The sequence below is a fragment of the Alcanivorax sp. UBA3183 genome, assembly GCF_002364155.1.
Taxonomy (GTDB): Bacteria; Pseudomonadota; Gammaproteobacteria; order Pseudomonadales; family Alcanivoracaceae; genus Alcanivorax; species Alcanivorax jadensis.
Genome location: NZ_DEXN01000017.1, coordinates 71,641 through 161,875, shown reverse-complemented (window position 1 = coordinate 161,875; position 90,235 = coordinate 71,641). Strand labels below are relative to the sequence as shown.

Here is a 90,235-nt window from a genome sequence, read left to right as displayed (position 1 = left end):
TGCAGTTATTACTTGAAACCGCGCGCTATCTGGTTGTCCGATTCTGGAATTACAAAGATTTCAGGCACCTGGCTTTGCATAGGTTGCGCAAAGTGAATGTTCTTGATGAGGAGGTGGAGAGGGCTTCAGATTTCGATCTGGAGAGCTATCTGAAAGAAGGGAACATGAATCTTCCCTACGGCGATAGTGTCGAGTTAGTCATGCGGCTCTATGGTCGTGCTGCTGATCATTTGTACGAGACCCCAGTCAACGCCTCCCAGACGCTGCGTGAGGCGTGCTCCGATGTTACGGAATTGCGCGTGCAGGTTAATAGCACAGAGGAGCTGAAATGGTGGATATTGGGCTTCGGCGCAAACGTAGAAGTCATCAAGCCGATCAAGCTCAGAGATGAAATCAGAGATGAAATGTTGAGGGGGGCGAAGAGATACGGCTAGCAAGCGCTAGCCTTTATGCCCCTCGCCCTCATAATTCAGCCCCGCCAGCCTTATCTGTAGTCCTCATAGAACTGATTTGACACGACAGAAACTGACGCACTTGTAAGCGTAAATAGGTGTATCGAATGTCGCAGTGTCAGGAGAAAGGGGATGCACTTCAAACTGGATAGCCGTTCTGCACCACAAACAGGGGTCATGGAGAATATCCTGCTGATCCGGCACTGGGTTGCCCGGATTCTCGCGTATTCGTCGGCATGGAATGCCGGCTGGTGTCGCCAGGATAAACGCTTTGAGAATGACGATATTCTTGAGCTGTTGGGTTTCCTGCCATCCAGAGAGGCTCGTATTCGCCGGCCTCCCCAGGCTCTTGAAAAAGTTATCGGTGAGCATAGTCTCGACGCGTTACTTGCTGAAGATGATCTCTATCAGAACGTGGTTAAGCTGGGTGATCGGCTTTCCTTGACGGAAGCGGAGCGGCGGTTGCTAGTTCTGTTCTGCTACAAGGACTCAAGCGAGATACTTAACGAGGTTTGTTGCCTGGTAAAAGGCGGTTCAATGCGACAGATTACCGCGCTTCTAGCCCGTATCGTGGATGTCCCGGAGCAGGACGTACAGGCCGCCTTGAAGCCCACAGGTGTGTTAAGAGTGACTCAGTTACTTACACTCCATATGGCGTCCGGATTTCGTGGCAAGGATCTGTCCTGCATGATCGAAGTTGAGGATGAGCTACACGAAAGCTTGCATGTTCCAGATGCTTCGGATGCTCATCTCGTTAGCCTTTTTTACAGGGAAGCAGATAAGGCTCAGCTGGGGCTACAGGACTATAAGGAGCTAAAAGAGGAAGTTGCGATGCTGTCTCGCTTGCTGACCCGTTCAGTAGAAGAGGGAATCAAAGGCGTCAATGTGCTCTTCTATGGCCCTCCGGGAACCGGGAAGAGTGAGCTTGCGAAGGTAATAGGAGAATCGTTACAGATGAGCATGGCTTTTGTCCCGGAAGAAGAACGGGATGGTGATGCTCTCACTGTGAAAGGGCGTATGGGGCGCTATAACGGCTGCCAAAGGGCCATCGCTCATGATTCTCGTACCCTCGTGGTGTTTGATGAGGCAGAGGACTGCCTGTGTGATAGCCCATTCATGTTTTTTATGCCGTCTAAACGACAGACGGAGAAGTCCAGTATGACGCGTGTGCTGGAGAATAACCCGAGGCCCACGATCTGGATCTCAAATCGAGTGGATATGGATCCGGCTTTCCTGCGCCGTTTTTCCCATGTGGTGCATATGGACAATCCGGGGCCTTCTCGGCGTGAGCGTTTGGTTCGCGAAGCGATGGCCGGGGAAGCAGTCTCGGAAAGCTTTATCAATGAGGCGAGCAAGCTGGAATCACTCTCCCCCGCGATTCTGCATAGCAGCCTGCATTTTTCACGTCTAGCTGCGGAGAGCGACCATGTTACGGAAAGCCTTATCGCTCACAGCCTCAATGCCCGATTCAAAGCCATGGGTGTGTCTGAGCGTTTGAAGGTGGAAACGCACAAGGGGCTACCTTGGCGTGGGGAGTGTCTGCGCGCCTCTGAAGATGTGGCAAGTCTCATCGACCAGATCAACCCTGATGTGCCGGTGCGGTTCTGTTTGCATGGGGCGCCAGGTACCGGAAAAACGGCTTGGGGCCATGAGCTGGCCGAGCGTATCCAGCGTCCGTTGATTGTCCGCCAGGCGTCAGATTTGCTCGATATGTTTGTGGGGGAGACGGAAAAACAGATCGCCTATGCTTTTGAGGAGGCCGAGCAGGAAGGTGCGGTACTGCTGATTGATGAAGCGGATAGCTTTATCGGTAGCCGCAGCAATGCGCAGCAAAGCTGGGAGGTGTCGCACGTCAATCAGTTCTTGGCATCACTTGAGCGCTTCAATGGCATCTTTGTTGCCACCACTAACCTCTTGGAGCGAGTTGACGAGGCGGCCATGCGCCGTTTCGACTTCGTCGTGCGTTTTGATTGCCTGGACCAGGAAGGCGTCTTGCTGTTGCTGAAGGACCTGGCCGATGCCTACGGAATCAAATTGCCAGCCATTAATGTGCAGCGGGCAATGCTGGATGGAATGGAAATGCTGACTCCAGGTGATTTCGCGGCGACCTATCGTCGCCTCCGGGTGCTCAAGAATCCACCGGATGCTGCTGAATTAGTGGGCATGCTGCGTGACTGTCTCAGCTACAAGAAGAAACCATCACAGCCAATAGGGTTCATGGCGTCGCTGCATTAAGTGCTGTGGCGCTGCGGCATCCTAACTTTTCCCGATTCCATTGTGATGGAGTGCTCATGTTAGACATTGCTTACACCCAGCATAGCGGAGGCTCATCCCGGCCACAGCAGGATGCCATCTGGACTGGGAAGTCCGTCCTGCAAGCGCGAGATGCTCCGGTTAGCGGTTACATTGGTAAGGCACCTGTCATTCTAGCTGTTGCCGACGGCGTGGCAGCCAGCACCCGGCCAGCACGCGCAAGCCGGTTTGTGGTTGAAGCCCTGTCGCGCCTTACAGGCCGCGAACGCTTGACCGGTAAACAGGTTCGTGCAGTACAGGCGCAGCTCTCAGAAAAGTATGCAGGTGGTAAGGCCCATGGCGCGTCCACGACGCTGGTAGGAGCCAGGGTGACCGAAAACAGTTGCGAGATCGTCAATGTGGGCGATAGCCGCGCCTATGTCTTCAACCCGGAAAGCGAATGCCGTCAGCTGAGTGAAGACCACACGATCCTGAATGCCCTGATTTCCAGCGGAGAGATTATTCCCGAGGAGGGGGTTGAGTATGCCCAGATGTATCAAGGGTTGGCGCACTGTTTGACAGCTGATACTGAGGAGTACGGTTTTGCCCTTCATTTTCAGGAGTCGGCACTTGAGAACGGGGGCGGCCTGCTGCTTTGTAGTGACGGGCTGCATGATGCCATCGGCGATGCGGAGATCCGCAAGCTGTATCAGGCGGGCCTGACGGCTGCTGATCAGGTAGGGCTGTGGCGACAGGCGGTGATTGATGTGGGGGTGCCGGACAACCTCTCGATACTATTTGTCAGGAATTCAGCATGACTTTCTCTGTTAGCTGGATTGGAGACGACATTTTTTGTCGTCTCCATGCTCTGAAATTGCCCATCGAGTGATTAGGTAGGAGGGGGTGTGGCTTCTGATGAAATGCTCGAACCTGGCTGGCTCGTCCGCTTTGCTGATATTGAACGCTATCGCAATAAGAGTGACGTTGCTATTTGTTGGTTCATGTATGGCAGCAACGTTCACCCAGTTCCAGAGTTTTACAAATATGACTGGTGGATTTTTTGGGAGGGGTCGCCTGTTGATGGGGATGAGCTGATCTTCAGTGAGGATTACCGGATGAACATTTCAGAGGCAAATTTTCTTTATGATCGGCTAATGAAAGAAAAGACGGTTTTCTTCATGTACAACCAAAAACGGCCCAGAAGGGATTGCCTGAACCCCTTCAATCCAAGCGCTAAGCGTTGGGAGGGGCAGTGCTGGGCTCCCTCTCTTAAGGATGATCTGGACCCTCTCGTTACGGAAGGGCCTTGGGCTGGGCATAAATAGCGAATAGTTTGCATTAACGGTGAGTTTTCGTGGTGATGGGGCTTCATTCTGGGAACATCGCGTGCGAATGGGGGCCGGTCTCGAGTGTGGGATATAGGCAAAGGAGTTTGATGTTGAGTCGTTATGACAGTGTGAGTGAATGGTTCTGGAAATCAGATCTCTGTGAGCGCTTACGGGGAACCAAGCCTTCGAAGCCCTCGAATGTATTGTCGCTGCTTTTCTCTGCGCACGATGAGGTGAGGCTGCATACTCCAATGATTGGCTGGTTACTGGATCCTAAGGGTGACCATGGTCTGGGTATTGAGCCCTTAATGCGCTTCCTGGAAAGATTGGGAGCTCCTATCCCGGATGCCTGCGCTAACCAGTCAGTTAGCGTGTGGAGGGAGAGGTATTTTCCGGGATATGGCCGGGTTGATCTGATTATTGAGTATCAGGGGCACGCCATTGTTATTGAAAATAAGCTGTATGCGGCTGACCAGGAAGCCCAGCTTTCGCGGTATCAGCAGGTCTTGGATGAGCTGATCTGCCCAGAATCAGGCAGTTTGTATTACCTCACCATTGATGGATCTGAGCCTTCGGATGTGTCCTGTGCGGCTCCAGAGGGCCTGCAAGGCGATCACCGAGCGCCTGACTATCACTGCATCAGTTATCGCTCAGACATACTGGGCTGGCTGGTTGAGCTGATCTCAGAGGTTTCGGAGGACAACTCTAGAGTCCGAGTCAGCCTGGAACAATATCTTGAAATTGTAATGGAGGTGACCGGGATGCACTCTCGGAAGGATGCCATGGAAGAGCTTGATCAAACTGGGCTTATGGAGCACATACAACAAAACCCGGAGGACACTGCAGTTCTGGCGAGGCTGACTCGTTCTGTCCACTTTCTACATGCTAAATTGCTCGAGGGCCTTGTAAACGCCGTTCAAGAGGGGTTGAAGTCTGAGTTGTCCCTTGAGCCGGTGGAGAATGTCGCCAGAAAGGACAGGCTGGACTGGGGTGTCTATGAGGCCTGGGCTAGAGGCAAAACGGCCAAAGGGACCCTTTTGTTCAGAGTTCAGGGCATCTCCGAGCCTGCCTTGAGGAGTGTGCATCTGGTGATTGGGCTGGATGCTGCGGACATGTTCTGGGTTGGTTTGGGCCACTTTGTTGACGGTGAGCACCAGGAGAATGTTGTTTCTGGTGACCGCTTTGGGGGTATTCCAGGCCATAACAGCAATCAGTGGTGGTTGAGCTGGGTGACGATCAACGAATTGGATCCTGCCGCTTTTGATGGTGCAGATGGTGTTGGGCGGTTGGCTTTGGATCAGAACTCGGCTGAGTTGGTAGAGCGCGTTCTAGGGCTCTGCCGGCAGTACCTCGCGATTCTGGCTAAGGAGGCCTGAGGTTTCTGTCATGCAGAGCGTCTGCGGGTGGCGACTGAGGTTTTTTGACCTCTCCATGACTTGCCGCTGACGGCTGCGCTATACTGCGGGCCGCGAAGGGTTCGGGTCCCATTTTTAGGCATTTTTTAGTGGGGCCAACAGTGTGGCCAACACCCTTTTTGGATTTTTTATTATTTTGTAAATCAGATGGTTAGGGCTCTATTTGAGTCCGGCCTCTGTACCAAACGAATAAAAAAGCCCGCTTAGTGCGGGCTTTTTTATGGGCGCAGCATGCACAGGCTGGTTGCCAAGTGCAGAACCGCCCGACGCTGAATGGGAGTGACCCGATGGAACAGCTGCAACCTGCCGGTTTGTTGAAACGTCTTATGGCGCTGGTTTATGACGGTTTTCTGGTGCTGGCGCTGTGGTTCGTGACCGCCGGTATCTTTGTGCTGGTGTATCCCCACACCGGTTTGCCGGAGGAATCCATTAACGGCGTGACCCGTGCGGCGCCCGGTTACCTGAAAGGTATTCTATTGCCCCTGTTGCTGTTGGAGACCTGGCTGTTTTATGCCTGGTTCTGGATGCGCGGCGGGCAGACGCTGGGCATGCGTGCCTGGCGGTTGCAGGTGCAGGATTACCGGGGTGGATCGGTCAAGTTGTGGCAGACCGTGGTCCGTTTTCTGGGCGGCTGTGTTTCCTGGGCGCTATTCGGCGCCGGTTATCTGGTGGTGCTGATCGCTCCTCATCAGACACTGCACGACCGCCTGTCCGCCACTGCCACGGTGGAATTGCCGAAAAAGCCGAAGAAGAGCTGATTTTCCCCTCGCACTTTATTCGCGAAGCCCTTTCACGCTGACGCGTGATTCGTCCCTCAAGAGGAACTCCTACAGCAACGCCGTAGAGGTCTTGATGAAGGGTGTTTTTTCCTCGTGGCAGAGCAGGTATCCTTGCCTCCCCCTATAGCTTCCGTGCCGGTACAGTACGTGAACGTCGACGATTTTGATTTTGATCTTCCTGACGGGCTGATTGCCCGTCATCCTCCCGCCGAGCGTCGTGATGCCCGCCTGTTGGCGCTGACCCGTGATGCCCTCCAGCACCAGCAATTCCCGGATCTGCTCTCCCACGTGCACCCTGGTGATCTGCTGATTTTCAATGACACCCGGGTGATTGCGGCCCGCCTGTTTGGCCAGAAAGAAAGCGGCGGCAAGGTGGAAGTGCTGATTGAGCGGGTGGTGGATGAACGCGAGGCTCTGGCCCATGTGCGTGCTTCCAAGTCGCCGAAGCCGGGTACCTGGCTGCAATTTGATGAGGGCGTGCGAGCGCAGGTGACCGGGCGTCGTGATGCCCTGTTTATCCTCCAGTTTCAGGGTTGCGACACCCTGTTGGGGGCACTGGAGCGTATCGGCCACGTACCCTTGCCACCTTATATTGACCGGCCCGATGAAGCTGGTGACATGGAGCGCTACCAGACGGTCTATGCCCGCGAACCGGGTGCGGTAGCGGCCCCTACCGCCGGCCTGCATTTTGACGATGAGATGCTGGCGGCTCTGGAGCAGCACGGGGTGGATATCGGGTTTGTCACCCTTCATGTCGGCGCCGGCACGTTTCAGCCAGTGCGGGTGGACAAGGTGGAAGACCACCACATGCACAGTGAGCGTTACCAGATTCCCGATTCACTGGTGGAGCAGGTGGCGCAGGCCCATGCCCGGGGTGGCCGGGTTGTGGCGGTGGGTACCACTGCGCTGCGCGCCCTGGAAGCGGCCAGTCAGACCGGTGGTTTGGTGGCGGGGCAGGGCGAGACCGAGATCTTTATCTATCCGGGCTACCGGTTCCGGTTGGTGGATTGCCTGGTGACCAATTTCCATCTTCCTAAGTCCACCCTGCTGATGCTGATCAGCGCCTTCGCCGGTCGTGAGCGGGTAATGGCGGCTTACCAGGCGGCCATTGACGCGCAATACCGTTTCTTCAGTTACGGCGATGCCATGTTTATTGAGCGGGTGGCTGTGCCTCCCGCAGAGGGGCTTTGAATGTCTCGAATGCAGTTCTCTCTCAACAAGACCGATGGCGCCGCGCGACGTGGGCAGCTCACTTTCCCGCGCGGCACCATCCAGACCCCGGCGTTCATGCCGGTGGGGACCTATGGCACCGTCAAGGGGATGCTGCCCAGGGATCTGGCCGATACCGGCGCCGAAATCTGCCTGGGCAATACCTTCCACCTGATGCTGCGTCCCGGCACGGAAGTGATTGAAGCTCACGGTTCACTGCATGGTTTCATGCAGTGGGACAAGCCGATTCTCACCGATTCAGGCGGTTTTCAGGTATTCAGCCTGGGCGACATGCGCAAGATTTCCGAGCAGGGGGTGGTGTTCAAGAACCCTATCAACGGCGACCGGGTGGAGCTGACGCCGGAAAAGGCCATGCAGGTGCAGCGTTCCCTGGGCAGCGATATCTGCATGATCTTTGACGAATGCACGCCATTCCCTGCCACCGAGCAGCAGGCCCGGGATTCCATGCAGCTGTCCCTGCGCTGGGCCCAGCGTTCAAAAGAGGCTCATGAGGGTAATGATGCGGCCTGTTTCGGCATCGTCCAGGGTGGCATGTACGACAACCTGCGCCAGGAGTCCCTGGCCGGGCTGGTGGATATCGGTTTTGACGGTTATGCCATTGGCGGCCTCAGCGTGGGCGAGCCCCAGGAAGAGATGCTGCGCACCTTGGGTGCCATTGCCCCGCATATGCCGGAAGATCGTCCCCGTTACCTGATGGGCGTGGGCAAGCCAGACGACATCGTTGAGGCGGTCCGGCGCGGTGTGGACATGTTCGATTGTGTGATGCCCACCCGTAATGCCCGTAACGGGCACCTGTTTACTGCCGAAGGCGTGGTGAAAATCCGCAACGCCCGGCATCGTCACGATCTGGCTCCCCTGGAGTCGGATTGTGACTGCTATACCTGCCAGCATTTCTCGCGCAGCTATCTGCATCACCTGGATCGCTGCAACGAAATGCTGGGCTCCCAGCTCAATACCATCCACAACCTGCGTTATTATCAGCGGCTGATGGCTGGATTGCGGGGGGCCATTGAAGGGGGTACATTGTCCGCCTTTGTGGACGACTTCTACGCAGCGCGAGGCCAACAAACCCCCGCGTTGTAGCTATTTGAAAACTGGAGTAATCAATGAAAATCGCAATGCGTTCCATCCTGGCCCTGTTGGCCACGGCCCTGATCTCCCCGGCGTACGCTGCTGCGCCTGCCGGCCCCGGCGGTGTGGAGCTGATCATGCTGGTGGTGATGATGGTGGTGTTCTACTTCTTCCTGATTCGCCCTCAGCAGAAGCGTGCCAAGGAACACAAGAACCTGGTGGAAAGCCTGAGCAAGGGTGATGAAGTGGTCACCAGCGGTGGCATTCTGGGCCGGATTACCAAGGTCACCGATGATTTCGTGGTAGTGGAAATCAGCAACAACCTGGAAATCAAACTGCAGAAAGGTAGCGTCCAGGCGACCCTGCCCAAAGGCACCATGAAGTCCATCTAAAAACAACGGTCAGCCCCGTCGAGTACGGGGCTTTTTGCAGGCCAGTTGATGCCTGTATTGCCAAGGGATTGAGAGCTCAGCGTTTTCAATGCCCAGCCCAAAGGACCGGCAACACCGGAAAGAACTATGACCCGCTACCCCCGCTGGAAATTTTTCCTGCTAATGGCTGCGCTGATTGTCTGCGGCCTTTATGCGCTCCCCAATCTGTATCCCGATGCGCCTGCCATTCAGATCAGCCATGCCGAAGCCGGTGGCGAAGTCACCGATGTGGCACGTCAGCGAGTGCTTGGCGCTCTGGATAATGCCGGCCTGAACCCGGGCCCTGGCGAGAGTGTCGGCACCTCTTTGCTGGTGCGCCTGAGCGATACGGAAGCGCAATTGCGTGCCCGGGAAATCGCCTCCAACCTGCTGGGTGATAACTATGTGGTGGCCCTGAACCTGGCCGCGACCACCCCGCAATGGCTGCGTGCCGTGGGCGCCAGCCCCATGAATCTGGGTCTGGATCTGCGTGGCGGAGTGCACTTCCTGCTGCAGGTGGATATGGAAGAGGTGGTGACCAGCCGCATGGAAGCCTGGGCGGGGAATGCCAAGCTGACCCTGCGCGATGCCGGGGTTCGCTATCGCGGTGTAGAGGTTGATGGCACTACCATCACCGCCACCTTCGCCGATCAGGTGGCAGCCGATGCCGCCCGGTCGCCGTTGCGTCGGGCACTGGACAACTTCTCCATGAAGCCTGCCGGTGATAGCCCGGAAGTGGTGCTGACATTGAACGATGCCGCGCTCAAGGAAATGCAGGACTATGCGGTGGATCAGAACCGCACCGCCCTGAACAAGCGTGTCAACGAACTGGGTGTGGCTGAAGCGGTGGTGCAGCGTCAGGGTTCTGATCGCATTGTCGTGCAGTTGCCGGGGATTCAGGATGCCTCCCAGGCTCGCCGTATTCTCGGTCGTACCGCCACCCTGGAATTCCGTTTGGTGGATAACAGTGTGTCTTCCGCCCGCTTGCGCACCGGTGTAGCGCCGCCTGGGCTGGAATTCTTCCCCTTCAAGGGTCAGCAAGGCCGTATTGTGGCGTTGAGCAAATCCAAGATTGCGACCGGCGATCAGGTGATTGATGCGCGCATGGGCTTCGATCAGCAGAACGGGTCACCGGAGGTGAACGTGACGCTGGATGCGGATGGCGCCAAACGCATGCAGCGCATCACCGGCAAGAATGTGGGTAACCCCATGGGTGTGCTGTTCATCGAAACCAAAACCGATGTTCAGACGTCTACCGATGCCGATGGCAATACCGTGGACAAGATGGTCAGCACCACGGAGAAGTATGTGATCAACGTGGCGACCATTCAGGATACCCTGGGCAGTCGCTTCCGCATCACCGGCCTGGATAATCCGGCGGAAGCCTCTGAACTGGCGTTGCTGCTGCGCGCCGGGTCCCTGGCGGCGCCGGTGAGTATTGTTGAAGAGCGTACCGTGGGGCCAAGCCTGGGTGCGGAAAATATTGAAGCCGGTCTTAAATCCATGGCGCTGGGTCTGGCCCTGGTGCTGATCTTTATGGCGGTCTGGTACAAGGTATTCGGGCTGGTGGCCAATGTGGCGCTGCTGGGTAACCTGGTAATCATCGTTGGCATCATGTCATTGATTCCCGGTGCCACCCTGACCCTGCCCGGCATCGCCGGTATCGTGCTGACCGTGGGGATGGCGGTGGATGCCAACGTGCTGATTTTCGAGCGGGTGAAAGAAGATCTGCGCCGGGGCCTTAAACCGCTTCAAGCCATTGAAGAAGGCTACGGCAAAGCCTTTACCACCATTCTGGATGCCAATATCACCACCCTGATCGTGGCGGTGATCCTGTTTGCTGCCGGTACCGGATCGGTACAGGGCTTCGCGGTAACCCTGTTCATCGGCATTCTCACTTCCATGTTCACGTCTATCATTGGCACCCGTGCCATGGTGGAAATGATCTACGGTCGCGGTGCCCGTGCACCGGCCAAACTGAGTATCTAAGGCGGTGATGGCGATGAGTAAGGAAGAAAAGAACATCAATTTCATGGCTGCCCGGAAACCCCTGGGCATGCTGTCCATTGCGCTGGTGGTCATCTCCGTAATTCTGTTGGTGACCCGGGGTCTGAACCTGGGCCTGGATTTCACTGGCGGCACCACCATCGTGGTGAAAAGCCCGGTGGATGTGGAGCTGTCCCAGACCCGGGCGGACCTGACCAAAGCCGGCTTTGGTGATGCGGTGGTTCAGCATTATGGTTCGCCCAAGGAAGTGAATATTCGGGTGGCCCCCAAGGACAGTGTCGATGCGGACAAGATTGGCTATGTCGTGTTTGACGTGCTCAAGGCGGGCAACGGTGATCTGGAATTGCTGAAGGTCGAGTTTGTTGGCCCGCAAGTGGGCGATGAGCTCCGCGATGAATCCGGTACGGCCATGTTGCTGGCGCTGGGGCTGATGATGCTCTACGTCTGGTTCCGCTTTTCCAACAAGTTCGGGGTGGCCACTGTAGTGGCCCTGTTCCATGACGTGATCGTTGTGCTGGGTCTGTTTTCATTGTTGCAATGGCCGTTTGATCTGACGGTGCTGGCGGCGGTGCTGGCGCTTATCGGTTACTCACTGAACGATTCCATCGTGGTGGCGGACCGGATTCGCGACGAGTTCCGCAATACCCGTGAAACGGATCCAGTGGCCATTATTAATGGTGCGGTGAACCAGACCATGACCCGAACCATCAACACCTCGTTGACGACGTTGCTGGTGCTGGTGGCATTGTTCTTCTTTGGTGGCGAAGTCATGAAGGCGTTTTCTGAAGCGCTGATCGTGGGTGTGCTGGTGGGGACCTATTCCTCCATCTACGTGGTGACCAACATCCTGTTCATGATGAAGGTCGACAAGGAAGACTTCCTGATTCCGGAACCGGAAGAACTGGATGAAACACCTTAAAAGCAGTGAATAGTTAACAATTAATAGTTAATAGCTAAAAACCAAAAAAGCCGCGATTCGTCGCGGCTTTTTTGCGTCTGGTATTTGATTATCCGAAATTTTGTTTTTTCATCCATGGGATGATGCGTTCGAAGGCTTCCTCGATCTGGTCCAGGGAGGTGGAATAGCTGATGCGCAGGGCGTTTTTGCCGGCTTCGCCGAAGGTGTCGCCGGGGATGGTGCAGACGCCGGTCTCGCGTAGCAGTTTCAGGGCCACGTTGGCGCCATCCACGCCGTCCGGCAGGGACGGGAACAGGTAGAAAGCGCCGTCCGGTCGGTAGCCGGTCAGGTATGGGGTCTGCTCCACCAGTTCCACCAGCCGGTCGCGACGGTGCTGGTATTCCGCCACCATGCCGTCAATAAAATCATTGCTGCCGCGCAGGGCGGCGACTCCGGCCCACTGACAGGGAGTGTTGGCCACGGTAGTGGTGAACATGTGGTAACGGCGCAGTTTCTTGATGGCGCCCTGGCTGCCGATCAGCCAGCCGATGCGCATGCCGGCCATGGAAAACGTCTTCGAAAAACTGCTGATCACCATGACATGGTCCAGGTCCGAGCAGCATGACAGCACGCTGGGATAATCCCGGCCATCATAGATCAGGTGGTCATAGACCTCGTCGCTGATCACATGAATGCCCCGGTAGGCCGCTTCTTCCACGATGGCTTCGATGGTCTCCCGTGGATAGATAGTCCCTGTGGGGTTGCTGGGGGAATTGAGTACCACGGCAAAGGTATTTGGCCCCATGGCATCAATCACTTCCTGGGGGTCCAGTTGGTGATTGTTCTCTGCGCGGGTGGCGATGCTCTTTACAGTGCCGCCATTCATGCGGATCAGGGGGCCGTAAAGCATGAACGACGGGTCGGGGACGATAAACTCCCGTCCGGGTGCGGAAGTGGCCGTGAGCGCCAGATAGATTGCCTCGGTGGCGCCAGTGGTGATCATCAGGTTTTCCGGCACCAAAGGACGTTGGTATCGGTGGCTGTAATATTCGGCCAGGGCTTCGAGCAGTTCCGGGAGGCCCGCGTCCATGGTGTAGCCGGTTTGCCCTGCGTTCAGTGCGTCCACGGCGGCCTGGATGACATGGTCAGGTGGCTTGAAGTCCGGTTGGCCAATGGAAAGGTGAATCACGTTATCCAGGTCCGACGCCAGATTCACCATGCGGCGAATGCCCGGCACCGGAATGGTGAGCAGCGCCGGATTCCAGATCGGGTCTTCGCTTTCGTAGAAATCCGTATCCAGATTGATATTGCCCATCATGTGCTCCTTCTCTTTGATTCGCTGCTCTGTAGAGGTGTCGACTACGCCCCTCGCAAAGACCTTTTTTTAGTTTTGCAGCAACGGTGGCAACACGGTAAACGGCTTGGCTTGCTCGAAGGCGTGGCCGGCAGCCAGGACCCGGGCATCATCGAAACGCGCACCCACAATCTGCAGCCCCATGGGCAAACCGTTGCTGTCCAGCCCCATGGGCACTGACAGTGCAGGCTGTCCGGTAAGGTTGAACGGATAGGTAAACGGGGTCCAGGTGGGCCAGCGGGTGCTGGGCCAGTCCACCGGCACTTCGCGGTTGGTGTCGAACGCCCCCAGGGGCAGCGTCGGGGTGATCAGCAGATCGTATTTGGTGTGGAAGACCGCCATGCGTTCACTGACCGCCATTCGCTCGTTCATGGCGCCCAGATAATCCAGCATGGAGAGTTTCTCGGCCTTGGTGGCAACTTCAATCAGCGCCGGATCCATCAGGCTACGTTGGCGCTCACCGAGATCACGCATGGCATTGGCCGCACCGCTATAGAAAAGGTGGCTGAAGGCGGCCAGCGGGTTGCTGAATCCGGGGTCGGCCTCGGTGATGGTCGCGCCCAGATCTTCAAATACCTTGGCCGCGTCCTTGAACGCTTTCTCGATGTCCGGATCCACATCCACATAACCCAGATTGGTGCTCATGGCGATTTTCAGCCCTTTCATGGGCTGGTCCAGAGCCGCCAGATAGTCGATATGACGGCGGGGTGCGGCCAGGCTGTCGCGGGCATCGGCTTCGCACATCACGTTCATCATCAAGGCCGCATCCGCTACGGTGCGCGTCATCGGGCCGGCGTGGGCGAGGGTGCCAAACGGGCTGGCGGGCCAGTGAGGGACTTCACTGAAGGTCGGCTTGTGGCCGACGATACCGCAGAAGCTGGCGGGGATGCGGATGGAACCGCCGGCATCGGTGCCGAGAGCCAGTGGGGCCATGCCTGCGGAGACCGCGGCGGAACTGCCGCCGCTACTCCCGCCGGCGGTTTTAGAAGGATCCCAGGGGTTGTTGGTGGGCCCGCACATGGGGCTATCGGTAATGCCCTTCCAGCCGAACTCCGGGGTTGTGGTCTTGCCCAGAGGAACATAACCATGGCGTTCCAGAGCGGCTACTGCCGGCGAACGCTTGTTCAGCGTGGAGGCCGGATCGATGGTTCTGGAGCCTTTCAGGGTCGGCCACATGGGGGTGAGGAAGACATCCTTGACGGCCACAGGTACGCCATCCAGCAGCCCTTCTGATGTGCCTTGCTGATAGCGTTGTTCTGATTCCCGCGCCCATTGCAGGGTGGTGTCGCGGTCAATCAGGCACCAGGCATTCAACGCCTGATCATGTTTCTCGATATGGTCCAACAGGTTGGAGCAAACCTCCACTGGGGATAGGGCGCCGGTCTGGTAGGCGGCTTTCAGCGCCTGGGCGCTCATGGTCAGTAGTTCCTTGCTCATCGGCATCGCTCCTGGTTGACGCTAATCCTGTCTTGCTCTGCGCAGTACGCTGCTGGGGTTCTTGTCTGGCTCAGACCTCAGGCATTACTGACATAGCCGTGTTCCTTGCTGACCGGGTTGTTCAGGGGCTCTCCCTTCTGCCAGCGTTGAAAGTTATCGACAAATTGCTGCCCCAGCGCCGCACGCCAGCCAATAAAATCACCAGCCATATGAGCGGACAGCATCGCGTTGGGTTCATCCCAGAGCGGGTGGTTGGCGTGCAGGGGCTCTTCTTCGAATACATCCAGAGCGACCCCTCCCAGGCGTCCGCTTTGCAATGCGGCAAGCAGAGCCGAGGTTTCCACGATCGGGCCGCGACCCACATTGATCAGTACCGCGCCAGGTTTCATGCGCAGGAACTGGTCGGCGTCGAACAACCCTTCGGTCTGCGGCGTCAGTGGTGCAGTGATGATGACGTAGTCTGCTTCCGGGAGAAGATCAGGCAGATCCTGTTGGGCATGAACCCGCTCGAAAGCCGCATCCTCCCGGGCGTTACGGGCGGTGCCCACCACGCTGACACCCATGGCGCCCAGTACGGTTGCCACTTCCCGGCCAATGGAGCCGGCCCCCACGACCAGTGCCCGACTGCCTCGCAGCAGACGGGTTTCCCGATGTTGCCAGCGATGCTGCTTCATCAAAGACAGGTTGGTGAGCGTGTCTTTGGCAAACAGCAGCATGGCGCCGAGCACATATTCGGCAATACCGCGGTCAAAGATACCTCTGGCATTGGTGACTGGGATATCGCTGTCACGGACCGGTGGAATCATCAGGGCATCCACCCCCGCACTGGTGGCATGTATCCAGCGTATGTTGCAGGGATCCGGCCAGACTTCCTGCAGCATGTCGGTGCGAAAATCCGTCACCAGCAGAATTTCCGTTTCCGGAAGTGCCGCTTCCAGTTCCTCCCGATGCCGTGCCTCGCGAACCACCGCTTGCCCTTCAAGGGCTTCAAGCCCGGGCATGGGCGGCTCATCTTCGGCCATCAGTACCGTAATTACCGGTTTGCTCATAATGTGACTCTTTCACTTTCCGGTGGCTTTCGAATGTCAGCTTTTGCAGCTTGAGCAGCGCTTATCCTGATTCTTGCACGTGCTGGCCAGCGCCTTGGCGAAGGCGCCCACGGCGATATCGATTTCCTCCCGTGTCACGTTGAGCGCAGGAAGCCAGCGAACCACCTGTCCCTTGTGACCACAGCGAAGCAGCAGGACGCCATCATCCTCGCAGGCCTTGAGAATGGCAGCAGCGTGGTCGCCATCCGCCACGCCCGGTGAGCTGGTGATCTCGGCGCCGAGCATGAGGCCCTGGCCGCGTATCTCTTCGATACAGGGGAAATCCTGTTGAACGGCGGTGAGTTTTTCCAGCAGGTAGTCACCCATCTCGCGGGCGTGCTCTACCAGCCCTTCTTCTTCGATCACGTCCAGTGTGGCGATGGCTGCGGCACAGGCAACCGCATTGGCGCCGTAGGTGCCGCCCTGGGAGCCCGGGTAGCCCTTGTCCATGAGTGATTTGCTGGCAGCAATGGCAGACAGCGGATAACCACTGGCTAGCCCTTTGGCTGTGATCAGGATATCGCCGGATACTCCGCTGTGTTCGTGGCTCCAGAACTTGCCGGTGCGCCCGTAGCCAGCCTGGATTTCGTCCATAATCAGCAGGATGCCATGTTCTTTGCAACGTGCCTGCAGGCCTTCCATGAAGCGTTTCGGCGCCGGGTAGTAGCCATATTCACCTTGAACCGGTTCGATGATGATGGCCGCAGTGTCCTTGGGGTTGCACTCGGTAATCATCAGGTGGTCGAGTTCTTCCAGACAGAAGTCCACCGTGGTGTCTTCGTCCCAGCCATAGCGGTAAGAATGCGGGAAGGGAGCAACCGACACGCCGGCCATCAGCGGGGCCCAGCCGGTGCGCACCTTGTTGTTGGAGGTAGTCAGCGAGGCCGCGCCCATGGTCCTGCCATGGAAGCCGCCCCGAAACACCACAATGTTGGGGCGACCGGTAGCCTGGCGTGCCAGGCGAAATGCCGCTTCCACGGATTCACTGCCGGAATTGGAAAACGCGACAGCATCCATATGTGCTGGGAGATGCTTGTAGAGCCGGTCAGTCAGTTCAAGCAGGTTGGGATGTTTGACGGTGGCATATTGCGCATGGACCAGTTTGCCGACCTGCTCCTGAGCGGCGGCCACCACTTTGGGGTGACAGTGCCCGGTGGAGGTCACACCGATACCGGAGGTGAAATCCAGCCAGCGATTGCCATCCTGGTCGTAGAGCCAGTTTCCTTCGCCGCGCTCCGCACAAATACCGCTGGATTGCACCAGCAGGGGGGACAGGTGACTCATAGTGCCTCCTTTCTGTTGTTGGCTTGCCAGCGCCGCTTCAGGCTGCCAGCCACTGACATAGCCGTTGTCCGGTTTCCCGGGTGCCCGAAAAGGCTTCGCCGTTTGCCTCGCGGGCTAGGTCTGCCTGGATCAGGTCATGCAGATGTTGTGCCGCGCTGCCGATGGCCGGGTGATGGTGGGCCAGATTGTCTAGCAGCATGGCCAGGCTCATCAGGGTAGCGCGGGGGTCGGCCAGGTTCTGGCCGGCAATATCCGGGGCGCTGCCGTGCACGGGTTCGAACAGTGCCGGCAGCGACGGTTCATCCGGGTTCAGGTTGGCGGATGGGGCCAGGCCCGGGCCGCCACACAGTACCGCCGCCAGGTCGGTAAGAATGTCGCCGTGCAGATTGCTGGCGACGACCACGTCGAAGCGCCAGGGGCACTGTACGAACTTCATGCAGGCGGCATCCACCAGCTCGTGATGGATGTGCACATCGGGGAACTCGGCGGCGATGCGGTGAAAGGTGTCGGTGTACAGGTCGCCCCAGAAGGGCTGGGCGTTGCGTTTGGTGATCAGGCACACCTGGGCGTGCTTGTCGTTCTTGAACTGGCGCGGAACCTCCCGCTGGGTGGACCGTTGACGGGCCCGTCGGAACGCATGGCGGATCAGCCGTTCGGTGGCGCGGGCGGTGAACACTTCTACCTGGGTGGCCACTTCCTGTGCTGTACCCGGGGCGAGCCGGCCACCTTGGCCGCTGTATTCGCCTTCACTGTTTTCGCGGATTACCAGCATGTCCACCTCTCGGGCGCGCGGGTCGGCCAGATACTGGGGCGCGCCGGGCAGCCAGCGGGCCGGGCGTTCGCAGGCCCACAGGTCCAGCTGTTTACGCAGGGCCAGTAATGGCGCCAGCGAGACGCTGTCGGAAAGGACAAAACGGGAAGAGTCTTCCAGCGGCCCCGGGTCACCCAGGGCGCCCAGCAGCATGGCATCAAATTCGCGCAGTTGTGCAACCCCGTCGCTGGGCATCATCTGGCCGTGGCTCTGATGCCAGGCATGGGAAGGCCAGTCAAAGCGGGTATGCCCCAACGGCAGCTGGTAGCGCTGTATCAGCAGGTCCAGCACCGCCTCCGCCACGTCCATCACTTCCGGGCCGATGCCGTCACCGGGGAGCAGGGCGATGTTCAACGCTTGTCCCATTCCGCCTCCTTATCAGCTGCAGGTCGCTATCTCCACGCTGCAATACAGGCTGTCTGGGCCGTGGCGGCAATGCGTGCCCGCGATGCAAGCCTGTTTGTGTGGAGGTGAAGCGCTCCGGTTTCTGCAAGCGATGCGATAAAGCCCAGCTTGCAGTCTGTCTTGTGAAGCTGTTGTTAGCTACCCATACACAGGTACTTGTCTTCCAGGTATTCGTCCATGCCCTGGTGGGAACCTTCGCGGCCCAGGCCGGATTCCTTGACCCCGCCGAAGGGGGCGGCGGCGTTGGAGATCAGACCTTCGTTGACGCCCACCATGCCGCTTTCCAGTGCTTCTGCCACGCGCCAGCAGCGGTGGATGTTGTCGCTGTAGAAATAGGCGGCCAGGCCGTAGGGGGTGTCGTTGGCAATGCGAATGGCGTCCTCTTCCGTGCGGAATGGAATCACAGCGGCCAGCGGGCCAAAGGTCTCTTCCTGGCAGAGTTGCGCATCGGTGGTCACGCCGGTGATCAGGGTGGGCTGCACGAAGTTGCCACCTCGCTGATGGCGTTGACCGCCGGTAACCACTTTGGCGCCCTTGCCCAGGGCATCTTCCAGATGCTCCATGACCTTGTCGGCGGCATCGCGGTTGATCAGGGCCGCCTGGCTGACGCCATCTTCCAGACCATCACCGACTTTCATGGCCTCGATGGCGGTTTTCAGCTTTTCCACGAAAGCATCGTGGATGCTGTCCTGTACCAGAAAGCGGTTAACGCACACGCAGGTCTGGCCAGTGTTGCGGAACTTGCTGGCCATGGCGCCTTCCACGGCCTTGTCCAGGTTGGCATCGTCAAAGACGATAAAGGGCGCGTTGCCGCCCAGTTCCAGGGACACTTTCTGAATGTGCTTGGCGCACTGGGCCATCAGCTTGGAGCCCACTTCGGTGGACCCGGTAAAGCTCAGTTTGCGAAGAATGGGCGAGTCAGTGAGGGCGGTGGAAATGGCCCCGGCGCTGCCGGTAATCACATTGAACACGCCAGCGGGAATGCCCGCGCGCTCGGCCAGCTCAGCCAGCGCCAGGGCGGAGTAGGGGGTGGCGCTGGCGGGTTTGACCACCATGGTGCAGCCGGCTGCCAGAGCGGCCCCGGCCTTGCGGGTGATCATGGACGAGGGGAAATTCCAGGGGGTGATGGCGGCGGTGACGCCGATGGGTTGTTTGATCACCACAATCCGCTGGCCCGGCTTGGGGGCAGGGATGGTATCGCCGTAGGCACGCCGCGCCTCCTCGGCAAACCATTTCAGGAAGGAGGCGGCATAGGCGATTTCGCCCTTCGCCTCGGCCAGGGGCTTGCCCTGTTCCAGGGTCATCAGTCGCCCCAGATCATCCTGGTGTTCCATCATCAGGTCGTGCCAGGCCTCCAGTAAAACGGCCCGTTGCGCGGCGGGCAGATCCCGCCAGGCAGGAAAAGCCCCGTGGGCGGCATCGATGGCCTGGCGGGTTTCTGCTTCGCCCATCCGCGGCGAGGTGCCCAGGCTTTCATCAGTGGCCGGGTTGGTCACGGTGAAGGTGGCGCCGTCATCCGCATCGCACCAGCGGCCATTGATATAGCACTGCTGGCGAAACAGGGCGTTGTCAGTGAGGGTAACCGTCATCGTACATCTCCCGAGCTTTTTGCAGCGTGTTGCGTATTACGCTAGCAAAGCAAGGGCAGATGTCCATGCCGGAAGAGAAAAATCGGTTCGGGGTCTAAGGAAAAGACAGGAAGGCACAGGGAGGGCGTTGCAATAACGCGGCCGTAGGAGCGCCGCTTGAGGCGCGAATGATACGGAGCGAGTACCGAGAAGCGAGTAACGAAAATCAAAACCGAAGTTCGTATCGCCTTTCGCGACTCGCTTCTCGGTACTCGCCTCGAATTTTGCCGATTCGCGCCTCAAGCGGCGCGCCTACAACGACGTCCGATAGAAAATCTATCGACGCAAACCGTCGTTCAGATGCGGCTTGATCTTCTGCAGCAGCCCCTTGAAGACTTTCGGGCTGCCGGCAACGATGCCGCCGCTTTCCAGGAATTTGTGGCCACCGCTCAGGTCGCCCACCAGGCCACCGGCTTCGGTGATCAGCAGGGCGCCGGCGGCCAGATCCCACTCGGACAGGCCGAATTCGAAGAAGCCGTCCAGGCGGCCAGCGGCCAGCCAGGCCAGGTCCAGGGCCGCAGAGCCCGGGCGGCGCAGGCCGGCGGTGGCAGCAGCGATGTCGGCAAACATGCCCAGGTAGGCGTCCATGTGTGGCGCCTGGTCCTTGCGGAACGGGAAACCGGTGCCGATCAGGCAGCCTTCCAGACCGGGGCGGTTGGTGCAGCGGATACGGCGGCCGTTAAGGGCAGCGCCGCGACCACGGCTGGCGGTAAATTCTTCATCCCGGTTGGGATCGTAAATGACCGCGTGTTCCAGCTTGCCGCGGTATTTCAGGGCAATGGAGACGCAGTACTGGGGGAAGCCATGAATGAAGTTGGTGGTGCCATCCAGCGGGTCGATCACCCACTGATAGTCAGCTCCGTCACCCTTGCCGCGGGTTTCGCCGGATTCCTCGGCCAGGATGCTGTGATCCGGGTAGGCCTTGAGGATGACCTCGATGATGCGCTGCTCGGCGGCACGATCCACTTCGGTGACGAAGTCGTTCATCCCTTTCTTGCTGACAGATAACGGGTCATTGCTTTCGGCGGCACGACGAATCAGGTTACCCGCCTGACGGGCGGCTCGCAGGGCAATATTCACTTGCGGCGCATGCATGCATCTGTCCTCAAAAAAGTATTAGGGCTGTCAAAGAGCGCCCGGCCAAATAAACCGGGGCGCGGATTGTAGCAGAGCCTGCGCGATCAGGGCAGCGTTAGGCGCCACTTAAGGGATTATTCAGTGATTCCCATGATAACATTGCCGCCTTTTCCGGCCAGACCCGAGTACAGGTACCTCTCATGCTAGAAAATGTGCGTATTGTGATGGTGGAAACCACCCATCCCGGCAATATTGGTGCCGCAGCCCGGGCCATGAAAACCATGGGCATGTCGGACCTGAGACTCATCCAGCCCCGTGATTACCCGTCCGTGGAAGCCACTGCCCGGGCTTCCGGGGCAGGAGACGTGCTGGAAGCCGCCCAGGTCTGCGAGACCCTGGATGAGGCTCTGGAAGGCGCCACCCTGGTGATCGGTACCAGCGCCCGCCAGCGGCGTATTCCCTGGCCCTGTCTGACGCCCCGACAACTGGCGGCGCAATTGTCCCACGAGCCGGATGACACCCGTATTGCGGTGCTGTTCGGTCGTGAGGACCGTGGGCTCACCAATGACGAGCTGCGCCGCTGTAATCTGCATGTGAGCGTGCCCACCAATCCCGAGTACGGGGTCTTGAATGTGGCGTCGGCGGTCCAATTAATCAGTTATGAGCTGCGCATGGCTCTGCTGGGCGATGATTTCGATCTCAAGGAATCCCGTTCCCGTCGCGAGGCCATGCCGCTGCCGGAGATGTTCTGGGATGAGCCGCTGGCCAGTAATGAAGCGGTGGCCGGTTTCCTGGATCATCTTGAGAAGGTCATGGCGCAGAGCGGTTTCCTCAATCCGCAGCAGCCTGGCCAGGTCATGACGCGCATGCGCCGTTTGTTTATGCGCGCGCGACCGGACAAAATGGAAATGAGTATTCTGCGTGGTGTGCTGGTGGCGCTGGAAAGAAAAATGCCGAGCAATGACGGGAAGTAGCACGCGCTCCCCCGTGTTATCCAACCGGCTATGCCCAAGACGAGGTATCTATGTTTGATCGAGTACGCGAGGACATCGCGTCGGTATTCCACCGGGACCCCGCGGCGCGCAACACGCTGGAAGTGTTGCTCAATTACCCTGGCCTGCATGCGGTGCTGTTTCATCGTCTTGCCCATGGCTTGTGGAGGCGTAATTTCAAGCAACTGGCGCGCTTCGTTTCCACATTCGCCCGCTGGATGACCGGCATCGAAATTCATCCCGGCGCCAAAATCGGTCGACGTTTCTTTATCGACCACGGCATGGGGGTGGTGATTGGTGAAACCGCAGAAATTGGCGATGACGTGACGCTCTATCATGGCGTCACCCTGGGTGGCACCAGCTGGAGCAAAGGCAAGCGCCACCCGACCCTCGAGGATGGCGTGGTGGTTGGCGCTGGCGCCAAGGTGCTGGGTCCGTTCACCGTACACAAGAACGCCAAGATCGGCTCCAATTCCGTGGTCACCAAGGAGGTGCCGGAAGGGGCGACGGTGATAGGCATTCCCGGCCGGGTGGTCAGTAAGCCGATTACCGAGACGGAAAAGAACCGTCAGGAAATGGCAGAGAAGATCGGCTTTCAGGCCTATGGTGTCAGCAACGACATGCCCGACCCGGTGGCCGAAGCCATTCATCTTCTGCTGGATCACATGCACGCGGTCGACAACAAGCTGGACCGGGTCTGCAATAATCTCAAGAAGCAGGGGATTCAGGGGTGTGACGAGAAGTTGCCGGAGTTGAAGGATGAAGACTTCGAGCCGGTCAACGCCGGCGGAACAGACTAAGCTATTGGCACCGTAGGAGCGACGATCTCTGTGCTCTGCGAGGATGAGTCGCGAAGCCCAAAGGGGGCGTCCGGGAAAGCATTCGCAAGTACGTTCGCGGCTCGAGCGCCGCTCCTACGAACAAAGAAAAGGCCGCCCCGGAAGGGTGCGGCCTTTTTTGTTGAGCTAGAAGCTCGCGGCTAGTCGCTATGCTTCAGACGTTAAACCGGAAGTGCACTACGTCGCCGTCCTTGACGATATATTCCTTGCCTTCCAGGCGCCATTTGCCGGCATCCTTGGCGCCGGCCTCGCCGTTATTCTCGACATAGTCATCGTAGGCGGTGACTTCGGCGCGGATGAAGCCCTTCTCGAAGTCGGTGTGGATCACGCCGGCAGCCTGGGGGGCGGTGGCGCCAACGCGAACGGTCCAGGCGCGGACCTCCTTCTTGCCCGCCGTGAAGTAGGTCTGCAGACCCAGCAGATTGAAGCCGGCGCGGATGACCCGGTTGAGGCCCGGCTCTTCCATGCCCAGGTCGGCCAGGAAGTCGGCTTTCTCTTCGTCGTCCAGCTCGGCAATTTCCGATTCGATCTTGGCGCAGATGGGCACCACGGAGGAATTTTCCTTCTCGGCCAGTTCGCGCACGGCGTCCAGCAGGGCGTTGTCCTCAAAACCGCCTTCGTCCACGTTGGCGATGTACATGGTCGGCTTCAGAGTCAGCAGGTTCAGACTCTTGATGGCCTTGCGCTCATCATCGGTCAGATCCACGGAACGTGCCGGTTCCCCTTCGTTGAGGGCGGGCAGTACCTTGTCCAGCACGGGCAGCAGGCCCTTGGCGTCCTTGTCCTGCCCCTTGGCGGCTTTGGTGGCACGCAGGTGGGCCTTCTCCACGGTGTCCAGATCGGCCAGCGCCAGCTCGGTGTTGATGATGTCGATATCATCCAGTGGCGAGACCTTGCCGGACACGTGGATCACATTTTCGTCATCGAAACAGCGCACTACGTGGGCGATGGCATCTGTCTCGCGGATGTTGGCGAGAAACTTGTTACCCAGGCCTTCGCCCTTGGAGGCCCCGGCCACCAGGCCGGCGATATCCACGAATTCCATGGTGGCAGGCATTATCCGCTCCGGGCTGACAATGGCGGACAGCTTGTCCATCCGCGGGTCAGGAATCGGTACTACCCCGGTGTTGGGCTCAATGGTGCAGAACGGGAAGTTCTCGGCATCAATCCCCGCTTTGGTCAGCGCGTTGAACAGGGTGGATTTCCCCACGTTGGGCAGACCGACGATACCGCATTTGAAACCCATGACAGACCTCCGTTTTTCGAGGCCGCAATGCTACGCAAGCCGGGGCAAAAAAGCGACCGTGGCAGGTGCGGGATCAGGGTGAAGCCGGGTTGCTGGCGGGACGGGCGTGTCAGGCGCTGTTGCCGCTAACGACGGGACAGGGGGCGGCTAGACTGCAAGTCCGCAAAACTGAACAAGAGTCACCATGGCCGAGCGTATTCTTTACCAGTTCCCCATCTCCCATTATTGCGAGAAATCCCGCTGGCAGCTGGATCACAAGGGTCTGGCGTACCGTACCGTTAATCTGCTGCCGGTGACGCACCGGGTGCGTACCCAGTGGTTGGCCCGCACCAATACGGTGCCGTTGCTGCGCGATGGCAAGCGTCGGGTGAGCGATTCCACCAAAATTGCCTACTACCTGGAAAAGTATTACCCCGACCAGCCGCTGTTGCCCAAGGCCGGTGATGCGCGTGCCCGGGTGATTGAGCTGGAGCAGCAGTTTGACCGTTACGGTGTGCATGTCCGGCGCTGGGTGTACGGTCAGATTCTGGATCGATCGGAAGTAATGACGGCCCTGGTGGGCGACTGCGGCCTGCCCGGTCCCTTGGAGCGGTTGGCCAAGCCGCTGGTTCGTGAAGCAATCCGTCGAGGTTATGCCATCAACCCGCAACGGGTGATGCGGTCCGAGCAGCGGGTGGAAGAGGCTTTGGTGTTGCTGGAAAGCGAGTTGAAGAAAGGCCAAGGCCAGTATCTGGTGGGCGACCGCTTCAGCCTGGCAGATATCACCGCTGCCAGCATGCTGGCGCCGTTGATTAGCCCGCAAGGCTCACCCTGGGATCTGTTCGATGAAACAACGCTGTCGCCGACATTGCGCAAGCAGATGGAAAATTGGCGAGCCCGGCCGGCGGGGAAGTGGCTGTTGGCGATGTACGCGCAGGATAGGTAAGAATCAGCTACGAGCTACGCTCGTTGGATAGGGAGGGGGGCATTTCTACGAGGCCGCTGTAGGAGCTCATGCTTGCATGGCGAACCGTGCGAAGCACGGAATCGTCCGTAGGGCGATCAAAGCTAGAAGCTACCGTCAGGCTTTAAACCCGTTCAGTCGATTCATCGCCCCGTTCAAATCCCCGCGCAGCATATCGGCGGTGTGATAGGCCGCTTCGTCAATGGCGCGGTCGATCAGGTCGCGGTCGGCCTGGGAGGGCTTGTTGAGTACATGGGGAGTGACGCGGTCGGCGGAGCCGGGGTGGCCGATGCCGATGCGTAGCCGGTAGAAGTCGCGGCTGTTGCCATGCCTGCTGATGATGTCGCGCAGACCGTTATGGCCGCCATGGCCGCCGCCTTGTTTGAAGCGGGCACAACCGGGGGGCAGGTCGAGTTCGTCATGGGCGACGAGCATCTGCGTGACAGGAATCTTGAAGAAATTCGCCAGAGCGGCGGTGGCCTGACCACTGCGGTTCATGAAGGTAGTGGGGACCAGTAGACGAACGGTTTCGCCTTCGAAGGTAAAGGTGCCGGTAAGGCCGAAGTATTTCTTGTCTTCAGAAAGGAAAACGCCCTGGCGACGAGCCAGGGCGTCCACATACCAGACGCCGGCATTGTGGCGGGTGTCCTCGTATTCGCGACCCGGGTTACCCAGGCCTACGATCAGTCGAACCGGTTCCGCCACAGCCACAGTGCGTCTTATTCCTCGCCAGCGGCTTCAGCTTCGCCTTCGCCGTCTTCGTCGTCAGCAGAAGCACGAACTTTCGGCGCGTGAACCGCGGCTACCGGCTGGTCGTGGTCGTCGCCCAGCGCGAGCTGAGTCAGTTCCACGCCTTTCGGCAGTTTCAGATCGGACAGGTGGATAATGGTGTCCAGCTCGGCCGCTGCCATGTCCACTTCGATGAACTCTGGCAGGTTCTGGGGCAGACAGCTGATCTCCACCTCGGCGATGTTGTGCTGGATCTCGCCGCCCTGTTTCTTAACGCCAATGGAGCTTTCTTCATTGGTGAAGTGCAGGGGCACGTTCATGGTGATCTTGTGGGTCTTGTCGACGCGCAGGAAATCCACGTGCATCGGGTGACCTTTGGCCGGATGACGCTGCATATCGCGCAGGACTGCCTGCACCTCGGTGCCATCCAGTTTCAGGGTCAGTACGTGGCTGTAGAAAGCTTCGGTTTCCAGAGCCTTTTTCAGTTCGCGCAGTTCCACACTGATCATCTGCGGCTCGTCTTTGCCACCGTAAATGATGCCGGGAACACGTTCTTGCAGACGACGCAGGCGGCGGCTCGCACCTTTCCCCATGTCGCTGCGGCTTTCAGCGAATAGCTGGAATTCATTGGACATGATATGTCTCCATTAAGCTCTCGGGCGTCCCGCGACCAGGTCGGCCAGAGAGGTTGATAAACCACGGAGGATTCCGCGGGGGCGCGATTATGAACGAAAAGGACGCCAGACGCCAGACGGAGAGGCGGGTTGCGAGTTGAAAGTTCCAGGTTGCAACGCGGGATAGGCTGGTACTAGCGCAAATGCAGGAGGCCGCGCCCCAAATGGGTGCGCGGCCTCTGCGGTGGCGGTACAAGAGGGTCCTGTCCGCGCTTCAACTTTTCCCTTTCAGCTGGAAACCGGGGTTATACCAGCTCCAGGCGGTCGAACATGGCGCTCAGGGATTCTTCGTTGTTCACCCGGCGTACCGTTTCGGCCAGCATGGGGGCCAGGCTGAGCACGCGGATGTTGGCGCAGGCGCGGCCGGCTTCGGACAGCGGGATGGTGTCGGTGACGACCAGCTGGTCCAGCGCGCTGTTGGCAATGTTGTCGATGGCCGGGCCAGACAATACCGGGTGGGTAATGTAGGCGTAGACCTTGGCGGCGCCGTGGTCTTTCAAGGCCTGGGCAGCCTTGCACAGGGTGCCGGCGGTATCGACCATGTCGTCCACCAGGATACAGGTGCGACCTTCTACTTCACCGATGATATGCATCACCTGGGAAATATTGGCCTTGGGGCGGCGCTTGTCGATGATGGCCAGGTCGGCATCGTTGAGCTGCTTGGCCAGGGCGCGGGCACGAACCACGCCACCCACGTCTGGGGATACCACCATCAGGTCATCGTGGTTCTGGCGTTCGATATCCGCCACGATCAGCGGGGTGGCGTAGACGTTGTCCACCGGAATATCGAAGAAGCCCTGAATCTGGTCAGCGTGCAGGTCGACGGTAACAACCCGGTCGATGCCCACAGCGGTGATCATGTCGGCGACCACCTTGGCGGTGATCGGCACCCGTGCGGAACGCACCCGGCGATCCTGGCGGGCGTAACCGAAGTAGGGCATCACGGCGGTGATCCGGCCTGCAGAGGAACGACGCAGGGCGTCGGCCATCACCAGCAACTCCATGATGTTGTTGTTGGTGGGGTTGCAGGTGGATTGCACGATAAAGACGTCTTTGCCGCGCACGTTTTCCTGGATTTCCACGGCCACTTCACCATCGCTGAAGGTGCCCACATCGGCATTGCCAATGGGCAGGTTCAGGTGTTTGACCATGGCCTGGGCCAGTTCGGGATTAGCGTTACCGGTGAAAACGACGAGTTTGGACACTGGCGTCCCTCTTGAGTCGTGAATTTCGGGAGCCTCCGAGGAAAGGGGGGAGGGCTCCGGGCAAGAAAATGGCTGGGGTACCAGGACTCGAACCTGGGAATCACGGGATCAAAACCCGTTGCCTTACCAACTTGGCTATACCCCAACACTCGGTCTCAGGTCTGCACTATTTACCAATTTGTGCAGATTTTCCTGAATTCTGTGTCTCTCGAAACTTCGCCAGTGTCTCTCCCAGAATCTGGTGGAGAGGAGAAGTATTACAGCTTCGAGCGACGAAACCTGTCCAGTGTTGTGGCAACTGTTGCAGCAAATGCTGCCCCTGTTGCACTTCGGCAAGGCGTGCAAAACAACAAGCGCCAGTGCCGGTCATACGGGCATTTCCCGTATGTTGCTTGAGCCAGTGTAGCAACTTCCCGATTTCTGGAAATTGCCGTATTGCTGCCGCTTCACAGTCATTGCGAAAGTCGCGGGTCAGCACCACCTCAAGCGAGGCCGGTAATTTACTGACGGGGGTATCCCTTGTCAATTGCCGGTCGCCGAAAATTCGAGCAGTTGACACATGAATTCCGGGATGAATGACCAAAAAAGCGTCGTTCGGCAGAGAAACCGGGGTAATTCGCTCGCCGACCCCTTCCGCCCAGGCACTTTTGCCGCGCACAAAGACCGGCACGTCCGCCCCCAGTGACAGCCCCAGTTCTGCCAGGGTGTCCTCGGACAGGTTCAGCCCCCATAGCGCATTGAGTCCCAGCAGGGCGGTGGCCGCATCGGAGGAGCCGCCGCCGACGCCACCGCCCATGGGCAGGTGTTTCTCCAGGACGATGCGGGCACCTTGCTGGCAGCCGGTATGGGTATGCAGCAGGCGGGCAGCCCGCAGGATCAGATTGCTGTGGTCGGTGGGCACCTCGGCCTGATCGCATTCCAGGGTCAGGGTGTCCGCCGCAGCAAAGTGCAGGGTGTCGCCCTGATCGAGCAGGGCGAACAGGGTTTGCAGCTCATGGTAGCCGTCCGGTCGCCGTCCGGTGATATGCAGGAACAGGTTCAGCTTGCCGGGGGCCGGAAGGGTAAACATGGTCATTTTTCGGCGCCGGGCTGCCAGTCCTTGATCAGCAGTGTAAAGCGATTACCGTTCTGCCGCGCCTTGATGCGATAGGGCAGGGTGACGCCGGCGACCGGCTGGTAACGGTCGAACTCAAGGCTCCAGCCCAGTTGCTGCAGGGTTTGCAGGTGGCCGTCTTCGTCATAGTCGGCCTCGCCGTGGGCACCGGGCCAGGGCAGGCCACGGGCCCAGTATTGCAGGGCGGACACCGGCAGCCAGAAGCCGGTCAGGTGCCAGGCCAGTTCGCCGGGGCTGCGTGCCTGATACTGTTCCTTGGCGGTAATCAGTTCGGCCCGGCCACTGTCCCAGCGCAGGTCGGCGCTACCGAAACCCAGCGGGCCGGAAAAGCGGATCTGTCCCCGATTGGGTTTCTGGGTCCAGTCGAAGGAGGCGCTGCCGCCGTCATTGGCGGTGCGGTAGCCGAGCTTCCCGCTCATCGCCCAGCGGTCGATCTGGTTCGGATGCTCGAAGGTGCCGGTGGTAGTGGGGCGCAGCTGACAGGCGCTCAGGGCCAGGGCGACAAATACCAGGCTGATGATGCGGATGGGGCTCAGGGTCACAGGCGGGCTCCGAGTTTTTCCATGACTTCACGGATATGCGGGGCGTCCGGGTTGCTGTCCAGGGTGTCACGCCATACCTGGCGGGCCTGGTGCTGGGCGCCCAGTACCCAGAGGACTTCGCCGTAATGGGCGGCCACTTCCGGGTCGGGGAATTTGTCGTAGGCCCGGCGGAGGTAGTCCCTGGCGGCTTCCAGCTCGCCACGTTTGTAGAGTACCCAGCCCATGGAATCCAGGATGGCCGGATCGTCCGGGCGTAATGCCAGAGCTCGGGAAATATAGTCGTAGGCTTCGTCCAGGCGCTGGGTGCGGTTGGCCAGTGTATAGCCCAGGGCGTTGAGGGCGCTGGCATCGTCTGGCTTGATGGACAGTACCCGCCGCAGATCGCTTTCCAGTTTTTCCATATCGCCAGTCTTTTCCGCGATCATGGCCCGACTGTAGAGCAGTTCGGTGTTATCCGGTTCTGCCTTCACAGCCCGGTCAAGCAGGACAAGGGCGCCTTGAGGGTCACCGATATTGTTACGCATTTCCGCTTCGGTGACGGTGAGGCTGGTGGCCAGCTCCGGATGCTGCTTGGCCAGGCTGGCCATCAGCGCGCTGGCCTGATCGCTGTTGCCCTGCTGGTAGAGCAGACGGGCAGCCTGGACGCTGGCGCGAACCGCCTGGGGCCCCTGGACTTTGAGGTAATGGTCCACTGCCTGGTCCGGCTGTTCGGCCTGTTCGGCGGCCTGGCCCAGATAGAGGTGCATGTCATCGGGTCGATAATTCTCGGCCAGCAGGGACTGGAGTTGCCGGCGGGCCGGTTCGGTGGCGCCCGCTTCCAGGGCCAGCAGGGCCAGCGAGAAGCGCAGATCCAGATCTTCCGGATGCTGCTCGGCCATGGTGACAAGCTGTTTCTCTGCGTTGCCGGTTTCACCGGCGGCCAGCAGCATGCGGATGTAGGCAATCCGGGGGCGCCGTGCCTGTGGATATTTGCGAACCAGTTTTTTCAGGTGGCGCAGGGCCTGCTTTTCTTCGCCAAGTTTGTGCAGTAACTGGGCTTTGAGAAGCAGAGCATCTTCGTGACGGGGCATCAGATCCAGCGCCCGTTCGTTTGCCTCAAGGGCGCCGGCATAATCGTTTTCATGTTCCAGCCACAGGGCGCGGGCGTACCACAGTGGTGCCTGTTTCGGATAACGGTCGGACAGTTGCGCCAGTGCCTGTACCAGTTGCTGGTTGCCCTGGGCATCCAGCCCGCGCGCCTGGCTGACCAGTCGGCCCAGGGCGTCGCCGCCGTGTTCGCCGAGCAGGGTGTCCAGATAGCGGCTGGCCGCGTCGATGTTGCCCAGACGAATTTCCGAAAGAATGGCCAGTTGCAGGGCCTCTTCGTTGGCGGGGGCCTTCTCCAGCCACAGCTGACTCAGCGCCAGGGTCTGCTGGTGATCTTCCAGATAATGGGCCAGTTGTGCCGCCTGGCTGATCACCTGTGGATCGCCGGTGGTACGGGCCGCCTGGCTGTAATAGGCGAGGGTCACGCCCAGAGACTGCCGCTGGGCGGCCACTTCCGCTACCAGCAGGTCCGAAAGGGTCTCGCTGTCATAGCTCGGGGCGCTCTGGGTGGCCGCAGGTGGCTCAGGGTCGGCGGGTGTCGGGGCCGGTGTCTTGCTGGCGCAGCCGTTGAGCAGCAGGGCGCCGCACAGCGGCAAAAAAGCGAATCGCGTCATTAACCAGTATGCCTGTTTGATGGTCCGGCTATCATGGCACAGCGATCCGGGATTGCCCAAACCCGGTCGTTATAAGTCCTTCCTATGCCGTTGATCAGCGGGGTCGTCATTGTTTTGGAGGGCGCTTTCACGCAAAATGCGTGACCCTTGCGTGGCCTGTTTTCACCGGGCTATTGCCTTCTGACGGGTGCGGCAGGCAGACAGTTCCATAATGATCGCTCCATGAACTGCCGCCCTTGTGTAAACCGGTGAGGAAAGTGGCCCGGGTCTGCTGCGGGCACGAGAGTCTATGAATCTAGTCGCTGTTGGCGTAAATCACACCACCGCGGATGTGGAGTTGCGTGAACGTCTGGCGTTCTCCACGCAGCAGGCGGAAGCGGCGCTGGCCAGCCTGCGAGACATGCCCGGGGTGCGCGAGGCGGCCCTGCTTTCCACCTGTAACCGTACCGAACTGTATTGTCTGGTTGACGAGGCAGTGCCGGATTTTGCTGCCTGGCTGGCGCAAAGCCGCCACCTGCCGGTGGACAAGCTGGTGTCCGTGCTCTATCAGCACCAGGGCGAGCAGGCCCTGGAACACATGATGCGGGTGGCCGGCGGCCTGGACTCGCTGGTACTGGGCGAGCCGCAGATTCTGGGTCAGATGCGAGAAGCCTATGCCCGTGCCCATGAGGCGGGGTTGTTGAATGGCGAGTTGTCGCGGCTGTTCCAGGAAGTGTTCTCGGTGGCCAAACGCATCCGCACCGAAACCGGTATCGGCGCCAACCCGGTATCCGTGGCCTATGCAGCGGTGTCCTTTGCCCGCCATATCTTTGCCGACCTGAAAAAGAGCCGCGCTCTGTTGATCGGCGCCGGGGAGATGATCGAGCTGGTGGCGCGTCACCTCAACGAACAACAGGTCAGCGAAATCACCATCGCCAACCGTACCCAGCAACGGGCTGCGGAGCTGGCTGCCAGTGTCGGCGGTCGCGGCATCAGCCTTGAAGAGTTGCCGGTGGCTCTGGAGCGGGCGGATATCCTGATTTCCTGTACCGCTGCGCCCCTGCCTATCCTGGGTAAGGGGATGATCGAACGAGCCCTGAAAAAACGTCGTCACAAACCCATGTTCATGGTCGATATCGCCGTGCCTCGCGATATCGAGCCCGAGGTGGGTGACCTGGATGATGTCTATCTGTACACGGTGGATCATCTGCAGGAAGCGATTCAGGAAAATGTTCGTGCCCGACAGCAGGCCGCCCAGGAGGCTGCCGAGCTGATTCGCGATGCCATCGTCCGCCACCGTCGCCAGCGCCGTGAGCAGGATGCGGTGAGCGTGCTGCGAGAGTATCGCCAGCAGCGTACCAGCCTGGCCGAGAGCGAGCTGGAGAAAGCGCTCCAGCAGCTGCACAACGGCGGAGACCCGGAGCAGGTACTGCGCAAGTTTCAGCATTCCCTGGTCAACAAGTGGCTGCATACGCCCAGTGTGACCCTGCGCAAGCTGGCGGCGGAGGGCCGGGCAGAATCATTGCTGCTGGCCCGCGAGTTGCTGCTTGACGACCCGGACACCCCGTCCGAACCGAAATAAATCCCTCTGAGGGCCTTATGAAAGCGTCTTTGCAAGGCAAGCTGGAAAAGCTGGCCGACCGTTTTGAAGAATTGTCCGGCCTGTTGTCGGACCCGGAGATTATTGGTAACCAGAAAAAGTTTCGGGACCTGTCTCGAGAATATTCGGAAATCGATCCGGTGGTGAAGTGTTATCAGGATTACCTGAAAGTCGCTGCCAACCTGGACGCCGCCAGGGCAATGCAGGATGACAGTGATCCTGAGATGCGCGAAATGGGCCAGGAAGAAGCCCGTGACGCGACCACCAGGATGGATGCACTGGCTGACGAGCTGCAGAAGCTGATGTTGCCCAAGGACCCCCGCGACGGTGCCAATGTGTTTCTGGAAGTACGCGCCGGTACCGGCGGTGATGAGGCGGCGATTTTTGCCGGTGACCTGTTCCGCATGTACAGCAAATATGCCGAGCAGAATGGCTGGAAAGTCGAGCTGGTGAGTGCCAGCGAAGGCGAGCATGGCGGCTACAAGGAAGTGATCGCACGGGTCATCGGTGATGGTGTCTATTCCCGCTTCAAGTTTGAATCCGGTGCCCATCGGGTGCAGCGAGTGCCCGCGACGGAATCCCAGGGGCGTATTCATACCTCCGCCTGTACGGTTGCGATCATGGCGGAAGCCGAGGATCTTGGTGATATCCAGATTCGCACCGAAGACCTGCGTATCGACACCTACCGTTCATCCGGTGCCGGTGGTCAGCACGTGAACACCACCGACTCCGCTGTGCGTATTACCCACCTGCCCACCGGCGTGGTGGTGGAATGCCAGGACGAGCGTAGCCAGCACAAGAACAAGGCCAAGGCCATGAGCCTGCTCAGCGCCAAACTGTATGATGCCCAGCAGAATGCCGCCCATGCGGAGCAGGCGGCCGAGCGTAAATCCCTGGTGGGCTCCGGGGATCGTTCCGAGCGTATTCGAACCTATAATTATCCCCAGGGTCGGGTGAGCGATCATCGCATCAACCTGACGCTTTACCGGCTCGGTGAAATCATGGAAGGGGACCTGGATGAATTGCTGGGTGCGTTGATGTCCGAACACCAGGCGGATCTGTTGGCGACCCTGGGCGACAGCTGAGATGCGCATTGATGCGGCCCTGCGTCAGGCCCGTGAGCGGCTTGCAGCGTCTCCCAGTGCGAGCCTGGACGCCCAGGTGCTGCTGTGCCATGTGCTGGCGCGGCCGCGCAGCTTTCTGTTCACCTGGCCGGAAAGAGAGCTGGATGCGCAGCAGCAGCAGCGATTTCTGGCCCTGCTGACTCGCCGCGAACAGGGTGAGCCAGTGGCTCACCTGACCGGCGAGCGTGAATTCTTTGGCCGTCGTTTCACCGTTACCGCCGACACCCTGATCCCCCGCCCGGACACCGAAACCCTGGTGGAGCTGGCTTTGCAGCTAGGGCCCGCCGGCCCCGCCCGGGTCGTGGACCTGGGCACCGGTACCGGTGCCATTGGCCTGTCCCTGGCTCTGGAGCGCCCCCAGTGGCAGGTGACCCTGATTGATCTGAGTGCCGAGGCCCTGTCGGTGGCCCAGTGCAACGCCCGTGACTTGTTTGCCCGGGTCACCTTGCAGCAGGGCAACTGGCTGGAGGGCTGCGATGGCCCGTTCGACCTGGTCGTCAGCAACCCGCCCTATATCGACCCGACGGATCATCACCTTGAAGAAGGCGATGTGCGCTTCGAACCGCGCTCTGCGTTAGTGGCAGATCAGCGGGGCCTGGCGGACCTGGCCACCATCATCAAGCAGTCTTCAGGCTGTCTGGTTGCCGGTGGCTGGTTGCTGCTGGAACATGGTTACCAACAGGGCAGTGAGGTGCGAGCACTGATGGAAGAGGGCGGCTTTGACGCGGTGCGCACCGAGCAGGACCTGGGGGGGAATGAGCGGGTGACGGTGGGGCAGTTAACAGTTAATAGTGAATAGTTAACAGCGAAAACCCCGAACACCGAATCAGTAGGGTGCACTGAGCGCAGCGAACTGCACCATGGAATGCCAGAGCCTTTGCGTGCCAGCGAGATGACGATGCTCAACGATGACCAGCTACTTCGCTACAGCCGCCAGTTGATGGTGGAGGAATTTGATCTGGCCGGGCAGGACGCCCTGGCCGGGGCGCGGGTGTTGGTGGTGGGCTGTGGCGGGCTTGCCAGCCCGGCAACGTTATACCTGGCTGGTGCCGGGGTCGGCGAGCTGGTGCTGGCAGACGATGATGCAGTGGAATTGAGCAACCTGCATCGGCAGGTGGCCTTTCGGAGCGCAGATGTGGGCCAGTCCAAGGCCGAGGCCCTGAAGGCGCAATTGCTGGCGCTGAACCCGGAGGTGTCGGTGCAAGCGCATACCCTGCGGGTCGACGTCGACTGGCTGGACCGGGAGGTGGCAGCGGCCAGTGTGGTGCTGGACTGCACCGATAATTTCGCCACGCGTCAGAGCATCAATCAGGCCTGTGTGGCTCACCGGAAGCCGCTGATCAGTGGCGCCGCCATCCGCATGGACGGGCAACTGGCGGTGTTCGACCTGCGCCAGGCGGACAGCGCCTGCTATGCCTGCGTCTACGGCGATGGCACCGACGGCGATCTGGCCTGCAGCCAGGCGGGCATCGTCGGCCCGGTGGTGGGTACCATCGGCACCCTGCAGGCCCTGGCTGCCATACAGGTGCTGCAGAGCAAACCTTTGCCCGCCACCCTACGGTTGTTTGACGGTCGAACCCTGTCCTGGCGGGAAATGCGCTTTCATAAAGATCCGACCTGCCCGGTCTGTTCCCGGTCATAACCGCAGGGCCTGGCTTGTGTTGGTAGACGCAAGTCTTGAAGGGCAAGGCTCTCGGCTATAGTAGTTTTCTGCTCTTCACTTCTCGCCCCTCGCCGTCAGCCGTTCCGTTTGTGGATCCTCCCGGTGCAGTCTGTGTCCGCCAGAGAGCCGGGATCAGTACTCTGCGGGCGAGGACGTTTCACCGGGATTATCCTGGCGGCTGGAAGCGGATTGCGGTGTGGTAACGGTTTGCTGCTCTGGCTCCAGGATAAAGCCGGGCTGGGTGATCTCGGGCTCGGAGTCAGACAGGAAATAGACCGCCACCAGAATCAACAGGCAGATAATGATGGCGATGGAGAGAATATGGCGCATGGTCGGGACCTCCCTGGCTGTGGACGAAGGTCGGCCTTGCGAGAAGTTGTCCGGGCCAACCTCTGTGACTCCAATATGGGCCCCTGTTCCGGGAGGGACAATACAGGACCTTACAGGCTCAGGCGGACAGCTGGACCACCTGACTATTGAGATCGGTGACCTGCCGAGCCATGTCGGTAAGCAGGCTGTGGATCATGCCAGGGTTGGTGCGGATCAGGTCCTTGAATTGATGCTTGGGCACCTTGACCACGGAGCAGCGGCGTTTTGCCCTCACCGTGGCGCTGCGCGGTGAGTGAGTAAGCAGGGCGATAGCGCCGAGGACTTCGCCTTCGCTGACATGGCCCACGACCACATCATCCACCAGCACATCCGCCTGACCTTCGAACAGGCTGAAGACATAATCCGCCGGTTCCCCCTGGCGGATGATCACGTCGCCGGGTTCAAAGTAGGCAAAGCCTGGGGTGGTATGGCTTTCTTCCGGCACATGGGCCGCCAGCAGGCGTACCAGCATGGCCTGCTGGATGGTGAGGATGCGTGTCCACAGTCGCGCCAGTTGTTCATCGGCCAGCGCCGCTTCCACCAGTTTTACGGTGGGGTAGGCGGCCAGTAACACTGCGCTTTCTGCGTAGTAGTTGACCTCGTCGCTGCCAGCGTCTGGGAGAATCATGTCCCCCTCGTCCCAGGTAAACAGTTTGCGAGTCTGGCAGCGCATGCCCAGCATGCCACCTTTCACCACATAGGTGGTGTCGGCACACATGCCTTGCTGGAAGGCATCCTCGGTGGGGGCCAGAGGGAATGACTGGGGTTGCAGCGGGAGCTGCCCGATAAATTCATCGACCAGACGTTTGTACATGCGGGTCAGGGCGGAAAAGCCGCCGCTGGCTTCGGCCACGGAAATCATGCTGTGCCTCAACAAACTCAGATTTTTGCCTGAGTATGCCGTAAGAAGCGGCTACGAAACAGGGGTGGGTTGGCAGTGGATGGTGCTGGATGGCAAAAGTTGGAGACAGGATGGCAAAGAAAACAGCAAGGACGCCTGATGCGGGGCGCCAGACCGGTCAAAACAGATAAAGCGCGTGGCGTGAAAAGGCGTCTTTACGCTGCTCAGGGGCTGGCGTCAGGCGTCAACTCAGAGATTCCCTCAGTAGTCCCGCTCGCGGGGGCCGAATTGCGGTGCTTCCTTTTTCTGTCCCGCCTGCAGGGCGCGACGATAGTTTTTGCCGCGCAGCAGCTTGAACTGCAGTTTGCTTTCGGTATCGAAGGCTTGGGCTTCCGGTACATTCCAGGTTTGCTGGAACAGACTCTTGGCCACGCTGATGCCATCCGGGGAACGGGTCTTGATGGCCTCGGCCAGTTGCTCGGCTTCCGCCAGTGGGTCGTCGGCAACCCGGGTGACCAGATTCAGGGTCTTGGCTTCGTCACCCTTGAACAGGCGGCCGGTCATGGTCAGTTCTTTGGCCACATCCATGGGAACCAGTTCGCGCAGGGTGACACTGCCTGTCATGTCCGGGATCAGCCCCCACTTGATTTCCATGATCGACATTTCGCAGTCCGGTGTGCTGATACGGAAATCCGCTGCCAGGGCGATCTGCATGCCGCCACCGTAGCAGTAACCATGCAGCACAGTGATGACCGGAATGGGCAGCTCGCGCCAGCACCAGCAGACTTCCTGAAACAGGTTGGTTTTCTTGACGCCGTATTTGGTAAAACCTTTCAGTAATTTCAGCGGCTGTTTCATCACCGTGCCGAAATCCAGCCCGGCACAAAAGGCCTTGCCTTCGCCCTGCATGATGACCACGCGCAGGCTCTTGTCCTTGCGTACGGCTTTGGCAGCTTCCACCAGTCCTTCCATCATGGCGAAATCCAGGCCGTTGTACTTGTCGGCCCGGTTCAAAGTGACATAGGCAATGTCATTTTTCTTTTCCAGGGTAACGCGGTTCTGGAAGGTGGTGGTCATATAGCCTCCGGCTGGCTGGCACGCCACACGCTTCACGCCAGCACGCAAAAAGCGTGACGAGTGGAGCGTGTGGGTGTGATGCGTTATTGCAGTTTTTTCTGCAATAACTGGTTCAATTGCTGCGGGTTTGCTTTGCCCTGTGTCGCCTTCATTGCCTGGCCCACAAAGAAACCGATTTTTTTCTTTTTCTTGGCATCGTCAGAGTTGCGGTAATCTTCAACCTGGGCGGCGTTGTTGGCGATGATGTCATCGACGATTTTTTCCAGCTCGCCGCTGTCGCTCATCTGCTTGAGGCCCTTGGCTTCAATGATGGCATCCGGGTCACCTTCGCCGGCCCAGCAGGCTTCGAATACCTGCTTGGCAATTTTGGAACTGATAGTGTCGTCCTTGAGGCGGGCAATCAGTTGCCCCAGTTGTTCGGCAGAAACAGGGCTGTCGCTGATGGTTTTTTCTTCCGCGTTCAACCTGGCGGCCATTTCACCCATCACCCAGTTGGCTGCCAGCTTGGCGTCGCCGCCAGCCTTGGTGACCGCTTCAAAGAAGGTGGCGGTGGCGACGGAGCCGGACAACAGATCGGCGTCGTACTCGGACAACTGATAGTCGTCGATGAAACGAGCCTTGCGCGCATTGGGCAGTTCCGGCATGGCGGCTTTCAGTGCCTCGATATCTGCGTCGGTAATGGCTACCGGGAGCAGATCCGGGCAGGGGAAGTAGCGGTAGTCGTTGGCATCTTCCTTGCTGCGCATGGAGCGGGCGGTGTGCGTGTCGCCATTGTAGAGACGGGTCTCCTGCACGATTTCGCCGCCGTCTTCGAGCACATCAATCTGTCGTTCCACTTCCAGCGCAATGGCTTTTTCCATGAAGCGGAAAGAGTTCAGGTTTTTGGTCTCGGTACGGGTGCCCAGTTCATCGCCGGGCTTGCGGATGGATACGTTCACATCAAAACGCATGTTGCCCTGGGACATGTCGCCATCGCAGATGCCGATAGAGGTGACGATGGCGTGTAGTTTGCGAGCGAATGCCACCGCTTCTTCGGCATTGGACATATCCGGTTCCGTGACCACTTCGATCAGCGGCGTGCCGGCCCGGTTCAGGTCGATGCCGGTCATGCCATGGAAGTCTTCGTGCAAGGATTTCCCTGCGTCTTCTTCCAGATGCGCATGGTGGATGCGCACGTTTTTCTTTTCGCCGCTTTCCAGCTGAATTTCCACGACGCCGGCACCGACAATAGGTTCGGCTAACTGAGTGGTTTGATAGCCCTTCGGCAGATCCGGATAAAAATAATTTTTCCGTTCAAACACACTGTGGCGACAGATGTCCGCATTGATGGCCAGACCGAACAGTGCGGCCTTGCGCACCGCTTCCTTGTTCACCACCGGCAGGGTGCCGGGCATGCCCAGGTCTACCAATGATGCCTGGGTATTCGGCTCGGCGCCGGTGGACAGTTTGCTGCCGGAAAACAGTTTGCTGACGGTGTTGAGCTGGACATGAATTTCCAGACCGATCACGACTTCCCAACTCATTGGTCACCTCCAAAAGCGGGTGCCTGTTTATGCCAGTCGGTGGCCTGCTGATATTTGTGCGCCACGTTGAGGATTTGTCCTTCCCGGAAATAGTTGCCGATCACCTGGGTGCCGGTGGGTAGGCCATTGATAAAACCGGTGGGCATGGACAACGCCGGCAGGCCGGCCAGGTTAACGCCGATGGTGAACACGTCGGCCATATACATGCTCACCGGGTCGTCTTTCTTGGCGCCCAGTTTGAAGGCGGTTTCCGGAGCGGTGGGACCCATCAGCACGTCCACTTTTTCGAAGGCGCGTGCAAAGTCATCACGAATCAGGCGACGGACCTGCTGGGCGCGGCGGTAGTAGGCATCGTAGTAGCCGGCTGACAGGGCGTAGGCACCGACCAGAATACGGCGTTTCACTTCGTCGCCGAAGCCTTCGGAGCGGGAGCGTTTGTACAGGTCTTCCAGATCTTTCGGGTCGTCACAGCGATGGCCGAAACGCACGCCGTCGAAGCGGCTCAAATTGGAGCTGGCTTCCGCCGGGGCGATCACATAGTAGGCCGGTACCGACAGCTTGATGCTGGGCAGCGATACGGACACCACCTTGGCGCCCAGTTTTTCCAGTTCGCGAATCGCGGCGCGGCTGTTGTCGGCGATGGCGCCATCCAGCGTGTCCGGGAAAAACTCTTCCGGGATGCCAATGGTCAGGCCACTGATGTCGTTGTTCAGGGCGCCGAGATAGTCATCCACCTTTTCATCGAGGCTGGTGGAGTCACGCTGGTCGTGACCGGCCATGGCCTGCAGCATCAGGGCGCAGTCTTCAGCGCTCTGGGCCATGGGGCCAGCCTGGTCCAGGCTGGAGGCGAAGGCGATCATGCCCCAGCGGGACACCCGGCCGTAGGTGGGCTTGAGCCCGGTAATGTTGTTCAGGGCCGCTGGCTGGCGAATCGAGCCGCCGGTGTCGGTGCCGGTGGCACCGGGGGCCAGGCGTGCACCCAGGCAGGCGGCGGCACCACCGGAGGAGCCACCGGGTACCCGCTCCAGGTCCCAGGGGTTTTTCACCGGGCCGTAGTAGCTGGTCTCGTTGGAAGAGCCCATGGCGAACTCGTCCATATTGGTCTTGCCCAGCATCACCGCGCCTTCGGCGGCCATCTTTTCCACCACCGTGGCGGTATAGGGGGCAATAAAGGAGTCCAGCATCTTCGAGCCGCAGCTGGTGCGCACGCCCTCGGTGCAGAAAATGTCCTTGTGGGCGAGGGGCAGGCCGGTGAGCAGGCCGCCGTTGCCAGCCGCGAGGGCAGTATCGGCGGCATCCGCCTGGGCCAGTGCCTGCTCTGCGGTCACGGAAATGAAGCTGTTCAGCTCGCCGTCGTGTTGCTGAATGCGGGCCAGGAAGTGCTCGGTGAGCTCCCGGGAGGAGAAGTCCCCGGCAGCCAGACCGGCCTTGAGTTCTGTCAGTGTCTTGTTGTGCATGGCGTTGCTCATCACCTTTTTACTCAATCACCCGGGGAACCAGGAAACAGCCGTCTTCGGCAGCGGGGGCGATGTCCAGTGCCTTGTCGCGCACGTTGGGCTCGCTGACTTCGTCTTCACGCAGGGGCTGGGTGACGTCCAGCGGGTGGGCCATGGGCGCCACATCAGTCACATCGGCCTGCTGCAGTTGGTCCACCATGGCAAGAATGTCATTGAGGCGGTCAGACAGGGCGCCGCTGTCTGATTCATCCACTTTCAGGCGCGCCAGATGCGCCACCTGGGCTACCACCTTGGAATCAATGGCCATGATTCTCTCCGTTGGGATTCTCTGCGCTGGGCAGAGATAAGCTAATGCGGGTCTGGAAAGCCGCAAAAAGTACCATAGACCGCCTGTCCGGGGCCACTGCCCACCAGCGTAAAAGCCGTAGTGTCAGCTTGCCCAATGCCCCTGCCATTGCTAGAGTTGCGCCATCTTGTGAGATGCCCGGTTTTTTCCCGCCCGGTGTCGTTTTTTCGCGAAAATTTCAGGAAACACGCCAGAGATGTCCATGATCAAGCGTATTCGGGGGATGTTCTCCACCGATTTGTCCATCGATTTGGGGACCGCCAACACCCTTATATATGTACGTGGCCGCGGCATCGTCCTGGACGAGCCGTCCGTGGTGGCCATTCGTCACCATGGCGCCCAGAAGAGTGTGGCTGCCGTGGGGGCCGATGCAAAGCGTATGCTGGGTCGTACTCCCGGCAACATTACCGCCATCCGTCCCATGAAGGATGGGGTGATCGCTGACTTCGATGTCACCGAGAAAATGCTCCAGTACTTTATCAAGAAGGTCCACGACACCGGGTTCTTCCCGCCGGCGCCCCGCGTGCTGGTGTGCGTGCCCTGCAAATCCACCCAGGTGGAGCGTCGGGCTATCCAGGATTCCGCCTACGGCGCCGGGGCCCGCGATGTCTATCTGATTGAAGAGCCCATGGCTGCGGCCATTGGTGCCGGTCTGCCGGTAGAGGAAGCGCGCGGCTCCATGGTGGTGGACATTGGTGGTGGTACCACCGAGATTGCCCTGATTTCCCTGAACGGCGTGGTCTATTCCGAGTCCGTGCGTATCGGTGGCGACCGTTTCGACGAAGCGATTGTGGCCTTTGTGCGTAAGGAATACGGCTCGCTGATCGGTGAATCCACCGCCGAGCGTATCAAGCATGAAATCGGTACCGCCTATCCGGGTTCCGAGATCCGCGAGATCGACGTGCGCGGCCGTAACCTGGCTGAAGGGGTGCCGCGCAGCTTCACCCTGAATTCCGAGGAAATCCTGGAAGCGTTGAAAGAACCGCTGGCGGCCATCGTCAATGCGGTGAAAAACGCGCTGGAAGCCTCGCCGCCGGAACTGGCCTCCGATATCGCCGAGCGTGGCCTGGTGATTACCGGTGGTGGCGCCTTGCTCCGTGATATCGACCGGCTGATCAGCGAAGAAACCGGTTTGCCGGTGATTGTCGCCGATGATCCTCTGACCTGTGTGGCCCGTGGGGGCGGCAAGGCGCTGGAGCTGATGGACAGCCAGGGTTTCGATATGCTGGCCATGGGGTAATCGCCCATGGCTGCCCCGGCCAATCCTACCTACCGACTGCTGATCGCGCTGGTTCTGGCCATCATCATGATGGTGCTGGACCAGCGCACCCCCTGGGCTGCGCCCGTGCGGCATGTGCTCGGCTATCTCACCGCCCCTATTCATTATCTGGCCCACCTGCCGGTGGACTCCAGTGAGTGGCTGTCCGAACAGACCCAGAGCCGCGGCTCCCTGATGGATGAAAACCGGCGTCTGCAGCGCCAGGCCCTGATTCTGGAACAGAAGGTTCAGCGTCTGGCGGTGCTGGAAGCGGAAAACGTGCGTCTACGTGAGTTGCTTAACTCCTCGGCGGATCTGGATGCCAATGTGCTGGTGGCCGAGATCATCGGCGTGGATCCGGATCCGAACCGCCAGGAGCTGGTCATCAACAAGGGCCGGGGTGATCAGGTTTCCCGGGGGCAGGCGGTGCTGGATGCCCAGGGGTTGATCGGTCAGGTGGTGGATGCGGGGCCGCTCAGCGCCCGGGTGCTGCTGGTCACCGATGCCAGCCACGCCATGAGCGTACAGGTGAATCGCAACGGCGTGCGTGCGGTCCTCGCCGGCACCGGTCAGTCCGATGGGCTCAAGCTGCTCTACGTGCCGGATACGGCGGACATCCGCGAGGGCGACCTGTTGGTGAGCACCGGCTTGGGCCAGCGTTATCCGCGCGGCTATCCCGTGGCCACGGTCACCACCGTGCGCCACCAGTCCGGTGCACCTTTCGCGGAAATAACCGCCCGGCCCACCGCCCGGGTAGACCGGGCCAGCCATGTGCTGCTGGTGCAGCCCACAGAGAAACCCCTGATTCCGGTACCTGATCCGGAGGCCGTCAATGATGCATGATCGTCCCGCCGGTACCGGTGTCATTATCGTCACCTTGCTGATCGCCGCGTTGCTGGAAGTGGTGCCGCTACCGGAAAGCGTCAACTGGGTGCGCCCGGAGTGGATGCTGCTGGTGCTGGTTTACTGGGTGCTGGAATTGCCCAGCCGCATCGGTGTGTTGTGGGGCTTCTTTGTTGGCCTGTATCACGATGTGCTGGTGGGTACCACGCTGGGGCAATGGGGGCTGGCCTATGCGCTGGGTGCCTTTGTGATGCTGGCCGCCTACAAGCGCATGCGGGTATTTACCTCGCTGCAGCAGTGTGCCGTGGTCTTCCTGCTAGTGGGTACCGTCAGCCTACTGGCATTTCTGGTGCAGGAATCTGTGGGCCGTACCCTGTATCCGCCTTACACCATTCTTTATGCTTCCCTGACCAGCGCAGTGCTTTGGCGTCCGGTCTGTGCGCTATTGCGCTGGGTGCAGCTGCGTTTTCTAGTACGCTGAAGAGCAATTGACAGTTGATAATTGAGAATTGATAGCGAAAACCGCCAACTGCTCGTAGTAATACGTGGGTGCTCCGTCAGTTTCGTTATCAATTACCCATTATCAATTATCCATTTTTTCTGATCCTATGATTCTTTATCTCGCCTCAGGTTCGCCACGTCGGGCAGAGCTGCTACGGCAGATCGCTGTTCCCTTTTCCGTGCTGCCCGCTCCGGATATCGATGAAACCCCGTTGCCGCAGGAGCCGCCCCTGGAGTATGTCTGCCGGATGGCCCGGGAGAAGGCCCAGGCCGGTGCGGTGGCAGCCCATGGCCAGCCGCTCGGCGCTGTGCTCGGGGCTGATACAGCAGTGGTGCTGGGTGACGAGATACTGGGCAAGCCGGCGGATAAGGAACAGGCGCTGGCCATGCTGAAGGCTCTCAACGGGAACGAGCATCAGGTCATGTCTGCGCTGGCGTTGTCGCACCGGGGACAGCTGGAGGTACGGTACGCCATTACCCGGGTGCAATTCCGCCATCTTGATGAGGTGCACCTGCAGGCTTATGTGGATACCGGCGAAGGCGCTGACAAGGCGGGAGGTTATGGCATTCAGGGGCTGGGCGCAGCGCTGGTGGCCTCGTTGACGGGCAGTTACAGTGGGGTAGTCGGCCTGCCGCTGGAACAGATGGTGGAACTGCTGGATCAGGTCGGCATTCGTTATTGGCAAACCAACTGACTATGGCCTCGACCCGACCCAATCGCTGGCATCGACTTTATCCGTCCCTCTGGTGGCTGACGGTGGCCTTGCTGCTGCTGATGGCGGCCTATGTGGTGGTCGGCCGCCAGTTGATGCTGCTGGTACCGGATTATCGCGAACGACTGGAAGTGCTCTTTGAAGAACGTATCCAGACACCGCTGACCATCGCCGAGCTAGACGGCAAGATGTCCGGCCTGGTGCCCCAGTTTGTGGCCCGTCAGATTCGCCTGCCGGCCCCTGAAGGCGACACCGCGCTGGAGCTGGACGAGGTGGTGCTGGGCATCGACGTGTTCCGTTCTTTGTTGCACCGGGATCTGGTGCTCAAGGAGCTGCGCATTCATGGGGTGGAGCTGCATCTGGTGCGCGGCGAGGATGGCAGTATCCGTCTGCGTGGCCTGGAGGCGCTGGGCAGCAATGACCCGGAGCAGCGGCCGCCGCTGGAGCGTATTCTCACCCTGTTTTACCGCCAGCAGTTGCTGGTGATCAGCGATGCCCGTTTGTCCATGGAGTGGCCGGGTATGCCGCCACTGGCGGCCTCCGAGCTGGAAGCCACCCTGATCAATCGGGGGGATGAGCACCGGCTGGCGCTGAATCTGGAGGCCCGTGATCGGCCCCTGTCCCTGCAGGCGCGCATTCATCTGCATGGCGATGCGTTTTCCCTGCAAGAGGTGGAAGCGGATCTCTACGCCAGCCTCAAGGGCGAGCGGCTGCATGAGTGGCTGCCCGAGGAACTGGGCTGGCCGGTGCAGGTGGCAGCCCTGGATGGCCGCCTGAAGGTATGGTCAACCCTGAAACAGGGGCAGCCCCATGATGCCCGCATCAATCTCAATCTCCCTGCCCTGACTTTGCAGCAGAACGGTCAGGACTGGCCCATGACCGAGCTGTCGGCGCGGCTGGCCCTGGTTCGTGACGGCGAGAGGGCGACTCTGTCCCTGACCAACCTGGCCGCTGATTCGCCGGCCGGCACCCTCAACCTGGGAGACCTGGCGCTGCGCTGGCAGACCCGGGGGGAGCAGCGGCAATGGCAGTTCCGGGGCAATGAATTGCCTCTCCATGCGCTCAGTCAGCAGTTTCAGCAGTGGCCTTTTGCCGTGCCCGGGAACCTGCAACAGGTCCGTGAACGTTTGACGGTGCAGGCGCCACGGGGGCTGCTGGATGGTGTTTATGTGCAGGGCCGTGCCCGGCAAGTGGAGAAATTCCAGTTGCGCTTCACGGGTCTGTCGAGCCAGGCGCAGGACCGGATACCCGGTGTACAGGGGCTTTCCGGCTGGGTGTCGGGCAGTCCTTCCGAAGGGCAGGCGCATCTGCACAGCGACAATCTGAGCCTGCAATTTCCGCGGCTTTATGACCATGCCCTGGGTGGCCAGGTCAGCGGGCTGCTGGACTGGCGGCGTGATGGCGAGCAGCTGTTGGTGCGCTCCGGGCGGTTGCGCGTGGTCAATCCGGATGCCCATGGTGAGGCGCTCATGCAGCTCACTCTGCGCCCCGAGCAGATTCCGCAATTGCGCCTGGCGGCAGAAATCTACGAAGGCAACGGCGCCCGCGCCAGTCATTACATGCCGCTCAAGCGGTTACCCGAGGGGCTGTCCGGCTGGCTCGGACAAGCCATCCAGGGCGGCCATCTGCAGCGTGGGCAGATTCTTTATCAGGGGCCGGTGAAAATCGACAAGAGCCGCCAGCAGGATCGCACCTTGCAGATGCGTTATCAGGCCAGCGATGTGCGCTTGTCTTTTCTGCCGGATTGGCCGGTAGCCAGTGACGTGTCGGCGGATGTGCTGATCAACGGCCGCCAGGTTCGCGGGCTGGCTCGCAGCGGGACATTGCTGGGTAGCGAGCTGCAGGACGTACACGTTGATGTGCCGGATTTTGCCACCGGCGAGACGCCGAGGCTGATTATTTCCGGTCGGGCTCGAGGGCCGGTCAAGGATCTGGATACGCTGTTTCAGGATACCCCTCTGCGTAAACAGCTCCCTGAAGAACTGCTGGATTGGCGTTTCCGAGACGGCAGCATGGCGGGGTATCTGTTGCTGGATATTCCCCTGCAAAAAGGCAGCGGCACACCGGTGGTGATTGTGGATGCCCAGGTGAACGATGCCACTCTTAACAATACGCCGCGCAAACTGCAGGTAACCGAGGCCTCGGCACCGGTCTATTTTCATTCGCGTGATGGCATGCAGATCGACCGCCTGCAGGCCCGGGCCCTGGGGGGGCAATTCGGTGGCCAGTGGCTGACCCGTGATGGCCGCAGCCGCTTGCAGCTCGATGGCAGCCTGCCCATGAAGCAGGCGGCAAACTGGCTGGGCTTTCCCTGGCTGAAGCCTCTGTCCGGGCAATTACCGCTGGGGCTGACTGTGCAGATTCCCTGGCAGGGCACCCCGTTTTCCCTGCGAGCGGCCTCGTCGATGAAAGGGATTACCGTGGATGCACCGGCGCCGCTCGGCAAGTCTGCCGAGGCAACCCGACCGCTGGATATCCGGCTCAGTAATCCGGGCAGACGTCTGGCGCTGGACATGGAATACGGCGGGCTGCTGCGAGGGGCGTTTCGCATCGACAAGCGCGTGCGTGGTGATCTGCTGCTGGGCAGCGGCACCTTGCAGGTGCCCGCCGAGGGGATTCAGGTACGCGGCCGGCTGGCTAACGCCAGTGTGGAGCCCTGGATCGACTTTATCGGTAACCGGCTGATGCCTTCACTGAATGCTGGCAGTGGTGGCGGGGTGGCTACCGCCGATGCCTCCCTGAGCAAGGTCAGCCTGCAGGTGGATCGCCTGGATCTGTTTGGCATGGAGGTAGCCGATACCCGGCTCTCGGTGCTGCCGGCGGTGGCTGGCTGGGATATGGCGCTGAGTAGCCGTGCGGTGGCCGGGTCTGTGCGCATTCCGGATGGCTTCACGGCCCGGGGTGAGGCGCCGCTTGCCATGTCGGTGTCCCGCCTCAATCTGAAGCTGCCCGAGGGAGCGCTCGGCGATGACGGGGAAACCGCACCGGTGTCGCCGCTGACACTGCCGCCGCTGGATGCGGATTTCAACAGTATCGTTATCAACGGTGAGGACTACGGCCAGTGGCAAGGCAAGGTGCGGCCGGTGAAACAGGGCGTGCGTATTTCCGATCTGGACGGGCGCTGGCGATCCAGCCGTTTTCAGGGCACGCTGGACTGGACCGAGGAGGCCGGCAAGTCTTACAGCCGCTTCAACGGCAGCCTGTCCTCGGACAATCTTGGCCGCTCCCTGAACGCCTGGGGTATGCCGGCACTGATCGAGTCCGACGATGCCCGCGCGCAAGTTGTGCTTGGCTGGACAGACTGGCCGTTGAATATGAATTATCTGGCCCTGGAGGGGCAGACCCAGGTGGATATCGGGGAATGCCGGATTCCGGATACCGATACCAAAACCTCATTCCTGCGCCTGCTGGGTATTCTCAATATCGGCACGATCCAGCGTCGTTTACGGCTGGATTTCTCGGACCTGTACAAGAAGGGCATGAGCTGCGACAGCATTACTGGCGACTTCTCCATTGATGGCCCCCGGGTGGCTACATCCAATCTGGCCATTGATTCGCCCTCAGCCGCGATTCGCGTCAAGGGTGCCATTGATCTGGAAAAGGAAACCCTGGATCACAACATGGAGGTGACCCTGCCATTGTCCAGTAACCTGTATGCGGGCTGTCTGGCAGGGCCGGCAGCCTGTGCGGGTATTTTTGTGGTGGAGCGGATCTGGGGCGACCGGCTCGACAAGACAACCACCATGGAATACCGGGTAACCGGTAACTGGAGCAGCCCACAAGTGAAAGAAACCGAGGGGATATTCGAATGACGGTGCAACGCTATCAAATTGCCGCCATCCAGATGACCAGCGGCAAGCAGCCCGATGACAACCTGCGCCAGGCGGGAGCGCTACTGGCCGAGGCCCGGCAAAAGGGTGCCGAGCTGGCCGTGTTGCCGGAAAATTTCGCCGGCTACGGCGTTGATTACCGGGTGCTGGGTGAGCGTCATGACGAGCTGGTCGGCTGGTTGTGTGAGCAGGCCAGCAGCCTGGACATGGCGATCATTGGCGGCAGTCTGCCTGCACTGCAGCGCCCGGATGGGCAGCCGGTACCATCACCACTTGTGCGCACCTGTTCCATCGCGGTAAACGCTGCCGGGGAATGCCTGGCCCGCTACGACAAGCTGCACCTGTTCGATGCGGATGTGCAGGATGCCCAGGGTCGTTACCGTGAGTCGGATTTTTTTGAGCCCGGCCAGGAGGTGGTGACCACCACTCTGGGTGATCTGCAGGTGGGCATGGCGATCTGTTATGACCTGCGCTTTCCGGCGCTTGCCCAGCGGCTGGTTGCCGCCGGGGCGCATCTGTTGGTGTATCCCTCTGCCTTTACCGCGGTCACCGGCGCGGCCCACTGGCAACTGCTGCTGCGTGCCACGGCGGTACAGACCGGCTGTTATGTGCTGGGCGCCAACCAGTGCGGCCAGCACGGCCCGCGTCGGGCCACCTATGGGCATTCCATGCTGGTGGACCCCTGGGGCCGGGTGGTGGATAGTCTGAGCGATTCTCCCGGTGCTCTTGTGGCCGAGCTGGACCTTGCTACCATGAATGAGCTTCGGCAAAGCATGCCGGTTCAACAGCATCAACGATTCCGAATTGAAGGACCCTATGACACATAACGACGCCCTATCCATTGCCGAGTCCGTACTGCTGGCGCCGGCAAACCTGCACACCCCGCAATTGGCGTCGCTGCTGAACGGCAAACTGACCGGCCAGGCAGATTATGCCGACATGTATTTCCAGCACAGCCGCCATGAGGCCTGGGTGCTGGAAGACGGTATCGTCCGTGATGCCAGCTTCAATACCGAGCGCGGCGCCGGTGTGCGCATTGTCCAGGGCGATAAGACCGGGTTTGCCTATAGTGATGACATCACCCTGGACGCGTTGCAGCAGGCCAGCGGTGCCGCCCGTGCCATTACCCGACATGGTCAGGACCGGCAGATCCAGCTTGCCAGTCGGGCGGTGCCGGCCCGTTATGCCGCCATTGATCCGCTACTGGGCTGGCCCGCCGAAGACAAGGTGGCCCTGCTGCAACGTATCGATGCCTTGGCCCGCTCACTGGACCCGGCCATCGTGGAAGTCACGGCCAGCCTCAGTGCTGAACAGGATGTGATCATGGTGGTCGCCAGTGACGGCACCCTGGCGGCGGATGTGCGGCCATTGATCCGCTGCAATGTGAGCGTGATCGCCGAACGCAATGGCCGCCGCGAGCGCGGCAGTGCCGGCGGTGGTGGTCGGGTGGCCTACGACTGGCTGTTGCAGGAAGAGCGTATCGAAACCTGGGCCCGGGAAGCCGTACGTGGCGCCTTGCTGAACCTGGAAGCCGAAGCAGCACCGGCAGGCACCATGCCGGTGGTATTGGGGCCGGGCTGGCCCGGTGTGCTGTTGCACGAAGCGGTGGGCCATGGCCTGGAAGGCGATTTCAATCGCAAGGGCACTTCCATGTTTGCCAAGAAATTTGGCCAGCAGGTGGCGTCGCCCCTGTGTACCGTGGTGGACGATGGCACCCTGCCGGATCGCCGAGGCTCTCTGACCATCGACGACGAAGGCACCCCTACCGCCTGCAATACCCTGATCGAAAACGGCAAGTTGGTGGGTTTCATGCAGGACAAGACCAACGCCCGGCTGATGGGTGTGGCGCCCACCGGTAACGGCCGGCGGGAATCCTATGCCCACCTGCCCATGCCACGCATGACCAACACCTACATGCTGCCCGGTGAGAGTGATCCGCAGGATATTGTTGCCAGTCTCGATCGCGGCATTTACGCGGTGAACTTCGGAGGTGGCCAGGTGGATATCACGTCCGGGCGTTTTGTCTTTTCCACCAGCGAAGCCTACCTGGTGGAGAAGGGCAAAATCGTCTGCCCGGTGAAAGGCGCCACCCTGATCGGTAGCGGCGCGGAAGTGATGAGCCGCATCTCCATGGTCGGTAATGATCTGGCCCTGGACAGTGGCATCGGCGTTTGCGGCAAGGATGGCCAGTCCGTGCCGGTGGGCGTGGGTCAGCCCACCCTGCGTGTGGACGCCCTCACCGTGGGGGGCACTGCCTGATGTCCCAGGTACTGGACGTTCTGTCACGCATGCGTCTGTTCGCCGGGCTCAGTGATGAAGAACTGGCGGTACTGGAAAAGCTGGTATTTGTTAACCGGGTTCCTGCCGGGGAACCGGTATGCCGGGAAGGGGACCGCAGTGATTTTGTCTGCTTTGTGGTGCGCGGTTGTCTGGATATCGTCAAGAACAGCGAAGCCGGTGGCGAGGTGGTGATTGCCCATTTACGGCCGGGTGATTCCATGGGCGAGATGGCGCTGGTGGATAACGAGCCCCGATCGGCTACAGTCCGTGCCGCCGAGGATGCCACCCTGATCGTGCTCACCCGCAAGGGTATCGAGCAATTGCGTAAACGCAGCCCCCATGCGGTCAGTCTGATCATGGAAAACATTGCCCGCCTGTTATGCCTGCATCTGCGTCGCACTTCGTCACAGCTGGCCCAGTTCAAATTACCGGTAGGATAACAAACGCTAATAAACACGTTACGGGTTTGCCGATGAAAGTATTCTGCCTTGGAATGGTTCTGGTTGCGCTGGTTGGCTGTGATCCGGTGCAGTGGCCGGCGGATGTGCGTTTGCCGGACGGGGCGGTGTATGACGGCGATACCCGAGATGATCTCTTCCACGGCGAAGGTACGCTGACCTGGCCGGATGGTCGCTACTACGAAGGGGAATTCCGCGAAGGGCGGCTTAATGGTCACGGCAAGCTGGTGGATCGGCGCGGCTGCGCTCATCAAGGTCAGTTTGTCGACGGCGTCCTGCACGGGGAAGGGCAGTTCACCTGTGACGATGCCACCTGGCAGGGGCGCTTCGAACAGGGTGAGCTGATTGAGGGCACCGTCAGCTATGAGAGCGGCGGCTCTTACCAGGGCAAATTCCGTGATTTCGCCCCCCATGGCCAGGGAATCTGGGTCACCGAGGATGGCGCGCACTATGAAGGCCGGTTCGAGGATGGCGAGCTGCTCAAGGGCACTTACCGGGATGAGGAAGGTTACCGCTATGAAGGGGAATTTCGCTATTTTTCCTATCACGGCCAGGGGGTGCTGACCCGCCCGGATGGCGTGGTGATTCGTGGCAAGTTTGAAAACGGCCATGCTCACGGCAGCGGCACGCGCACTCAGCCGGCTGAGGGCGACGGTGAGCCGCAGGAAGAAAAAGGGTATTTCGTGCGTGGACGCTATTACGCCAGTGAGCAGGTCTACCGGGAAAATCGCCATGCCCGGGCAGCAAAAATGGAGGCCCGCCTGTACACCGAATCCAGCCGTTTACAGTCGGTGTTGTCATCCTTGGCGCCACAGCGGCCGGGAGTGCGTGATGTTTACCTGCTGGTGGTAGGTGGCGATGGCACCGAGGCTGTGTTTGCCCGCGAAGTGGACTGGGTGGCGGAACGGCTGGGCTCGGTATTTGATCTCAACCGCCGGCAGGTGCGTTTGATCAACGGCGGCAGCGATGATCTGCCTCTGGCGACCCGAACCAGTGTACGTGAAGCGCTGCAAGCGCTGGATGCCCTGCTGGATCCGCAAGAAGATCTGCTCATGGTGCATCTGGTCAGCCATGGTTCCAAAGAGGGCGCCCTGTTACTGGATGATCGAAATCTCAAGCTTAATGATCTGAGCGTGGCGGACGGCAAACAGTGGCTGAATGGCCTGCAGGCAAAGCATCAATGGCTGGTGGTGTCGGCCTGCTATTCCGGAAAATGGGTAGACGCCCTGGCTTCACCGCAGCGGGTTGTGTTTGCTTCTGCAGCGTCGGATCGTACCTCCTTCGGTTGCGGTGACGACTCCGACCGTACCTGGTTCAGCAAGGCGTTGTACGGTGAGGATATGGTGGCCGGCATCGCCGATCCGCAGGCCTGGTTTGCTGCTGCCAACGAGAAGGTCTCGGGGATGGAGGAAGAGCAAGGCATTGAGGGCGATGCGCACTCCATGCCGCAAAAGGCAGTGGGGGAGGCATTTTTGCGCTGGTGGCAGGGAAATAAAGCAGTTAACAGTGAATAGCGAAAACCCGTGAGTGATCGGAACGTAGGGTGGATTAGCCTAAGCGTAATCCACCTTCGGTTTCGCACATGGTGGGGGCAATGCGGGGAAAACATGGTGGATTACGCTTAGGCTAATCCACCCTACGCCACCCGGATGGGTGTTGCGTGTAGATGTGTTGCTCGCTGTGTGCAGGCAGCGCTTCTCAGTACAGCGGCGCGGTTTTGTCCAGTTGGTTCAGGTAGCTCATCAGCTTGCGTCGCTCGCGTTTGAACTTGTCTTTTTCCGCGGCGGACGCCGTGGTCGGGTCGGCAATGCGGGCCTTGAGCGCGTTACGGCTCAGGTTGCGCAGTTGCTGGCGGTCACCGTGGGGGAAGAAGTCCAGGACTTGCTGCAGGGTGCTTTCGGCGTCCCTGGGCTGGTCGCAGGCCATGATCTGTTCTACCCAGTTGGTCAGCCGTTGCTGGCGGAACGGATCATGAAACGCTTCCAGCGCCTGGATGATCTGCTCGCTGTTGGATTCGCGCATCAGGCGGCCGATGTACTGGGCATGGCGACGGCGAGCCTCGTGGTGGTTGATGCGGGCTGCTTCGTCCAGGGCTTTTTTCAGTTCATCGCCCAAGGGCAGTCGCTCGCGCTCCGCCGGCTTCATGTCCATTAACGAGAGTCCCAGCTCCTGCAAAGCACTGTCATCGCGTTTTTGTTGTGTCTTGCTGGTCAGCAGGTCGTCGTTATACTCGGTCATTGGATTTCGGCTTTCCTGTTTTGCGTGCGGCGTGTTGCGTGAAGCTTGCCGACGGACTTTTTCTGATTACGGAACCGCTATTTTATGTCTGATTCCCCCGCAACGACAGCAGTACTGGATATTGCCCAATTACGCCAGGCGGAAGATACCGCCGCCTGGGTGCTGGAAGAGGCGAAACGGCAGGGTGCCGATGGGGCAGAAGTGAATGTGAGTCTGTCCCAGGGATATTCGGTCAATGTGCGCCAAGGGGAGGTGGAAACCGTGGAATTCCACCGCGACCGGGGGGTGTCGGTGACCCTGTTCCGCGGCCAGCGCAAGGGCCACGCCAGCAGTTCCGACGACAACCGTGACAGCCTGCGCGACACCATTCAGGCGGCGGCCTCCATTGCCCGCTACACCGAGGAAGATCGTTATGCGGGTCTGGCACCGGCCTCGATGCTGGCTCGGGAGGTGCCGGACCTGGACCTGTATCACCCCTGGGCAATGGATACCCAGGCGGCCATCGACGAGGCATTGCGCTGTGAAACCATTGCCCGCAATGATGAGCGTATCGTCAATTCTGAAGGCGCGTCCATCAACAGTGGCGCCAGCCTGCGGGTCTTTGCCACCTCGGAAGGTTTTCTGCACGGCTACCGTGGTACCCATCATAGCCGGGTCTGCAGCGTGGTGGCGGAAGACGATGATGGCATGCAGCGTGATTACTGGTACGACGGAGGCCGCATCGGTGAGCGGCTGGCCAGCGCCGAAGAGATTGGCGAAAAGGCCCGCGAGAGAACGCTGGCACGGCTGGGGGCGAGCATTCCGGAGACCGGTGAATTGCCGGTGATCTTTGCGCCGGAAGTGGCATCCGGCCTGCTGGGTCACCTGGTGTCCGCCATCAGCGGCGGCGCCCTGTTCCGTCGCAGCTCCTTCCTGCAGGACAGCATTGGGACTGCGGTGTTGCCCAAGGGCTATGCCCTGACGGAGAACCCGCATCTGTCTGCCGGAAACGCCTCCGCCCCTTTCGATGGCGATGGCCTGCCCACCTGCGCCCAGTCTTTCGTGGAGGACGGCGTGCTGCGCCAGTATGTACTGGGCCTGTACGCCGGTCGCCGTTTGCAGATGGACCCCACCGGCAATGGTGGCGGGGTACGTAACCTGTCTATCACCGATACGGGCGAGTCACTGGCAGCGTTGATGGCCCGGGTGCCGAAAGGCATTCTGATCACGGAAGTCATGGGGCAGGGAGTAAATCTGGTGACAGGAGACTATTCTCGTGGCGCCAGCGGTTTCTGGTTTGAGAACGGCGTCATACAAGGAGCGTTGCAAGAGTTTACCATTGCGGGGCATTTGGGGGAGATGCTCAAGGGTATTCAGGGTAGCGGCACCGATGTGGATTATCGGGGTAACATCGCCAGCGGCTCGCTGTTGCTGTCGCCGATGAAAATCGCAGGGCGATAGCGACAGGTTGTATCCGGGCATTTTCAATGGATGAATTTTTTTTCGGGAAAGGAGCAAACCGTGAGTGAAATCAATCCGTATCAACAGCCGCAGGCCGAGCTGATTGATGACAATAATCCGCCGGCACAGCCGCTGACCATTCTGGCCGAGCCGCGCAAAATCAGTGTGGGGGACGCGCTGGGCTGGATCGGCAGTGGTCACAAGATGCTGCCGGGACACTGGGGTGTGGTGCTTGGGGCCCTGGTGGTCACCGTGCTGATCACCTCTGCCTTCCAGATCATTCCGTTGCTTGGCATGATCGCTCAGATTCTGGCGACGCCTCTACTTTACGCGGGGATCGTGAAAATTTTCCATCGCATGGAAACCGAGGGCAACTCGGATTTTGCCGACTTGTTCGCCGCGTTTTCTGATCGAACCGGTCCACTGATTCTGATGGCACTGGCTCAGCTCGGTGTGATGCTGCTGCTCGGGGCTGTTTTCGGTGGCCTGGGGTATGCGTTGGGTGCCGGAGGCGCTGGTACTGGAGCGATGATAGTGATTGGCCTGTTGGGTCTGGTAGCCATGTTTGGCTTCGTCTATCTGTTCTATTTCACCGTGCCGCTGATCTTTCTGGGCAACAAGGGTGTGGGCGAAGCCATGAAGCTGAGCCTTCGCGGCTTCACCCGCAATGTAATTCCCATGATCGTTTACCTGCTGGTCACCATGGTGATCGTGCTGGTGGCTGCCTTGCCACTACTGCTGGGGTGGCTGTTCGTCATGCCGATTCTGGCCGGCGCCTACTACGTCTCTTTCCGGCAGATTTTTGTGGAATAAATTTCGTAGTAGAGCATGACAAAAAAGGCGCCAATCAATGGCGCCTTTTTTATGGGTGAACGCAACAGTCAGACCAGCAAATGTGCGTAAAGCACGGTGGCCAGGCCCAGGAAGGCAAAGAAGCCGACAATATCGGTGATGGTGGTGAGCACCACGGAGCCGGCCAGGGCCGGGTCGATGCCCATCTTTTTCATGATCATGGGCAGCATGGCGCCCGCACAGGCGGCCATGATCAGGTTGATGATCATGGCGGTGGCGATGACCATGCCGATACTGGGGTCGTCGAACCATAGCGCAGCGGTAATGCCAATCACCGTGGCCCACAGCACGCCATTCAATGCCCCCACGGATAGTTCCTTGACCAGCAGATAGCGCGTATTGCTCGACTGGATCTGCCCCAGTGCCATAGCGCGGATCACCAGGGTCAGGGTCTGGCTGCCAGCGATGCCGCCCATGCTGGCAACGATAGGCATGAGGATGGCCAGCGCCACCACTTTTTCCAGGGTGGCTTCGAACAGCCCGATGACGGCGGAGGCGGCCAGGGCGGTCAGCAGGTTGATCCCCAGCCAGACAGCCCGGCGGCGAGCGGTCTGCCAAACGGAACCGAAGGTGTCCTCGTCTTCATCCAGACCGGCCATACTCATCAGCGAGTGGTCGGCTTCCTCGATAATCACGTCGACCACGTCATCAATGGTAATCCGGCCGACCAGCATGCCGTCTTCGTCCACCACCGGTGCGGTTACCAGATCCTGACGTTCGAAGATCTTGGCGACTTCATGAGCGGGCAAGGTGGCAGGGATGGATTCGGCGTCGGTGATCATGGCCTCCCGCACGGTGGTGCCGGGGTCGCTGATCAGGACCTTGGTCAGCGGCAGCAGCCCGATAAACTGGTTGCGGCGATTGACCACGGCCAGGTTATCGGTGGTACGGGGAATTTCACCCCGCCGACGCAGATAGCGCTGTACGACCTCGAAGGTGATTTCCGGGCGGATGGTAATCACATCCGTGTTCATCAGGCCCCCGGCAGTATCCTCCGGGTAACTCATTACCTGTTCCAGCCGGTCGCGATTCTGTTCATCCAGGCTGGCCATGACCTGGCTGGTAACGTGGTCCGGCAATTCCTGCAGGAGGTCGGCCAGGTCATCGGTGTCCAGCTCTTCCACCAGCGAGACCAGCTCGTCGGTGCTCAGATTGCGCAGCAGTTCAACCCGCACTTCCTCGCCCAGATACTGGAGGACCTCGCTTTCCTGATCCTTGCTCAGCAGTTGCCAGAGAATTTCCCGTTCCCGGGGAGGGAACGATTCCAGCAAATGCGCCGCCTCAGCACCGGGCAGATTATTGAACAGCTGACGGACCTGGGTATAGGTGCCGCTGGACAAGGCGCGGTTGATGATTTTGTGGTGCTGTTGGCTACGGCTGGTATCGGCGGGCATAAATAGGACAGGCAGTTGACAGGTGATAGTTGACAGTGGACAGCTAAAAACAGGCTGGCCGCGAGCGAGCCCCTAACTGTTAACTGTCAACTATCAACTATCAACTGTTTTTTCATTCTTCTTCGTCAAAGCGGCGGCCGAACAGATCGGTGAGTTCTTCCATGGCGGCGGTTTCATCGTTGCCGTCAACCTGAAAGGTAACGCTGGTGCCCTTGGCGGCGCCAAGCATCAACAACCCCATGATGCTTTTGGCGTCGATGGGGTTGCCGTTGTGAATGACGTGAATGCGGCTTTCATAGCGTGAGGCCACGCTGACCACCTTGGCGGCAGCACGGGCATGCAGGCCAAGCTTGTTGATGATATCCAGTTGCTTTTCGATCATTGAGTGGTGGAAGCCTAATCCAGTTCGCGGTGGCGGACCTGAAGGGTGGTGCCCTCATTGCGTAGCCGTTTTGCCAGTTGCTCGGTAATGAATACCGAACGATGGCGGCCACCGGTGCAGCCGATGGCGACCGTCACATAGCTGCGATCGCTGTCAGCAAACGCCGGCAGCCAGCGTTTTACGAAATGATGAATGTCATCAAGCATGTCGTGGCTGGCCTGGTGCTGCTGGAGGAAATCGATGATGGCGTCATCGCGGCCGGTAAAGGGCCGCAGGTCGGCCCGCCAGTGCGGGTTGGGCAGTACTCGCACGTCAAACACCAGATCGGCATCGTTGGGCAAGCCGTTCTTGAACCCAAAGGATTCCAGTTGCAGGGACAGGGCCGCGCTGCGATTGGCTACCCGCTCGCGCATCAGGTTGCGCAGGCTGTGAACGTCATAGTTGCTGGTGTCGATCACCAGGTCGGCACGCAGGCGGATATTGGAGAGCAATTCCCGCTCATGCTGAATGGCTGCCTCCACGGAGCCCTGCTGGGCGCCCAGCGGGTGACGCCGCCGGGTGGCGCTGAAGCGCTTCAGCAGAGTGCTGTCGTCCGCATCCAGGTAAATAATTTCGGTCTTTACCTGCTGCTGGTGTAGTGCATCCAGGATGGCATCAAAGGCCAGCAACTGGGTGGGCAGGTTGCGGGCATCAATGCCTACTGCCGCTCGTTCTATGGGTAGCTCACCCTGATCAAGCTGCTCCGCCAGTGTCGGGAGCATGCCCACCGGCAGATTGTCGACGCAGTAGTAGTTCTGGTCTTCCATGGCTTGCAGGGCGGTGGTTTTCCCCGAGCCGGATCGGCCGCTGATGATGGTGAGTTTCATGGTTGCACCGCTTGCATGCTATTTGCCGCACGTTGACACGCAAAATTGATAGACGAGGGGATATCCCGGGTGATGCCTGAAAGCGTGTTGCGTTCCTTCATGATGCCAGTCGCAGCTCCGCTTCGGATTCCACGGCGGTGTGATAAAGGTGATGATCGTTCTTGCTCAATCGCAGTTCGTCACGGTAATCGTCGTCGTTGAACAGGGAAGCCAGGTGGCTGAGGGTTTTCAGGTGCTGTTCAGGGTTTTCCTGGGGAACCAGCAGCACAAAAACCAGATCTACCGGACGACCGTCAACGGCGTCGAAATCGATGGGGGTAGACAGTTTCAGCAGCAGCCCGATGGGTTGCTGGCAGTGACCAAGACGGCAGTGAGGAATGGCGATGCCTTCACCGATGCCCGTGGAGCCCAGCTTTTCCCGGGCTACCAAGGCATCGAAGACCTCCTGTTCGTTGAGGCTGTCGCAGCCGGCCGCGGCCAGCTGCGCAACCTGGTCCAGCAGCTGTTTCTTGCTGCTGGCCTGCACCTCGCTATGGGTGCGTGCTTCGGTGAGTAGTTCGCGAACTCGCATAATTGTCGCTTTGGGTTCAGTGGCCGCCGTGCTTGTGGCTGACAGCCTTTTCCTTGTGTTTGAGGATCTGGCGGTCGAGCTTGTCCGTCAGCTTGTCGATGGCAGCGTACATGTCCACTGCTTCAGCGGTGGCGAAGACGTCGGCCCCGGAAATATGGATGGTGGATTCTGCCTTGTGGGTTTTGGGTTCCGGAGAAAGAATCACCTGGACACTGGTAATCTGGTCGAAATGCCGTTCAAGACGGGAGAATTTGTCTCCTACGTAGGCTCGCAAAGCATCGGTAATTTCCAGGTGATGACCGCTGATATTAATTTGCATGGCTGACTCCTTTACCTGCTCGTTGGGCCGTCCCGGCGCCTACACCAAACGCTTGCGGGCGCTGGATGACGGTATTCTCATCGCCTCACGATACTTGGCGACTGTCCGGCGCGCCACGTTGATCCCCTGCTCGTTCAACAAGCTAGCCAGCTTGTTGTCGCTAAGCGGCTTGCGGGGATTCTCGGCAGCGACCAGCTTCTTAATAATGGCACGAATAGCGGTGGAGGAACACTCACCGCCGCCGTCTGTTCCCACGTGGCTGGAGAAGAAATACTTGAGCTCAAAGACGCCGCGGGGTGTCATCATGTATTTCTGGTTGGTGACCCGACTGATGGTCGATTCGTGCATCTCGACGGCATCAGCAATCTCGGCCAGAACCAGCGGTTTCATTGCCTCCTCGCCATAGTCAAAGAAGTCTTGTTGAACTTCAACGATGCGGGTGGCCACCTTCAGCAGGGTGTCGTGGCGGCTTTGGAGGCTCTTGATGAACCACTTGGCCTCCTGCACGCAGTTGCGCAGGTACTGACCATCCTCGCCACCGGCCTTGCGGGCCATGGAGGCGTACTGCTGCTGCAGGTTGACCTTGGGCAGCACTTCCTCATTCAGGCTGACCTGCCAGCGTCCCTGGTGCTGGCGCACAATCACGTCCGGCACCGCGTAATCCACCTGGCTTTCACCGATCTGTTCGCCGGGTGCCGGGTCCAGGGTGCGCAGCAGCGAGAGCGCGTCGAGCAGGTTTTCTTCGCTGATCTGCAGTACCCGGCGCAGGGCGGCGTAGTCGTGCTTTTCCAGCAGCGCGAGATGCCCCAGCAGGGCCAGGGCATAGTCCAGAAAGGGAGTGTCTGTGGGGAGTTGGCGCAACTGCACCCGCAGGCAGTCGGCCAGATCCAGGCTGGCGACCCCTACCGGATCGAATTGCTGCAGGCGGTGCTGAACTGCCAGTACTTCATCGGCTTCCAGTTCGTCGCCTTCGGTGAGCAGGTCATCCTGGGCGTTCATCATCGCTACGATCTCGTCCACGGTGACGGTCAGGTAGCCGCGATCGTCCAGGGACTCGATGATGGTCATGGCGATAATGCGGTCTACATCGCTCATGGGGGTCAGATTCAGTTGCCAGAGCAGGTGGTCCTGAAGATTGCCGGCAATGCTATGGCGTTGTTGCCAGTCGTCGGCATCGTCGGGGAGGGCGCTGGAGGCACTGCTGGTCTGGCCGGAATAGACATCGTCCCATTCCGTTTCGATGCCGGGTTCGTCGTCCACGAACTCTTCCAGAGCGTCGTCACGCTCGGTATCCAGCTCCTGTTCGTCCTGACGTTCTTCGTCAGCGTCAGGCAGGGATTCGTCACCGAAATCATCAGCCAGCTCCAGCAACGGATTGCTTTCCACTGCCTGCTGAATCTCCTGACGCAAGTCCAGCGTGGATAGCTGCAAGAGGCGAATGGCCTGCTGCAGCTGCGGTGTCATGGTCAGCTGCTGGCCGATTTGTAGTTGTAGGCTTGGCTTCATACTGCTCAGGCTGATGTCATCCCCAAAACACGAGAATAACAGCCTATGCATAAGGCAAGCAATATTTGTGCCAATGATGGTTGTGTGCTAGAGAGCAAAGTTGACAGTTGATAGTGGACAGTTGACAGCGTCGCGGGGAATCCTGTCTTTATCTGCAATGTCTGAGGCTGCGTTTAAAGTTCGGGCGCGGCCCTCAAAGGGCTTCAGAACCAAGTGCCTTTATCGCGTAGCTGTCAACTGTCCACTATCAACTGTCAATTTGTTTACAGCCTGAAATCGGCCCCCAGGTACACATCCCGCACCTGCTGGTTACCGAGAATGGTGTCGGCGTCGCCGGAGGCGATAATGTGCCCGGCGCTGACAATATAGGCGGTGTCACAGATATCCAGGGTTTCGCGCACGTTGTGATCGGTGATCAGCACGCCGATGCCGCGCTCTTTCAGGTGGCGGATGATGCCCTTGATGTCGTTCACGGAAATCGGGTCCACGCCGGCGAAGGGTTCATCCAGCAGGATGAAATCCGGGTCGGTGGCCAGACCGCGGGCGATTTCTGCCCGACGTCGTTCACCGCCGGACAGGCTCATGCCCAGGGAATCACGGATATGGGTGATATGGAATTCCTTGAGCAGGCTCTCCATGCGCTCGTGGCGATCCGCCTTGCTGAGCTCCTTGCGGGTTTCCAGGATCGCCATGATGTTTTCTTCCACGGTCAGGCGGCGGAAGATGCTGGCTTCTTGTGGCAGATAGCCGATGCCGCGCTGGGCGCGGCCATGCATGGGCAGATGGGTGATATCCGCCTCGTTGATGTCGATTCGCCCGGCGTCCGCTTCCACCAGGCCGACAATCATGTAGAAGCAGGTGGTCTTGCCGGCGCCATTGGGGCCGAGCAGGCCGACGATCTGGCCGGCCTCCACGTCCAGGGAGACATCCTCGATGACTCGGCGACCCTTGTAGCTTTTTGCCAGGTGGTGGGCACGTAAATGGCTCATAGGGTGTTTGGCTCCGCCTCGGAGGAGGGCTCTACGGGCGCCTCTTCGTTTGTATTGTTGTCCGCAGGAGTGTCTTCCTTGGGCGTCTGATTTTCGGCAGGGATCACCAGTCGCACACGCTTGTCGCCTTCGCTGCTGGCGTCAACCCGCTTGGAATCCAGGCTGTACTCCACCTTGGCGCCTTCGAAGGTGTTGCCCAGGTGTTCAATGTAAGCGTCGCCGGTAAGTACCAGGGTGCGTTGGCGAATATCGTAGACCAGGTTGTTGGCGTGGGCCTGCAGGTCCTCACCTTCTTCCATGCGCACCGGGGTGCCGGACGCTTCCACGCGGATCAGTTCGCCATTGCGGGTAAACAGGCGCATTTCGTCTGCAAACAGTTTCCGCTTGCCCTGTATCAGTTCCACATTGCCGCGATACAGCCCGCTGCCGGCGTCCTGTTCGAAACGCCCCGAGTCGGCGGTGACGGAAACTGGCATTTGCGGTGGGGCGGCCACTGTGCTCACCGGCAGGGCCGCAGCCAGGGCGATGGTGCAGGTTCTAAGAAGCCGGCGCATCAAACTCACTCTTTACTCCTTTTTCAAGGGTCAGTATGCCCTTGTCGAGATCGGCCTCCAGCGCACCCGCGCGGGTCTTGCCGGATTCAAATTCTATGTCAACATCCCCGGGAGAGCTGGCGATGTTGGTCTCGCTGAGAAAGCGCAGCTCCTGGGTATCCAGGGTGATTTTCTGTTGCTGATTGCTGGCTGTCACGTCGCCGGAGAAAACAATCAGGTCGCCATTTTCCTGCACCACGCCCTGCTCGCTGACAATGGTCCAGCTGCCTTTGTCGTTGGCCATTTCCAGCTCAGGTTGCTGCATTTCCGTGAGCGGGTTGTGGTCGTACTGGGTCAGCGTCTCGGCGGTGAGATAGTACTGGAGACGACCGTCATCTTCACTAAAGGCGCGTGCTGTAATGTCCTTGGCGACGATGGCTGGCGCGGTGAGGATGGCATCCTCTTGGCCCGGCAGGGAGTCATCCCACTCGTGCAGGGTCATCAGCATGACCAGCCCCAGCATCAGGATGCCGGTGGCGCTGAGCAAGCCCTGGCGCTTCATGCTGGGCTCCGTTGCGCGAGGATGGCGTCGCAGATTTCGCGAACCGCGCCTTCGCCGCCGCGCCGTTCGGTAATGTGGTCGGCAGCTGCCTTGGCGCAGTCATGGGCATTGGCCGGGGCAAAACTGAGCTGGGCCCAGTCCAGGGCGCTCACGTCGGGTTCGTCATCGCCGGCATAGCCGGTCTCGCTGGCGGCGATGCCTAGCTGTTGCGCCAGATCGGCCAGGGCCACCCCCTTGTCTTCGCGGCCCTGTATCACATGAGCGATGCCCAGGTCGGCGGCGCGTTTGGCCACCATGGGCGTGTTGCGACCGGTGATGATGGCCAGGGTGACGCCGCTGGCGGCCAGTTTTTTCAGGCCGTGGCCGTCCAGGGTGTTGAAGACCTTGATGGCTTCGCCTTCCGGGCTGAAGTAGATGCGCCCGTCGGTCATCACCCCGTCCACGTCGAAGGCCATCAGGCGCAGGTTCTGTGTATCAATGGACGACAGTTGCATGGGCATTTACACCACCCCCGCGCGCAGTAGGTCCTGCATGTTGAAGGCACCAAGAGGCTTGTGGTCCTTGTCGCAGACCATCAGGCCATTGATCTTGCGGGTTTCCATGATCTGCAGGGCCTCGGCGGCCAGGTGGCCGGGTTCGATGGTGATCGGCTGAGCCACCATGACCTCATCGATGGTGGCCTTGCGAATGTCGATATCCCGATCCAGCATGCGGCGCAGATCGCCATCCGTAAAGATGCCGGCCAGGGTGCCGTCGTCCCGGGCGATGGCGGTCATGCCCAGCCCTTTGCGGGTCATTTCCAGCAGGGCTTCGCTGAGCGGAGTGCCCGAGGCAACCACCGGCAGGCGCTCGCCAGCATGCATGATATCGTCCACCTTGAGCAGCAGGCGGCGGCCCAGGCTGCCACCGGGGTGGCTCATGGCGAAGTCTTCAGGGGTGAAACCGCGTGCTTCCAGCAGCGCGATGGCGAGGGCATCGCCCATGGCGAGAGCCGCCGTGGTGGAGGAGGTGGGCGCCAGATTGTGCGGGCAGGCCTCTTCGTTGACTGCCACGGTCAGGTGTACGTCGGAGAGTTGCGCCAGCGCGGATTGCGGACGACCGGTCATGCCGATCAGGGCGGTGCCCTTGCGCTTTATCACCGGCAAAATGGCCAGCACTTCGGCGGTTTCGCCGGAATTGGACAGGGCCAGCACCACGTCATCGGTGGTGATCATGCCCAGGTCGCCGTGGGAGGCTTCACCCGGGTGAACAAAGAAAGCGGGGGTGCCGGTGCTGGCCAGGGTGGCGGCCAGTTTGCTGCCCACATGGCCACTTTTGCCCATGCCGGTAACAATTACCCGGCCACGGGCGCCAAGCATCAGGTCGCAGGCGGCGGAGAAGCTGTCATCCAGGCTGTCTTTCAGGGCGTCCACGGCTCTGGCTTCGATGTCCAGAACCCGTCGGCCCACGCCGATGTGGTTGTGACTCATTCATCTCTCCTCTGGTCGGGGCCGATTATACATTGCTGGGCAGGCCACGTTGACCCGAATTCTGTTTCATTTGGAACCGTTGTGACATCTTGGGACTCCAATAAAGCAGATGCGGTTCAGTGTGTTACTGGACATCAGCGGTATAAAACCGTAAAACCGCCGGACATTAACAGGGAGTCTTCTATGCATTTGCAGCGTGTGATCCGGATCTGGCTGGCGATGGTGCTTACCGCCATGGCCTCTTTGGCGGCGGCGGAAAATGATCCGCGGCAAGTGGTGATGGAAGCGGTGGAGCGCATGACATCCCGCATTGAAGCGGAGCGGGAGCAACTGGAAACGAACCCGGACCGGGCCAGGGAACTGGTGCGCGAGGAGCTGGGCGACCTTGTGGATTTCAAGCGTATCACCCGCATGGTGATGGGCGATTACTTCGGACCGTCCAGCAAGGAGCAGAAGTACCGCTTTCTGGATGTGTTCAAGAACAGCCTGATCAACACCTATGCCTCCGGCATCACCCTTTATGAAGGTCAGAAGATTACCACCCTGCCCATGCAGGAAGGGGACCGTAAGGGCGACTATGCACGGGTGCGCATGGAGGTGAAAACCAACTCCGGCAAGACCGTGCCGATCTATTACACCCTGTTCCAGCGTGATGATCAGTGGCGGGTGATCAATGTCTACGTCAACGGTCTGGATTTGCGCGATACCTTCCAGAGCCAGTTCGCCCAGGGTATGCAGCAGTACAACGACATCGACAAGGTGATCGACAACTGGTCCGCGGACGCCAAGATCGACGCCGGCATCGAGGGTGAAGACCAGAAGAGCTGATTGTTCGGCCGCCGCCGCCGTGGCAAGGGGGCGCCGGCTCGCGTATTATTGCCGTTTTTACCGAGGAGCGGGTCTGTCCCGCTCCTTGCTGTTCGGGCCGCTGTCGGCCCCGATGAGGAGCGAACATGAATCCGGAAGAGGTAAAAGCGCTGGTCGAAGCCGGTTTTGATGGTGCCGCCGTGGCGGTGGAAGGCGGCGGCGACCGGTTCCAGATTCGCGTGATATCTACCGCCTTTGACGGCCTGATGCCGGTGAAGAAGCAGCAGCTGGTGTACGCGACCATCAACGAGCAGATCCAGAGCAATACTATCCACGCGGTGCAGATCATTACCTATACCCCGGCCGAGTGGGAAAAAGCCCAGAAAATGGGTATCGGCTGAGGCATTGCGCCCGGCCTTCTGACAAGCCTAGAGACAGTTCATGGATAAATTGATCATCACCGGCGGTCGGCGTCTGGACGGCGAAATCCGTATTTCCGGCGCCAAGAACGCAGCACTGCCGATCCTGGCCGCCACCCTGCTGGCCGACGAGCCGGTCACCGTGGGCAACCTGCCGCATCTGCAGGATGTCACCACCCTGATCGAGCTGCTGGGTCGCATGGGCGTCCACGTGGTGATCGACGACCGCATGAACGTGGAAGTAAACGCTACCACCATCAAGGAACTCACCGCTCCCTACGAGCTGGTGAAGACCATGCGTGCGTCCATCCTGGTACTGGGCCCCATGGTGGCTCATTTTGGCAGGGCCTCAGTGTCGCTGCCCGGTGGTTGTGCCATTGGCTCGCGGCCGGTGGATATTCACCTGCGCGGGCTGGAGGCCATGGGCGCCACCATCGAAGTGGCCAACGGTTATGTGCACGCCTCTGTGGAGGGCCGTCTCAAGGGGGCTCGCATTGTCATGGATACGGTGACCGTGACTGGTACCGAAAACCTGATGATGGCGGCGGCGCTGGCGGAAGGCACCACCTACCTGGAAAACGCGGCCCGCGAACCGGAAGTGGTGGATCTGGCTGACTTCATCAACACCATGGGTGGCAAGGTCAGTGGCGCCGGTACCGACACCATCACTATTGAAGGGGTGGAGAGTCTTCACGGCGGTCATCATGAAGTGATCGCCGACCGTATCGAAACCGGTACCTACCTGATTGCCGCTGCTATCACCGGTGGCCGTATCAAGACCAAGGACACCGTGCCAGGCATTCTCGATGCGGTGCTGCAAAAGCTGGAAGAAGCCGGCGCAAAAATTACCACCGGTGACGACTGGATCGAGCTGGACATGGAGGGTCGTCGGCCCAAGGCCATCTCGCTGCGGACCGCGCCGTACCCGGCCATGCCCACGGACATGCAGGCTCAGTTCATGGCCCTGAACCTGATCGCCGAGGGCACCGGCACCATTGTGGAAACGGTCTTTGAAAACCGCTTTATGCATGTGCAGGAAATGAACCGCATGGGCGCCGATATCGAAGTGCAGGGCAATACCGCTATTTGTCGCGGTGTGGAGCAGCTTACCGGTGCGCCGGTGATGGCCACCGACCTGCGCGCCTCCGCCTCCCTGGTGATCGCGGCGCTGGCGGCGCAAGGGGAAACCACGGTAGACCGTATCTATCACATCGATCGCGGCTATGAGTGTATTGAAGAGAAACTGCAATCGCTGGGTGCGGTGATTCGCCGCGTCCCGCGCTGATCGGGAAAGAGCGTCGTAATGACCAAGCCGTTGACCATCGCCCTGTCCAAGGGGCGCATCCTCAAGGAAACCCTGCCGCTGCTGAAAGCGGCGGGCATTGAACTGCTGGAAGATCCGGAAGCGTCACGCAAGCTGATCTTCGATACCACCCGCGATGATGTGAAAATCATCATTATTCGCGCCACCGATGTGCCCCCCTATGTGCAGCACGGTGCGGCGGATATCGGTGTGGCCGGCAAGGATGTGCTCATGGAGCATGGCGGCGACGGCGTGTTCGAACCCCTGGATCTGAATATCGCTCGTTGCAAATTGATGGTAGCGGCGGTGAAGGATGCCCCGGATGCGGGGGGACGCCTGCGCGTGGCCACCAAATTTGTCAACGTGGCCAAGGCTTACTATGCCCAGCAGGGCAAACAGGCAGAAGTGATCAAACTTTACGGTGCCATGGAGCTGGCGCCGCTGGTGGGTCTGGCCGACCGCATCGTGGACATCGTGGATACCGGCAATACCCTGCGCGCCAACGGTCTGGAGCCCACCGAACTGATCGCCCATATTTCCACCCGGGTGATCGTCAACCGTGCCAGCATGAAAACCCGCCACGGGGACATTCAGGGCATCCTGGATCAGCTGGCCGAGGCGGTGGAGGCCCGCAAGGCCGGTTAGTTCAGCGGGTAGGGTAGGCGTTAATTGATAATTGAGAATGGATAATTGATAACGCGCGGGACAGGCTCTCTATCATCAAGCGCAACAGGCCGCGCCCAGGCTCTGGGCGCGGCCATTGAGCTTTCAGATCGTCAAGACATTGAGCGCTCCGTTATCAATTATCCATTCTCAATTATCAATTGCTTCCCCCCTAACAGATTGTGACTTTGACTACGGTGCCAACCATGGAAACCACCTGGCTTAACGCCAAAGACGCGGATTTCGATGCCAAGCTGGCCGCCCTTACCGCCTGGTCCGAAGAGCGAGACGAGGAAGTGGCGGATCGGGTGCGCGGCATTCTTCGTGATGTGGCCAAACGCGGCGATGCGGCGCTGGTGGAATACACCAACCGCTTTGACCGCCGTGACGTGGCCGGCATGGATGAGCTGGTGGTGGGGCATGATCAATTGCAGGCGGCACTGGATCGTATTCCCGCCGAACAGCGCCAGGCGCTGGAAGCGGCCGCCGAACGGGTGCGTCGCTATCATGAAAAGCAGAAGCAGGATTCCTGGCAGTACCGGGAAGCGGATGGCACTTTATTGGGCCAACAGGTGACGCCGCTGGATCGGGCCGGTATCTATGTGCCCGGCGGCAAGGCTGCCTACCCGAGCTCGGTGCTGATGAATGCCCTGCCGGCCAAGGTGGCCGGCGTCGGTGAAATCATCATGGTGTCTCCGGCCCCTGATGGTGAAATCAATGACATGGTGCTGGCGGCGGCGGCTATTGCCGGGGTGGACATGCTGTTCACTCTTGGCGGTGCCCAGGCGGTGGCGGCGCTGGCCTACGGCAGCGACACTGTCCCTGCCGTGGACAAGATCGTGGGTCCCGGCAACATCTATGTGGCGGAAGCCAAGCGTCAGGTGTTCGGCAAGGTGGGCATCGACATGATCGCCGGCCCGTCGGAAATTCTGGTGGTATGCGACGGCAAGACCGACCCGGACTGGATCGCCATGGATCTGTTTTCCCAGGCAGAGCATGACGAGGAAGCCCAGGCCATTCTGGTCAGCCCCGATGGCGACTTCCTGCAGCAGGTGGCCGAGTCCATGGAAAAACTGGCGGTGACCCTGGAGCGGGAAACCATCATCCGCACGTCCATGAAAAACCGCGGGGCCATGATTCAGGTGCAGGATCTGCAGCAGGCCATCGCCCTGGCCAATACCATCGCCTCCGAGCACCTGGAGTTGTCCATCGACGACGCGGAACAGTGGGCAAAGCAGATTCGTCATGCCGGCGCCATCTTCCTGGGCCGTCACACGCCGGAAGCTCTGGGTGATTACTGCGCGGGCCCCAACCACGTGTTGCCCACCAGTGCGACGGCACGGTTTTCTTCACCCCTGGGTGTCTATGATTTCCAGAAGCGCAGCTCGCTGATCGGCTGCTCCCCGGAGGGTGCCAGTGAACTGGCGAAAATCGCCTCACCCCTGGCCCGCGGCGAAAGCCTCACCGCCCACGCGCGCAGTGCCGAGTATCGGATCAAGAAATAATTGTTCACCACAGAGGGCACAGAGTAAAAAACCGTGCTCTTGTGTGAAGTCGTGAAGAGCCTGTGATGTGTAGGGTGCGCTCAGCTTAGCGAACAGCAATCTACGTGGGGCCGTCTTTTCCTCAGTGAACTCTGTGCCCTCTGTGGTAAAAATATTTTGGTTGAAGATCTATGAGCAAGTACTGGAGCGATTTCGTTCACCACCTGGAACCCTACGTCCCCGGCGAGCAGCCGAAGATAGAGAGGTTGGTGAAGCTGAACACCAACGAGCATCCGCTGGGCCCCTCGCCCAAGGTGATCGAGGTGATTCGTGCGGGGGCGGACGAGCGACTGCGCTTGTACCCGGACCCGGACAGCAGCCAGCTCAAGCAAGCCATTGCCGATTACTATTCTGGTAAAGGCCATGACATCAAACGCTCCCAGGTATTTGTCGGCAACGGTTCCGATGAAGTGCTGGCGCATCTGTTCATGGGCTTTTTCAAACAGGATGAACCGCTCCTTTTTCCGGATATCACCTACAGCTTTTATAAAGTGTACTGCGGGCTTTATCAGATCGACTATCAGGCGGTACCGCTCAATGCCGAGCTGGCCATTGATGTCGGAGACTATCTTGATGGAGAAAAGCCGCGTCCCAACGGCGGGATTATTTTCCCCAATCCCAACGCCCCCACCGGCAGGTTGTTACCACTGAGTGAGATTGAGCGTCTGCTGCAAGCCAATACCGAGTCATTGGTGGTGATTGATGAGGCTTATATTGATTTCGGCGGCGACACGGCCATTAGCCTGGTCAATCGCTACCCGAACCTGCTGGTCACCCAGACCCTGTCCAAGTCTCGTTCCCTGGCCGGTTTGCGCATCGGTCTGGCGGTGGGCGACGAAGCACTGATCGATGGCCTCAACCGCATCAAAGACAGCTTCAATTCCTATCCGCTGGACCAGCTGGCCATTGCCGCTGGCGCTGCGGCGTTTGAGGACCAGGAATGGTTCGCACAGGGCTGTGAGCTGGTAATCAGTCAGCGGGATTGGCTCAATGAAAAACTGGCGGCACGGGGCTTCGAGAGTCTGCCGTCAGCGGCGAACTTCCTGTTCACCTTTCACCCGCAACACAGTGGTTCCTCCCTGGCTCAGGGCCTGCGAGAGCAGGGCATCATCTTGCGTCACTTCGGTAAACCCGAGCGCATTGCTGATTACCTGCGAATTACTGTTGGTACGGTAGAGCAGAATCAGGCCTTGATTGAGGCGCTGGACACGCTGCTCTGATTCCCGCTGCGGAAAAATCTTTTTTCACCACAGAGGGCGCCGAGCACACAGAGAAAAAGGCTGGCTCGGTAACCTGTGGTGAAAGCCTTTCGTGTAGGAACGTCGCTGGCGGCGCGATTCTGCCGTTGATAAAACATCCATTGCAGAATGCGTAGGGTCCAGTTCGCCTTAGGCTCAGTGCACCCTACGCGGGCCGCCCGGGTTTATCTTTTTCTCAGTGAGCTCTGTGTCCTCTGTGGTAAAAAAATCTTTTGCTACACAAGGAGAGAGATCGCGCCAACCAGCGCCGCAAGCGTCCCCGCTTGAACCTTTCCGCATCCCTGCGGTACTAACAGGTATCGCCCAACGGAAAGGCCCCGATAATGAAAAAAACCTTACTGCTTGCCTGCGCGCTGTTGCCGGCCCCTCTTTTTGCCGCCGATTTCACTGTTGCCGCCCCGGTGACCGATGCGGTGCTGTTTCCCGCCCAGGCCCACCTGACTCGCGCTCTCAGCCAGCCTCTGTCTGCCGGTGAACACCAATTGCTGGTCAGCGGCTTGCCGGAGCTGGATCTGGACAGCTTGCAGGTGGCAGTGGAAGGGGCTCAGTTGCTGGGTATGCGCCAGGGATTTGCCATCAATAAAGCCGATGTATCAGCCCGTCGCGCCGAGCTGGATACAGCCATCCGCGAGCTGGAGCATTCCATGGCTGCTGCCAAGGCGGCTGATGGCCTGGATCAGCAGCAGATCAATCATCTGCAATCCCTGATGGGGCAGGCTCCCCAGGGGCAGGCAGTGTTTGCCCAGGTGCCAGTGGAAAAGTGGTCCAGCGCCTGGGAATCCATCGGCAAGGCGGTGGAAAAACGTCAGACGGCCATCAATCAGCGGGCGGTGACGCGTCACGATCAGCAGCAGACACTGGATGCCCTGCGCCAAGAGCGCCAGCAACTGGGTCAGGGGCAGACGCGCAGTCGCGAGCTGGTTCTCACCGTCAGCACGGCCAAGCCTTCCACTGCGCGGGTTCAGCTGCAGTATTTTACCGGACAGGCCGGCTGGCAGAACCAGCTGCGCGTGGATATGAATAGCGGTAGTGAAACCGTGGCGGTAACCGGTATTGCCCTGATTCATAACCGCACCGGTGAAGATTGGCAGAATGTCAGCGCTACCCTGGGGCTGGTGCCCGCCGGCTACCGCCACTTGCCGGACCCGCAGCCCTGGATCTTACGTCTGGCAACGCCACAGCCGGAAATGCGCAAGCAATCATTGCGAGCGGTAATGGCCGAGCCTGCTGCCTATGAGGCGGACATGGCGAGCGGCAACAGCATGCCGATGGCGCCTCCTGTTGCGCACGGTTTCGATATGCGCGTGCCGCTCTCGGCGCCGCTGTCCCTGGCCAGTGGCGACGCCAGTGCTCGGGTACCCTATCAGCAGGCAGAACTGCCGGTGACGCTGAGCCGGGAAAGCTATCTTTGGCAGCAGCCTGCGGTGTTGCTGGTTGGGGAGTGGAAGAACACCAGCCCGCTGCCCTGGCTGGCGGGCAGCGTCACTTTGCTGCGCGATGGTCAGCGCCTGACCCGTTATCACCGCAGCGAGAGCATCAAGCAGGGCGAGCAGATAAAAATGAGCTTCGGTGATGACCCGCGCCTGCAGATCGATGTGGTCCGCGAGCCTTCCCGGGAAGGCGAGACCGGCCTGATCAGCAAGGAAAGCACTCTGTCGGCCCTGAAGAACATTACTCTCACCTCCCACTACGACAAGTCGATCACGGTAAACCTGCTGGACCGTTTGCCGGTGGCCGGCAACGATGACATTACCGTCACTGCCAAAGGCAAGCCCGCCGATGACCGCGATGTGGATGATGTGAAGGGCCTGCAACGCTGGCAATTCACCCTGCCCGCCGGCGGAGAGGAAAGCTTCAAGCAGGGCTTCGAGATTCGTTATCCGGCGGGGGAGAGTTTGAGTGGGGTGGAAGGGCTTTGAAAGGCAATTGATAGTTGATAATGGATAATTGATAACTGCGCGATCAAGCGCAGGAATAATCTGAAAGCAAAGAGGCCGCGCTCAAGTCATTGGACGCGGCCTCTTTGCTTTCAGGATAACCGCGAGACAGGCTCGCGACGTTATCAATTATCCATTATCAACTATCAATTAACCCTCATTCCGTTTCCGCCGGCGGCCGTGTACCAATGACCACATCCACGGTCAGGGGCTGGCGATTGCGGACGATGTTGAGGCTGACTTTCTCGTCCGGTTTCATGCCGGCGATGCGGTTCATGGCTTCGTAGCCGTCGGCCATGGCGATGTCGTTGATGCCCACCAGCACATCGCCGGGTTGCAGGCCGCCCTTGTGGGCGGGGCTGTCGATGACCACTTCGGTGATCACGCCGCCACGGACCTGATCCATGCCGAAAGTTTCGGCCAGGGATGGGGTAATATCCTGCACGGTGACGCCCAGGTAACCGCGAATTACCCGGCCATGGTCGATCAGGTCGCGCATCACTTCCCGGGCAATGGAGGCCGGGGTGGCGAAGCCGATGCCCTGCCAGCTGCCATCCGCCGAGAGAATAGCGGTGTTGATGCCGATCAGATGGCCGCGGGTATCAATCAGGGCGCCGCCGGAGTTGCCCCGGTTGATGGCCGCGTCGGTCTGGATGAAGTTTTCGAAGGTGGCAATGCCCAGATGGCTGCGCCCGGTGGCGCTGACAATGCCCATGGAGACGGTCTGGCCCACGCCTAGCGGGTTGCCGATGGCCAGCACCACATCACCTACCTGCACCGGGCCGTTGCCATTGAGTTCCACTTCCGGCAGGTCCTCCAGCGCCACATGGAGCAGGGCCAGATCGGTTTCCGGGTCAGTGCCGACTACCCGTGCCGGGGCGTCGCGACCATCGCGCAGGGCTACCAGGATTTCGTCCGCATCGCGGATTACGTGATAACTGGTGAGGATGTAGCCTTTGTCGTCCACGATTACCCCGGAGCCCAGGCTGTTCAGTGCCCGTTCCCGGCGGGGTTCTTCCATGAAGCGGTTGAATAGGGGGTCTTCCGGCACATCCTCGCTGGCGAGAATCTGGGTCGTGAAGATATTGACCACCGCCGGGGCGGCGTGGTTGACCGCGCCGGCATAGCTGGCGGTGCCGCTGTCATAGCGACCGGGTCGGGCATTGGGGCCCCACTCGTACCACCACAGCACAGCCAGGCCCACGGCCAGGCCCGCCAGGATCGGTCCGGCAAAAAAACGAAAGGCTCTGATCACCGACAATGCCCCCATGCGCTCGCTTTGGCCCGTGCTATTGCCTTGCGCAGCCGACGAGACGGGGTGCGAACGAGACAAGCGCGGGTCTGGATAGGTAAACTGCGCGCAATATTATCAGATCATTGCCCGGTAGGTGTCATGCTCAAGCGCGATTACATGCTGACCTTGCTCGACCAGGAGCTGGCTGCGGATCACTTTCAGGATTACTGTCCCAATGGATTGCAGGTGGAAGGCCGCGAGCAGATCCGGCGGGTGGTCAGCGGGGTTACCGCCTGCCAGGCCTTGATCGATGCAGCAATCGTGGAAGACGCGGATGCCATCCTGGTCCACCATGGCTACTTCTGGAAGGGCGAAAACCAGCGGGTGCGGGGCATGAAAAAGCAGCGCCTGCAGACTCTGTTACGTCACGATATCAACCTGTTTGCCTATCATCTTCCTCTGGATGCGCACCCGACTCTGGGTAATAACGCCCAGCTCGCCCGGCGTCTGGGTTTCAGTGTGGAAGGGGGGCTGGACGATTCGCCGCGCCCCATCGGCAATGTGGGGCGGCTGGACAGCCCCATGTCTGCGGCGGAGTTCGCCGCCCACGCGGAAGCGGTGCTGGGTCGGACCCCGCTGCATGTGGGGGATCCGGGCGACGAAATAGAAACCATCGGCTGGTGCACCGGCGGTGCCCAGGGCTTTATCGACAAGGCCCAGACCCGGGGTGTGGACGCCTATCTGAGTGGTGAGATTTCCGAACCCACCACCCACTTTGCCCGGGAAACCGGCATGCATTATTTCGCCTGTGGTCATCATGCCACCGAACGCTACGGGGTCCAGGCCCTGGGGCAATGGCTCAATGAGCGGTTCGGTGTGGAACATATCTTTATCGATATCGATAATCCGGCCTGAAACAGGTTCTGAGGAACACCCTGATCCCATGAAGATTACTGTTGTATATAACCCGACCGCCGGTGGTGGTCGGGAGAAGCTGCTTTGCCGCTTTGTGGCCGAACTGGAAAAACAGGGCGCCCGGGTGCGCCTTTACCACACCCGTGGGCCGGGTGATGCCACCGAGTACCTGCAGGGCCTGGAAGATCAGGGCGACTGTGTGGTGGCGGTGGGCGGTGACGGCACCACCAACGAAGTCCTCAATGGTTTGGCTCCCGGTGTGGCCCTGGGCGTCTTTGCCACTGGCACTGCCAATGTGCTGGCAAAAGAGCTGCAGTTGCCCAGAACGCCGGAGCTGGCGGCTCAGATCGTGGTCAATGGCAAGAATGTGCCGGTGACGCCGGCCCGGCTCAACGGCCGGCGCTTTATCATGATGTGTGGCATCGGCTATGACGCCTGGGTGGTGAACGGGGTGAATCTGGCGGTGAAGGAGCGCTTCGGCAAACTGGCCTATGTGCAGTCCATGCTCGCGCAGATCCGCCGTTACGGTCAGCGTCATTACCGGGTCATGGTGGATGGCCGTCCGCTGGACTGTTTCTCCGCCATTGTCACCAATGGTCGCCATTACGGCGGCAGCTTTGTGCTCAGCCGGGAAGCCAACATCCTGCGGCCCCAGGTACAGGTGCTGTTGTTCCAGAAGCCGGGAGTCAGTTTCTTGCTGCGTTGCCTGGCTGCGCTGTTGCTGGGGCGTATGGAGCGGGTCGACGGCGTTGCCAGCCTACGGGCCCAGCGGGTGGAGATCCGCTGTGAGGGCGCCGATGAGCCGATCCAGGCCGATGGCGACCCGGCCGGCCAACTGCCGGCGGAGATTGTGATGGAAGATGAGCCGGTACCCATGCGGGTGGCGGATACGTTCCAGTAATTCATGGCAAGGCGTCTTTGAATAACCCGGCTCCCAGGATCGCCATCGAAATCTGTGATGGTTCATTCCCTGCCGGATAATTGCAGCCGGGAAAGGTCCCGGGAGTGTTGGGCCGTTACTACTAGGCCTGACTACAGGGCCACGAGAAGTCAAAGCGGAACTGTCAGGCCACTCGGCCAGGAAATAAAAAAGCCCGCGAAAGCGGACTTTTTTTATTCGGCGACAAATGCAAAACAGGAACCGGTTGACGCGGTAAGGCGGTTGCATGACGCCTGTTGCGCTTCAGTTTCCTCTCATTTCTTCTCTTCCGGCGGGCAACCCTGTTCGTCACAGCCTTCCGCATAATCACGTGGCGGCTCGACGATGTTGTCAGGTACCGGGCTGTCTGCCACATCCACCGGTGTGAAAGGCCCGGTGGCTTTCTGTTGCAGGCCGAAATCCTCGGCGAGGGTGCCGCCCTTGGCGCTGGGGGCATAGTCCAGCGGCGGCGCCACCGGTTCATCGCTGCCTTTTTGCGGGGCGGAATCCAGGGATTTCGCCACCGCCCGTTTGCGACCCACTTCGGAGCACAGTGCCTGAGCGCCCTTGGAAAGATGTTCGTGGACAGAGCGATAGGCCTGCGTCATATCGTTGACCAGCTCTGCGGTGTGCAGGAAATGGTCATCCACCTGATCACGATAATGATTGAGGGCCTGGCGGGCCTCATCGCGATCACGGATCAACTGGCCGGCCTGACGCCGTGCCGGTAACAACCAGAACAGTAATCCTGCGCCCACTACCACGCCGGCGGCGAAGCACAGCACCCCAGTTGTCAGCATATCCATGGCATACTCCTTCTGAATTCCAGCTATTCCAGCACAGTGCCGGGCAGTCGCCAAGGGTTAGAGCCTATTCAGGGTCTCTTCACAACCGCGTTGCCGCTAAAAATGGTCCCAGGCAAGGCATGAACCGCAGGGCCTGACGGGTCAAGTTCAAGGTTCATAACACAGCATGGGGCCATTTTTAGCGGCAACCCGAAGGGCCGGGCCCCTTTTGCCGCCAGCCCGCGATGGCGCTTGTTCATGTAGAATGACTACACTACAAAATCGCCATCACGAGCTGGCAACAAAATTGACTCCGGCGCGGTTGTGAAGAGGCCATGAATAGGCTCCAAGGTGTAAGAGACTGTTGATACTCTTGAAGTCCTTGATGCGGCGTAAGGTTTTGCGTCCGGGTGCAGCAGCTGGTCGGCAGGGCAAGAAATGCGAGAGAGGTGAAATATGGCAGCACAACAGCGGCAAAGTCTCTCCGGGCCGGCGGGCAATCTTGAGGCCGTGGTGGAACAGGGTAGTGACACGCCCTCATTTGTCGCCATTGTCTGCCACCCGCACCCCCTGTTTGGTGGCACCATGGACAACAAGGTGGTGACCAGCCTGAGTCGCCTGGCCCGGGACCAGGGCGCGGTGGTGGTGCGTTTCAACTTCCGCGGCGTCGGCGAAAGCCAGGGGGCCTATAGCGACGGCATCGGCGAAACCGAAGATCTGCTGGCGATACACAGTTGGCTGACTCATACCTGGCCGGATCTGCCCCTGTGGCTTGCCGGTTTTTCCTTCGGCAGCTTCGTGGCCGCCCGCGGGGCGGAAATACTCAAGGCCAACGGTATGCCTGCCCGGGAGCTGTTGCTGGTAGCGCCGCCGGTACACCATTATCCCTTTGATGATATCGAGCAGACCGGTTGCCCGGTGACTGTGGTCCAGGGGGACGATGATGAAGTGGTCCCGGCGGAGCAGGTGTTTCGCTGGGCAGAAGCGACGCCGTTGGCGCCGGATTTAATCCGTTTCCCGGATTGCGGCCACTTCTTCCATGGCAAGCTGGTAGAGCTGAAGCAGGCCGCCGCCAGCCATTTGCCTGGCTGACAACCTTGTCAGTCCCCTTTGGCGACGCTACATTGCCCCGTCCGAGCAGCAGGCCCCGAGACCCATGACGCCTCTTGAGCAGTATAAAGCCGACCTTCAGCGCGAAGATTTCTTCCAGGACCCCGCCCAGGAAAGGGCGGTGGCAGAGCTGGATGAGCTCTATCACCGGTTGCTGGCAGAGCCCGTCGGTGGGGGCTTTCTGTCACGTTTCCGCAAGCCCCGTACCCTCACGGGGCTGTACATGTGGGGTGGCGTCGGCCGCGGCAAGACCTACCTGATGGACGTGTTCTTCCAGGCGTTGCCGTTCAAGGAAAAACGCCGCATGCACTTTCACCGTTTCATGCAGAAGGTGCATCGGGAAATGCGTGAGCGCCAGGGGGAAAAGAATCCGCTGGTCAGCATCGCCCGGAAATTTGCCAGTCAGGCCCGGGTGCTGTGTTTTGATGAGTTCTTCGTCACTGACATCACCGATGCCATGATCCTGGCCGGGCTGATGGGTGAGTTGTTTGCCAATGGCGTGACCCTGGTGGCGACGTCCAACATCGAGCCTGATGGCCTCTACAAGGATGGCCTGCAACGGGCGCGCTTCCTGCCGGCCATCGAGCTGCTCAAGGAATACACCAAGGTGCTCAACGTGGACGGCGGCAATGACTACCGTCTGCGGCTACTGGAGCAGGCCGAGTTGTACCATTGTCCGCTGGGCAAGGCTGCTGATGCGTTTCTCCGCGAACGGTTTCATACCCTGGAGCCGGATCATTCCCGCCACCGTGACCACGGCAATGTGCTGATCGAGGGGCGCAAGATCTCCTCGGTCATGTGTGCTGATGACGTGGTCTGGTTTGAATTCAAGGCTCTGTGTGATGGGCCGCGCAGCCAGACCGACTACATTGAAGTAGCGCGGGAGTTTCATACCGTGCTGGTCTCCAATGTGGAGCAGATGGGGGCCGGTAAGGATGATATGGCCCGGCGTTTTATCAATCTGGTGGATGAGTTCTACGATCGGGCCGTGAAGCTGGTGATTACCGCAGAAGTGCCCATCGAAGACATCTATGCCGGTGGCCGTCTGGATTTCGAATTCGAGCGAACCCGCTCCCGCCTTCAGGAAATGCAGTCCTCCGAATATCTGGGCCTCGAGCACCGGGCCTGAGACCGTTTTCGTCATTGGCCGGAATTGTCATCGCTGCCCAGCGTTGAACATTTCGGTCATTGCCCGCTGGCAGGCTAAATGCACAGAATGTGGCATTCTTTGCCCCGGCCGAGCCCGGTATCGGGGCCACCCCTGATAACCTGATACCGGAGAGCATGATGATTCCCCGTACGTTGTTCAGTTCCGACCATGAAACCTTCCGCGATACCGTGCGCAAATTCCTCGAAAACGAGGCGGTGCCGCATCATGAAGAATGGGAGCAAACCGGTGTTGTGCCGAAAGACGTCTGGCTGAAGGCGGGTGAGCAGGGCTTCCTGTGCCCCATGGTCGAAGAAGAGTACGGCGGTATCGGTGCCGACTTTCTCTACAGTGTGGTGATTGGTGAGGAAGTGTCCCGCCTGGGCCTGACCGGTATCGGTTGGGGCCTGCATACGGAAATCGTGGCCCCCTACATCGAGCACAATGGCTCCGAAGCCCTGAAGCAGAAATACCTGCCGAAAATGGTGACCGGTGAAGTGATTGGTGCCATCGCCATGACAGAACCGGGTGCCGGCTCAGATCTGCAGGGCGTGAAGACGTCTGCCGTGAAAGAGGGCGATCACTACATCCTCAACGGTTCCAAAACCTTTATTACCAACGGCCAGAATGCGGATATCGTCATCGTCGTGGCGAAAACCGATCCGTCCAAAGGTGCCAAGGGCATCAGCCTGTTTGTGGTAGAAACCGACTCTGAAGGCTTTGAGAAGGGCACCAACCTGAAGAAAGTGGGCATGAAAGCCCAGGATACCTCCGAGCTGTTCTTCCAGGACGTGAAAGTGCCGGCGGAGAATCTGCTTGGCGAAGAAGGCATGGGCTTTGTCTACCTGATGCAGGAACTGCCGCAGGAGCGTCTGGGGATTGCCATCGGTGGTCTGGCCATGGCGGAATCCGCTCTGGAACACACCATCAATTATGTGAAAGAGCGCAAAGCGTTTGGCAAGCCGGTTGCCGCCTTCCAGAACACCCAGTTCAAGATTGCCGAAATGCACACCAAGCTGGAAGTGGCCCGCGCCTACGTGGATCGCTGCCTGGAGCTGCATCTGAAAAAAGAACTGGATATCCCCACCGCTGCGGCGGCCAAATATTACATCACCGATTTGCAGTGCGAAGTGATCGATGAGTGCGTGCAGTTGCATGGTGGTTACGGCTATATGTGGGAGTATCCGGTGGCGCGCATGTTTGCCGATTCCCGCGTACAACGTATTTATGGTGGCACCAATGAAATCATGAAAACGATTATTGCCAAGGCAGTTCTGGCTGACTGAAGCCGGTGGCATGATCGCAAATAAAAAAAGGCAGCATTCGCTGCCTTTTTTTTATTTTCTCTTTCTAATACGAAAGGCTGAGTGAACGGGATTCCTTGCGTGTATCGCGGCCTATTGTGTATAAGTGGATTGCTGTTCTTTTAATCATTTCGACAGCATTACTTTGCGAGGAAGAGGGAGAGAAATCATGAAAAAAACAGGTGCCGTTCTTGTCGGTTCCGCATTGAGCCTGGTTGCCGGGCACGCGGCGGCAAGTGGCTTTTCCGTGTCCTATCAATCCGTGTCCGCTCTGGGTACCGCCTATGCCGGTGCCGGTGTGTTGAGCGAGAACGCCTCTAACCAATGGTACAACCCGGCTACCCTGGCAGGGCTGAAGCAGGCAGAGCTTTCTGCTGCAGCTCATCAGGTGTGGGTCGATACGACGTTCGAAGCTGATAATGACGGCAGCTTTGCAGGTTTGATTCCCCAGTCAGGCGTTGGACCTGGTGATTTCGAAGACGTGGAGCCTTTCGTTGGTAGTCTTTTCCTGGCTGTCCCGCTCAGCGACATGATGACTTTCGGTTTGGGCGTGAATGCGCCGTTTGGAACCAAAATCGAGTACGAGAAAAACTGGGGTAATAGTTATCTGACGCCTCTGGGCCCCATTACTGCTGGGGACTTGTACTCAACAGAATCAGACCTTAGAACGTATAATATTAATCCGTCACTTGGTGTTCAGCTGACTGACTCTCTGAGTGTAGGGCTGGGCCTGAGTTACCAGCGACTGGATGCGGATATTCGCAACGCCGCGACTCGTCTTGAAGGTGATGATGATAGCTACGGCTGGAATCTTGGGCTGACTTACAGCCCGGATGACAATAACCACTTTGGTGTCGCCTATCGTTCCAAAATTGAATATGACGTGGAAGGCGATATCACTTTCAGTCAGCTCGGTGCTAACTTGACCAATTTCCAGGCAGGTGCGCCAGTTGTCGCGGCTGGAACCTATGAAGGCGAGGCTTCCATTGATTTGCCGGCATCGCTGCAACTGTCCTATGCGGGTGACCTCTCTGATCGCACTCAGATCCTGATGGGTGTTGAATGGATGGAGTGGAGCAGCCTGGACAAGTTGGAGGTAGAGAGCGATCAGCTTGCGTTCAACCCGACCGAAAATTTCGACTGGGAAAACACCGTGCGCTACTCCCTTGGCGTCCGTCATGCCATGAATGAAACTACCGTGCTGCGTGCCGGTGTGGCGAAGGAAGAATCCACTCAGGGCACTGATAATCGCTCGGCGATCTCTCCGGATTCCGACCGCGTTTGGCTGACTCTGGGCGCTGGTTTCACCCCGGTGGAGAACATGACCATCGACGTGGGTTATGCGCATATCTTTGTGGAAGATGCGGATATCAACCGAGCGGATAAAGGCGCTCAGTTGAAAGGTACCTATGAACTGGATGCGGATGTGATTGGCGCGCAGCTTAGCTACCGCTTCTAATCCCTTGCTACGTTCCAGCAAAAAAGGCCCTGCTTGCAGGGCCTTTTTTTATGTTTGCTATGCACTCGGGTAAGGGCGGTAAAACCTTCCCGACAATGTAGGGTGAATTAGCCGCAGGCGTAATCCTCCATGTTTGAATTCCGTACCGTGGCTGCCGAGAGAAGGTGGATTACGCTCAGGCTAATCCACCCTGCGTTTCCTTCGATCTCAGCAGTGTTGCGGTCAGGGCCGGCGCCAGCGCGGTAGCCATGGCCTGATACCCCTTGATGCTCGGGTGGTAGCCGTCTTCGGCCAGCAGGGCCGGGTCGTTCATTGGCGGATAGCTCAGATAGATAAAGTCAGCGGGCCGCTCCCGCGCCAGTTGCTGCTGGATGGCATCCAGTTGTCTGGCCCGCCAGCCCAGCAGCTGGCGCAGGGGCGAGGGCAGGGCGGTAAAGCGGTGCATGGGCGGTACGCTAAGCAGGTACAGGGGGCCTGGCAGTCGGGCGTTCAGGGCCAGCAACTGTTGACGGTAACGGCGCCTGGGTGTCAGCCCGGTGGTGTCATTGACTCCCATGCTCAGCAGAATGGCGTCCGCCTCCGGTAGCTCGATGGTTTTCAGGTTGTCCAGCAGGGCCTGCAGGCGGATACCGTTAATGCCATGGCTGTGCCAGCCAATGGTGTGAAGGCTTTGCTGCTGTAGCTGCCGGGCCAGTTGGCTGGCCAGGCCATCTTGATGATGCGCCACGCCCACCCCCGCAGCGGTGGACTCGCCGATCACCAGCAGTCGCCGTGTCGGCTCGCCGTCACCGTACTGGCCGTGTTGTGCACCGCCGGCTTCCGGCAGGCGCGGGGTGGTACGGCGGGTCCGTTTGCCCTGCCAGACCAGCAGCGGGGCAAGCAGGGCGGTGCTGAGCCAGAAGGGCAGGTGCATGGGCTATCCCACAAACATTTTCTTGGCCAGCGGCAGGCCTTTCAGGCCGCTGACAGCAACGGTGGTCAGCAGGCCGCCGATCATGGCGCCGACCACCCCGCAGGTCATGATGTCCTGGCCGGTCAGGTACAGGCCGGGGAGGCGGGTCTTGGGTTTCAGCCAGTCCTGTTCAAACCGTTGTGGAGTGTGGTCCAGCCCGTAGATTTCGCCTGTGCTGTAGCGGCAGAAATAGTCCGTGGACAGTGGCGTGGACAGTTCGTAGTAATCCACCTTGCCACGCAGGTGCGGCATTTTCTCATAGAGCTTTTCCAGCAGGCGCTGGGCATAGGCTTCCTTCTTCGCCTCGTAATCCTCGCCGCGTTTCCCCCAGGGTTGGTCCGCCCAGTCCTGATACCACTCGAATGGCCCCGGGGCCACGATCTCGATGGTGGCCCGGCCCGGGTAGCGCTCTGTGAAGCTGGGGTCCTTGGCGGAGGGAAAGGAAATATAGGTGAGCGGAATATCGTGGCTGTCCGGGGCGGCGAGAAAACTCTCAACCTGACCGCGGTAATCCGCGCCCGGGTAAATCCAGAAGTTGGTTTTCGGCAGCTTCAGGTTTTCCGCGGTGTCCTGCAGGCCGATATACAGGCAGACGCTGGCCATGGAGCGTTGCACCTGCCCCAGTTTGTTTTGATAGAAGGCTTTGTGAGGAGCGCTCTCCGGCAGCAATGGCCCAAAGGTGTTGAAAACGCCGGCGTTGCTGATCACGGCGGGGGCGTGGATGGCCTGGCCGTCGGCCATGCGCACGCCCACCGCCTTGCCATTGTCGATCAGGATTTCCTTCACGTCTGCATAGGTGAAGACTTCGCCACCACCTTGCTGGATCACCGGAATAATGGTCTTGGCCATTTCCGAGGCGCCGCCCACCGGGTAGTAGCCACCGTAGAGGTAATGCCGGGCGATCAGTGCGTGGATGATAAAGCTGGAGTCATCGGGCACCAGACCATTGTCGCCCCATTGGCCGGTGAGGGCGGCAATCAATTCCTGGTTGCCGGTGAGGGTTTCCAGTACTTCCCGGGTGGTGCGATTGAGAAAGTCGGGAGCCTTGCGGCGAGCAAGATGCCGGAACGGCCGGGCCAGCAGGTTCGGCAGTATCTTGGCCAGCGTCACCCCGGGCATGGCCTTGGCCACCTGGGAGAGGTAATCCAGATAGCTGTCGATGGCCTGCTCTTCGCCGGGAAACTGGGTTTTCAGTTCGTTGGCAAAGGCCTCGGGCCCGGCGACCAGATCGATCTGGCGATTGCCGATGAACAGGCGGTCGTAGTGATCGTCCATGGCCGCCCATTGCAGTTTGCTGTCGGTGACGTAATCGAACAGGCGGCGGGCCAGAGTGTGTTTGGCGCCCATATCGCCGATGTAGTGCACGCCCACATCCCATTCGTAGCCGTTGCGGTCATAGCTGTGGGTGAAACCGCCGGCGGTATAGTGCTGCTCCAGCACAATCACCTTCTTGCCCATTTTGCTCAGACAAGCGGCGGCGGTCAGGCCGCCGATACCGGAGCCGATGATGATGGCGTCATAGGGGCCATCGAGGCGATTGGCCCGATAACGTCGGCCAACGCGCAGGGTGCTCGGTGTGGGGCTGCTCATGGGGTGGGCTCCTTGTTGGAACGTTCAATGCTGCCGTCCAGCAGCAGGGCGGTGATGCCCGCTGCCAGTTGAGGTTCGTTGTCATGGCCGGGAAGGTGGCCGTCGATGGTCAGTTGCGACAGTCCGTGCACCAGGGACCAGGCGGCGGCGGTCAGCAGGGCCAGGGGCGCAGCTTTCAGGTAACCCCTTTGCTGGCCGTTTGCCACGGTGTCTTCCAGTACCTGGAATGCCGCCAGCCCGGCCTGATCCAGTCGCGGGTGGGCGCCACGCGGCAACACTCGCCCGCCGAACATGAGTCGGTACAGGTTGGGCTCCTCCCGGGCGAAGGCTACGTAGGCCAGGCCGATGCCGATCAGGGCGCTGCGGCTGTCTTGCTGGTCCACGGCCAGCAAATACTGACGCAGGGTCTGGAAACCGCTGATCGCCAGTTCGGCCAGCAGGCTTTCCCGGTCGGCATAGTGGCGATACAACGCCGGCGTGCTAACGCCGATCTGCCTGGCCAGGGCGCGCAGGCTGATAGCGCTGTCGCCCTGCTCACGAACAATGGCCAGGGCCTGCTCGTGGGCCTGCTGGTAAAGGTCGCCGTGGTGGTATGCCGTGCGTGCCATGGTTTCTCATTTGCCGAAGTTAACGCCGTTAACATTGACATGATCCTGATGGTATCGTCAACGGTTCTGTTCGGGGTGGCCGGTGGTTGCGGAGCTGTTGTAGGAACGGAGCGTAGCGGGGTAACGCACGTATTTCCGTGGGCCCGAAGGGTGAGCGAAGCGAATAACACCTCTGGAGGCGCGAACCACGCGCTAGCGTGGAAATCGCCCGCGGGCGATCAGGGGTTCAGCACTCGACAGGTTTCAGGAAGAACAGGGTTTTCGAAACCGTTGTCGCCTCGCTGCGCTCGGTTCGTCCCCAGGATGGGAACTCCTACCGTCGAGGCGGAGGTGTATTAAGGCCTTCAGGTTTGACGCGCTGCGCCCAGGTATTGGGCGCGGCGGGCTGTTGATATCAGGGCGCCGGGTAGGGGAAGCGGGTGTGGATGGCTTCCAGGGCTTTTTCCAGGTCCCGGTCCCAGGGCAGGTCCACGCTCTTCAGGTTTTCCTCCAGCTGGGAAAGGCTGGTGGCGCCGATGATATTGCTGGCCACAAAGGGGCGGGTAGTGACGAACTGCAATGCCAGTTGGGTCGGGCTCAGGCCGCGTTCCTCTGCCAGTTGGCAGTAGGCCTCGGTGGCTGCGCTGGCCTGGTCGTTGGTGTAGCGGCTGAACTGTTTCACCTCTGTCAGCCGGGCACCTTTGGGCCACTGGTTGTTGCGGTATTTGCCGGTCAGCATGCCAAAGGCCAGGGGCGAGTAGGCCAGCAGGTCGACGTGCTCGCGATGGGCGATTTCCGCCAGGCCTACTTCAAAACTGCGGTTAAGCAGGGAGTAGGGGTTCTGGATGCTGGCCGGCGGCGCCAAGCCGATCTTCTCGGCCTCACGCAGAAAGGTCATGGTGCCCCATGGCGTTTCATTGGACAGACCCCAGTGGCGGATCTTGCCGGCATCCACCAGTTCCTTGAGGGCGGCTACTGTGTCGCTGATGGCGATGCCGTCCTCGCCGTCGCGATGCTTGTAGCCCAGCCGGCCGAAATAGTTGGTGGTGCGCTCCGGCCAGTGCAGCTGATACAGGTCGATCACATCGGTCTGCAGGCGCTTGAGGCTGCCTTCTACCGCGCTTTGCAGGCTGGAGCGGTCGAAACGCGGACCGCCGCGAATGTGTTTTACATAGTCGCCAGGGCCGGCGGCCTTGGTGGCCAGGATGATCTTGTCGCGGTTACCGGTGCGCGCAAACCAGTCGCCAATGATGGTTTCGGTGCGGAATGAGGTGTCCGGGCTGGCTGGTACGGCGTACATCTCGGCGGTATCAAAAAAATTGATGCCGTGGTCCAGCGCCATATCCATCTGGGCATGGCCTTCCTCCGCCGTATTCTGGCTTCCCCAGGTCATGGTGCCCAGGCACAGGCTGCTGATTTTCAGGTCAGTGCGTCCAAGACGGCGGTATTCCATGGTGTACTCCTTGCAAAGGGGCCGGTAGGCACGGGTAGAATAGGCGCCAATCTCATCATGCTGCCTGTTGCGGCACAATGGTGGGAACTGACCTGCAGCCAGGCAGTAAACGACATGACAACAAAAGCCCCCGAACCGCTTGTGTTCTTTGGGGGGCTTGGGTAGAATTCGCGCTCTCTTGCCCGGCGGAACTGACGCCGGCGGGTGTTTGCTACCCGTAACATATTGAATTTAGGGCAGAATTCCATGAAGACCTACAGCGCAAAACCGGAAAGCGTAAAGCGCGACTGGTATGTGGTAGACGCCTCCGGCAAAACGCTGGGTCGGTTGGCGACCGAAGTCGCCAGCCGTCTGCGCGGTAAACACAAGCCGGAGTTTACTCCACACGTCGATACCGGTGATTACATCGTCGTAGTCAATGCCGATAAAGTGGCCGTTACCGGTAACAAGGCAAATGACAAGATGTACTACCGTCACACCGGTTACCCGGGTGGCCTGAAAGAAGCCAACTTCTCCACTCTGCAGGCCGAAAAGCCTGAAATGATCATTGAGAAGGCGGTGAAGGGCATGCTGCCGCGTAACCCTCTGGGTCGCGCCATGTTCCGCAAACTGAAAGTTTACGCCGGTACTGAGCATCCGCACACCGCTCAGCAGCCGCAGCAGCTGGAAATTTAAGGGGTTTATTGATGGCAACTGTAGAAACCAACTACGGAACCGGTCGCCGCAAGACCTCTTCCGCTCGCGTTTTTCTGCGTCCGGGTAGCGGCAAGATTTCTGTTAATGGCCGCCCGCTGGATGTTTACTTCGGTCGTAAAACCAACCAGATGGTAGTTCGTCAGCCGCTGGAACTGATCGAAGTGACCGACAAGTTTGATGTGCTGGTTACCGTAAGCGGTGGCGGCAACAACGGTCAGGCTGGCGCCATCCGTCACGGCATCACCCGTGCGCTGATGGAGTACGATGGTGAGCTGCGTGGTCAGCTGCGTCGTGCCGGTTACGTGACCCGTGATGCGCGTGAAGTTGAGCGTAAAAAAGTGGGTCTGCGCAAGGCGCGTCGTCGCCCGCAGTTCTCCAAGCGTTAAGCTTTACAACAGCTGTTCACAAAAAAGCCCAGCAATGCTGGGCTTTTTTGTGTTCAAATCAGGCGTTTAGCGACTCTGGCCGGGGAATAACCGGTTGTCAGGTGTGGGCTTTTTCTTTACCATTTGCGCCGCCTTACTCCGCCCGGAGCGCGAGGTAGTACCTCGAGTCTCGGACTATTCCCGAGCGTGGGATCTAAGGGGAGAATAACTGAATGAGCAACGACGGCGTTAATACCAGCCGCCGCACCTTCTTGATCGGCTTGACCTCGGCTATTGGTGCCGCAGGTGCAGTTGGCGCGGCTGTTCCTTTTGTGAAATCCTGGCAACCCAGTGCCAAAGCCAAGAATGCCGGTGCGCCGGTAACGGTGGATATTGGCAAACTGGAGCCCGGTCAGCGTGTGGTTGAGGAATGGCGAGGCCAGCCCGTGTGGGTGGTGCGTCGTACCGACGATATGCTGCAAACCTTGCCTCAGCTGGAAAGCAAGCTTAGTGACCCTGCGTCTGAAGCTGACCAGCAGCCTGCCTATGCGCAGAACGAGTGGCGCTCTATCAAGAAAGAGCTGCTGGTGCTGATTGGCACCTGTACCCATCTGGGGTGTTCGCCGTTGTATGAGGACGAGCCTACGGTGGAACTGGAGCACGGTGGTTTTTTCTGCCCCTGTCACGGTTCCAAGTTTGATCTGGCCGGTCGCGTCTACAAGGGCGTGCCCGCACCCACCAACCTGGTGGTGCCGCCGCACTCTTATCTGAGTGAAGGTGTCATCATTGTGGGTTCTGAAGAAGGGGAGACCGAGGCATGATGGGAATGGTGAATCGTGTTGTCGACTGGGTAGATGCCCGTCTGCCCGTGGTGGACGCTTACAAGCGCCACATGTCCGAATACTACGCCCCGAAGAACTTCAACTTCTGGTACTACTTCGGTGTGCTGTCCCTGGTGGTGCTGATCAACCAGCTGCTCACCGGTATCTGGCTGACCATGTTCTACTCCCCCAGCGAAGGTTTTGCCTCGGTGGAATACATCATGCGTGATGTGGAGTGGGGCTGGTTGATCCGTTACATGCACGCGGTAGGGGCGTCCGCCTTCTTCGCGGTGGTCTATATCCACATGTTCCGTGGTTTGATGTACGGCTCCTACAAGCCGCCGCGGGAACTGGTGTGGATCTTCGGTATGCTGATCTACCTGGCGCTGATGGCGGAAGGTTTCCTTGGCTATGTGCTGCCCTGGGGCAACATGTCCTATTGGGGCGCCCAGGTGATTATTTCCCTGGCCGGTGCTATTCCCTTTGATCTGTTGCCGTTTATCGATGCCGCTGAAGCGAAGGAAATCGGTGAAGGTCTGACGACCTGGGTACGTGGTGACTATCTGCTGTCCACTGCGACGGTGAACAAGTTCTTTGCCCTGCACGTGGTCGCGATTCCCATCGTGCTGCTGGCTCTGGTGGTACTGCACATCCTGGCGCTCCACGAAGTGGGCTCCAACAACCCGGATGGCGTGGAAATCAAGCAGAACAAGGACGAAAACGGTATCCCGGTAGATGGCATTCCGTTCCACCCCTACTACACCGTGAAGGACCTGCCCGGCGTGATCGTGTTCCTGATGATCTTTGCCGTGGTGATCTTCTTCTTCCCGGATGGCGGTGGCTACCTGCTGGAGAAGCCGAATTTCGAGCCGGCTAACCCGCTGAAGACGCCGGATCATATTGCACCGGTATGGTATTACGGTCCTTACTACGCGATGTTGCGTGCCGCGACCCTAGATATCATCATGCCTGCCAAGGCCTGGGGCCTGGTGGCTATGGGTGGTGCTATCGTGATCCTGTTCGTGATCCCCTGGCTGGATCGCCACCCGGTTCGCTCCATCCGCTATCGTGGCTGGTTGAGCAAGCTGTTCATGACGATCTTCGTGTTGGACTTCCTGATGCTGGGTTATTTTGGTACTCAGCCGGCGACTCCTGCTAAGACCATGATGGCTCAGTTCGGTACGATCTATTACTTCAGCTATTTCCTGTTGATCATGCCGTTTGTTCACAAATTCGAAAAATCCAAGCCGGTTCCGGAACGGGTAACGGGGGGTCACTGATGAAGAAATTAGCGGTCGTTCTTTTCAGCTGCCTGCCGTTGGTCGCCTTCGCGGCCGGTGGTGGCAAGAGTGAGTATGAAGTACCGGCACCGGTCAATCTGCAGGATAAAGTGAGCCTGCAGAATGGCGCCAAGCTGTTTGTAAACTACTGCATGGGCTGTCATGGTCTGCAGTATCAGCGCTACAGCCGACTGGCTGAAGATCTGGAAATTCCGGAAGAGCTGGTGCAGGAAAAACTGAATTTCACCACCGACAAGGTGGGTGATCAGATGCGTACAGCCATGGCATCGGAAGATGCCAAGGCCTGGTTCGGCAATGCGCCGCCGGATCTCACCATGGTGACCCGTTATCGTTCAGAGGATTGGGTGTATTCCTACCTGATCAACTTCTACGAAGACGAGTCTCGTCCCTTCGGTTACAACAACCGGGTGTTCGAGAACGTGGGCATGCCCCATGTGATGGCAAGCCTGGAAGAAGAGCTGAGCGAAGAGGAGTTCAAGCAGGAGATGGGTGATCTTACCAATTTCCTGGCTTACACCGCGGAGCCGGTTCGTCCCCTGCGTGAGCGTCTGGGTGTGTATGTATTGGTGTTCCTGGGCATTCTGCTTGTCCCGGCATACCTGCTCAAGAAGGAATACTGGAAAGACGTGCACTAACGATTAGTGCCCCTTTTCAGCGTTGAACAGGGTATCCGTGTAAGCGGTTACCCTGTTTCTGTTATAGCTATTTGTGCGGAGATGATTCGACCATGGGTGTGGTGACCAAGCGTTCTTCAATGACTTTCTTTTCTTCCCCGGAAGATCATTACAGCCATCGCGTACGTATCGTGCTGGCGGAAAAAGGGGTCACAGTCGATATCGTTGATGTGGACAATAACAGCAAGCCGGAAGATCTGGCGTCGCTGAACCCTTACAACGAAGTGCCTACCCTGGTGGACCGTGAACTGACCCTGTATCAGTCCACGGTCATCATGGAATACCTGGATGAGCGTTTCCCGCATCCGCCGTTGCTGCCGGTTTACCCGGTAGCCCGTGCCCACAGCCGTCTGCTGATCCATCGGGTCGAGCGTGACTGGTGTGGCCACGTTGATGCGATTCTGGCCGGTGAAGAAAAAGAGGCCAGCCTCAACAAGCGTCGCAAGGAACTGCGCGAAGCGATCATTGCCACTGCGCCGATCTTCAGCGAGCTGCCGTACTTCATGAGCGAAGAGTTCACTCTGGTGGACTGTGTGGTTGGCCCCATCCTGTGGCGGTTGCCGGCCCTGGGTATCGAGCTGCCGGCCAAGCAGGTCAAGCCGTTGCTGGATTATGCCGAGCGTCTGTTCGATCGTGATGCCTTCCAGGCCAGCCTGACCGATGCCGAGCGCGAACTGCGCAACCCGCTGTAATCATGTCTGATATGTCCCCCAATCGCCCGTATCTGATACGGGCGATCCACGAGTGGATCTGTGATAACGGCCTGACCACCCACCTGGCGGTGAATACCTCCTATCCCGGTGTGGAAGTGCCTCAGGACTTTGTTCAGGACGGTCAGATCGTCCTGAATATTGCGCCTAGGGCAGTGACGCAGTTTATTGCCGGCAATGACGAGATTACGTTCTCTGCTCGTTTCGGCGGCATGCCCATGACTATCCGGGTGCCGGTGAACGCGGTGGTAGCGGTCTTTGCCCGTGAAAACGGCCAGGGTATGGCCTTCGATCCGGCTGAGACGCCTCCCGAGCCGCCGCCCCCGGAACCGGAAAAGGACGACAGCAAGGGAAAGGTCAGCCATTTGAAAGTGGTGAAGTAAAAAAACCGGCGAAAGCCGGTTTTTT

General features: G+C 59.5%; 87 protein-coding genes and 1 tRNA gene. 49 read left to right on the top strand and 39 right to left on the bottom strand.

Annotation, left to right across the window (positions count from 1 at the left end):
- The 11 genes from B3Q33_RS08190 to secF form a co-directional block, all read left to right on the top strand.
- Nucleotides 1-434 (top strand): helix-turn-helix transcriptional regulator (locus B3Q33_RS08190; protein WP_286827438.1); only part of this gene is annotated, 434 nt, incomplete at its 5' end.
- 150 nt (nucleotides 435-584) lie between these two features.
- Nucleotides 585-2,687 carry an AAA family ATPase gene (locus B3Q33_RS08185; protein WP_273010199.1) on the top strand — a complete coding sequence of 701 codons (2,103 nt, stop codon included), beginning with the start codon at nucleotides 585-587 and terminating at the stop codon, nucleotides 2,685-2,687.
- A gap of 56 nt (nucleotides 2,688-2,743) precedes the next feature.
- Nucleotides 2,744-3,502 (top strand): PP2C family protein-serine/threonine phosphatase, encoded by a 759-nt coding sequence (locus B3Q33_RS08180; protein WP_273010200.1) that lies wholly within the window; start codon nucleotides 2,744-2,746, stop codon nucleotides 3,500-3,502.
- A gap of 87 nt (nucleotides 3,503-3,589) precedes the next feature.
- Entirely contained in the window at nucleotides 3,590-4,009 is a 420-nt protein-coding gene (locus B3Q33_RS08175) for a hypothetical protein (RefSeq protein WP_273010201.1), read from the top strand.
- A gap of 110 nt (nucleotides 4,010-4,119) precedes the next feature.
- Nucleotides 4,120-5,388 (top strand): PD-(D/E)XK nuclease family protein, encoded by a 1,269-nt coding sequence (locus B3Q33_RS08170; protein ID WP_273010202.1) that lies wholly within the window; start codon nucleotides 4,120-4,122, stop codon nucleotides 5,386-5,388.
- 326 nt (nucleotides 5,389-5,714) lie between these two features.
- The gene (locus B3Q33_RS08165) at nucleotides 5,715-6,185 is read left to right on the top strand and encodes an RDD family protein (protein ID WP_272962099.1); all 471 of its coding nucleotides are present in this window, start codon (nucleotides 5,715-5,717) and stop codon (nucleotides 6,183-6,185) included.
- A gap of 168 nt (nucleotides 6,186-6,353) precedes the next feature.
- A complete protein-coding gene (gene queA, locus B3Q33_RS08160) occupies nucleotides 6,354-7,397 on the top strand; it encodes a tRNA preQ1(34) S-adenosylmethionine ribosyltransferase-isomerase QueA (RefSeq protein ID WP_272962120.1) in 1,044 nt (347 codons plus the stop codon).
- A gap of 9 nt (nucleotides 7,398-7,406) precedes the next feature.
- Nucleotides 7,407-8,519 carry a tRNA guanosine(34) transglycosylase Tgt gene (tgt, locus tag B3Q33_RS08155; protein ID WP_273010207.1) on the top strand — a complete coding sequence of 371 codons (1,113 nt, stop codon included), beginning with the start codon at nucleotides 7,407-7,409 and terminating at the stop codon, nucleotides 8,517-8,519.
- A gap of 23 nt (nucleotides 8,520-8,542) precedes the next feature.
- Nucleotides 8,543-8,899 carry a preprotein translocase subunit YajC gene (gene yajC, locus B3Q33_RS08150; protein ID WP_269530044.1) on the top strand — a complete coding sequence of 119 codons (357 nt, stop codon included), beginning with the start codon at nucleotides 8,543-8,545 and terminating at the stop codon, nucleotides 8,897-8,899.
- 126 nt (nucleotides 8,900-9,025) lie between these two features.
- The gene (gene secD / locus B3Q33_RS08145; RefSeq protein WP_035248168.1) at nucleotides 9,026-10,906 is read left to right on the top strand and encodes a protein translocase subunit SecD; all 1,881 of its coding nucleotides are present in this window, start codon (nucleotides 9,026-9,028) and stop codon (nucleotides 10,904-10,906) included.
- Nucleotides 10,907-10,919: 13 nt separating this feature from the next.
- Nucleotides 10,920-11,843 (top strand): protein translocase subunit SecF, encoded by a 924-nt coding sequence (gene secF, locus B3Q33_RS08140; RefSeq protein WP_272962102.1) that lies wholly within the window; start codon nucleotides 10,920-10,922, stop codon nucleotides 11,841-11,843.
- A gap of 88 nt (nucleotides 11,844-11,931) precedes the next feature.
- Here secF and B3Q33_RS08135 read toward each other — a convergent pair whose 3' ends face one another.
- The 7 genes from B3Q33_RS08135 to B3Q33_RS08105 all read right to left on the bottom strand — a co-directional run bounded on the left by B3Q33_RS08135 (nucleotide 11,932) and on the right by B3Q33_RS08105 (nucleotide 20,924).
- Nucleotides 11,932-13,140, bottom strand: a complete 1,209-nt coding sequence (locus B3Q33_RS08135; RefSeq protein WP_035248164.1) for a pyridoxal phosphate-dependent aminotransferase — start codon at nucleotides 13,138-13,140, stop codon at nucleotides 11,932-11,934.
- A 66-nt stretch (nucleotides 13,141-13,206) separates the two neighbouring features.
- Complete coding sequence (locus tag B3Q33_RS08130) at nucleotides 13,207-14,613, bottom strand: amidase (protein WP_035248162.1); 1,407 nt, start codon at nucleotides 14,611-14,613, stop codon at nucleotides 13,207-13,209.
- Nucleotides 14,614-14,690: 77 nt separating this feature from the next.
- The gene (locus B3Q33_RS08125) at nucleotides 14,691-15,662 is read right to left on the bottom strand and encodes a D-2-hydroxyacid dehydrogenase (protein WP_035248160.1); all 972 of its coding nucleotides are present in this window, start codon (nucleotides 15,660-15,662) and stop codon (nucleotides 14,691-14,693) included.
- Between the two features lie 36 nt (nucleotides 15,663-15,698).
- On the bottom strand, nucleotides 15,699-16,985 hold the full coding sequence (locus B3Q33_RS08120) for an aspartate aminotransferase family protein (protein ID WP_272962103.1): 1,287 nt from the start codon (nucleotides 16,983-16,985) through the stop codon (nucleotides 15,699-15,701).
- Nucleotides 16,986-17,022: 37 nt separating this feature from the next.
- On the bottom strand, nucleotides 17,023-18,162 hold the full coding sequence (locus B3Q33_RS08115) for an isocitrate/isopropylmalate dehydrogenase family protein (RefSeq protein WP_273010203.1): 1,140 nt from the start codon (nucleotides 18,160-18,162) through the stop codon (nucleotides 17,023-17,025).
- A gap of 173 nt (nucleotides 18,163-18,335) precedes the next feature.
- Nucleotides 18,336-19,790 carry an NAD-dependent succinate-semialdehyde dehydrogenase gene (locus B3Q33_RS08110; protein ID WP_035248155.1) on the bottom strand — a complete coding sequence of 485 codons (1,455 nt, stop codon included), beginning with the start codon at nucleotides 19,788-19,790 and terminating at the stop codon, nucleotides 18,336-18,338.
- A 315-nt stretch (nucleotides 19,791-20,105) separates the two neighbouring features.
- Entirely contained in the window at nucleotides 20,106-20,924 is an 819-nt protein-coding gene (locus B3Q33_RS08105) for an inositol monophosphatase family protein (protein WP_035248152.1), read from the bottom strand.
- A gap of 182 nt (nucleotides 20,925-21,106) precedes the next feature.
- Here B3Q33_RS08105 and B3Q33_RS08100 point away from each other — a divergent pair, with 182 nt between their 5' ends.
- Nucleotides 21,107-21,880 (top strand): RNA methyltransferase, encoded by a 774-nt coding sequence (locus B3Q33_RS08100; protein ID WP_035248151.1) that lies wholly within the window; start codon nucleotides 21,107-21,109, stop codon nucleotides 21,878-21,880.
- Between the two features lie 50 nt (nucleotides 21,881-21,930).
- Nucleotides 21,931-22,698 (top strand): serine O-acetyltransferase, encoded by a 768-nt coding sequence (cysE, locus tag B3Q33_RS08095; protein ID WP_035248149.1) that lies wholly within the window; start codon nucleotides 21,931-21,933, stop codon nucleotides 22,696-22,698.
- A gap of 193 nt (nucleotides 22,699-22,891) precedes the next feature.
- Here the strand turns inward: cysE and ychF are convergent, their stop codons facing one another.
- Complete coding sequence (gene ychF, locus B3Q33_RS08090) at nucleotides 22,892-23,983, bottom strand: redox-regulated ATPase YchF (protein ID WP_272962104.1); 1,092 nt, start codon at nucleotides 23,981-23,983, stop codon at nucleotides 22,892-22,894.
- A gap of 184 nt (nucleotides 23,984-24,167) precedes the next feature.
- Between ychF and B3Q33_RS08085 the strand changes: the two genes are divergently transcribed.
- The gene (locus tag B3Q33_RS08085) at nucleotides 24,168-24,908 is read left to right on the top strand and encodes a glutathione S-transferase family protein (protein WP_272962105.1); all 741 of its coding nucleotides are present in this window, start codon (nucleotides 24,168-24,170) and stop codon (nucleotides 24,906-24,908) included.
- Between the two features lie 135 nt (nucleotides 24,909-25,043).
- On the opposite strand, the gene pth is transcribed toward B3Q33_RS08085, so the two are convergent.
- The 7 genes from pth to B3Q33_RS08050 form a co-directional block, all read right to left on the bottom strand.
- Nucleotides 25,044-25,631: an aminoacyl-tRNA hydrolase gene (gene pth / locus B3Q33_RS08080; protein ID WP_035248247.1), complete on the bottom strand. Its 588-nt coding sequence runs from the start codon at nucleotides 25,629-25,631 to the stop codon at nucleotides 25,044-25,046.
- A 14-nt stretch (nucleotides 25,632-25,645) separates the two neighbouring features.
- On the bottom strand, nucleotides 25,646-26,290 hold the full coding sequence (locus tag B3Q33_RS08075) for a 50S ribosomal protein L25/general stress protein Ctc (protein WP_035248143.1): 645 nt from the start codon (nucleotides 26,288-26,290) through the stop codon (nucleotides 25,646-25,648).
- 284 nt (nucleotides 26,291-26,574) lie between these two features.
- Entirely contained in the window at nucleotides 26,575-27,534 is a 960-nt protein-coding gene (locus tag B3Q33_RS08070) for a ribose-phosphate diphosphokinase (protein ID WP_035248141.1), read from the bottom strand.
- Between the two features lie 69 nt (nucleotides 27,535-27,603).
- Nucleotides 27,604-27,679, bottom strand: a tRNA-Gln gene (locus tag B3Q33_RS08065).
- A 21-nt stretch (nucleotides 27,680-27,700) separates the two neighbouring features.
- On the bottom strand, nucleotides 27,701-28,609 hold the full coding sequence (gene ispE, locus B3Q33_RS08060) for a 4-(cytidine 5'-diphospho)-2-C-methyl-D-erythritol kinase (RefSeq protein WP_272962106.1): 909 nt from the start codon (nucleotides 28,607-28,609) through the stop codon (nucleotides 27,701-27,703).
- A complete protein-coding gene (lolB, locus tag B3Q33_RS08055; protein ID WP_272962107.1) occupies nucleotides 28,606-29,190 on the bottom strand; it encodes a lipoprotein insertase outer membrane protein LolB in 585 nt (194 codons plus the stop codon). The genes ispE and lolB overlap by 4 nt, the downstream gene beginning before the upstream one ends.
- Complete coding sequence (locus B3Q33_RS08050) at nucleotides 29,187-30,890, bottom strand: tetratricopeptide repeat protein (RefSeq protein ID WP_272962108.1); 1,704 nt, start codon at nucleotides 30,888-30,890, stop codon at nucleotides 29,187-29,189. Before B3Q33_RS08050 ends, lolB begins: the two co-directional genes overlap by 4 nt.
- A gap of 289 nt (nucleotides 30,891-31,179) precedes the next feature.
- Between B3Q33_RS08050 and hemA the strand changes: the two genes are divergently transcribed.
- The 4 genes from hemA to B3Q33_RS08030 all read left to right on the top strand — a co-directional run bounded on the left by hemA (nucleotide 31,180) and on the right by B3Q33_RS08030 (nucleotide 35,235).
- Nucleotides 31,180-32,451 (top strand): glutamyl-tRNA reductase, encoded by a 1,272-nt coding sequence (hemA, locus tag B3Q33_RS08045; protein WP_035248132.1) that lies wholly within the window; start codon nucleotides 31,180-31,182, stop codon nucleotides 32,449-32,451.
- Nucleotides 32,452-32,468: 17 nt separating this feature from the next.
- Nucleotides 32,469-33,554 (top strand): peptide chain release factor 1, encoded by a 1,086-nt coding sequence (gene prfA / locus B3Q33_RS08040; protein WP_035248130.1) that lies wholly within the window; start codon nucleotides 32,469-32,471, stop codon nucleotides 33,552-33,554.
- 1 nt (nucleotide 33,555) lies between these two features.
- Nucleotides 33,556-34,392: a peptide chain release factor N(5)-glutamine methyltransferase gene (prmC, locus tag B3Q33_RS08035; RefSeq protein WP_272962109.1), complete on the top strand. Its 837-nt coding sequence runs from the start codon at nucleotides 33,556-33,558 to the stop codon at nucleotides 34,390-34,392.
- Nucleotides 34,393-34,491: 99 nt separating this feature from the next.
- The gene (locus B3Q33_RS08030; RefSeq protein ID WP_272962121.1) at nucleotides 34,492-35,235 is read left to right on the top strand and encodes a HesA/MoeB/ThiF family protein; all 744 of its coding nucleotides are present in this window, start codon (nucleotides 34,492-34,494) and stop codon (nucleotides 35,233-35,235) included.
- A 153-nt stretch (nucleotides 35,236-35,388) separates the two neighbouring features.
- Here the strand turns inward: B3Q33_RS08030 and B3Q33_RS08025 are convergent, their stop codons facing one another.
- From B3Q33_RS08025 to gatC, 6 genes are all read right to left on the bottom strand, one after another.
- Nucleotides 35,389-35,586, bottom strand: a complete 198-nt coding sequence (locus B3Q33_RS08025; RefSeq protein ID WP_035248124.1) for a hypothetical protein — start codon at nucleotides 35,584-35,586, stop codon at nucleotides 35,389-35,391.
- Nucleotides 35,587-35,704: 118 nt separating this feature from the next.
- Nucleotides 35,705-36,487: a cyclic nucleotide-binding domain-containing protein gene (locus B3Q33_RS08020; RefSeq protein ID WP_035248123.1), complete on the bottom strand. Its 783-nt coding sequence runs from the start codon at nucleotides 36,485-36,487 to the stop codon at nucleotides 35,705-35,707.
- A gap of 240 nt (nucleotides 36,488-36,727) precedes the next feature.
- Nucleotides 36,728-37,543, bottom strand: coding sequence for a crotonase/enoyl-CoA hydratase family protein (locus B3Q33_RS08015; RefSeq protein ID WP_272962111.1), 816 nt, complete (start codon nucleotides 37,541-37,543; stop codon nucleotides 36,728-36,730).
- Nucleotides 37,544-37,626: 83 nt separating this feature from the next.
- Nucleotides 37,627-39,066 (bottom strand): Asp-tRNA(Asn)/Glu-tRNA(Gln) amidotransferase subunit GatB, encoded by a 1,440-nt coding sequence (gene gatB, locus B3Q33_RS08010; protein ID WP_272962112.1) that lies wholly within the window; start codon nucleotides 39,064-39,066, stop codon nucleotides 37,627-37,629.
- A complete protein-coding gene (gatA, locus tag B3Q33_RS08005) occupies nucleotides 39,063-40,523 on the bottom strand; it encodes an Asp-tRNA(Asn)/Glu-tRNA(Gln) amidotransferase subunit GatA (protein ID WP_273010204.1) in 1,461 nt (486 codons plus the stop codon). The genes gatB and gatA overlap by 4 nt, the downstream gene beginning before the upstream one ends.
- Before the next feature lie 19 nt (nucleotides 40,524-40,542).
- Nucleotides 40,543-40,830 carry an Asp-tRNA(Asn)/Glu-tRNA(Gln) amidotransferase subunit GatC gene (gene gatC, locus B3Q33_RS08000; RefSeq protein WP_035248117.1) on the bottom strand — a complete coding sequence of 96 codons (288 nt, stop codon included), beginning with the start codon at nucleotides 40,828-40,830 and terminating at the stop codon, nucleotides 40,543-40,545.
- A 241-nt stretch (nucleotides 40,831-41,071) separates the two neighbouring features.
- Here gatC and B3Q33_RS07995 point away from each other — a divergent pair, with 241 nt between their 5' ends.
- The 9 genes from B3Q33_RS07995 (at nucleotide 41,072) to B3Q33_RS07955 (ending at nucleotide 52,266) form a co-directional block, all read left to right on the top strand.
- Complete coding sequence (locus tag B3Q33_RS07995) at nucleotides 41,072-42,109, top strand: rod shape-determining protein (protein ID WP_035248243.1); 1,038 nt, start codon at nucleotides 41,072-41,074, stop codon at nucleotides 42,107-42,109.
- Between the two features lie 6 nt (nucleotides 42,110-42,115).
- Complete coding sequence (gene mreC, locus B3Q33_RS07990; RefSeq protein WP_035248115.1) at nucleotides 42,116-42,970, top strand: rod shape-determining protein MreC; 855 nt, start codon at nucleotides 42,116-42,118, stop codon at nucleotides 42,968-42,970.
- Nucleotides 42,960-43,451: a rod shape-determining protein MreD gene (gene mreD / locus B3Q33_RS07985; RefSeq protein WP_035248113.1), complete on the top strand. Its 492-nt coding sequence runs from the start codon at nucleotides 42,960-42,962 to the stop codon at nucleotides 43,449-43,451. Before mreC ends, mreD begins: the two co-directional genes overlap by 11 nt.
- 127 nt (nucleotides 43,452-43,578) lie before the next feature.
- Entirely contained in the window at nucleotides 43,579-44,166 is a 588-nt protein-coding gene (locus tag B3Q33_RS07980) for a Maf family protein (RefSeq protein ID WP_035248112.1), read from the top strand.
- 2 nt (nucleotides 44,167-44,168) lie between these two features.
- Nucleotides 44,169-47,996, top strand: a complete 3,828-nt coding sequence (locus B3Q33_RS07975) for a YhdP family protein (protein WP_272962115.1) — start codon at nucleotides 44,169-44,171, stop codon at nucleotides 47,994-47,996.
- A complete protein-coding gene (locus tag B3Q33_RS07970) occupies nucleotides 47,993-48,841 on the top strand; it encodes a carbon-nitrogen hydrolase family protein (protein WP_273010205.1) in 849 nt (282 codons plus the stop codon). The genes B3Q33_RS07975 and B3Q33_RS07970 overlap by 4 nt, the downstream gene beginning before the upstream one ends.
- Nucleotides 48,831-50,273 carry a metalloprotease TldD gene (tldD, locus tag B3Q33_RS07965; protein ID WP_272962117.1) on the top strand — a complete coding sequence of 481 codons (1,443 nt, stop codon included), beginning with the start codon at nucleotides 48,831-48,833 and terminating at the stop codon, nucleotides 50,271-50,273. The genes B3Q33_RS07970 and tldD overlap by 11 nt, the downstream gene beginning before the upstream one ends.
- Nucleotides 50,273-50,734 (top strand): Crp/Fnr family transcriptional regulator, encoded by a 462-nt coding sequence (locus B3Q33_RS07960; RefSeq protein ID WP_035248106.1) that lies wholly within the window; start codon nucleotides 50,273-50,275, stop codon nucleotides 50,732-50,734. The genes tldD and B3Q33_RS07960 overlap by 1 nt, the downstream gene beginning before the upstream one ends.
- 32 nt (nucleotides 50,735-50,766) lie before the next feature.
- Nucleotides 50,767-52,266, top strand: a complete 1,500-nt coding sequence (locus tag B3Q33_RS07955; protein ID WP_035248104.1) for a C13 family peptidase — start codon at nucleotides 50,767-50,769, stop codon at nucleotides 52,264-52,266.
- Between the two features lie 184 nt (nucleotides 52,267-52,450).
- Here B3Q33_RS07955 and yjgA read toward each other — a convergent pair whose 3' ends face one another.
- Complete coding sequence (gene yjgA / locus B3Q33_RS07950; protein ID WP_035248101.1) at nucleotides 52,451-52,990, bottom strand: ribosome biogenesis factor YjgA; 540 nt, start codon at nucleotides 52,988-52,990, stop codon at nucleotides 52,451-52,453.
- A gap of 84 nt (nucleotides 52,991-53,074) precedes the next feature.
- On the opposite strand from yjgA, the gene pmbA reads away from it, so the two are divergent.
- Together pmbA and B3Q33_RS07940 are read left to right on the top strand one after the other, a co-directional pair.
- Nucleotides 53,075-54,430: a metalloprotease PmbA gene (gene pmbA / locus B3Q33_RS07945; RefSeq protein WP_272962118.1), complete on the top strand. Its 1,356-nt coding sequence runs from the start codon at nucleotides 53,075-53,077 to the stop codon at nucleotides 54,428-54,430.
- Between the two features lie 60 nt (nucleotides 54,431-54,490).
- Nucleotides 54,491-55,243 (top strand): BPSS1780 family membrane protein, encoded by a 753-nt coding sequence (locus B3Q33_RS07940; RefSeq protein WP_035248239.1) that lies wholly within the window; start codon nucleotides 54,491-54,493, stop codon nucleotides 55,241-55,243.
- Nucleotides 55,244-55,311: 68 nt separating this feature from the next.
- Here B3Q33_RS07940 and mgtE read toward each other — a convergent pair whose 3' ends face one another.
- From mgtE to B3Q33_RS07885, 11 genes are all read right to left on the bottom strand, one after another.
- Complete coding sequence (gene mgtE / locus B3Q33_RS07935) at nucleotides 55,312-56,676, bottom strand: magnesium transporter (RefSeq protein WP_035248098.1); 1,365 nt, start codon at nucleotides 56,674-56,676, stop codon at nucleotides 55,312-55,314.
- 112 nt (nucleotides 56,677-56,788) lie between these two features.
- The gene (locus B3Q33_RS07930) at nucleotides 56,789-57,058 is read right to left on the bottom strand and encodes an HPr family phosphocarrier protein (RefSeq protein ID WP_035248097.1); all 270 of its coding nucleotides are present in this window, start codon (nucleotides 57,056-57,058) and stop codon (nucleotides 56,789-56,791) included.
- A 14-nt stretch (nucleotides 57,059-57,072) separates the two neighbouring features.
- Entirely contained in the window at nucleotides 57,073-57,924 is an 852-nt protein-coding gene (rapZ, locus tag B3Q33_RS07925) for an RNase adapter RapZ (RefSeq protein WP_035248096.1), read from the bottom strand.
- Nucleotides 57,925-58,021: 97 nt separating this feature from the next.
- Nucleotides 58,022-58,495: a PTS IIA-like nitrogen regulatory protein PtsN gene (gene ptsN / locus B3Q33_RS07920; RefSeq protein ID WP_035248095.1), complete on the bottom strand. Its 474-nt coding sequence runs from the start codon at nucleotides 58,493-58,495 to the stop codon at nucleotides 58,022-58,024.
- A 16-nt stretch (nucleotides 58,496-58,511) separates the two neighbouring features.
- Entirely contained in the window at nucleotides 58,512-58,814 is a 303-nt protein-coding gene (gene hpf, locus B3Q33_RS07915; RefSeq protein ID WP_035248094.1) for a ribosome hibernation-promoting factor, HPF/YfiA family, read from the bottom strand.
- A 39-nt stretch (nucleotides 58,815-58,853) separates the two neighbouring features.
- The gene (locus B3Q33_RS07910) at nucleotides 58,854-60,320 is read right to left on the bottom strand and encodes an RNA polymerase factor sigma-54 (protein WP_035248093.1); all 1,467 of its coding nucleotides are present in this window, start codon (nucleotides 60,318-60,320) and stop codon (nucleotides 58,854-58,856) included.
- Between the two features lie 263 nt (nucleotides 60,321-60,583).
- The gene (gene lptB / locus B3Q33_RS07905; protein WP_035248092.1) at nucleotides 60,584-61,309 is read right to left on the bottom strand and encodes an LPS export ABC transporter ATP-binding protein; all 726 of its coding nucleotides are present in this window, start codon (nucleotides 61,307-61,309) and stop codon (nucleotides 60,584-60,586) included.
- The gene (lptA, locus tag B3Q33_RS07900) at nucleotides 61,306-61,863 is read right to left on the bottom strand and encodes a lipopolysaccharide transport periplasmic protein LptA (RefSeq protein WP_052042806.1); all 558 of its coding nucleotides are present in this window, start codon (nucleotides 61,861-61,863) and stop codon (nucleotides 61,306-61,308) included. Before lptA ends, lptB begins: the two co-directional genes overlap by 4 nt.
- Nucleotides 61,847-62,404, bottom strand: a complete 558-nt coding sequence (gene lptC / locus B3Q33_RS07895; protein ID WP_035248090.1) for an LPS export ABC transporter periplasmic protein LptC — start codon at nucleotides 62,402-62,404, stop codon at nucleotides 61,847-61,849. Before lptC ends, lptA begins: the two co-directional genes overlap by 17 nt.
- Nucleotides 62,401-62,904, bottom strand: coding sequence for a KdsC family phosphatase (locus tag B3Q33_RS07890; RefSeq protein WP_035248088.1), 504 nt, complete (start codon nucleotides 62,902-62,904; stop codon nucleotides 62,401-62,403). Before B3Q33_RS07890 ends, lptC begins: the two co-directional genes overlap by 4 nt.
- Nucleotides 62,905-63,873 (bottom strand): KpsF/GutQ family sugar-phosphate isomerase, encoded by a 969-nt coding sequence (locus B3Q33_RS07885; protein WP_035248086.1) that lies wholly within the window; start codon nucleotides 63,871-63,873, stop codon nucleotides 62,905-62,907.
- Nucleotides 63,874-64,056: 183 nt separating this feature from the next.
- Between B3Q33_RS07885 and B3Q33_RS07880 the strand changes: the two genes are divergently transcribed.
- From B3Q33_RS07880 to B3Q33_RS07850, 7 genes are all read left to right on the top strand, one after another.
- Nucleotides 64,057-64,701 carry an MlaC/ttg2D family ABC transporter substrate-binding protein gene (locus tag B3Q33_RS07880; protein WP_035248084.1) on the top strand — a complete coding sequence of 215 codons (645 nt, stop codon included), beginning with the start codon at nucleotides 64,057-64,059 and terminating at the stop codon, nucleotides 64,699-64,701.
- A gap of 125 nt (nucleotides 64,702-64,826) precedes the next feature.
- Nucleotides 64,827-65,081, top strand: a complete 255-nt coding sequence (locus B3Q33_RS07875) for a BolA family protein (RefSeq protein WP_272961595.1) — start codon at nucleotides 64,827-64,829, stop codon at nucleotides 65,079-65,081.
- A 40-nt stretch (nucleotides 65,082-65,121) separates the two neighbouring features.
- Nucleotides 65,122-66,384: a UDP-N-acetylglucosamine 1-carboxyvinyltransferase gene (gene murA, locus B3Q33_RS07870; RefSeq protein ID WP_035248081.1), complete on the top strand. Its 1,263-nt coding sequence runs from the start codon at nucleotides 65,122-65,124 to the stop codon at nucleotides 66,382-66,384.
- 18 nt (nucleotides 66,385-66,402) lie between these two features.
- Nucleotides 66,403-67,047, top strand: coding sequence for an ATP phosphoribosyltransferase (gene hisG / locus B3Q33_RS07865; RefSeq protein ID WP_035248079.1), 645 nt, complete (start codon nucleotides 66,403-66,405; stop codon nucleotides 67,045-67,047).
- 224 nt (nucleotides 67,048-67,271) lie between these two features.
- Nucleotides 67,272-68,570 (top strand): histidinol dehydrogenase, encoded by a 1,299-nt coding sequence (hisD, locus tag B3Q33_RS07860; protein ID WP_272961594.1) that lies wholly within the window; start codon nucleotides 67,272-67,274, stop codon nucleotides 68,568-68,570.
- A 170-nt stretch (nucleotides 68,571-68,740) separates the two neighbouring features.
- Nucleotides 68,741-69,829, top strand: coding sequence for a histidinol-phosphate transaminase (gene hisC / locus B3Q33_RS07855; RefSeq protein ID WP_272961593.1), 1,089 nt, complete (start codon nucleotides 68,741-68,743; stop codon nucleotides 69,827-69,829).
- A gap of 362 nt (nucleotides 69,830-70,191) precedes the next feature.
- A complete protein-coding gene (locus B3Q33_RS07850; protein ID WP_272961592.1) occupies nucleotides 70,192-71,787 on the top strand; it encodes a DUF4139 domain-containing protein in 1,596 nt (531 codons plus the stop codon).
- 175 nt (nucleotides 71,788-71,962) lie between these two features.
- On the opposite strand, the gene B3Q33_RS07845 is transcribed toward B3Q33_RS07850, so the two are convergent.
- On the bottom strand, nucleotides 71,963-73,075 hold the full coding sequence (locus B3Q33_RS07845) for a S1C family serine protease (protein ID WP_035248071.1): 1,113 nt from the start codon (nucleotides 73,073-73,075) through the stop codon (nucleotides 71,963-71,965).
- A gap of 123 nt (nucleotides 73,076-73,198) precedes the next feature.
- On the opposite strand from B3Q33_RS07845, the gene B3Q33_RS07840 reads away from it, so the two are divergent.
- Both B3Q33_RS07840 and B3Q33_RS07835 read left to right on the top strand, forming a co-directional pair.
- Nucleotides 73,199-73,954: a Nif3-like dinuclear metal center hexameric protein gene (locus B3Q33_RS07840; RefSeq protein WP_035248069.1), complete on the top strand. Its 756-nt coding sequence runs from the start codon at nucleotides 73,199-73,201 to the stop codon at nucleotides 73,952-73,954.
- 28 nt (nucleotides 73,955-73,982) lie between these two features.
- On the top strand, nucleotides 73,983-74,855 hold the full coding sequence (locus B3Q33_RS07835; RefSeq protein ID WP_035248066.1) for a diacylglycerol/lipid kinase family protein: 873 nt from the start codon (nucleotides 73,983-73,985) through the stop codon (nucleotides 74,853-74,855).
- A gap of 293 nt (nucleotides 74,856-75,148) precedes the next feature.
- Here the strand turns inward: B3Q33_RS07835 and B3Q33_RS07830 are convergent, their stop codons facing one another.
- Nucleotides 75,149-75,679, bottom strand: coding sequence for a YhcB family protein (locus B3Q33_RS07830; RefSeq protein ID WP_035248065.1), 531 nt, complete (start codon nucleotides 75,677-75,679; stop codon nucleotides 75,149-75,151).
- A gap of 435 nt (nucleotides 75,680-76,114) precedes the next feature.
- Between B3Q33_RS07830 and B3Q33_RS07825 the strand changes: the two genes are divergently transcribed.
- The 4 genes from B3Q33_RS07825 to B3Q33_RS07810 all read left to right on the top strand — a co-directional run bounded on the left by B3Q33_RS07825 (nucleotide 76,115) and on the right by B3Q33_RS07810 (nucleotide 80,678).
- On the top strand, nucleotides 76,115-76,750 hold the full coding sequence (locus tag B3Q33_RS07825; protein WP_272961590.1) for an alpha/beta hydrolase: 636 nt from the start codon (nucleotides 76,115-76,117) through the stop codon (nucleotides 76,748-76,750).
- 64 nt (nucleotides 76,751-76,814) lie between these two features.
- Nucleotides 76,815-77,897 carry a cell division protein ZapE gene (gene zapE, locus B3Q33_RS07820; protein ID WP_035248061.1) on the top strand — a complete coding sequence of 361 codons (1,083 nt, stop codon included), beginning with the start codon at nucleotides 76,815-76,817 and terminating at the stop codon, nucleotides 77,895-77,897.
- A gap of 158 nt (nucleotides 77,898-78,055) precedes the next feature.
- A complete protein-coding gene (locus tag B3Q33_RS07815; protein WP_035248235.1) occupies nucleotides 78,056-79,201 on the top strand; it encodes an acyl-CoA dehydrogenase family protein in 1,146 nt (381 codons plus the stop codon).
- A gap of 187 nt (nucleotides 79,202-79,388) precedes the next feature.
- Nucleotides 79,389-80,678: an OmpP1/FadL family transporter gene (locus tag B3Q33_RS07810; protein WP_035248059.1), complete on the top strand. Its 1,290-nt coding sequence runs from the start codon at nucleotides 79,389-79,391 to the stop codon at nucleotides 80,676-80,678.
- Between the two features lie 175 nt (nucleotides 80,679-80,853).
- Here B3Q33_RS07810 and B3Q33_RS07805 read toward each other — a convergent pair whose 3' ends face one another.
- The 4 genes from B3Q33_RS07805 to B3Q33_RS07790 all read right to left on the bottom strand — a co-directional run bounded on the left by B3Q33_RS07805 (nucleotide 80,854) and on the right by B3Q33_RS07790 (nucleotide 85,260).
- On the bottom strand, nucleotides 80,854-81,591 hold the full coding sequence (locus tag B3Q33_RS07805) for an SGNH/GDSL hydrolase family protein (RefSeq protein ID WP_052042804.1): 738 nt from the start codon (nucleotides 81,589-81,591) through the stop codon (nucleotides 80,854-80,856).
- A gap of 3 nt (nucleotides 81,592-81,594) precedes the next feature.
- Nucleotides 81,595-83,220 carry a phytoene desaturase family protein gene (locus B3Q33_RS07800; protein ID WP_035248057.1) on the bottom strand — a complete coding sequence of 542 codons (1,626 nt, stop codon included), beginning with the start codon at nucleotides 83,218-83,220 and terminating at the stop codon, nucleotides 81,595-81,597.
- Nucleotides 83,217-83,828: a TetR/AcrR family transcriptional regulator gene (locus B3Q33_RS07795; protein WP_272961589.1), complete on the bottom strand. Its 612-nt coding sequence runs from the start codon at nucleotides 83,826-83,828 to the stop codon at nucleotides 83,217-83,219. Before B3Q33_RS07795 ends, B3Q33_RS07800 begins: the two co-directional genes overlap by 4 nt.
- Nucleotides 83,829-84,222: 394 nt before the next feature.
- Nucleotides 84,223-85,260 (bottom strand): aldo/keto reductase, encoded by a 1,038-nt coding sequence (locus tag B3Q33_RS07790; RefSeq protein ID WP_272961588.1) that lies wholly within the window; start codon nucleotides 85,258-85,260, stop codon nucleotides 84,223-84,225.
- 246 nt (nucleotides 85,261-85,506) lie between these two features.
- Here B3Q33_RS07790 and rplM point away from each other — a divergent pair, with 246 nt between their 5' ends.
- The 7 genes from rplM to B3Q33_RS07755 all read left to right on the top strand — a co-directional run bounded on the left by rplM (nucleotide 85,507) and on the right by B3Q33_RS07755 (nucleotide 90,210).
- On the top strand, nucleotides 85,507-85,935 hold the full coding sequence (rplM, locus tag B3Q33_RS07785) for a 50S ribosomal protein L13 (RefSeq protein ID WP_035248051.1): 429 nt from the start codon (nucleotides 85,507-85,509) through the stop codon (nucleotides 85,933-85,935).
- Between the two features lie 11 nt (nucleotides 85,936-85,946).
- Nucleotides 85,947-86,342, top strand: coding sequence for a 30S ribosomal protein S9 (rpsI, locus tag B3Q33_RS07780; protein WP_035248049.1), 396 nt, complete (start codon nucleotides 85,947-85,949; stop codon nucleotides 86,340-86,342).
- 212 nt (nucleotides 86,343-86,554) lie between these two features.
- Nucleotides 86,555-87,142, top strand: a complete 588-nt coding sequence (petA, locus tag B3Q33_RS07775) for a ubiquinol-cytochrome c reductase iron-sulfur subunit (RefSeq protein WP_272961587.1) — start codon at nucleotides 86,555-86,557, stop codon at nucleotides 87,140-87,142.
- Between the two features lie 5 nt (nucleotides 87,143-87,147).
- Nucleotides 87,148-88,422 carry a cytochrome b gene (locus B3Q33_RS07770; RefSeq protein ID WP_232222081.1) on the top strand — a complete coding sequence of 425 codons (1,275 nt, stop codon included), beginning with the start codon at nucleotides 87,148-87,150 and terminating at the stop codon, nucleotides 88,420-88,422.
- Nucleotides 88,422-89,078, top strand: coding sequence for a cytochrome c1 (locus tag B3Q33_RS07765; protein ID WP_035248045.1), 657 nt, complete (start codon nucleotides 88,422-88,424; stop codon nucleotides 89,076-89,078). The genes B3Q33_RS07770 and B3Q33_RS07765 overlap by 1 nt, the downstream gene beginning before the upstream one ends.
- Nucleotides 89,079-89,170: 92 nt before the next feature.
- Nucleotides 89,171-89,809, top strand: coding sequence for a stringent starvation protein SspA (gene sspA / locus B3Q33_RS07760; RefSeq protein ID WP_035248043.1), 639 nt, complete (start codon nucleotides 89,171-89,173; stop codon nucleotides 89,807-89,809).
- A gap of 2 nt (nucleotides 89,810-89,811) precedes the next feature.
- On the top strand, nucleotides 89,812-90,210 hold the full coding sequence (locus B3Q33_RS07755) for a ClpXP protease specificity-enhancing factor (RefSeq protein WP_035248041.1): 399 nt from the start codon (nucleotides 89,812-89,814) through the stop codon (nucleotides 90,208-90,210).
- Nucleotides 90,211-90,235: the final 25 nt, after the last annotated feature.

What these genes read in the sequence shown, in the direction of transcription:
- rpsI (WP_035248049.1), top strand. Translation starts at nt 85,947, where the DNA reads ATGGCAACTGTAGAAACCAACTACGGAACCGGTCGCCGCAAGACCTCT.
- B3Q33_RS08115 (WP_273010203.1), bottom strand. Translation starts at nt 18,162, where the DNA reads ATGGGACAAGCGTTGAACATCGCCCTGCTCCCCGGTGACGGCATCGGC.
- hemA (WP_035248132.1), top strand. Translation starts at nt 31,180, where the DNA reads ATGAATCTAGTCGCTGTTGGCGTAAATCACACCACCGCGGATGTGGAG.
- B3Q33_RS08170 (WP_273010202.1), top strand. Translation starts at nt 4,120, where the DNA reads ATGTTGAGTCGTTATGACAGTGTGAGTGAATGGTTCTGGAAATCAGAT.
- lptB (WP_035248092.1), bottom strand. Translation starts at nt 61,309, where the DNA reads ATGAGCCATTTACGTGCCCACCACCTGGCAAAAAGCTACAAGGGTCGC.
- B3Q33_RS07880 (WP_035248084.1), top strand. Translation starts at nt 64,057, where the DNA reads ATGCATTTGCAGCGTGTGATCCGGATCTGGCTGGCGATGGTGCTTACC.
- B3Q33_RS07815 (WP_035248235.1), top strand. Translation starts at nt 78,056, where the DNA reads ATGATTCCCCGTACGTTGTTCAGTTCCGACCATGAAACCTTCCGCGAT.
- hisC (WP_272961593.1), top strand. Translation starts at nt 68,741, where the DNA reads ATGAGCAAGTACTGGAGCGATTTCGTTCACCACCTGGAACCCTACGTC.
- prfA (WP_035248130.1), top strand. Translation starts at nt 32,469, where the DNA reads ATGAAAGCGTCTTTGCAAGGCAAGCTGGAAAAGCTGGCCGACCGTTTT.
- B3Q33_RS08120 (WP_272962103.1), bottom strand. Translation starts at nt 16,985, where the DNA reads ATGAGTCACCTGTCCCCCCTGCTGGTGCAATCCAGCGGTATTTGTGCG.
- B3Q33_RS08025 (WP_035248124.1), bottom strand. Translation starts at nt 35,586, where the DNA reads ATGCGCCATATTCTCTCCATCGCCATCATTATCTGCCTGTTGATTCTG.
- B3Q33_RS07975 (WP_272962115.1), top strand. Translation starts at nt 44,169, where the DNA reads ATGGCCTCGACCCGACCCAATCGCTGGCATCGACTTTATCCGTCCCTC.
- B3Q33_RS07835 (WP_035248066.1), top strand. Translation starts at nt 73,983, where the DNA reads ATGAAGATTACTGTTGTATATAACCCGACCGCCGGTGGTGGTCGGGAG.
- gatA (WP_273010204.1), bottom strand. Translation starts at nt 40,523, where the DNA reads ATGCACAACAAGACACTGACAGAACTCAAGGCCGGTCTGGCTGCCGGG.
- B3Q33_RS08020 (WP_035248123.1), bottom strand. Translation starts at nt 36,487, where the DNA reads ATGATTTCCGTGGCCGAAGCCAGCGGCGGCTTTTCCGCCCTGACCCGC.
- B3Q33_RS08110 (WP_035248155.1), bottom strand. Translation starts at nt 19,790, where the DNA reads ATGACGGTTACCCTCACTGACAACGCCCTGTTTCGCCAGCAGTGCTAT.
- murA (WP_035248081.1), top strand. Translation starts at nt 65,122, where the DNA reads ATGGATAAATTGATCATCACCGGCGGTCGGCGTCTGGACGGCGAAATC.
- B3Q33_RS07790 (WP_272961588.1), bottom strand. Translation starts at nt 85,260, where the DNA reads ATGGAATACCGCCGTCTTGGACGCACTGACCTGAAAATCAGCAGCCTG.
- B3Q33_RS07850 (WP_272961592.1), top strand. Translation starts at nt 70,192, where the DNA reads ATGAAAAAAACCTTACTGCTTGCCTGCGCGCTGTTGCCGGCCCCTCTT.
- zapE (WP_035248061.1), top strand. Translation starts at nt 76,815, where the DNA reads ATGACGCCTCTTGAGCAGTATAAAGCCGACCTTCAGCGCGAAGATTTC.
- tgt (WP_273010207.1), top strand. Translation starts at nt 7,407, where the DNA reads ATGCAGTTCTCTCTCAACAAGACCGATGGCGCCGCGCGACGTGGGCAG.
- rapZ (WP_035248096.1), bottom strand. Translation starts at nt 57,924, where the DNA reads ATGAAACTCACCATCATCAGCGGCCGATCCGGCTCGGGGAAAACCACC.
- B3Q33_RS08125 (WP_035248160.1), bottom strand. Translation starts at nt 15,662, where the DNA reads ATGAGCAAACCGGTAATTACGGTACTGATGGCCGAAGATGAGCCGCCC.
- pmbA (WP_272962118.1), top strand. Translation starts at nt 53,075, where the DNA reads ATGTCTGATTCCCCCGCAACGACAGCAGTACTGGATATTGCCCAATTA.
- cysE (WP_035248149.1), top strand. Translation starts at nt 21,931, where the DNA reads ATGTTTGATCGAGTACGCGAGGACATCGCGTCGGTATTCCACCGGGAC.
- lptC (WP_035248090.1), bottom strand. Translation starts at nt 62,404, where the DNA reads ATGAAGCGCCAGGGCTTGCTCAGCGCCACCGGCATCCTGATGCTGGGG.
- B3Q33_RS08135 (WP_035248164.1), bottom strand. Translation starts at nt 13,140, where the DNA reads ATGATGGGCAATATCAATCTGGATACGGATTTCTACGAAAGCGAAGAC.
- B3Q33_RS08050 (WP_272962108.1), bottom strand. Translation starts at nt 30,890, where the DNA reads ATGACGCGATTCGCTTTTTTGCCGCTGTGCGGCGCCCTGCTGCTCAAC.
- B3Q33_RS07770 (WP_232222081.1), top strand. Translation starts at nt 87,148, where the DNA reads ATGGTGAATCGTGTTGTCGACTGGGTAGATGCCCGTCTGCCCGTGGTG.
- B3Q33_RS07930 (WP_035248097.1), bottom strand. Translation starts at nt 57,058, where the DNA reads ATGATCGAAAAGCAACTGGATATCATCAACAAGCTTGGCCTGCATGCC.
- B3Q33_RS07885 (WP_035248086.1), bottom strand. Translation starts at nt 63,873, where the DNA reads ATGAGTCACAACCACATCGGCGTGGGCCGACGGGTTCTGGACATCGAA.
- secF (WP_272962102.1), top strand. Translation starts at nt 10,920, where the DNA reads ATGAGTAAGGAAGAAAAGAACATCAATTTCATGGCTGCCCGGAAACCC.
- sspA (WP_035248043.1), top strand. Translation starts at nt 89,171, where the DNA reads ATGGGTGTGGTGACCAAGCGTTCTTCAATGACTTTCTTTTCTTCCCCG.
- B3Q33_RS07840 (WP_035248069.1), top strand. Translation starts at nt 73,199, where the DNA reads ATGCTCAAGCGCGATTACATGCTGACCTTGCTCGACCAGGAGCTGGCT.
- yjgA (WP_035248101.1), bottom strand. Translation starts at nt 52,990, where the DNA reads ATGACCGAGTATAACGACGACCTGCTGACCAGCAAGACACAACAAAAA.
- B3Q33_RS08180 (WP_273010200.1), top strand. Translation starts at nt 2,744, where the DNA reads ATGTTAGACATTGCTTACACCCAGCATAGCGGAGGCTCATCCCGGCCA.
- ispE (WP_272962106.1), bottom strand. Translation starts at nt 28,609, where the DNA reads ATGACCATGTTTACCCTTCCGGCCCCCGGCAAGCTGAACCTGTTCCTG.
- B3Q33_RS07805 (WP_052042804.1), bottom strand. Translation starts at nt 81,591, where the DNA reads ATGCACCTGCCCTTCTGGCTCAGCACCGCCCTGCTTGCCCCGCTGCTG.
- B3Q33_RS07755 (WP_035248041.1), top strand. Translation starts at nt 89,812, where the DNA reads ATGTCTGATATGTCCCCCAATCGCCCGTATCTGATACGGGCGATCCAC.
- B3Q33_RS07795 (WP_272961589.1), bottom strand. Translation starts at nt 83,828, where the DNA reads ATGGCACGCACGGCATACCACCACGGCGACCTTTACCAGCAGGCCCAC.
- B3Q33_RS07910 (WP_035248093.1), bottom strand. Translation starts at nt 60,320, where the DNA reads ATGAAGCCAAGCCTACAACTACAAATCGGCCAGCAGCTGACCATGACA.
- B3Q33_RS08030 (WP_272962121.1), top strand. Translation starts at nt 34,492, where the DNA reads ATGCTCAACGATGACCAGCTACTTCGCTACAGCCGCCAGTTGATGGTG.
- B3Q33_RS07995 (WP_035248243.1), top strand. Translation starts at nt 41,072, where the DNA reads ATGATCAAGCGTATTCGGGGGATGTTCTCCACCGATTTGTCCATCGAT.
- B3Q33_RS08130 (WP_035248162.1), bottom strand. Translation starts at nt 14,613, where the DNA reads ATGAGCAAGGAACTACTGACCATGAGCGCCCAGGCGCTGAAAGCCGCC.
- B3Q33_RS07875 (WP_272961595.1), top strand. Translation starts at nt 64,827, where the DNA reads ATGAATCCGGAAGAGGTAAAAGCGCTGGTCGAAGCCGGTTTTGATGGT.
- ychF (WP_272962104.1), bottom strand. Translation starts at nt 23,983, where the DNA reads ATGGGTTTCAAATGCGGTATCGTCGGTCTGCCCAACGTGGGGAAATCC.
- mreD (WP_035248113.1), top strand. Translation starts at nt 42,960, where the DNA reads ATGATGCATGATCGTCCCGCCGGTACCGGTGTCATTATCGTCACCTTG.
- B3Q33_RS08085 (WP_272962105.1), top strand. Translation starts at nt 24,168, where the DNA reads ATGGCCGAGCGTATTCTTTACCAGTTCCCCATCTCCCATTATTGCGAG.
- B3Q33_RS08105 (WP_035248152.1), bottom strand. Translation starts at nt 20,924, where the DNA reads ATGCATGCGCCGCAAGTGAATATTGCCCTGCGAGCCGCCCGTCAGGCG.
- secD (WP_035248168.1), top strand. Translation starts at nt 9,026, where the DNA reads ATGACCCGCTACCCCCGCTGGAAATTTTTCCTGCTAATGGCTGCGCTG.
- prmC (WP_272962109.1), top strand. Translation starts at nt 33,556, where the DNA reads ATGCGCATTGATGCGGCCCTGCGTCAGGCCCGTGAGCGGCTTGCAGCG.
- B3Q33_RS07830 (WP_035248065.1), bottom strand. Translation starts at nt 75,679, where the DNA reads ATGGATATGCTGACAACTGGGGTGCTGTGCTTCGCCGCCGGCGTGGTA.
- B3Q33_RS07825 (WP_272961590.1), top strand. Translation starts at nt 76,115, where the DNA reads ATGGCAGCACAACAGCGGCAAAGTCTCTCCGGGCCGGCGGGCAATCTT.
- lptA (WP_052042806.1), bottom strand. Translation starts at nt 61,863, where the DNA reads ATGCGCCGGCTTCTTAGAACCTGCACCATCGCCCTGGCTGCGGCCCTG.
- B3Q33_RS08100 (WP_035248151.1), top strand. Translation starts at nt 21,107, where the DNA reads ATGCTAGAAAATGTGCGTATTGTGATGGTGGAAACCACCCATCCCGGC.
- B3Q33_RS07810 (WP_035248059.1), top strand. Translation starts at nt 79,389, where the DNA reads ATGAAAAAAACAGGTGCCGTTCTTGTCGGTTCCGCATTGAGCCTGGTT.
- gatB (WP_272962112.1), bottom strand. Translation starts at nt 39,066, where the DNA reads ATGAGTTGGGAAGTCGTGATCGGTCTGGAAATTCATGTCCAGCTCAAC.
- ptsN (WP_035248095.1), bottom strand. Translation starts at nt 58,495, where the DNA reads ATGCGAGTTCGCGAACTACTCACCGAAGCACGCACCCATAGCGAGGTG.
- B3Q33_RS07800 (WP_035248057.1), bottom strand. Translation starts at nt 83,220, where the DNA reads ATGAGCAGCCCCACACCGAGCACCCTGCGCGTTGGCCGACGTTATCGG.
- B3Q33_RS07970 (WP_273010205.1), top strand. Translation starts at nt 47,993, where the DNA reads ATGACGGTGCAACGCTATCAAATTGCCGCCATCCAGATGACCAGCGGC.
- B3Q33_RS07765 (WP_035248045.1), top strand. Translation starts at nt 88,422, where the DNA reads ATGAAGAAATTAGCGGTCGTTCTTTTCAGCTGCCTGCCGTTGGTCGCC.
- B3Q33_RS08165 (WP_272962099.1), top strand. Translation starts at nt 5,715, where the DNA reads ATGGAACAGCTGCAACCTGCCGGTTTGTTGAAACGTCTTATGGCGCTG.
- rplM (WP_035248051.1), top strand. Translation starts at nt 85,507, where the DNA reads ATGAAGACCTACAGCGCAAAACCGGAAAGCGTAAAGCGCGACTGGTAT.
- B3Q33_RS07960 (WP_035248106.1), top strand. Translation starts at nt 50,273, where the DNA reads ATGTCCCAGGTACTGGACGTTCTGTCACGCATGCGTCTGTTCGCCGGG.
- mgtE (WP_035248098.1), bottom strand. Translation starts at nt 56,676, where the DNA reads ATGCCCGCCGATACCAGCCGTAGCCAACAGCACCACAAAATCATCAAC.
- yajC (WP_269530044.1), top strand. Translation starts at nt 8,543, where the DNA reads ATGAAAATCGCAATGCGTTCCATCCTGGCCCTGTTGGCCACGGCCCTG.
- B3Q33_RS07890 (WP_035248088.1), bottom strand. Translation starts at nt 62,904, where the DNA reads ATGCCCATGCAACTGTCGTCCATTGATACACAGAACCTGCGCCTGATG.
- tldD (WP_272962117.1), top strand. Translation starts at nt 48,831, where the DNA reads ATGACACATAACGACGCCCTATCCATTGCCGAGTCCGTACTGCTGGCG.
- mreC (WP_035248115.1), top strand. Translation starts at nt 42,116, where the DNA reads ATGGCTGCCCCGGCCAATCCTACCTACCGACTGCTGATCGCGCTGGTT.
- B3Q33_RS08015 (WP_272962111.1), bottom strand. Translation starts at nt 37,543, where the DNA reads ATGACCACCACCTTCCAGAACCGCGTTACCCTGGAAAAGAAAAATGAC.
- petA (WP_272961587.1), top strand. Translation starts at nt 86,555, where the DNA reads ATGAGCAACGACGGCGTTAATACCAGCCGCCGCACCTTCTTGATCGGC.
- hisD (WP_272961594.1), top strand. Translation starts at nt 67,272, where the DNA reads ATGGAAACCACCTGGCTTAACGCCAAAGACGCGGATTTCGATGCCAAG.
- B3Q33_RS07955 (WP_035248104.1), top strand. Translation starts at nt 50,767, where the DNA reads ATGAAAGTATTCTGCCTTGGAATGGTTCTGGTTGCGCTGGTTGGCTGT.
- hisG (WP_035248079.1), top strand. Translation starts at nt 66,403, where the DNA reads ATGACCAAGCCGTTGACCATCGCCCTGTCCAAGGGGCGCATCCTCAAG.
- B3Q33_RS07845 (WP_035248071.1), bottom strand. Translation starts at nt 73,075, where the DNA reads ATGGGGGCATTGTCGGTGATCAGAGCCTTTCGTTTTTTTGCCGGACCG.
- B3Q33_RS07980 (WP_035248112.1), top strand. Translation starts at nt 43,579, where the DNA reads ATGATTCTTTATCTCGCCTCAGGTTCGCCACGTCGGGCAGAGCTGCTA.
- hpf (WP_035248094.1), bottom strand. Translation starts at nt 58,814, where the DNA reads ATGCAAATTAATATCAGCGGTCATCACCTGGAAATTACCGATGCTTTG.
- B3Q33_RS08185 (WP_273010199.1), top strand. Translation starts at nt 585, where the DNA reads ATGCACTTCAAACTGGATAGCCGTTCTGCACCACAAACAGGGGTCATG.
- gatC (WP_035248117.1), bottom strand. Translation starts at nt 40,830, where the DNA reads ATGGCCATTGATTCCAAGGTGGTAGCCCAGGTGGCGCATCTGGCGCGC.
- B3Q33_RS08075 (WP_035248143.1), bottom strand. Translation starts at nt 26,290, where the DNA reads ATGTCCAATGAATTCCAGCTATTCGCTGAAAGCCGCAGCGACATGGGG.